Source organism: Xanthocytophaga agilis (genome assembly GCF_030068605.1).
Lineage (GTDB): Bacteria > Bacteroidota > Bacteroidia > Cytophagales > 172606-1 > Xanthocytophaga > Xanthocytophaga agilis.
Window position 1 is genome coordinate 115,343 of sequence record NZ_JASJOU010000018.1, and the last position, 95,893, is coordinate 211,235.

Consider the following 95,893-nt stretch of genomic DNA (forward strand, 5'->3'; position numbering starts at 1 on the left):
GTAAGTTCACAGTTGGCAACTCTGTCCAGGTTCTGCATTTTAATAAATAACGTACGTGCTTCCTGAATATAAGCCAGTGACTTAGGATAGTTAGCCAGTGAGTTCTGAACCAGGGATACACCTTCCAGCGCAGAGGCCATTTCACTGGTATCTTTCTCTTGCTGATAATATTGATAGGCGCGAATATAGGCTTGTAACGATTGAGTAAACTTACCTCCATCATTTAACAAATTTGCTTCCAGCACCTCCAGATCACCTAGTATTTTTGTCGATTTAGCCCTACTAGCAACCTTCTTAGCTATAGAGAGTACCGAATAAGCAGAATCTTGTTTTCCCATCAGATTGTAAGTATAGATGAGTTGTATCCAGGTTCTGAGTTGTATGGCAGAGCCCGTTGGTGCTATCTGAGCGGCTTTGTGGAAATAATGGAGACTGCTATCAATCAGTGACTGAGCAGAATAGGCAGAAGCCATAAAATACGTAAACTCAGCCGTAGCTGAATCTATTTTTGTCTTTTGGGAAAGAGAAATACCAGCCTGAGCATATCGAATCACCTCTGAAAACTTACCACTACGCCCCAGTTTACTAATTTCGTTTCGTAAATAGTTTATTTTATCAGGTGTATTCTTATAGGGTGTCAGATCTGGTTGTTGTCCCATGGCAACCTGTATAATCAGTAACTGACTAATACATAAAAAAATGAAAGTTACTGTAGTATAGGATTTAAAAAATAATTTCAAAGAGTTCCACATGTATGGATGCATAAAGAGGAGTAATAGTGTAACTGGTTATATAGAGTATTAGTAAGTATAGGATACTTAAAAGTAATCAAAAGTCTTTTTTTCTGTGAAAAAAATAGGAGTAACTAGTAGCCTTCTCACAGAAAAAGTCTTTTTATGGATATATATTTGAATGATTAAGAAATGCAGGAAATCAAATCCGAAATACACCTGACTATAATTACAGCAAAATGACTCAAACCAGCCGTTTGAATATCTTTCTTGACAGTCTTACCGATCAAGACTTTGAGACCATTAAACACCTGTATGATACAATCAAATATAGTAGAACTAACGCTCTGTTTTCCTATTCAGAAGATCCGGGAGTAAGGGAGATTATGGAAAGGAATTCTGGAAACATGTTATTTATAACCTCAGAAGGAGAAAGGAAGCAATGTGTGGAAACACTTGACAACTTATTTGGAGGAGAACAAAAAAGTGTGGAAGAACGCTATAAATCTGAAAATAACTCTGATGATTGATACGTTTTTGACATTTGTACAGAATAAAGTCGAAAACATATTTATTGTTTACTCAAACCCAGTAGACTTTTTTCGGAAGAAATACAACGTATACCCAAAATCCTGCTCTGCAAATAGCTCAAACCCGGATTTCTTATACCAGGGTATGTTCTTTAGCATGCTTGTTTCCAGATATACAGAGCGACGATCAGCATGTGCCTTACGCGTAATTTCCTCGAGAAGTTTTCTTCCAATGCCTTCATTTTGGCTTTGTGGATTCACACCAATATACCACAGATGATAAAAAGGTTCGGTAGGATGTAGTGCTTTGATCCTGGCCTCACGATCCAGTATATAGTTAATCTTTCCGAAACCCGTACAAGTAAAGACAAGCTTTAAATCCCAAAACAGAGAACGCAAGGTAGTTCGTTTTTGGTCTGGAAAAACAACCAGAGCACAAGCTTGTCTGTCATCTGACAAATAAACTTCACCAAATGCACTACAAACATCAAAGGAATATTCCATCAGTCGTTTGATCCGATATTCGCGCCGCCCTTGTTGGATTATTGAATTAACACTTTGATTGTTTTCAAAAGCAGCAGTGAGTATATCTGCTATACGTTTTTTATCCTCCAAAGTTGCTTTGATCATTCTTTACGAAATAGAAAAGTTTGTGCAAGATAGTAGGATTTTACAAGCAATTAGAGATAGATTAGTGTCTGACGGCAATACTATAGTTATAAAATCACAGGCTCCAGCCTAGAAATAGACAGGAGCCTGCAAATGTAGATAGTACAAGTAAGAATCTTATTTCAATGTCAAAACAGACTTTTGATATCTGGTAGTTCGGGCATCTTTGATAACGCCTTTCCAGTTCATACCATAGGCAAAATCATAGGTATGGCCTTCGGAATCTGTATAACATTTCATATCACGGGGCACATCCTCAGCCTGAGCCTCTACTGTCTGCATATCAGCTGGCATTTGTAATGGCAACAATGCAGATGGTTCACTGTTACCTGTAATTAAATCCAGCAAAGCCTGATCCTGCACGCCAAAATGTACGAGTATTGCATTTGACTGCTTTTCAAATTCACTCATCACCGCCGGATTAGATATATTCATGGCAACAATAACTGGCTTGCCTTTCATTTTTGTATACGTATCTGTCACCATTGCCAAATCAGTCTTGTTGATGGTTTGGGTGCTTTTGCCATTATATGAACGATTGGTAAACTTTTCAAGTGGATCACCACCTGCAATACTTGGATTTCGTGAGCTTTGTGCCGTATAGTCTCCATATTGTAAACTGATAGGCACATATCCGGTTTCACCTGCTTTCGCAGCCTCACTGTTATACCCTAATCCGGAATTAGGACTTGCAATAAACACCAACGCTACATCCGCTTCGTCGGGATTGTCAGTGACTTTAAAATACTTGCGTACAATATCCAGGTTTACCGGATAGTCAAGCTTTTCCGGATAGGGCATACCCAGGAAATTACGCCCAGCTGGAGTAAAACGTTTAGGGATATAAACTGTTTTATTTTTGGCAATGGGCAATGCCTGCGCTTTATTTTTTAGCATTACTACTGACTGCAATTGAGCTTGAAAGCCTGCTTTCATAAAATCAGGCTTACCCACTGTCTGTTTGGAAACCTCAGGGTCCAGATACGGATTTTCGAACAAACCCACCCGAAAGATATTGCGTAGCAACCGAACAGCAGATTGTTCAAACCGCTTCCGCATAAAAGCTTCTCCGTGTTCTTTAACACCCATTTGATAAGCTTCCAGCACGGGTGCTACTTCATTATTTCCACCATACTGATCCACTCCAGCCATCAGCGCCTTGTAGTGACGTTGACCTATAGACAGTTTCTCCGCACCCCAGGATTTACCCGTAAGAAATATATCCACAGCTGTTTCATCTGCTGTAACCAGCCAATCCGTACATACAACCCCATCATACTTGTATTTTCCCCGCAGCAGATCACCAATAATGTATTTGTTATAGCTGTTGCCTACATTTTCGTTATAAGTCTTATCCTGGTTATACGAGATAGTATAGTACGGCATTACAGCTGAAGCCATACCTGTTTTGCCTTGTAATTTAAAGGCTCCTTCTGTAAAGGGTAGAAAGTGTGTCTGAAAGTTATTACCTGGGTAGACTGCATATTTCCCAAACCCGTAATGTGCATCACGTCCACCTTCTCCGCTACCCCCCCCCGGCCAGTGTTTTACCATAGCATTGACACTCGTATATCCCCATCCATCTTTAATCTCATTGGTTCCTGTAGAGGTTTGGAAACCATCAATGTATGCTCGTCCAATATCGGTAGAAAGCAAAGGATCTTCACCAAACGTACCACTTACCCGATTCCAGCGAGGGTCTGTTGCCAGGTCTACCTGAGGTGAAAGAGCTGTAGCAATACCCAGTGCCCGATATTCCATTGCAGCAATTTGTCCAAAATTACGAACCAGTTCCGGATTAAATGTGGCTGCCAGCCCCAGCGAACCTGGCCACATCGAAATAGCACCACCCGCTCCTGCATTGAATTCGGCATCTGCCCGTGTACCATGACGTGGATCAGAACTGGTATTTATCGGAATGCCCACACCATTTTTCTCAACCAGCGCCTGGGCTTTGTTATTCCAGCGAGCTGCTATTTCCGGACTTTGAACGGAGGTAATGAGTACATGTCGCAGGTTATCTTTGGTCAGAAACTCAATCTGCTGATCAGAAAGATCGTATGGTTTTGCTCCACTTTCTGCAAAAGCCTTTCCATTGTACTTCCCAGCAAATGGTCCTCCTGGGGCAGTGGGAATAGCCTGATGGCGACTGTATAACATTAAACCTGCTATCTGCTCTACTGTCAGTCGTCCAGCCAGATCTTTCGCACGTTCGTCAGTAGGAAGCCGCCAGTCTTCATATTTATCCAATTTACCATTCTTATTTAGGTCTTTGAAAGCCTGGCCATTTACTGTCAGCACTTTCACACCGGAAACAAGTGAATAGCCTAAAGTTGGACCTTTTTTATTAGCAATGATTCGTATGCTGTCATCCAGCGCTTTCTCAGTCCATTGCTTTTCAGACTCTTTTCCTGTAAATGCCCAGATGGTCAGAGGTACTGCAACAAGGATCGGTAATTTTAAATATAGGTGTTTCATAACAGGTAGTGATAAGGTAGGATTTACATTGCGTTTGATAGACGCAATGTAAATCCTTTTCTTTGAATAGTAAAAAATAGTATCAGTTTTTTACAAGTATTAACTGACTTATTTACCAGACATACCTCCTATATGGAAAGAAAGTCATATTCTATGAACGACTCACTACTCTCTACAAAATGACAAAGCTACTGTCTATCCTATCTTGACAAGAATAGTCAACCAGTTTATATCAACGGACGAAGAGCTACCTATATAGATGTAAATTTTACTGAAGAAGGTAATACTTATCTATTTTAAAAGACAGGCAAGTTGGAAAACATTCGTTCTGTTACCTTTATTGTTAGTGGAGCTACTGCCTTAGCCAGTGAACTAGCCATTAACGCGTTACGCTCTTATTGAGAAGTGAAGCTGATTGGATAACAAACTGATGGCAAACAGTGAGTTTTCTGTCCATTGGGTTCAGAATAAGCAAATCGTGGTATCAAAAAAGATGCTTATACTACCAGATTTAAGTAAACATCATACTTGAAATTGTAAGAAGAGGTTATCATTTACTATTCTGGTAACCTCTTATTGTTATTTGTACTATAAGCTATTATTCCACCTTCAAACTTTTCACCGGATCGGCATGGGCGGCTTTGTTTGTTTGAAGGATGATCAACAAAACTGTAAGTAGGGTTAATATTACTACAACACCCATAAAAGGAAGAGCTGTCAGAGTTATTTTATACGCATAGTTACTCAGCCAGTTATTCATAATCACCCAAGCAACCGGACATGCAATAATCCAGGAGATTATCAGTACACCCAGAAAATCTTTGATGAAAAGCATTATGATGCTACTTGTTGAAGCACCCAGTACCTTACGTATCCCTATTTCTTTTGTTCTCTTTTGTATACTTAAAGAAACAATGCCAATCACTCCCAGAAAAACAATAACTAATGATAATGCCACAGAGGCATAAGATGCCTTTTGCAATTGTATTTCTGTTTTATAGACCCTTTTTAATGTATCATCCATAAAACGATATTCAAAGGAACTTCCATGTAATAGTATAGCCCATTTCTTTTCAATAGCACTGATAGCAGAAATGGTATTACCCGGTTTTAGTTTGAACGACAAATAGCGGTATGTATTGGCTACTTTTACATGGCTGAATACCATAGGCGGTATCTTATGCTGCATGGAGTTAAAGTGGTAATCATCGGTAACACCTGTTATAGTACAAATTGGAACAAAGCCCGAAAACTTAACCTGCTGACCAATGGCATCACGAGCATTGGCCCATCCCATTGCTTTTGCTGCAGCCTCATTTATAACGACTTTAGTAAAATCGGTGGCTGTTGCTGCTGTTAAAAAAGAACCTGCTTTTACGGGTATACCATAGGTAGTTAAAAAATACTCATCTGTATTCATGAACTGTGCAGCAATGGCATGTGTGGAATCTTGCTCAGCTCGGTAAATTAATCCTTGCCCGCCATTCATCCCATCAGGAATTTCGTAAGATAATGTTACATTGACTACTTCAGGCATCGCCGCAAACTCATTGCGAACAGTTTCCATTTTTTGTACACCCAGTGGAGACCAATCTCTGGGAACCTGTGAGGAAACAATATAATCCTTTGTATAGCCTAGACTCTGACCAAAAAAATAGGATATCTGCTCAGTAACTATGAAGGCCGCAATCATTACAATTCCGGCCAGACAAAACTGAAAACCTGCCAGCACTTTACGTAAACCGATATTCTCCTTAACTGTCTGGAATTTCCCTTTTATTGAATCGGATATTTTAAGGGCTGAGAGTCTCAGAGCAGGGTAGAAACCAGCAGCCACTCCAACCAATAAAATAAGAAGAGTAGGGAAAGCGATGAAAAACAGGGGAAACGAAGTAAGTCCGGGAATTGGTTTTCCAATCAGATTCCCAAATACCGGCTGTGCTAATGGATACAAAAGCAGAGCAAACACAGTAGCTACAGAAACAAGAATGACAGACTCCGCAAGAAATTGAATAATAATCTGGTTCTGCAAACCGCCTAATACTTTCCGAATCCCGATCTCTTTGATTCTTGTGGAAGAACTACTGATAGAGATATTGATAAAGTTCACAATAGCCATGAGCAAAATAAACATTCCCACGGAAGATAATGCATATAACATTCGATTTACCAGACTATTATCTTTTGTCAGGTAATACTCAGTCAGAGCAATAGGCTTTACAGTTAGGATTTCCTTAATCTCATCAGGTGCATTCTGGGCTATAAGCCTTTTCAGAGGTAACTCTAAATCTTTTGCTGTAACTCCATCTTTTAACTCAATGTATGAAGGAAATGAAGAAATAGTCCAGTCTTCTCTATCTGCACGGGGGAAAAACGAAGAGCTACTGGCAGGAATAAAAAGTTGATGATGGTTATCGTTATTTAAATCTGTAATGGAATTTTCAGGAATATCGTCGAGTACTCCGGTAATCCGAAAGTCATGATTTGTATTTGAAAAGTTTTGAATCTGAATCGTTTCTCCTACTACATTAGTCCGGCCAAAATATTTGAAGGCAATCTCTTTCTTTACGACCACAGAAAACGGTTCCTTCAGAGCTGTAGTTGCATCCCCATGTAACAATTTAAATCCATACATGGCAAGTAAAGTACTGTCTCCGATGTCCATGGATTCACGAAAGTGTTTGTCTCCTTTGGAAACGATCGAAGTGATGTAATCTCCCCGAAAGTAGTTGGCCACCAGCGTAGGGTATTCTTCTTTCAACCGCTTCGCAAGTGGTCCCAGTGTAGTAAGCGGGATTCCCATATTAGGGTCTCTCCATTCACTGGTAAGAAAATATTGGTTCTTAGCCTGCCGTAACTGCCTGTTTACCTGCAGTTCACCCAGAATATAGATGCCTATTAACAGAGAAAATAGTATACAAGTACAGATACTGATGATATTGAGCAAGGCAAAGAAAGGGCGTTTAAGAATATTGCGCCAACCAACAATAAAGTAATTCTTGATCATAAGGCTGTAAGGTTAATAAGTTCAAAATCCATATTTTATTGCAATACCATACTTCTAGAAGAAAGTTGATTATTTATTTATCAGAGTAAACAATCTACTTTTCTTATTGTAAGCTGACTTGTTATTTGATGGCAATACTTTTCAATAAACTCCTAAGCATTTGTAGATTAGATCAATATACATTAAAATCCAATGTAGTAGTAAAACGACAATTATATCTACAAACTGTGTAACACTATTTATTTATGGACTACCCTTACGCTGAAGCCGACCTTTTACAAGGGTGTACTGATACTTGTCATGAAGAAAGCTTACTAGTTCTGCTGTATAGTCTTTCACTTCAGGACTAGAATACAATACACCTTTATGATGAAACAGAAAAGATAAATTCAGATAGTTAGCAAAGGAATAACAATCCAACCCAATAGCAACACGAAGTTGGTCAACATTTCGTTTGCGAAAAGCTGGTATAACATACAGAACGCTATCCTGATAATGTACCATATGATCATACAAGTTATTTGCCTTTTCTGACATAGCACGAGTTGCTTCCTCACTACCACAACAAGCACAAATACTATTATCTAACCATTCCATTAAATCCATAAACTTCCCTTTCCACACTTCTACAGAATCTGTAAATGATCGGGATTTCAAAAGTGCGCGCCTCTCGATCTCCCAGCGATACGGATGTTTTTCAACCAAGCTATCCAGATTAAAAACTCCTAGTTGTGCAGAGGCCATTAGTGGAAAAAGCAGAAAGAACCAATATACCAGTTTCATGAAAGCATATTTATAACTACTGCCCTAAGGTAATCTGTATATCATACCTTCTGGAATTCTTAACTATTTTTAACACCTTTCCTTATAGTCAGATAAAGATAGCACTGTCACCTTAATCTCTTACATAAATAGTCTGCTACAACATACCCAGAATTAGGTAAATTTGCTCCCGTAACTACCACAGTCCAGAAAAATATGTTATCTGTTAAAGAAGAGGAAAATTTATATCGTTTGGTATACTCTGGCCAACCGGAAACGGTAGCACTTGGCCTGGAATTAGCTCAGTCACTTCAGTTCAGTCTGGAAACGTTCATCTCTCCTATTCATCACTTGGATCAATGGTTACAAGAGCATGCAAAGGACTATAAAACACCAACAGAGATTCTGGCAGAAAAGATAGCTAGGGTGTTATCAATGCAAGGGTTGACTCTGACCTACAAAAAGCCCGTATTCCTACCTGAGTCCATTGGCATTTTGAAGAATCTTAGGCGTTTGGAAGCTTCTATAGTGGAACTTACCTCTTTACCAGAATCAATGGGTCGATTGACAGGGTTAATCTGGTTAGTACTAACAAACAATCGTCTAACGTTGTTACCAGAATGGATTGGACAGTTAGAGCAACTAGAGGAATTATCTTTATCAAGTAATCAACTTACCTCTCTCCCTGAATCCATAGGTAAACTTACAAAACTGAAAAGACTAACAGTTATTGACAATGAGCTGACTTCTCTTCCTGAAACGATAGATCAGTTGAAGCAGTTGGAATCGTTTCAGGCACGTTCCAATAAGCTTATCTATCTCCCTGAATCAATGGGTAAATTAACAAATCTAAAAAAGTTGGATTTATCAGATAACCTAATCTATGAATTACCAAAATCGGTAAGTGGACTTAGCAACCTGAAGGAATTACGTTTGCAGAAAAATCAGCTTACATCTTTGCCTGAATCCATTGGCAGTCTCACAAACCTGGAGAAATTAGATGTAAGTACCAATCCTCTCAAATCACTACCAGAATCTATCAGTGAATTACAAAATCTTCAAAGCCTAAATGTGTCTGGTACTCTCCTACCCCATCAACTGAAAAAGCAACTTTTTCGGTGGCTGCCTAACTGTTCTGGATTATCTGTCTAGACCTTCATGTTATACACTTTTGCAAACTACCGAAAGGGTTTTTCCAGGTATAATCATACATTTTCTCTGATTCCATGTATCTTGCTCTTAAAATTTACTTTCTATGAATAAACCAGCCGCCGCATCCTATCGGCAACCCATGACAGAGGAAGAAATTCAGCTACTACACCAGATGGCATATATTGCTCCTGCAAAGATTCTGTTACTGGCAGGTTTTTATGGTTTTTTCCTCTGGCTATCCTTTCATGTACATTTTACTGCATTATTGTTGCTGGTTGGGCTGATACTGTTTAGTCTTGCCTATATAGTATATACACAGTTTTTTCCAAACAACTTGCTGAGGCAGGATATCAAAAATGGGCAAAAGATAGTCGTACAAGGTCAGGTTGAAGAGAAAAGTGAAGCTGGTCAAAACGATTCCTATACATTAACCATTCTCAACCATGCATTCACAGTTTCTGAAGAAGATTGGCAATCATTTAGGAAAGGTCAGATGGTAGAAATCCATTTTGCTCCCTTAAGTAAGCACTTGTTTGAGGTCAATCCCATTAACTAATTCATAAATCAACAAGTATCATGCAACCCTTGCAAACTGGTAAGTGCCATGGTAAAAGCTGATCATAAGGATGTTATACGATGACTCCAGGCTCCCATTTATCTTTTTTACAAACAACACATGTAGAATCTTTTACAGCCTGTGTATTTCCACAATTGGAACACACATGCATTTCTTCTGACTTTTGTTGCTGATTTCTAAATCCCTTGTCCCATACAGGTATAAGTGACAAACCCGGACGGGGATTTTGTGATTCAATAATAGTAAAGCTGCCATTGGCTTCCATATACATACGTTCTATCATTCCCAGATGTAATATACCTTTTTGACGGATTGCAGCAGTGAGTCGCTCTTTGGAAAGCCCTACCTGATGCATGTCGTGGAGTTGAAACACTCCATCAGCAACCAGGGTATTGTATTTCCCATTAACCAGATTGGCAACCTTTTGATTGGAAAAAGCCCACAGGGAAAGCAGGCGCTGAATGCCTACAATCACAATCGCAATAATAATAGCCGGAAGTAAGCCTCTCGTGGGACTCATCATCGGAATTCCTATGGCAGCAGCCAGTGATACTATAGAGGCCTGCTTGATACGATTCTGACTACCCGTTTGTGATTTTCCAGATAGTCGCAAGGTAATGATGAGAAGAATAAATAAAAATAAAAAGCGAATAACCAATTCCAGTAAAAAACTAACGGGTGCATCTGACCCAAATAGAATTCTGGTAATATCATTGAATTTAATGTCTTCTGCTTTCATATTATGGCTGGAATAAATCATTCTATATCACTACTATATATATATAAAATAATGTATAAAATAATGCCTGACATGAGTACAAACGAGTTAGATTCCATATGTGGTAAATACTTGTTTTGCAAAATGAGTATTTACCACAGAAATATATCGTTAACCAAACAAGCAGGCGTCAAACAATAAATCCAATCCGAATATCACTTAAAATCAATGCGTTTCGCTTCGTAAGTAAAACGCACCTATCTGAATTTCAGCATTATTTTTGTATATTAGAAATCTGCAAAATCAGATTATATATAAGTATACAGAAGCTGGGCGGCCGTGATACAAATTAAAAAATAGATGGATGTAAGGCAATTACTCCCACTTACTGGAATGTGTAGCAATGAGTACAACTCCTCTATCACGTTCATCGTAAGCCCGTTATCAGTATAAACTCATTACCTATGGAAGGTTATATGCAGTCTGAAGAAAAGGCCGCAAAGCCAGCGTCTTTAGAGGAAGCCACACAGCTTATTGCACATTTACAAAGAAAGCAGCATGAATTACAAAGTCAAATTGAGCAACATCAATTCGGGTTGGCAAATGTAGCAGCTATGGTTGAATACGAAAATACAAATATCGGAAGTGAAGTAGATAAAAGCGGACAGAATAGGCCATTCGGTCTGGAGTTTTTTCAATCCATCATAGATAGTTCACTGGATGTCATTCAGGTATTGGAAGCTGTAAGAGATCTCGAAGGTAAAATTGTGGACTTCCGATGGATATTAAATAATAACAAAGCGAAAGCCCAGAATGGTGAAGTAATAGGAAAAAGCCTGCTTACACAAAATCCTGGCGTTGTAACTACGGGAATCTTTGATAAAATGGTGCAGGTAATGGAAACTGGTCAACCCTATGAACAGGAAATATACTATCCCTATGAGCAGTTTAATAGTTGGTTCTATCAGGCACTTGTTCGACAAGGTGATGGTATATTGATGACTACACGGGATATTACTGTGCAGAAAAAGGCGGAACAGGAAATGCTACAGTTAAAAGATACCCTCGCTCAAAAAGCCACTGACAAATATCTTTCACTCTTCAATTCCATTGATGAAGGGTTTTGCATCATTGAGGTGCTGTTTGACACAAACCAAGTTCCGTTTGACTGGAGGTTTCTTGAGGTTAACCCAGCCTTCGAAAAAAATAATGGTCTACACAATGCTGCTGGTAAAACAATTCTGGAATTAACACCAGACATTGAACAAAAATGGTTTCATATTTATGGACGCGTTGCTCAGACAGGTGAACCTTTGCGCTTTGAGGAAAGTTCTGTTGCACTTGGCCGCTGGTTTAACCTCTATGCATTTCGAGTTGGAGATCCACAAGAAAATCATGTTGCTGTTATTTTCACCGATATCACCAGTCAGAAAAAAGCCGAGGGTGCCTTGCGAAAAAGTGAAGAGCAATTTCGCCTGTTTGTAACTGCCAGTTCAGATATAGTTTACAAAATAAGTGCAGACTGGAAACAAATGCATTTTCTAACTGGTAAAAATACTCTCTCTAATACAGATGTCGCTACTACTAACTGGATAGAGACGTATATTCATCCTGATGATCAACCTTACATACAGACAGTTATTACGCAGGCTATTGATACTAAAAGCATGTTTGAACTGGAACACAGAGTAATTCTGGCTAATGGCAAAGTAGGCTGGACTTTCTCCAGAGCCATTCCTATGCTGGATGAAGAAGGTAAGATAAGTGAGTGGCTAGGAACTACCAGTGATATCACCATTCGCAAGCAGGCTGAAGAACAACTAAAACACTTTACTAGTCAACTGGAACAGGAGGTAGAGAAACGTACGAAAGAACTAAGAGAAAGTAAAAATCTGTTGCAATCCGTATTTGATACCAATCTGATGGGAATGTCCTTAATGAATGCAATACGCAATGAAAATGGAGCAATCGAAGACTTTCAGATTATGCTGGTCAATCAAAAAACCATGAATGAAACGGGGAGAACTGATTTAGTCGGTAGTCGATTTACCGAACAATATCCCGGTATAAAACAGATAGGTCTCTTCGATCTGATGCTTCGGGTAATGGAAACCGGATATGCAGAAAGGATGGAATATTATTATCCATACGAAGGCTTTAACAAATGGTATTCCTGCCAGTTTGTAAAGCTGGATGATGGACTCGTTGCTACGAATTTGGATATTACCAGTCGTAAACTAGCAGAACTAGAGAAGGTTAAACAATATCAGATTTTACATCAGGCCGAAGAGGTAGCTCGTATGGGTAGCTGGGAATATGATGCTGCCAATGAAAAGCTTATCTGGTCAGAGGGTATGTATCGTTTGTTTGGGTTACCCGTTGGTAGTGCGGTATGCCCCGAAACCTATATGAACTTTGTCTGGGAAGAAGATCGTTTCGTAGCTGAAAGGCTCATTCATAATCTGCGTCGTCAACCAAAGTCGCTGGAAGAGACATTGCGGATTGTGGTTAACAACAAACCTATTACGTTAAAAATTAAAGCAGTCTTACTTCAAAATACAGACGAACAGCCTATAAAGATGTTGGGAGTAGATATAGACATCAGTGAATTAAAACAGTTGGAAGACGAAAACATCAAAATACGAATAGAACAACAGAACCAACTTCTTTTAGCCATTCTAGAGGCCCAGGAAGAAGAACGCAGACGCATCTCAGAATCTATTCACAATGGAGTAGGCCAGATTCTATATGCCACCAAGCTCAATCTGAACCAACTTGAACTATATCTCCAATCTGAGGATAAACCGATGATTCAAAAGTCCCTTCAAGCTACAGAATCCATGCTTGCCGATGCTATCGCAGAAACCCGCAGAGCTTCTCATGAACTAGTTCCTATTCTACTCAAAGAATTTGGATTGGAAAAGGCCATTGGAGACTTTTGCAGACGTTTTTCGAAGAGTGGTATAAAACTGTCCTGTCATTCATTACCCGAAAGATTACCTACTCATCTGGAAACAGCTATTTATCGCATTTCTCAAGAGTTAGTCAACAATATTGTGAAACATTCCGGTGCAACCCGTGCCCGTATAGAAATTACCCGTGATGACAAGTATATCTATGTGGAAGGACAGGACAATGGTACAGGCATGACAATGAGCTTGTCTGGCAAAGGGATTGGACTAAAAACCATTCAGGATAGAGTACAACTGCTGGAAGGTAAACTGGAAATAGAATCTACTCCCGAAAAAGGCACATTGATTACCATTATCTTACCACTGCGCAAAATAGTATAAGTAAGTAGAACTTCCATCTATTTACTTGAATAATTGTAAAGTAATGATGGGGACTATCAGGCACTATTAAAAAACAAAAAAGCCTCTATAATGAGGCTTGGGGTTAAAAAGAATCTTTGGCGGTTTATCTCAGGCTAATTTGACATTAACCGCATTCAGACCTTTTTTACCTTGTTTTACCTCAAAGGTAACTTTGTCATTTTCTTTGATTTGATCAATCAAACCAGTGACATGAACAAACACTTCTTCACCAGATGTGTTAGACTTAATGAAACCGAATCCTTTGGCTTCGTTAAAAAATTTTACTGTACCAGATTGCATGAAATTAAATATTTTAGGAGCAGTCTAAAGATAAGTTTATTCTACATCTGTCAAAAATTTTATTTCATAAATTTTATTTTAGATCATAAAATCCTGCAAATTGCAGTTACAAGACTTGTTCTATCATCTCATAAGAGTATGAGATATTTTTTTCATTTTTTTATATACATATAGTATAAGAAAGAACATTCTTTCTTCGCCACCAACGCTGGAAATTATTTTTATGTCGTCTGAAAATCCTTTTTTTATTCTGATAGCAGAAGATGATCCTGATGATCAGGATATTTTGCAGATACTGTTAGACACTCACTTTCCTCAATGGCATTATCACATTGTCAACAATGGGCAGCTTTTGATTGACTATCTCACAAACAAAACTCCACGGCAATTTCCTGTCTCTCTGGTATTGATTGATATAAACATGCCTGTCAAAGATGGAATAGAAACACTAAAGTCACTCCGTACTATGCTGGAGTACAAGTATCTGCCAGTTGTAGCATTTTCTACCTCAGGTAATAAATGGATGGAAGATATCTTTATGAAGGCCGGAGGAAATGCTTATTTACAGAAACCGGATAAAATGGAACAAATGGTGTATATATTAAGCCAATTGCCTGAACTAATCCAAAAAACAGGTAACAAATAATTCTCAGCTTTTCCAAAAACCACGATAGCTATCTATGGCGTCAGTCTGACTTGTGCATTCGGCTAACCAGGATGATTTGTTTTCTTTATGTGTCAAACTCGACTTGCATTTTTCTCGTCAAACCAGAAAATGTGGATTTAGATTCTCCAATACTCATAACCTCTATCTATACACACAGGCGATAAAATATCAGCTATAAGCTGAGTTCTGCTCTTTTGTGAAAATTCAGGATACTATATCTGTTAGCATTTTTTTAACGATAAAATAATAGTTACATAAAATTAAGATAACATTCCTATATTTGCGACACTGCTTCAAAATGCTATTTACGTGAAGATTGCCTGAGTCGAATGAACTATAAGATACTCCTTATTGATCCAGAATCATCTGTAACCGAGTTTTTTCGCTCTATACTTCCTACACATCTGTATACTATCAAAAGTGTGAGCAATCAATCAGCATTGGAAAAAAAAATCCAAAAATGGCAACCCGATCTGATTATACTAGGAGATGCGTCTGATACCTCATTTGAACTGTTAACCAGCATAAGTACAAATCCAACAACATCTTCTATTTTTCTTGTCATGCTTGTTGAACAAGCATGTAAAGAAAAAGAAGCGGATGCATTTGATAAAGGAGCTGATGCTTTCTGGATAAAGCCTTTGCCTAAGCAAGCAACCCTGAAACGAACTGAAGCTCTACTCAAGCGAAAGACCCGGTTGACTTCGCTGGAAGAACTACAAATTGGGGAAATACTTATTAGTAAGGATGCCTTTACTGTAAAAAAATCCACTCAGATTATAGACTTAACCCAAATGGAGGTCTCTATTTTGTGGTTTTTGGCAACTCATCCTAATCAGGTATTCTCCCGCCAGGAAATTGCCACATATCTGTCAAGTGATAAAACTACTACTGACAACAGAAGTATTGATGTACACATTCTGTCTCTACGACAAAAAATAGGAGCTGAGTATATTGTTACCAGACGAAAACGCGGGTATCTGTTTAAACTCTAAGCTTAGCTTAGCTTTCACACTAAGTAACACAGATTAACTCTTATAAAAAGAGCATTCGTCCGAACCTTTTTGAGTTATAGCCTATGTCTCTACCAGTAGAGAAATTATGGCTTTCCTTAAAATCTATTAAATCGTCAAAGCATGTGCTTGTTATACATACTTTATTTAGGAATAAATAAAACAAGCTTACTTTTTTCAAAACAAAAGTAAGCTTGTTTTATCAAATCACAAAAACAGTAGGACTCGATTCAAGTAGAAACTTTTCTCCTTACGTTGGGTAATCCTGTAACGGTATTATTCTAACGATAGCAGGTATTCTATTTCTTCTGAGTGCCTTTGTTCACTAAAGATCAAAGAATAATATATACTTTAACTACCTCATAGACCAGTAACAAAGGAATACTTCACAGTATTTATTTTTTAATAGTGTTCATAATCAGCATCCGAAACCTCTCCCTGCATTTCCAGAGTCACTCCATTTGATTTAGGCTTAACTGTCTGTCTTTTCTTCATTCCCCAGACAGAACTGGTATTTCTATAACTATTCTGAGCTGAGTAAGAAGAAGTATTTGCTTTTTGCCGGGATTGTGAACCAGTGTTACGATCCAGAATATGTTCAATACGGAAAAAAGCAACTATATCCCGAAGCTGATCCGCCTGTGCAAATAACTCTTCGGCGCTGGAAGCTATTTCTTCTGCATTGGCCGCATTCGACTGGATGATCTGACTTAACTGCTGAATAGCTGTGTTGACCTGCTCTGCACCTGCGTTTTGTTCTAAGCTGGAGGCCGAAATTTCCTGCACCAGACGTGATGTTTTCTGAATGTCAGGAACGATCCGTTCAAGAACCCTGCCCGACTGATCTGCAATCTCTACACTTGACTTTGATAATACATCAATCTCAGTGGCTGCCAGCTGACTGCGTTCGGCCAGCTTGCGTACTTCTGCTGCCACAACAGCAAACCCTTTTCCATATTCCCCTGCCCGCGCTGCTTCTACAGCAGCATTAAGTGCAAGCAGATTCGTTTGACGGGCAATTTCGCCGATGATGGAGATCTTATCTGCAATCTGCTTCATTGACTGCACCGTCTGATTGACAGTTTGACTCCCATCACGTATATCTTCAGAGGCTTTGAGAGCTATTTTTTCAGTCTGCTGAGCATTATCGGTATTTTGTTGTATGTTGGCAGCCATCTGTTCCATAGATGAGGATACTTCCTCCGAAGCAGCAGCCTGCTCGGAAGCCCCTTCAGACATTTGTTGTGACGAGGCACTCATTTGCTGACTAGCCGCAGCAATATTGTCAGCCGCAGTAGTAACTGATGAGATGACTTCTTTCAATTTGGTAATCATTGATTTTAGATAGTTTAATAATTCACCTACCTCATCCTGACTTGTATTGTCAATAGTGATGGTCAGATCTCCATTGGCAACCGCACTGATTGCCGCTCTTGCCTGAGTCAGCGACTTGGAAATAGAGGTAATAATCCAGTAGGAAACGATAGCCGCAATGAGTACACTAATGACAAGCATAATGATCATATTGTTTTTTCCTGAATCATACAATACATCCGTATCTGCTGCTATTTTAGCCAGTTCCTTCTGGTTTTTCTTTACCAGCTTATAGCCCAGATCTCTGACAGCCAGAAACTGTTCATCAGAAACAGTATTTATCAATTTATAGGCTTCTGCATTGCTTGAGTCAGTATTGATTGTAATGCCCAGATAGAGTACCTGATTCATTGTTTTTATATAGGCTTCTTTTTTTGCAATTAATTCTTCTATTATCTCTTGCCCTTCCTCATCAGCCAGCCCTTTAATCTCTTCCAGACGAGAATCCATCTCCTTTTTACGGCTATCCACCTCTTCCATTAACTGTTTGCCTCTTTCCTGGGTAATAGATAAACAGGCTTCCTTTTCCCGTTTACTGATAAACTGAAGGTCTTCCGTTACCTGACTGGCTAGCAGCATCCGTTTAGCATTGACTTCAACAATCGAATTAAGCTGGTTATTTAACGTATTGGAACTATTATTTCCAATGTAAAAGATAACACCTGAAAGGGCTACAAGCAGGCTGAAGGCAATAATGAGCCTTGCCCGGATAGTAAGTTTTGAAAGCTGCATTTTCTATCTGATTTATGTAGTGTTTGAAAATTCTATACTACTAGACTAATTCTATATTGAAATACATTCACTGAGTTAGGTTAACCTATAGATTTGATGCCAATTGGTTCTAATCTAAATGGGGATAAATGAGTTAGTATAAAGTAAATTAAGCTTACCGGGATAGACTCAATCTACTTGGCCGGATTGGGAAACAGCTGTTAGTTCTTCGGCTGAAAAGACCTGATCCATATCCAGCAACATCACAAAGTGCTCTTCTGTCTTGACCAAACCCAGCAGAAATTCAGATCTATATTTAGATCCCAGGCTGGGTGGAGTCTTAATCTGTTCATTCGTGATTTGAAGTACTTCCTGTACACTGTCTACCAAAGCTCCCAAAACGATGGACTGGTTATCAATAGTTACCTGCAGCACTACAATACAGGTATTCACAGTGAAATCAGTGGGGGTCAAACCAAAACGGATGCGTGTGTCAATTACAGGTAAGACTGACCCACGAAGATTGATTATGCCAGAAATATAATTGGGGGTATGAGGAACTCTTGTAATATAGGGTACTTCAAGGATCTCGAGTACTTTCGCCACATTGACAGCAAAAGTTTCCTCTTCAAGACGAAAGGATAAGTAAGAAAGAGGAACACTGGCAGTTTCTACGCTCATAATTCGGTTGATTTATAATTAGTTGATGAATTCACACACAGATTTGGTTGTAAAAGGGAGCTTTGCTGTCAACGAAGAATACTTAAGTGAATGCTTATCTGCGCCTGGCATAAGTGCCTATTTTCTATTCAAAGATAGGCTGAGAATAAATCTCTGTAAATAAGTAGAAAAGACCCTTTTTAGTTGATTACTTCAAGGGGCATGGTAAGTAGTAAGTTTAGGGAAGGTGGACTAGTGATTTATAACTAGTAGGTCAAACTAAAGGATTTATCTGTCTGATTTAGAACGAGAAACCTTAAGTAGTGGGATGAAAACAATCCACGAAAATGCTATGCACAAGAGTAAATCCTACTTCCAAAACAGATTTTCAATCCAACAGATTAAGTTCAGATGCTTTTCTGATAAGTTCTGCTACGTTTTGGGCTGCTAGCTTTCTAAGCAGGTTAGCCCGATGATTAGAGATGGTATACTCGCTGACCACCAGTCGGTCTGCAATCAGTTTGGTGCTAAGTCCCAGTGCCAATAGTTGTAATACTTCCTTTTCGCGTGGAGTTAAACGGATCTCTACACGCTGATGCAGCGAACGAATGGCTTTGAAAGCTGTATTATAGACAGATTCGCTAAAGTACTCCTTTCCCTTAGCTATTTGGTGGATGGCAGTGACAAGTTCTTCCCCCACAGTGGATTTGGGAAGAAAGCCAAGTACACCCTGTTGCATAGCTTCTATAATATATTCTTCCTTATCCTGCATGCTTAGAAAAAGCACTTTTGTCTGAATGGATAACTGGTTGATTTGCTGAACGAGTTCAATCCCATTCAGATTTGGCATGGCAATATCACTAACCAGAACCTGTGGCGCAAATTCTTTGATAAGGGCAAGAGCCTGAACACCATCAGAAGCCTCTCCTAGTATCTGGATAGTAGGATCTTTTTCCAAAATTAACCGGATTCCCTGGCGAACGATGCTATGATCCTCGGCAAGTACTACTGTTATTGGTTTATCCATCTGAATCAGCTTATATATTCAAAAACCAGATAAATCAGGTAAGAACCTGATTCGTTACAGTGATATACAGGATATTGAAAAAAATCAGGCCATCTCCTATATACGCTTCCTTGTCCTTAGATATAGCAGTTGATTGGCTGTATCAGATGAAGTGTGTGGATAAAGGTACTTCAATGTTAATTAAGCAGCCTCTGCCGGTTTGGCTTTCAATAAAGATTCTTCCTTTTAATGTTTCTACCCGAAACCGCATGTTGAGAAGGCCAAATCCTTTTCGATCTGACAAAAGGGTTTTCTGGGGATCAAAACCAATGCCATCATCTTCTACCATTAGCAGCAGATTGGTGTTTGTATGTGTTATCTGCACTGATATATGACTCGCCTTAGCATATTTTGCAGCATTGCTTAATGCCTCCTGTATCATCCGGTAAACACTTACCTCCAAATTTGAACCGAAACGTGTTCCTTCCAGATCAGAAAAATAGTATATTTCAATACCTGTCACCTTCTGATACTGTTCGATTAGTTGTCTGATGCCTGCATGCAAACCAAAATCCTGCAAGACCAATGGCATCAGGTTATTGTTCATCGCCGATAACTCACTCAGGATCTGATCTAACATCAGACGTGAATCCAGAGGCACCATCTGTTGTACCAGTTGCATTTTCAACACATTCAGCATCTGGCCCAGTCCATCATGAAGCTCGCGTGCAAGCCGTTTTCGTTCCAGTTCCTGTCCTTCTATAAGTGCATTAGCCTGTACCCACTGTTCTTTGAGTTTATTGGAGAGAAGCTCTGTCTGCATTTGCTCAATTTGTTTGCGTACCCGTATTTTTTCGGTAATGTCACGATATAAGTAGGATATTCCTATTACTTCCTGTTCCATGCCATAAATCGGATGTACGGAGACTTCAAAATACAACGTTCTATTCTTATCCTCCTCCGTTTCACTAGTTGGATAAGTATATTGGTATTCATAGCTAAATTTTTCACCCTGCTGAACCCGTGCCCAGTTTTCGATCAGCACTTTTCGTCCCTGCTCACTTATCATAAGGGATATGTCATCTCCTAGGTGAACGTCCCATCCCCAATTTTGTCGCCAGCTTTCTATGTAGGCAGTGTTATAAAAAAGCAACTCAAAACGGGCATTTAAGCCAAAAATAGAATCAGCCGAGTTTTCAATTGCTGAGAGTATATACGATTGATGCTCTTTTAATTGGTGTTGGATAGTGGCTATTTCCTCTATGTCTTTGCAGACCAGCATATATCCTTCATCCTCATCCAGATCCGTAAAACGTGAAAAGGTTAGAAAAATAGAATGCGTCTGCTCATCGGGAGTAAAGATAAGCACTTCACCTTTCCAGGTTTGTCGCTGATTCAGATTCTCATACAGCGTATTAATACTGGAGTTATCTTTGGGCTTAATGGTCAATACCTCAGAGAGTTGTTTACCTACTGTCTGCTCACTGGTTAATCCAAAAATAGCCTGGGCACCGTTGGACCAGCTACGGATCTGAAGTGATTGGGTAAGAGAGATAATTCCAATATCAATCAGTTCAAGCAGATGAGCCTGAAAACGTGTTTTATTTTCTGCTTCTTTCTGATCGGTAATGTCTAGATGAGTACCAACAATACGGGCAGGTCTTTTATTTTCGTTCCAGGCAAGTACCTTACCGCTGCTAATCACCCATATCCACTGTTGGTCTTTTCGTTGTAACCGATGTTCTACCTGAAATAAGGGAATGCTTCCTTTCAGATGCAATTCAAGCTGATCCAATACCCAAGGAGCGTCAGAAGGATGTATCCAGGTAATCCAGTCGTTATTCTCTTTCCTGCTATCCAGTTTATGGCTTGGACTAGATTGAATTTCAGCCAGAGAGAAACCCAGCATATCTGCTTCTCGCTGGTTATAAATCACCTGGCCAGACACAAGGTTCCAGTCCCACATCCCCAAATTGCCTCCTAATAAAGCCAGTTCAAATCGCTGTTTTTTAATTTCCACCTGTTCAATACGTTGGCGTATTTCTTCTTCGCTAGACTTGATTTGCTGATTGGCTTTCTGGAGTTGCTCATTGAGATACTGGAGTTCTAAGGTACGTTCCTCAACCTTTTTTTCCAGTATATGATTGAAGGTATCTTGTAGTCTAAGCTTTACCTGAAGTAATTTCCATAAAAGCAATAAAAGCAGGAATACAACACACCCAATGATTAGAGTAAGAATAGAATGGCGCTCACGTGCAGTATCCAGTGCAGCCTCACGAGAGATGAGTAGTTGCTGCTCCTGTTTTTGTAGCGCATTCAGCTCACGACCAATCAATTCCACCATAATCCTATCTTTTTCCTGTTGATCTCTCCCCCTTTTACCTACACCAATAACGGATTTCATCACTTGCCTGTCAGCGAGTTCCCTGTTTTTAGTCCATTGATTCAGACTTATCTGAATGTGGTTTCTGATTACAGCAAGCTGCTTTTGCATCAAAGGCTGATCTGCTGTCAACGTAGAAAGGGTTTGCAGACTTTTAATCATCTGAGGTTGAACCTGTAGATAAAAGGTCAGAAAAGATGTATCCTGCGTTAACAGATAGGTATGATGGCTCCGGTGTGCATCCTTTAAATACGAATACAGTCGTTCTCCTTCAGTAAGTATCTGATAGGAACGTATAACCCGGTTTTCTGTTTTGTTATGCTGCTTAGTAAGGTCATAACTGAGAAAGACAAGCAGCGCTACCAATAACAAAGATACCCCAAAAGCTATGTAAAGTACTATTTTACTATTTTTAATCACAAAGTTCATCTACTAAATCAATTGTGTAGAATATACAGGTGATAAATTCTTGTACCAGAAGATTAAATCATATCAAAAAGAGCATTATTACAATTTATTACTCCCGATAAAATAAATGACGAAGTTACTATTAGCTTAAATTCAGAAAAGTAATCACTTGTAAACTAGTGATAATTCATTAGTATCACCTCCCCCGAAGTAATCAGCGTAAAAGGGTTCTTTTCCCTTATTTACAAATAGATTCAACCGTTGTAGCTTTGATATAAATTTCGGCCGTTTTTTTAAACATTTCTTTAGCCATGTTGTTTTCCCTTTCTGAAAAGCTTGAAGAGTGCAGTTCTGATCAGACTTATTGCTGAACAAAACTGCACCCATTTTAACACTCTTACTAACTCTATACCACTATGATAAAAGTGTTGATGGTAGAAGATGAAATATTAAATGCTTTCGTCCTTTCTGTTCAGTTAAAACAGTTGGGTTATCAGGTTGTGGATACAGTAACCGAAGGAGAAATGGCTATAGAGATACTAAAAAATGACACACCTGACTTGATTCTGATGGATGTTCAATTGAGAGGTAAACTGAATGGCATTGAAACAATGGAGATCATTCGTACCTTTTCAGATTTACCTGTTATTTATATTACCTCTTACACAGATGCACTTATGATGGAGCGTATGAGCGCAACACGCCGGTCAAATATATTGCAAAAACCATATCGAGAGGAACAGCTTGCAGCTATGCTTGTGTTAGCGCTGGAATCAGATAGTCCGGAAGACAATGTTATCTCAGCAAGCTAATCTAAATTATCTCACATAAGGGGTCTATGCATAAAAGGCGATCAAAATGAGGGTAATTATTGATTCTGCATTTTACTTCAACGCAGAAATTCTCCTTTTATAAAAAAGTTAATGATTTTTTCATGATTAGCACCAAGAACAGTATACCCTAGATCAGCATAATACCCCCTTGATGGCCAATAACCTGGTCAAAGGTAATAGAGTGTCAGTGTAATGGACGTTTGCTGAGTAGGTTACCTGTTTCGTGCTATCTTAAATTATTTAATTTAACTACTACTTTTTAACTACCGCACTCTGTTCGCATTTATGCAGTAAAAGCCGGGTACTAACCCTGATGCTGAAAGCTATGATAAACGGGCAATCTGCTATGTATAACTGTTTTTTACATTCTTTTTTCTGTCTATTTTTGGCTGACTGGTTATACCCTTGACCTTCTACAAGTCTTCATTTGATACTCATTGCCACTTGTGCCAATCTTTATGCTAAAACACATTCTTTCTCTTTCGGTGATGCTGGCTGCCAGCCTTCTTTTCGTTACTCAAGGCGCTAAGGCCCAGCTAGCTTCATCTTCCATTCAAAGGCCCCAGTTGCCAACCCGTTGGACCAAAGTTGCCCTGAAGTCCGCCTTACCACTGGGTGAATACCCGCGCCCGCAATTGCAGCGTAGCGAGTGGCTTTGTTTAAACGGAATGTGGAATTACCGGGGCGGCCAATCGGTCGCTTCGGCTAATAATCCCACTCATACAGTAGAGTTTTCGGCAACGAGTGAAAAAATACGGGTGCCCTATTGTCCCGAATCAGTGCTTTCGGGCGTTCATCGTAAGCAGGAGATCAATATGTGGTACCAGCGTACGTTTACCTTACCCGCTTCCTGGAATGGCAAGCAGGTCCTTCTGCACTTTGGTGCTGTCGATCACAAGGCTACCGTTTTTGTCAACGGCCAGAAAGCGGGCAGTCATGCCGGTGGGTATGACGCGTTTTGCTTTGATATCACTGCCCTTTTGACAAAAGGAGAAAACAGTCTGGTAGTGGCCGCCTATGATGCCAACGATGGACGAACGCCTTCAGGAAAAAACGGCCCCCGAGGCGATTACACCTTTACATCCGGCATCTGGCAAACAGTATGGCTCGAGCCGGTTAATGCCCAGTACATCCAGACATTAAGGCTGCTGCCTGACCTTGCTGGAAATCGCCTCAGAGTAGAAGTTAAGGCCGGCGGGACTTCCATTGCTGGTGAGGCCGCATCCGTTACAGCTGTTGTGCTGGATGGAAAAAAGGAAGTAGCCCGCGCCGAAGCCAAGGCAGGGACAGCGTTCTATGTTCCGATTGCCAACCCCAAACGCTGGTCTCCGGATTCACCTTTTCTGTATGATGTAAAACTCATCCTCAAAACGGCAAACGGACAAGTCTCCGATCAGGTGACAAGCTATATGGGCATGCGCGATGTTAAGCTGGGTAAAGTCAATGGCGTAGTCCGGCCCTTATTGAACGGGCAGTTTCTCATGCAGCTTGGTCTTTTGGACCAGGGCTACTGGCCAGACGGGATCTTGACCGCGCCAACGGAAGAGGCCCTCAAATTTGACATTGAGTATACCAAAAAAGCGGGCTATAACCTGATCCGCAAACACATGAAAACAGAGCCTGACCGGTTTTATTATTGGGCCGACAAGCTGGGTCTTTTGGTCTGGCAAGACATGCCAGCCATCTGGTATCCCGATGAAGATACATTAACCACCCGGGCCACGTTTCGAAACGAACTCAAAGCGATCATCGATCAGCATTACAACTCCCCGTCAGTCATTGCCTGGGTGCCCTTCAATGAAAACTGGGGCGCTTTTGATGTGATCAGTATAACTGACTGGGTTAAGCAGTATGATCCATCCCGACTGGTCAACGGCAACTCGGGTTTCAATAACAATCCATCCTATCAAAAAGCCTATGGCGATCCCAGAAACGGTGATTTTGTCGATACCCACATTTACATCGGTCCCGATGGTGCATCGGAACCTGATGAAAAACGGGCCGCCTCGCTGGGTGAATTCGGGGGAGTAGGTTTGTTTGTACGGGGCCACATGTGGCCGGTGGAAAACAATGCCTACGCCTATGAGCCCACCAAAGCAGCCCTGACTGACCGCTACGTTTTACTGCTTGACCAGGTTGAGCAACTGATGCGCTACAGGGGCCTGAGCGTTGCGATCTACACCCAGACAACCGATGTCGAGCATGAGGTGAACGGTGTGCTGACCTATGACAGACAGGTGGAAAAAATGAATACTGACCAAGTCCGGGCCGTCAATCAGGCCGTCATTCAAGCCGGTTCAACGCTGAATGGCCAAAAAGAATAATCGGCAAATATCTGCCAGTAAAAGACGATAAGAAATGTATCAGCCTACCCATGTTACTGAAGGAAAAGACCTTGTTTTGAACCAGATTATGAGAGGCTACTGTCAAGTAGTTACGTAACATAGGGATTGATTTGAATCCGGTTGCATTTTGACTATAGGGTATTGGCTTTTGAGATGCACCAATTCAATACCAGACATGCAAAATGCGATTTATAGCCTTTAACAAGCTCTTTTTGTAAACCTTCCGGTTGTTTTGTTTCCATAATCGAACAGCAAGGGTCCACCTATGAACCCTTGCTGTTCGATTCATTCATTTCGCTTGAAGTGACCGAGTCCTGGCAGACCAGGGACAGTGGCGATGCTACTTGCCCGAAGAGGTTGGCTTTACTCCGGAAGGAAGCTTTTGTGGGATGGTAGTCGGACCGTAAACCTCTATGTTTCCGTTTTTCACCTGCATACGATCTATAAATACAACTCGTTCGTCTCCTGTTTTGGCTGTTCTTCCATGATACACACAGAACATTTCTTTCCCATCCGGCGAGTAGGCAATGCTGTTGTGGCCTGTACCCGTTACTAATCCGCCTTCTCCTGTGTTTTTCTGTAATACAGGATTGTTATCGGCTTTTTTATATGGACCCAGTGGGGAGTGGGAGGTTGCATATCCGATTGCATAATGTGCTCCACCGAAATGATTGGCCGAATACATTATGTAATACAGATTGTCTTTTTTAAAGGTAACCGATCCTTCTGTCCAGCGACGGTTTACTTCACGCTCAGTAACCGAGCGGCTTTCCCATTCTGCCTGTGTATCGCTCATTTGAGTCGGTGGCCTCAACACTAAGACAGGTTCTCCGATCACGCCTGAAAAGTCAGGTTTGAGTTCAACGCCATACACCCAGCTTTCTTCAATCTGATTAAACCATCCCTTTTCTTTCGCCAATGCTGCCACTTCGCTTTTCACCGGATGTTTGTAGCAGCAACGGGAATAATATAAATAGATTTTGCCATTGGTATCAAAAAAGACATTGGCATCGATGACTGGATACCCAGGGTCAAAAACAGGTTTGCTGGAAAGGTCAATAAAAGGTCCCGTAGGCTTGTCGGCTACGGCTACGCCAATCCGGAAATTTTCCACCTCCTTGGTAGGATTGACGTTCCACTGCGCACTGTAAAATAGGTAAAATTTCCCTTTCACCTCATACACTTCCGGAGCCCAGTAAGCCCCTCCCCAGCTGGCATTCGGGTCACTCCAGCCGTTTTTATTGTTGTGAAAATACACCTGGCCTTCAAATTTCCAGTTCACCAGGTCTTTGGAGGAATAAGCCGCAAATCCCTTATCCGCTCCGCCGGTTCCGTACAGGTAATAGGTTCCTTTTGTGTACAATATGTATGGATCACCCAGTTGTACTGGCAGTGGATTGGTAAACGTAGCTTTATCCGTAGTCATACTTTGGGTAGGCTGGGCTAGTCCAGCATGTAAAACAAGTACGGTAAAGACACAAAAGAGGAGCAATACTTTTTTCATAGCAAACTTCAAATTTCATTTAATTTTCAACAAATTGACATCAGTAAAGCAGGTCTACGGGTATAAAGCAATCCTTAAATGCAGCTTGACACGTTTACCATGCTATAACAGATGAGCGAAGAGCACACTCTTTTCCCTGTTTCGCATGTACTACTTCAGCGAACATCTGGGATAAATCAGGCTTTTATTCGGCTTTTACTATAGTTTATCCGGCCTCAAGCCAGTTTCTTTTCATTCCTAAGAGCAAGGTACTATATTTAGGCTAGCCAGCCAAACAACCGGAATCTGCTGATACAACAGAATTACGTATGCTTGGTGAAAGAACCAACAGGCAGATAGTGGGTCAGCGTCAGATTGTGTATAATGGAGTAGATGGGTAAATAGCCTGTCTGTTAGTGGCCCAATCTGATTTTACTCATCCAGCCAAAGTTTAACAGACAGGCTACGACACTTCCAGGGTTAAAAGCAGGCAGGAATCCCTACATGCCTTTGGAAGTGGTAAGTCACTTAAAAACCAAAAACCTATCCGGAATAAATCTCAACCGGTCAATCCAGTTCCAGCTTTCCAAAAAAGTTATTTAATTCAGTTGCATATACCTGGGGTACTTCCAGTGCGGCAAAATGTCCTCCTTTTTCCGGTTTGGTAAAGCTTACCAGATTGACCTTTCTTTCGGCCCATTCCTGTGGAAACTGAGCTTCTCCCGGAAACAGGGATACGGCTGTGGGTACACTGACTTTCTGAGAGGATTTCAGTCCGCCGGTGTAAGCGGCTCTTGCATTCTCGGCATATGTCCGGATGGAACTGTTGATCGACTGGCTTACCCAGTAAATCATGATGTTGGTGATCAGCTCATCTTTCGTAAAACTATTTTCGATATGGCCCTGGTTATCGCTCCATGCATTGAATTTTTCCAGTAACCATCCCGCCAGGCCTACCGGAGAGTCGTTCAGCCCGTAACCGAGTGTCTGGGGCTTGGTAGACTGAATCATATTGAAAGCCCCTTCGCTGAAAAACCAGCCCTGAATTATCTGCCCAAACGCCTGTTCGGCCGGCGACATCGTGCTCCAGTCTTCCTGGCCGTCGGGATAGCCCACATCGGTAAGGTGTAAGGCTTTTACCTGTTCAGGAAACTGCACCGCCATGGATTTCCCGATAAGCGTACCCATATCCCCACCAGCCACAAAGTATTGCGTATACGACAGTACTTCTGTCATCAGCCGGTGAAACAGGATAGCAGACACATCGCCATTCACAGCCTGAGGACTTGAAAACCCAAACCCCGGTATGGAAGGAATGATCAGGTCATAGGAAGGATCGGAAGCGGCAAGCAAGGGAATGATCTTATGAAAACGATAGAATGAATCCGGCCAGCCGTGAATCAGCAATAACGGCTTTTTCGCAGAACCCTTGCCTTTGATATGAATAAAATGGATGGAAATGCCATCGATAACGGTGGTGTACTGCGGCAATTGGTTCAGGGCTTCTTCGTGTGTACGCCAGTTGTAGGTGTTTGCCCAGTAATTGGCCAGTTCTTTGAGATACTCCGAATCTGTACCATACCCCCAGCCTGACCCCTCCGGCTGGGCTGTCCAGCGGGTGTTTTTCAGTCTGGACAAAAGGTCGTCCAGTTCAGTTTGTGGAACAGAAATGCGGAAGTCAGAGATACGCAGGTCGTTGTTGGTAGCCATGGTTACTGTTTTTTTAGGATGGTAAATCTTTTCAGGATTATACACCAAAGGTACAAACCCTAAGAAACAGGGTATTGTAAAAAATTTACCTCCCGAATCTGCGTCTGACTAGTTCTCTAAAAAAGCTGGATATCGGTCAACAGTTTGTTGTGTTCCGATGCAACACTACGATTGAGGTATTCCAGCGGACTGAGCCCGGTAAAGTGAATAAATTCTTTAATGAAATGAGACTGATCAAAATACGCATGCTCGTAGGCGACCGATGCCCAGTTTACCTGCCCATTAGCTTGCCGCAAAGAGCCCAACACATTTTGGAACCGTTGCAGGCGCTGTAGATATTTTGGGGAAAACCCTGTTTCTTTTTTTACCATATGGATCAGGTGTTTTTGCGAATACCCTGACCTGCTGACCAGCCAGTCGATAGGTTGATGGATATTTGTATGAATAAATTTAACAACCGATGATTCAAAGCTATTGTTCTGAATATAGTTTTGAAAATAGGATTCTATATGTTGGAAATTCTGGTTGATATCGGTTTCATTCACCAACCGCTGATAGAGCCTGCTAAAGGAGCTACCGAGCAAGAGTTCGATTTCCAGACCAGGATGAATAATCTCAGACATGGGAATCTTTGTAAGAGCATAAAATCCTCCGACGGCAAATCGGATACTTAGAATAGCGGAATCCGTGTTGTTTTTATAGACAATGGCTTTGGCATTGGCTCCTGAAATCCAACCATGCTTCATGGTATGTTCACCAGTAAAACTGGGTTCTACAGTATTGGCTTTTGTAAAACTGGTTGCTGTAAACAGGGTATTGGTGGTATGAACCCGGAGTTCAATGACTAGGTTTATTCTGCCATCAGGCAATTCCATCAGATACGGAAAGTGTTGTGGGCCATTGGCATAAATAATGTGCTCTATGTATTGCGATAACGGATAGGTCGGTATGTGCTTTCTGAAAATCAATAGATTGCGCTTTAGTGGTTGGCAGATCAATGGTACTGAATCTACAAATTTATTCTACCCCATAAAATCCCAATGACATTTTTTAGCATTTGCAATACGTTTATTCCTCTATGATGCGAATCTGAATCTAGTTTCCGTCAGGCAGCAGGAAGTTTTTTAAAACCTGGTGTGAGGAAGATAACTCAGAAGGCAACTTTGCATTGTTTAAGTTGGAATGCAAACATTGGTACTATAAGGTACATGCAAAAGCAAAATTGGTAAAGAATCGTAAACAGACTTAGAAGAAAAAATGCTGAGAATCAGAAAATGGACTTAATCGATGACAATTTCAGTCTACTCGAAAAATTTATTCCGAAAATTACTGATATCTGTGTGATTGGCCACGACTTAGCTGGAATTCCTCCTTTTATGGAAGCCTTAAATCATTATTTACATGACACTAACAAGTATGTTTGAATCAAGCATAAAAAATGCTCATCCCTATTGACATAGGGTTGTCACTAGTACAGTTGAAATTTGTAGCATAAAAATGTTACCACTTGCGAAAAACGTTACTACCAAATCCTTTATATAGATATGTTATTCGCATTGGAAACTCAATCACCAATATCAACCAAAATCTAAAATAATGCACAATCAAATTATTCAAAAATTTTATGTAATTGGTATCTCTATCCGAACAACAAATGAAAACGGACAATCAGCCAAAGACATTGAGACAGTGTGGGGCAAATTTTGGGGCGAACAAATTCAAAATCAAATTCCCAACAAAGTAAATGATGATATTTACGCCGTTTATACCGATTATGAAACCGACTTCACCGGTCCCTACAGTGCTATTATTGGATTGCCCGTAAGTTCATTAGAAACCATACCTGAAGGTTTTACAGGAATCACAATCGAAAAAGCAGCCTACCAAAAATTCGTTTCAAGAGGTAAAATGCCTGAAGCAATTTTTAATACCTGGGTAGAGATATGGCAAAATACAAATCTGAACCGGGCTTATAAGACTGATTTTACAGTCCACGGGAAAAAATATAACAATGGCGACCAGTCTGAGGTAGAAACTTTTATCTCAGTAAAAGAATAAAAATAGTAAACTCCTACTCAACTACATTGAATATTAGCTATACAAAACGTAGACCAAAAAACGCAAGCATTCAGTGAAATATCCAGTGTATTTCATGGGATACTTGCGTTATAAAATTCAACTTTTAGATAACCCATTTACTTATATACATAAGGGTATGTAGCTTTTTCTGTCAATCTAATACTTTATTAGATCCCTTCATAATGGCATAATGGGTAACACTAGATTTTGCCCGTTCAGGCAAGCCAGCTTATAATGACTAAGAATTAGAGATAATCAGCAAACTTGCTACTCTGAGGAACTGATCCGGGAAACATTCCTCGTGCCTTTGCACCTTTCAATCACAGTATTTTCGGATCAGTTCTGTTTTTTCTTTTACTGAGCTGGTTCAGAAACCACTTTGTCAGTAAGTGGCTTTGTCACTGCTTTTTGTGTGGTCTTAGCAGAAATCTTTGTTGAAGGAGTCTTTGTCGTTTCTTTTACAGTCGGAACAGCTGTATCTGCTCCTTGTTTTATTTTTGCTGCATTTGTTTTTCCCAAGACCTTTTTCTGGGATTCTTGTGCTTTTCTTAACTGCTTGATCGCTTTCTTACTTGCCTTTCTGGTTAGCTTCTTAAGTTTTTCTGGTTTTACTATGCCTTTCTTTTTATCGGCGGCTTTGTTTAGTGAGTTTTCCAGAAACTCAAAAATGGTTACAGCCAATTGAGTTGTTAACTGTTTTTTTAATGAAGGTTCTTTAGATGGTTTGATAAGTTGTTTTTTGGATTTACTCATAAGAAATATGTTTTAAGATGTAGCCTTTTTGTTGAATTCAAAATTAGGACATCTTTTTCATTAAGCAATATTTAATTAATATTATTTTAACAATTCCTTAACATTGGAAATAAAATCTATTGGATAACTGCAGGTTAGAAGGATACAGCCAAAATAAAAAAGACTATAACTTGTGTGGAATAGGCGCTGGCGGACTATCCGGATCATTCTTTACATAACCAGATAAAGCAAATTTCCTACCATCAAGCAATAACAATCCGGCCAGGTGTGGAGCTGCTGAAGAAGTACCACTCATAGTGGCATACTGCTGGTTTCGGTAAGTAGACAGAATACCAACTCCCGGAGCTACTACATCGATAAAATCACTCCCATAATTGGAAAAGCCTGCCCAGGTATCGGTATCGTCCATGGCTGCGACAGTGAATACATTGGGATGATTAATGTGAGATGGAGAAATCAACGCAACAGATTGGCTGGTGTTGCCGGCAGCAACTGCAAATAGTATACCTTTATTAGCAATGGCTATTACTTGTTTATCAATACTGGGTGAGATAGTATCTACTACCAGACTCATATTCACAACATCTCCTCGTGAAGCATGTTGATTAATATATTCCAGTGCAGCTACTACTGAAGAACCTCTGCCTTCTCCCAACTGGTTTAGTACTTTTAAAGAAACCAAATTTGCACCAGCTGCGACTCCAACTACTCCAATGCCATTGTTTTTAGCTCCAACAATACCAGCCACATGGGTACCATGTCCATGTTCGTCCTCAACTGAGCTTTGGCCTTCAATAAAACAACGACTGCGAATGATATCAATATTTAGGTCAGGGTGTTGAGTATCAATGCCACTATCAATTATCCAGACGGTCCGTCCAGTGCTGGCACCATCTCCATAGCCTACTCGTTTTACTCCCCATGCTATCGTATTACTATCTACCACAGCAAGACAGGCAGAAGCGATGGTCACCACTCGATCTGGTTCGATAAATTCAATAGCCGGATCATTTTGCAAACGTGTTGCCTGTTCAGTTGTCAGTCTGCAGATAAAGCTATGCTTGAAGACTGACCGCAGTGTCTGATCCGGAATAGCATTTCTGCCAAGAATGGTTTTCGCAAACACAGAAAGCTTTTCGGGTGTTCGAAGGGTTGGATTTACAATCTCTGAACGATAGTTAATGATATATATGCCTTCAATCACTCTTCCATTATTAGGCGATTGATCAGAAAAACAGGAAACAGGAATAATACCCGGATCAATATTCAGTTCTTCCTTTTTCTTACAACTCACTAAATACCATACAAAACAAAGGATACCGACAAAAAGAAAGTTACGCTGAATGAAAAAAGAAACAGGTTTCATAGAATGATAAAAGTAACTATACACAATACCTTAATTCGGGCAGATTTGTTGCATATAGGCAGCTTCCGAACGATAACCCAATTTATAAGCTTGTCTCATATCCCCACACACAGTCTCTGTCAAACCAAGACTTTGATTGAGATATGCCCGGTTATAGTAAGCCTCTGCCAATAGCGGATCTGCCTCAATAGCCAGGCTAAAGGTACTAAGAGCTTTTTGAAATTGCTCTATCTTCACCTCTAGTAATCCTCTTAAATTGTATGCCTTTGCAAAGGCAGCATCAATCTTGATGGCTTGGTTACAATCTCGAAGGGCCAAATGCACTTTTTCTTGAAGATAATATACTTCAGCTCTATGATAATAGGCATCTTTTGCATGTGGATCTTGGTCAATAGCCTGGTTCAGATCAGTAAGAGCTTCTGCATACTTTCCGGCTTCCAGAAAAAGGATGCCCCGATTCAGGAAAAAGTCCGAATCAACAACAGGAAAATGCTCTGCTCTTGTAAAGTCAGCGAATGCCGCAGGAAAATTTTTCAGTTGAGCATAGACAGATCCTCTGTTGATATACAGAGAGGACGCATATACTTTTGTTGAGTCGGCAAACAAAATGGCTTGAGAATAATCTTTCAACGCGCCAATATAATCCTTTACACTTGCTTTGATTCCTGCTCGGCTACCATAATAGCCGGCTTTGTTAGCGCTATCGAGAACTATACATTTTTCAAAGTCTGCATAGGCTCCTACTGTATCATTATGTTTGATGCGTGCATGTGCCCGCAGGTTATATGCTTCTGCAAAAGCAGGATATTGTTGAACAGCATTATTCCACAAAGACAAATCCTCCTTCCATAAGGTAGATTGGCGATAGGTACCTACTGCCAGCAAAGCCAGATACACAAAACCCACACCTACGATAAGGGTCCGATAAGATGAAAATCCTGTGACTATTTTCTGGAAGCTGACTGCAACAATCCAGAACACACCCAGAGAAGGAATATACGCATAGCGGTCTGCCATTATAAAGCGTCCCACAGGTAAAAGCTGCAATACCATGCAAATAGAGGCTGTAAAAAACAGAAGACCAAACAGATATGCCCTGCTAAATCGTATAGAATACAATACCAGTCCTACCAATAACAGGGTAGCTAGTACATATGTCACATAGATAAGAGGTATCCACTGCCCTGACTTTTCGGGATAAGGGTAGATAGCAGACAATTCAAGTGGGCATAGTAGTTTCATCAGGTATTGCACAAAGGCATAACTAGCCAAAACAATACGTTCCGCAAAATTCCAGGGATCATTTTCAACAATTGACTGAGAAGCTTTTTGTGCCCAGATCGCAACTATACCAAAACACAGCGCCATGAGAAAAAACGGAATTTTCTCCATCAGAACTGTACGACTAAACATCTTTCGCTTCAGCAGGTAATCAATGGCTAGCAAAATCAGAGGCAATGAAACTGCCATCGCCTTAGATAGGATAGAGAACAGAAATAAAAGCAGAGTGTATATATACAGGGAAGTTTTTTGTTCTCTGGTATACTGAGCATAACAGAGTAATGCCCAGAAATAGAAAAATGTATACAGAACATCTTTGCGTTCAGCAATCCAGGTAACGGATTCGACATGAATGGGATGTAAGCCAAAAAGTATGGCACAGATAAGAGCAATCAGAGAAGAGGGATTTAGTTTACGAACCAGAAAGAAGACCAAAGCTGTATTACCCAAATGAAGCAGAATATTAGAACAATGATACACCTGCGGGTTAAGCTTACCCAATGCATAGTCTACAGAAAGTGAGAGAATAGTAAGCGGATGATAATTACCAAATGTATATTCTGTAAAAATTCGTTTTATATTAAAAAAAGACCATTGTCGTATGACAGGATTATCAACTACATAGGGAACGTCATCCCAGTTAAGAAAAGAGGCACTTAAGGCTGGAGAGTAGGCAAAAAAAGTAAATACCAGCACATATCCCAGATGAATCCATGTAACCAGATCTGGAGTATGGGCATAAGCTATTTCGGGTTGGACAACCTGTGTTTTCATAAAAGTAATAATGCGGGAATAACAAAAAGGTATCCTGTATACCCATTAGCTGAAATGATCAAGCAGTAAAAGCTGATCAGCACATTGTTATGTGCGGATCAGACAATAGTTTATGATTACAATAGGCATTATTGCTTTACAACAGAGAATGTTTGTGTCTTAGCCCCCACACTCACTTGCATCAGATAGATTGCGCTGGGTAGAGCTTTATCTAATTGTATAGGTTGGGTTAGGGAATGGGCTGAAGATTCATATACCAGTCGGCCTTGCACATCGGTTATCGTAATACGGGCTTTCTGTTCTGAGGTATTATTACCAAATACATAAAGCGCATCTACAAAAGGATTAGGTCCTATAGTCAGACTGCGTTCTTCCGGCTGACTTTCCGGTGAACTTACCCGTGCGGAGCTTGACGCAGACCCGCCATATACATACACATAGATAGGTCTGCGGTTTAATATCAGGCCTGGCACAACAGTATTACTTACCTGACAGGTATAGGTTCCTGCATCATCACTACTAATAGGATTAAGTGCCAGATAAGGTGTGGTCAGTGTATCAATAGCTACACTGTCTTTAAACCATATGTACTGATTATTTGCACTATTGCCAGCATAATTGGCAGAAAGCTGAATAGAACATCCGGCAGTGGTAACCACGATACCTTCGTTGCCAATATCAGCCTGCGGAGCATAGAAGCCAGATCCAAAGAAGCGATTTACAATCGGCTCCAGATCTTCAAATGTCAGACGATTATCATTTACAATACTAAAACTCAATCCGGAAGGTAAAGCTGGTAGAGCCGAAAGACGATTTCCATTAACAGCCAGATAAGCAAGGCTGGCAGGCAAGGTAGGTAATGTACTCATGCGGTTATTATTAGCAATCACAGCACTTAAGCTGGCTGGCAAAGTCGGCAAAGCACTAATGCGGTTAGAACTGATATTCAGACTGGTTAACGCCGCAGGAAGAGTAGACAAAGAACTGATTCGGTTATTAGCAACTGCTAAATTAGTCAATCCGGCTGGTAATGAAGGCAGTGAAGACAATCGGTTTGAACTTGCATCTACTACTTTCAAAGCTGCTGGAAGTGCAGGAAAGCTTTGAATCTGATTGGAACCCACGCGTAGCACTTCTAATCTGGCTGGCAAGGCAGGTAAAGCCGTGATTACATTGCTTTCGGCATTTAGTGAAACCAATGTAGCAGGTAAGGAAGCAATGCCAGAGATTTGGTTCCCAATTACCTGTACATCTAGCAGTGGCAGATTTTTCAGCGAAGCAGGTAGCTTTCCAGTCAGGTTATTGTATGACAGATTCAAGGCAACCACATTACCTGAACTGTCTACGGTAACACCATACCAGGTACTGACAGGCTGAGAACTCAACCAATTGTCTTTTGAGAACCAGTTAGTGCCATTTGTAGCATTATAAAATGATACCAACGCTTGATACTGACTGGCAGATACGCCTCCCTGAGCCTGGACACTCCAAACGGATAGCAAACAAAGTACTAAGGCAAACCAACATGCAGGTTTATGCAGCAGGCAGGAAAAGTAAGAGTACAACATAGTAAGTGTGATTGAAGTGATTAATTAATAAGTAGTAAAACCAGACATATGTCTGTTGATGAAATGTTTCCTTGTTAAAAATTATATTTTGCATGGTATCTCAAAAGCTCTATTTTATCAGAATAAACTTTAATAATGCTTAGCGCCATTAGTTAGGATAAAGCATTGGCAGGCCTTTGATATATCATTATTTTTCCTGTCAATGCCCAACCTCTGAAATACTATAACATCAGCCTAAAAAATCACATTCGAACACGTAACACCAGCCTAGGTATCCTCATCTCATTCAACTATGAAGAAATTTACATAGCTAGTCAAGATTATAGATTTTGTGATAATACCACCGCCATCCAGATTACTTTCCATTAGGCTATAACCAGAATTGTCTGCCCATTGTACTTTTTGTTTTACGGGATCGAGTGTAAGGAATTGCGTACTCGAAATTCCACCAGTACCTGGCGCCAAAGTGTTTAATGAACCCAGTGAAACAGATGTTCCGTTGACATTACCCCAGAGAATACGATCCGGTTCACCCCAGTTTATATTGGAAACCTGATCCACTATATAGATACGTATTGTACCATTAACAGCTATAGCATCTATATCCAAAGGAAAAAGAGGGGCTGCTCCTGAAACAGTCATAAAAGAAGGCGTGCCCGATCCATCGATGCTTCCTTTACCAATCTTTTGACTGTTCTGATCAGTCCAGTAAATGTCAGATCCTACTACCGCGATGCCAAAAACTCCCATTATCTGATCAGAAGGTGAATCTCCATATAAGATTTGTATGGTTCCACTACCATCTGCATTAGCAGACTTAATCTGATTATTGTTGGAGTCAGTCCAGTAAAGCTTGCCATTTACGGCTTCCAAATCCGTAACAATGCCAGCTCCTGTAGGATCTGTCTGAAATAGTACTTTAAAGTCTGTCCCATCCAGATTAGTTAATGCCATAGTATTAAAACCACCATAATAAATTTTGCCTCCTGAACGGTCTACCGTCATACATCGATTGGACGTACTGATTGGTAACAAAGCATTGTATTCATTACCACTACCATCAATGCTTCTGCGATACGTTGAATTTCCGTCTGTATAGTAAATGGTTGATATAATATTGGTCAAAGGTTTAAGTGTGATTTTCATCTCACTTGTTATGGGCATATCCCCAAAAATCATAACAATCGGAAAGTCTCCTGTACCCAAACCAGCAGGTAAGGTTAGCTGCGCTTCTGTATTACTTAAAACTGAATAGTTGTTGATAGCCTGGCCGTTGATGCTGAAGCCGTTGATAGAAAACAATGCATCACCCTGTAAAGCGATTGTCATACCTTCGGTTGCTTCTGCAGGAGAAATAGAGGCAAGCGAAGGTTCTTTTACAGTAAAGACGGGCCCTGTAAAAGTAAGGCCTTCCTGAACTAATGATACTGGTCCGGTCCGGGCTGCCTGAGGTACACCAATCATTAACAAAGTATCTGTCGCATAGAAAACAGTATTTCTCTCACTATTGGTAAAATTCACATACGCTTTTCCTTCTAAAAAGTCATTTGTTCTGAAGTTTTTCCCCTTGATTTCTACTACTCCACTTCCAAGAGGTGCTTCTTCTGAACTAGTCGGAGAAATAGAAGTAATGACAGTGCCACGGCTTCTGATTTTGAATGGAAATTCGGCACTGATTCTGTGATTGGCATCAATCACAACAGGACCCGATTCAGCACCATAGGGAACTATGATCCGCATTTGGCTTTCATTTCCATCTATTAACCTGGCAGCCTTTCCATTAAAAAGTGCAAAGTTATCTTCTGCATAGGACTCAAAGAACTTTCCGGAGACTATAACAGTATCTCCAATATAGGCACTGTCCGGACTAATAGCCGTAATGACAGGCAATGTGACTTCTTGCTCTTTTTTGCAGGAAGTCGAAAAAAGAGTCACACTTACTAAAAAGAGTAAAACCAAATAGTATAATTGCAAAAAGAGCGGGTATGATTTTTTCATACTTAGTTGGCAAGTGATAAGAAAATAAATAACTTCGCTTTTTAAGATCAGATCTATGATATAGATGGTCTTTTAAAATGGAGCATAGCTGCGAACTATGCCCCATACTGAAAGTCCCTTCCATCTATGTTGTTTTATAAAACAGAGGAGTGAATGTTATTCTGGCATACCTCCTCTGTTTTGATTTTTAGTTTCCTACAGTAGGGAATCTTAACCAGGTTCCAGCCAAATTCCAGCCAGCATTGTCAGTTGTAGTAGCACTGAAAGCACCACGATAGGGAGCTGAAACGAAGAAACCACTTGGAAGAGCTGTCGTAGTAGTAAGGTTAGTTGCATCTACAGCAAATGTTGGAGGTACTAAGCTGTTAACAGTAAAGCTTGTTGTACCCGTTGCAGGCTCAGAAGCAACTACAGCAGATGCATAACTGCTTATCAGACCAGCCCATCCTGTTGGGATAGTAGTTGCGCCTGGAGTATAATTCTGTAAAGTGGAAGAAATTACTTGTGCAGAAGCATTGGCACCTGTTGCATTTACAGCTGCAGTACCTGTTTTTCCGTATCCGAAGATGACAGAGTTATAGATTCTCTGAGCAGTATTGCGACGTAACAAAGCACCTGAACCAAAATACACTCCATCAGCGGCGGTAGGGCCTACTACTGTTACGTTAGCAAAAATAGCAGAAGTCAATGGAGTTACCGCATCGCTCTCAGGATCGTTATCTGATTCAAAACCATTTGAGTTGTTAGAAGCAGAAACCACGTCAAACTGAGAAGGCACACGCACAGCAGCAGCAAACTGAACACGACCAGAATAACCATAGTCCGTATCAAAATCATCATCCACAGTACCGTAAGAATACAGATAAGAAGCATTTACTGTACCACCAAACCACTCAAATGAGTCATCATTACCATACAGAACCTGGATGTGATCAAGTGTAGTACCACTACCTACAGAACCCAATGTCAAAGCGTTGATTTCATTGTTTGCAGAAAGAGCCTGTCCAGCATACTCAATACGAACATAGCTAAGGCGTCCTGAATTGTCAGCATTGTTTAATGCCCCCCCTGGACCATAATAACCTGGTGCATTATTCCCTGCTGTTCCTAATGTGATACCTTCTATACCAAAGTTAGCAGCTTGATTATTCTGAGCTCGGCCTAAGATGATAATTCCACCCCAGTCACCAGGGGCTTTAGCAGTAGCTTTGTTAGAAGTAAATACAATTGGGTTAGAAGCAGTACCTACAGCAATGATATCTGCATCACGCTCTACAATCAATGTACCATCACACTCACCCTGAATACGAGTACCAGCCTGAATAGTCAAAGTAGCTCCTGGCTGTACACGTACTTTACCACGCAATACGTAGGTATTCGCTGAAGTCCATGTAGTATTTGTTGAAATCAGTGTATTGGCACTACAAGTACCAACTGTTACAACAGCTGCAGCACGGATAGAACTATCCTGAGCAATTTCTTCCTTTTTACAGGAAGAGAAAGTAGCTGCCAGTATTACACTGGTTACAGCTGAAAACGCGAGCAATTGAAGTCTGTTTTTCATAAATGTTGTAATCGGTTGAGGTTTAAATAGTACTGTACATTATGAATAGATTGGAAGGGCGATTTGAAAAGCACTTTAGAAAGCAAACATGAGTCCCAGTGAGAAATAACTTCCTGGTCGGTATTGTTCTTCCAGATAATCCCGAACATATATCTGTTCCTTTGAATTAGATAAAGAGAAATGAGTTGGATTATAAGTTCGAGAACGATCCCTGTCACGATAAATGCGGAAAGCCTGGTTTAAAATATCCTGTACACCTGCACGTATTCTCAGATACCGATTTATCCGTTGAGTTACTGTAAGATCTACTAAATGACGTGGCAATTCATACAATTCGGCAGTAAATGAATTTCCAACTGTAGTTAATCGCTGACCGATCACATTATATAAAGCCGATATTTGCGTTCCTGATTGGGTATTATCATAATACAGGTTTACATTGATTGCATAAGGAGAAGAACCTTGTAAAGGTCTTACAGGACGACGTAATTCATCATAATTTCCATCTTGTCTAATCTGCTCTGAAATATCAATTTCTGTTTTCAAAAGCGTCACATTAGCATTAATGGCCATATACTCAAACAACGGCAGAGGAATAAACGATAAGCGTTTGCGTACTTCCAACTCAAGTCCATAACCTGTAGCTTTAGGCGTATTGATATAATAGAAAAGATCTCTTTGAAAGCCACTATTTCCAATAGAATATATCTCAATAGGATTTTTGAAAGTCTTATAGTAGGCACCAATGGAAATGAGTTCATCTGCCCCCGGATAAAATTCCCAGCGAAGATCATAATTATCTATTTCAGCATTAGTGAGTGTATAGTTCCCAATAAAATCCATATTACGATCCAGATCACGTGCCTGAATAGGTACCACCTCTCTGAATTCAGGACGATTGAGCGTCATCCCATAAGCAGCCCGTACCTGCATCTTAGGAGTAAAGGCATAAGAGACATTCAGGCTAGGTAGCCAGTAAAGCTTTTTCTGATCAACCCCTACCTGTATGATTGAATTACCATCTACGACACTGAAAGTCCCTGGAAAGCTAAAATGATTCCATTCAGCCCGTACACCGCCATATAGTGTCAAATGTTTAGTGAACAAGGGTAAATTAAAAGCCAGATAGACAGCCCGTTGATTATTATTGGCTTCGTATCCATCATTTCCGCCAATGCCTTCAGCCAACGTAAAACCTGTATTATCATGAATCTGCAATCCTGTACCCTCGTTTCTGAAAAAACGACGATCAAAAAATTGATTTGCCATGAAAGGCAGATCTTTGATGGTAGCTATTAGCAATGTATCTACACCTGTATTGCCATTATAAGAGAAACGACGAGTGGAGTAGGTGCGGGTACGATGGTCAATGAAGAATCCTGCTTTAATGAAAGCATCCGACAAAAACTTTTTTTCCAGATCAATTGCTCCCGTGTAGGTATCTTCTGCCAGATCATCATACTGATGTGTATTTAAATCAGTGACCTTAATAGTGGCACTTGGTATGTTAAATTGATAAGCACCTATCGGATCGCTTTCTCCCTCATAACCAGGTAATACGTCTCTTCTGCGGAAAGAGATAGAACGCAAGTCAGGTTGCTTATCGCTGGTATGCCCATATCCGAATCGCCAGTTAACGGACGTAAGCCATGGTTTACTGAGCGTATTCTCGCCGGAAAGAGTGCCTGTATAAAGACTCCGGCTACGGAAATTATAGTATAGCGTTTTATCCAGATAGTTTACATAATTATCTACTGTATTGGTTGATGTTCTGTAATCCTGTACAATGACCCGATCTCTACTCAACTGATTGAAAAAGTTCTTAAACTCAATAGAATGTCTATCGTTAAATACCCATTTGAAATTCTGCATAGCAGTAAGACGTACACTCTGAATATGACTTTGTTCAGTTGTTTGAGAATTATACAATTCAATCGGTTTCTCTTGATAGGATAGTAGAGATATGCCTTCAGAATTGTACTGTGGATATCCAAAAAACCGTTTTATTTCATTCAAGTTAGTCGTAGATGTATAGGTGATCGAACTTAGACTGTTTACATATCCCATTCTTGGCATTTTCCAGGATGTATAGTAGTTGATAACAGCTCTTTTATCCAGATTACTATGAGCATTCTTCAGGTTCCAGTTGTTGGAAAAGGATCGTGCGAAACGGGCATTTTCTGCATTGCTCTGATCAGAAATTCCTACGACAGGAAAATCTTTAATAGACGGTACATGATTGGGCATATTGCGGGTGCCATCATCAAAGCCTAACCAGTCTGTTTTACCTCCTTTATACGTATAATAGTCTGTAAAGCTTGAGCCCTGACGATACTGAGTAGAAAGCTGAATCTGAAGTTGACGGGCATTGGCAGAATTTTTAGTGTATACTTTTACAACACCTCCGGCAAAGTCAGACGGATACTCCGGTGAAGCTGTCTTATACACCATTACCCGATCCAGGATAGAACTATTGAGCATATCAAACGAAAAGGCACGACGATCACTTTCTGCACTGGGTGTAGGGATGTCGTTGAGCATAGTCAGTGTATAACGAGGGTCCAGGCCACGTAATACAACAAAACGGTCTTGTACCAGCGTAACCCCTGTGGCACGACGTACCACTTCTGCGCCATCCCGATCCAGGTTACGGGCAATCTGTTCATTGGATATACCTGTTACTATATTGTTAGCCCCTTTTATCTCATTGATAACTGAAATCTCGGTGGAATTTTCCAGTTGTACGGTTGCTTTTACTACTACTTCACCTAATACATTATCTGCAACCAGATTCTGATTGACACGTGTTACAGCATTGGCTTTTACCTGTATCTGCTCTGCTATTACCTGCTTATATCCAACATATGAGAAAATCAAAGAATAGACCCCTTCTGCCACTCCGTCCAACCGAAACCTACCCTCGACATCTGTAGAAGCTCCTTTGGTTGAGTTCTGTATCATAACCGAACAACCTGGCAAACTTTCTTTCGTCTGATAATCCTGTACTACTCCTTCGATACTTCCATAGGAGATCTTAACAGGGACAGGTTTGGATACAATGACAATGTTAGTTCTAACTTGCTTAAAGGTTAGATCTGTTCCGGAGAGAAGAGTATTCAGTACCTGTTGTAGGGATTGATTACTAACCTGAATACTCACTTTTCGTTTACTATCCAGCTGTTGTACATTATAGGTGATATCTATGCCGCTGACTCGCTGGACCTGATCAAGTGCATCAGCTAGTGAAACAGCCGACAGACGAATGGATATTTTGCTGGATAAAAGAGTTGAGTCTGTTTGAGCGTATACCCAGAGAGTGGTGAAAAAGTAACTGGTCAGAAAAAGAAAGAAGCTAAGTGTACTAAAGTAAATAGATCTCATAAAGTATAGGTAGATTGTAAAGGTATTTAACCTGTAAATGAGCCTCTGACAGATTAAACAGGTCTGGCCTGAGGGCTTCTGATTTTTAATTGCGCTTTACTTTTTCTATTTTCAGTCGCTTTTGGAAAGCAAAAAGCTCCCCTGAAGCACCTGTTGTATGTGCTTTTTATCCATTTCAGTAATGTTGCCAAACAATAAGGGAAGGATAGTAGTCACATTTCAGCTTCTACCAGGAATGCGTCAACATTCCTGGTATTTCTGAGCATGACCACTTTGGAATGCCCGCTAGGGTTTTGTATTTGTTCTGTTGCACTCTAGCATAGGTGATTGGTTTTTAGTTGATGATCAGCTCTTCAGCACCCTTTGCCTGATAGGATTACTTTTTTATTTTGCCTATTATGTTCATAGTGAAAAGGTTTTGTCTGCTGCAGCACCTGTAAAATCTGCTCCAGGTGCATAGGCTTGAAGGTTGCCTTGAACACACACTGAGCCAGTTCGGGAGTTGCAAATACAATCTTCACATCATAATACCGCTCTAGTTCAGCGGCGATCTCTGCAAAGGTCAACTTATCAAAGACCAGCCGACCTTCTTTCCATCTGTTCTCAGCTACATTTAGCTCTGAGGTGATACTAGACTGCTGTGTATTTTTATGAAATATCAGTGACTGACTGGCTGTTAAAGTTGCCATTTTGTGAGAGGCACCTGCCAGACTCACCGCCACCTTTCCGGTAGCGACCGTAACAGTAGCTTTGGGATGATTCAGATAAGAACGCACAACAAAAGAAGTTCCCAGAACCTGTACCTGAAGTGTATCTGTATGAATGATAAAAGGTTTTTTCTTGTTATGGCTTACTTTAAAGAAGACTTCTCCTTCCATAAATACTTCCCGCTTGTTTTCCTGAAAAGATCGGGGAAAGCGTATTTTGCTTGCTGCACTAAGCCATAGTTGTGATCCATCTGGAAGGGTAACCTGTTTGCGTTCGCCACGCATGGTTTTAATTTCCATCATAGCCACAGAAGGTTTATGGGAAGCAGAGGCCCAGTACCAGACAAGCCCCAGCCAGCCTGCTCCCAGCACAATCAGCATAGAAGCTGCCAGCCGGAAAATTTGCTTGTAAGTAGGTCTGTAGTAGATAGGTATACTATCCGATTCAGCAAATTTTTCCTGTTGTAGCCTGCTTCTCAGTTTTTCCAGTCCGGTTGCAGTATCGTATTTTTGGGCAGAAGCTTGTTGCAGACTAATGCTAAGCTGATCAAATATAGCCTGATAAGCCGCATCAGTCGCCAGCCATTCTGCCAGTTGCCGGGCCTCCTCTTCTGAAGCCTTTCCCAATAAAACCCTGATCATTGATTCTTCCTGCATAAAACTGTCTTTGATAAAACCTGGTGCTGTTTGGTATGATCAGAGACACGATTTACAGAAGAAAAGACTATTCTGACAGATTAAGTAATTGTTAACAATTCCTATAAAAACCTTTCATACAGATAACTTAGCTGACCCAAATATCCCAATCCCAGTGTGCTTAGGCCAAACAAATAGGGAAGTTGTGCTTTCACAAAACGATAAGCAGTTTGTAACTGATTTTTTACAGTACTTTCTGATAAATTTAATTCTATTGCAATCTGAGATATACGTAAACCTTCTTTCCAGTTCAGTAGAAAGATGCGTCGGCGTTGCTTGGGTAGTCGTTCAATAATCTGGTGCAGACCTTCTGCAAGTTCCTGTTCTTTGATTTGTTCATAGGGTGTAACCTGGGTGGAATGGCTTGCCTGTAGGCTTTTACTTAAAACAGTAAATTTGATCTTCTTCTTTCGAATAGCATTTAAGGCTGCATTTCGGGCAGAAGCGTACAGATAAGCTTTCAGATTGATTGAAATAAGGAGCTCTTCACGTTTGTGCCACAGATTCACAAATACGTCTGAAACAATCTCCTCTGCTATGCTATCGTTTCTGACTATATAGGCAGTATAATCGCACAATGTTGCATAATATTTGATGAATATCAGTTCCAGTGCCTTTTCATTTCCCTCCTTAAACATATCCACTAATAGCTGGTCAGTATCTACAGGTGTCATAGGGTTTGAAATACAGATAGAAAAAAGTTTTGGTATGGTTAACTGAATGTTGCCACTGAAATTGGCGTTTCCGAAAAGTTGTCTTGTGACAGAAGAGTATATAAACTGTAGTTGGAATCTTGAGTTAAAATCAATTGTACAAAGTATCATTTATACAATTGATTGTTTCAGTATCCCTAAAAATGGCAGAATAATAAGGCGTTCTGCAGGATTGTTTTTAAATCATTTCATTTGTTATACTTTCTATTTTATACGGAACTGATCTCAAAGATAGAGCAATGATATTTTTGAAGGTAATTTTGTCTGTTACCAAAAAATTAAATTTATCTGTCTGATATTATTAAAAGAGGACAAAACCCAAGTGGTATGTAAATGTATTTTTTGTATTTTCTTTTATCCTCCCAAACTTTTGAGAAAAAAGATGAATACAGCGAAAAAAATAAAGGAAGATTACTTCAATTGTGGAAGGGCATAATTGTGTTCAGGATTCATACCATTAATTATAATCCCGATGTAGTTGAGAAAGGATGGCTGGAAAAATGTTCAGCAAGCAAAGTGATCATGTTTCGAATTACTCTGGAAGTTACCAGAACTCTATTTACTTTACTTGCCTGTTTATATATGAGATTCAGGAAGACATAGGTTGCAAGTGGTAGTTATAGGCAAAGTTATTCTTGGAAGTATGAGGTCGTCTCTCCCTGAATCTCATTTTGATCTTTTATCTGATCTCCGGTTTTGTTCTCTAGTGTGCGCTGAAGTTCTATGCGCACTTCGTTTTGTTCCTTATTGAGTTTATGAATGCTGGCAGACTTTGCAGCAATCAATGTCTTTAAATGAACAATCTTATTTTGTATGTATACACTTTTTTTGTTCATAGTATGAATGACTACATTTCAAAGATGGCAATTAGAATGTATTTCTGAAAGAGCGTAAATACGCAATTTGAAAAATAAGTATTTATACATTAACGACCTGATTATCAATCAAAATTACGCAATTGCTTGTACTATACCTGTCACAATAAACGTCTGAGAGGTAGTATACCTTATTTTAAAGGAACTCAACAAGCAGATTTTGTAGCAAGCTGCGTTAATGCCTATAGATCAGTCGCAACGTGGTAAAGACTATGGCCGAAAAATTGGCAATGGCGTAATACAGGCTTTTTTAGTTCTTCAAGAACTTTAATAGTATCTGAACCCTCTAAAAATAATTGTAAACAACCTCTAAAAGATGACCGGAGTGCAGGACACTGAGTAAAAATGACCGGAACCCCAGTCACTCAGAAGAGATATCCGAAGTATGGTCACTTTTCTAATTAAAGACAAAGTGATCGGGCAACTATTTAGCAAGGCAAGTGACCATACTTCGGATCATTTTGCAAAATGACCGGAACTCTGTTCACTTTTTATTTTGACCGAAGTTCCAGTCATTTTTTGTTTTAACCGGAATACCAGTCGCTTTTCAGAAATATTCGATCTCTGTTCACTTTTGCCTTTGACCGGAAGTATGGTCACTTTAGAGAATGACTGAAACTCTGTTCAAACACGACAACTATTCGAATACCAGTCAAATTATCGGCTGACCATAGTTCCGGTCACCAACCTGTATGACCATACTTCTGGTCAGCAGACATACAAAACACTAAAGAAAACTCAGCTATACTATAGATCGTCAGGAGAAGATAATATGAAAGACAATATCTATAAAAGAAAAAAAGAAGCAGCCAAAGGCTTACTTCTTTTCAATCATAATCTATAGACAATAAGCAAGATGGTTACAAGGAGTTTACTATAACTATAAGGCACTATTTATATACAAGTCACACACAAAGTACACTATTGCTCTTTTGAATCACTAGTTTGTTTGTTCCGGTTTCATGACAGGTGCTTCCAAAGAAGACATCCAGTCAATGGATTCTCCCTGCATTTGCAATCTCTCAAGTTCAAGCAACCGCTGTAATTCTATACGGTTCTTATTTTGTGACACAACCATCGTCCGAATTTGCTCTTCCTGCCAGGATAGGACACATTGTAACTGATAAATCTTTTCACGAATAATATGAGAGTATCTATCCATAGCTTTAAAGTTTAGTAGTGGTTAACAAATAAAATACTTTTCCACCCAAGCTCCAGTAAACAGGAGCTGATTGACAGGGAACTACAAATATTGATAAGCTTTGCAGAGAATAAAAGGTATTAAATACGCATTTTGTAAAATAAGTATTTAACGCAAGTCTTATGCAATAAATAGTAGACGGTATACCTTTTAGGATTAGTCAGAACTGACCTCTCACACATAGGTTGGTCGGGTAGTAATTGGCTGAAATGACTCAATGATTCGCTCCAGCGCTAAACATTCCCCTTTTGAGTGAGGTTTTACTACATACGCTTTCACTCCCATTCTATAACAGCGTAGTATCCATTCTTCATTGCAATAATCTGCCAGACCTACAATGGGTACATATTTACACACAGAATTATTTCGAATGGCTACAATTTGTTGAAAGTTGTCTCTCAGCATCATATCCACACTCCACAAAATCAGATCAGGCTGTATAGGTGCATAGCTAAGCCAGGCTAATGCCTGTTCATTTTCAGAAAGGGTAACAATCTGGCAATTGCTCAGAGATGTCTCCAGACAACAAGCCAGCTCCCAGCGGTAGTCAGCATTGTCTTCTATTAGTAGAATCTGCTGTGTTGGAATAGATATCATAAGCGTTAAAGAGGATAAATCTACATTGACGAAAACAAATTTGTACAATATCTATTGATATAGAAAGAGGGTAAATACCTATTTTGCAAAACATGTATTTCACGCAGGGCTATGTAATTTCCCCATAAGGTCATCTACAGAAGGTATTGATAACTAATCCTTTAACAATTGCTAGATTTATTTTTTATCTAGTGTAGATACAGTACAAAAAGGCAGGAATTAAAAAAAGAGCCAGCAATCTGCCAGCTCCTTTTTACACTATACGTAAACTTATTTTTGTGGGTAGATCCGAACAAAAAATGGACCTGGTTGTTTAAAATACTTTTTATTCCTTACTACAAGCTATTGTAAATAGAAGAGACGAAAGAAGTTAATCTCCTAAAGAATAAAAAGCAGGCAGGTCACTCCTATTGCTGTTATCTGGCACCTTTGTTAAGGAAGTTTTCGTTCATTGGTACAACAAAATCACTTTCTGTAGAGTCTGTTTTTAGTGTTGTGATTTCGCTAATATACTCACCATGTCCACCGTGGATTATTGCCAGTTGTGAGTTGGGAATTAATCGATGCATTTCAGCAGCGTGTTCAGGAGTAATTATATCTTTTTCTCCAGCTATAATTAGCGTTGGGGTTTTAATGGATTGGATTTGCTTATCAGGAATATCTTTAAAACCAACCATTCTTTTGGCATCTTTGTCGTGCATTATCTGTAAGCCCCCAGGGTCTGCTGCTACCTCTTTGTAGGCATCCTGCAGTAGTTGTGGCATATTTTCAAGCTGTGCTTGTTCCATAAAATTCCAAAATGCTGAAGGTACCCCATCACGCTTAGATAATGCTGAAACTGCAATCAGTGCGTTGACCCGTTCAGGATAACGAATGGCTATTTGTAATGCTGTGGTTCCACCATTGCTAAACCCAAAGATATTCTGCTTTTTCAATGTTTAGAATGGTTAAAAGTGTGGCTACATCGTCAGCCTCCTGTTCAAATGAAAGTTCGTTTTCTCTGTCGTTTGTTCGTCAATGAGCCTGTAGTTCTACCGCAATAAGCTTCCTGTATTGTGCAAGCAGAGGTATGATTCTTCCAAATGTTGTCTGAATAGTAGAGCCACCTCCATGAATTAATACAAGAGGTTTGCCTTCTCCATTTATTTCGTAATACATTTTTAGTCCGTTCACATAAGAATAATCACTTTTAAAAGTCAAATGGTCAGTTTTGGTAGTTGTTATAAGATCAGGTGTTGCTACTAAAAAGGGTATAAAGGATGAATATCTGTAAGTTTGAATTCAAAGGGTTATTCATACTAAAGAAATTATTCAAGACAGAAAAGAAAAAAGTCATCAGTTATAGAATAGTTAATAAGCAGAGTGAGGGATTTTATAGTCATACCGAAAAAGTTAGTGTAGAGATATGTAAACTTCGGGAAGTCTTCTTACGCATTGGAAACGCCTTATTACCAATGTATTATGGACTTTTCCTGTATATAACTAGATTAGATCGTGTTTCACCGTATAGTTGGTGAAATTATCCGGATAATGGCATTATTTTTTTCCTTTCAAGATGCACTAGGGTTAGAGTTGAGAATGAAAAAGCCAGACGACAGACAATGTGTCCGGCTTTTTCTTATCTGATTATGTATATATGTGTAAATAGTGAAATGTGAAAATGTATGAATACATCCCATACTCCTCTTTCTACTACAGACAGCCAAAAGGCACTGGTAGCCATATTGGAAGAAATTGAGAAGCTGACTCCTTGTCTGGCAGATGCGCACGCTCCAATAGCATTGCGGTCTCTTATCTGGGTGGCTTGTGAGACAATTAGTGGATTTGCTTTGGCTCCGGATCAATCACTCACTTGTTTGGTGCGCAAACGATTGTGTACTGCTTTGGAAAATGCACAGGCGTTGATGGGAGAGCATGATGTCTGTCAGGAGAGATCTGTAGATGATCTGAGCCGGATCAGTGCAGAAGTGTATTTGTCTATTGACATGTATCGCCGGACAATTTAATCTTATTGCTTGTTTTAATTCAGGTGCGGTACAGGCATCAGTATATCCTGTTAAGTCAGATGGTTATGTTTGTCATGTATCATTCCTGAGTCAATGGCAGAATAATAGAAAAGGTTGTTTCTATGCCAGGTTCTGATTTAACACTGATGCTACCTTGATGACTACGTACAATTCTGCGACAATCGGAAAGTGTTATATCGCGATTTTCCAGAACCTGATCATAGGATAACGGATTCAGGATATCGAAAATCTTTTCCTGTTGTAATTGAGGAATACCAACACCTTTATCATTAACACAAATCTCAACAAATTTTGAGTCATTACCCATCATTTCGTAGATCCCCAGCTCACTTTCAAAGGTCTGGACTACACTAATATGAATCTGGGCGGCTTGCTCTGGTTTGGCAAAGCGAATAGCATTACGGATCAGATGAGTAAAGAGCTGAGATAGTTGAGGACGAACTGCTTCAATGACTGGCAGGTTTTCCAGGGTTATGAGGGTAGATTTTTGTTTTAGTTCTGTTTGAAGCTGACCCAGTATTTCCTGGATTAACTGGTTTAAGTCAACTTTCTCAAAGTTATTTTGTGTATTGGCAAAACTTGAATAACGAGATAAGTCACTGACCATTTTAGTAAATCGCTGTGCTTTTGTATGTATTTTCAAAGCCAGTAACTTTGCCTTCTCATTTTCATTCTGTTCTGTTGCTTCTATAAGCATTGTTGTAAACATACGAAGGTGTCGTAAGGGCTCCTGCAGATTATGATTGGAAATAAACTGATATCGTCGGTTTTCTTCCTGTGCATCTTTCAACTGTCTATGCAGGTTGTTTATCTGATTGTTGTCTTTATCAAATAAGCCCATATTCTGCAAATGCAAAGATATCAGATTGGCAAACAAGCTGAACATACCGATAGTGCCGGGATTATTCAACAACGCAGGTTTAGGGTCAATGGCAAACAGGGTACCAAAAAATTCTCCATTTTTAAGCAGAATAGGCACCGAAATATAACTTTCAAATCCATATAACTTGGGGGTGGGGTGATTACAGAAGTAATCATGCTGAGACACATGGTCTATTGCAATGGCTTGATTGTCATGACGAACCTCTTGACAGATAGTAGTTTGAATAGGTAGTTCTTCACCCGATTTAAGTCCGAAAGCAATTTCATCATGTACACAGCACGCCATCCAACGTTCTGCTGTCACTCTGGCAACCGCTGCGAATCCCATACCAGTTGTTTTACAAACAACTTCCAGCAGGTTCTGTATAATGGGAATTTGCTTTACTTTTTCAACATCTGTTCTTAAACTACGAAGTTCACTATCCATTTTTATCCACAGACTAATAGTTTTATAGTTCCAGCGATAGTTTTACTACACACTAAAACTATATCCATATCTGGATCAGAGGATATAAAGGTATGAAAATTATCCTCAAAAAGATTACTGTTACATATGGGTTTACTATATCTATCTAATCACAAAAAAACTTCTCATTTATAGCAGATAGAGTGAAAGGTTGTAAGTCGTATCCTGATAGTATCAGGATTCATCCCTTAGTACAGGTACAGCCAATTGAAATTGTTTTTATCTTCTATCTCTCGTCTGAACGTAATTTTATACAGGCATCAATCACTGTATACACCTGATTACTATTATCGTACAGGTCATAGAGTGTATGGAATGTGTTATTCTCATAGCTTATAAAAGCTTTTTGGGCTTGCTGTAGACCAATAAGTAGTCTATCGAAACAAAAGGGGTTACTTTTATTACTAGCAGCTTGCCCTTTGTTGACAATTGCAGGTAAAGCTTTATGTCTGCTTTTACAGGTAGATTGCATTCTACAATTTGAGTATCTGAAACATACTTATGCTCATAAAATGATTTTGAATGTAAAAAGATCATGGAGTGGCGAAAGTACTGGCTACAGCAGATGCAGGAAGAAAAATGGGCATTGCTGATGTATCATGATAGGCAGGAATTAATAAGAAGTTTTTCTGAAGTACTGGAAATCTTATAATGTTGGTTGCCGAAAATAACATTTTTATAGTCAGTATCTCCTCTCTTCATCCAGAGAGGTATGTAGACCTTATCTTGGAGAACTACTGTTCGTATAACGAGTCAATTCAGAGAATGAACAAAAAAATCAATAGCTTTACTGAATCACAGTTTATCTGAATTCTTCAGCGGATAGAAATCGATAAATTATGCTGGGCTTTTTCCAATACTGCATGTATACAATCAGATAGAAAGGAGATAGTGATGGTTTTTACTATATACAACTACGTTTCTGACAAGAAAGCGCAGAGAAATAAAATATTTCTTGAACAAAACCTTATTACGTTAGTAGAACAGGGAGAAAAAGTGGTGCACTATGCGAATAATGCGACAATAATCACTGATACTCAGTTTGCATTACTTTCTTCGGGGAATTGTTTGATGACAGAAAAATTGCCTGTGAACAATATGTATTGCAGCACTATGTTTTTCTTTGATAACTCAGCACTAACAAAATTCTTTATAAAATATGCTTCTCTCATTGATAAGATTTCATCAAAGGTTGGTAAAGCAAAAGAGCCATTTGTTGTTTTTCAGAAAGATGATTTTGTCAGAAGCTACATAACTTCTCTTAAGCTCATCCATTCACAGACATCCGCTTTTTCAGAAATGAAGCTAGAACTGAAATTTGAAGAGTTAATGCTGCATCTTTTGGAGAAATACCCGGAATCCATTCTGTCTTTTCAGCTTAGCAACCAAAACGAGTATTCAGACTTAGAACTACGAAAAGCCGTTGAGCAAAATATAACTAACAATTTAACTTTAGAGGAATTAGCTTTTTTGTGTCACACCAGTGTTTCTACTTTCAAACGGAGATTTCTCAAGCTATACAATCTTACTCCACGTCAGTACTTTTTACAACGAAAAATGGAAATAGCCTCTTCCCTGTTGTTACAAAATGAAAATCCAGGTGAAGTGTTTTACAAAGTAGGTTTCGAAAACCACTCTAGCTTTTCGCAGTCATTCAAACAAATGTATGGTGTCAGTCCTAAGCAGTTCCAGCAACAAAAATTGACCTTTTCCCAACAATCTTTGATTGATTAGCTATAATGCAACTGTATGCTCGCATCTAACTTTGCGTAACATTTAAAACGTAAAGAGAAATGAAGACCAAAGCATCAGCAATTATTGAACAGGCCAATACAGGCATTAGTGCTACACAGACATTTACACTGAAAAGTCATGAGGTAGGAGGACAATTCACCAACAGGCATTTTGGTAATCGCCCGGCTTGTCCGGGTGAAAACATTTCACCTGAGCTGCACTGGGAGAATGCACCTGAAGAAACAAAAGCATTCGCAGTAACAATGTATGATATAGACGCACCAACAGGGAGCGGACTCTGGCATTGGGTAGTATATAATATGCCTTCTACTGTGACATCACTCGCCAGTGATGCAGGAAGCCTATCTACAAACAATTTACCTGAGGGTGCTATTGGCGGATTGAATGATGTTGGTGTAAAGGGTTATTTTGGTCCTTGTCCACCTGCAGGCGAATTGCATCGCTATATCATTACCGTCTATGCATTGAAAGAACCTATCCAGATAAATGAAAAGGCAAGTGCTGCACTCACCAGTTTTATGTTGAATATGAACACACTTGCAAAGGCTTCACTATAGTATATGCACAGCAGTAAAAATTAGTAAACTCCATTCTGTTCTCTTTCTGCCAACAGAAACTGCTGGTCCAGTTTCATAACAACATCTTCTCCTGGATCTATAGGTTGTTGCTGCAGAAAAATATTTTTTTCTATTCACAACTCGTGTCTTTTATAAAACCATTATATCTCCCTGATAAAAAATGAACAAGAAATATTTTCTGGAATTAGCTGATTATACTATTTGGGCAAATGGTATAATTATCAAATGGCTGAATCAAATCAATGATGAACAGTGGGAACAGGTTATATGTAGCAGTTTTAGCAGTATTAAACAAACTACTCTTCATATTGTTAGTGCTCAAAAAATATGGATTGATTACTGGAAAAATATTCCTGAACCCGCTTTTCTATCTGTCGAATTCAAGGGTACAAAGACTGATCTGATAGAGATTTGGGATAAGTTATCTAATGATTTGAAAAATTTCATTGAAATATACCCTGAAGACAAATATCTGCAACCCGTCACTTTCAGATGGCCGAGAGGAGGAGAAGGGAAAATGGAGTTTTGGCAATCATTTACTCACATGCTTAACCATACCACCTACCATCGTGGGCAACTAGTCACTTTGTTGCGTCAGGCTAACTTCACAGCACTCACTTCAACAGATTTAGCTACTTACTATCATATAGTAAAGCACTAACTCTGATACAAGTAACTTTCTTTTGTTTTTCCGAAAGATTCTTCTGATAAATAAATCAATCTTAATTTGGACATATAGTTATGTATCATGTAGGGTCCCTTTGTCACAGAATTCTTTTAGGGAGTATCAAAATAGTGGTAATAGTGGTAGACTGAAATACTTCTGACCAATAGTACTCAGATAGTGGGAACAAGCAATATTCCTTTTTTAAGTTTATATAAAGATAACGCGAAAAAGAGTCAGTAAGAGTATTGAGAATGCAATCAAAAAAGTTACATCTATATATTAGATCATACTTTACCCAGGTATGTAGGATAGATTAGTCACCAGTCTGATTGCATTCACATTCCTTACAGGCTTCCAATGTTTCAAAGGGAACCACTCCCCCACATCCTCCGTAGATAAACTCTTTACATTTTTTTTCCTCTTTGTCATAGTAATACCTAGGCATATAAGCATAACAAAGTCCTGGATCAGGTTCAAGCTGGCATCGTTCTGATGTTACACAGTCTTTTTTGCACATGGACAAACTAACGACAAGAAGAAGTAAACCAATGGATCTCATAGATGTTAAGGTTTAAGTTCATATTCCATGACCCTATAAAATCTTAAAAGGTTGCATTTAGTTTAATTTTAGTCTACTAACTGGGTACAAAATGTAAGCAGCTTGTGCAAATCGTGAGGGTCTTTGAAGTTAATAGGATTATCAATCAGGTATTGGTCAATCTCCTTTCGGTGTCGGGAAAATATCTTTCGTACAGCATAGGATCTGGCTTTATGAACACGGTTATTGTGATCAACAAAATAATAATATATTTTTTTACGAAAGGTTAATGTATATTTGGTTTCTTGCCTGAATAACTTATTTGATTCGATAGTTCCGTCCTCTGAAGTTTCAAGGCTATGTCCACGATTGCCATAAATTGTGGGACCAAAATATCCGGAAAATCTCCCATTCTTACCTTTTGATCCTTCTAGTGTAAATAGTTGTTTTTCGGCTAGTTTGACAGATGAATACATTGTAGCGACATTTACATATCCATTCTCTGAATCATAATAAAATAGTTTATCATCTATCTTAACCTGTTGTATAAGCTTTTCCTGAGCAAAAGACAATGTATCGCCCTTTGAATTGATAAATTGGATTTCTCCAAATAATCGGTTGTAATTCAGTAAAGCTCCCACCACCTGTCCGTTGTGAAAGCTGATAGTACCTTGTCTAAAATTGCTAAATGTATATTGATCGTTAAACGGAATTATTCTGATAGGTATCTGGCCTGGCTCTACCACAAATTTCTGATCAGCCTGAGCAGATAGATCTGTCACAAAACCGAGTAAGGCTGTAAATACTATGACTAAGAGCAAAATGTAATCTTTCTTTTTCATACAAATAATAGATTGAGAAAGCAGTTACAAGTGAAATAGAAAGGGCTCCCTTAAAAAATACTATCTCTCAGGAAGATTGTGTATCTTCCTGTTAGCAGTTTTAGCAGAAAATGTATGGTTTGGCTTGTTAGTATTTGTGCACAAAGTTTGTGCCGGACTTTGGTCGGTATAAGTATATTTGTTGTGTAGAGGAAAATGAATTTTACGCTATTATTACCCTTTCCGATAAATGACATTGGAAAGTAACAGATTGAAAAAGAAGCCAAAACCAATTATTTTTTTCTTTTGCTTCTTAGAGAGAATTTCACAAATTTATGAAAGTGACAGGCATAATTTTTTATATATTAGCCTGTGCTATCAACTCCTTTATAGAAAGGTTAAAAATGAGTAAAAAAGCTCAAAATTATCTCTGATTGGCAACAGGATTGTAGCCTTATTTGCCACACTTACTCAATCAAAAGAAATTATGATTAACCTATTATTAGCCGACGACCATAAAATCATCCGTGATGGCTTAAAAGCGGTGCTTACATTCTCAGATGCTTCAATTCAAGTGGTGGCGGAAGCTTCTAATGGAAAAGAAGTTCTGGAACAACTGGAGAAAGAAAAAATAGATGTAGTGTTGTTGGATATGAATATGCCAGAAATGGATGGTTTAGAGACAACTACCTATATAGCCAGAAACCACCCGGAAACCAAAGTGCTTATTCTTTCTATGGTAGAAAACGAGCATTTGATTGCGAAAGTTTTTCAGGCTGGTGCACAAGGTTATCTTCTTAAGTCAGCAGGACGCGAAGAATTGATACATGCTATTGAAATTGTTCATAAAGGAAGTCGTTATGTAACAGCACAGATTACATTGTCATTATTGGGCAAACTGTCTCACAGCGAATTACCAATTACCTACACAGATTCAGTATCTTCTCCTGTTACTTCGATGGAAAATGTTACTAAATCTGAAAAGTTAGGTCCCAGAACAGAAGTGGGACATACTGGACAGCCCGAAGGAATAGGATTATCCAAGCGGGAAATGGAGATACTTCAATTGGTAGCCAAAGGTTATACAAATGCTAAAATCGCAGATTTACTCTTCACAAGCAAAAGAACCATAGAGAATCATCGCCAAAGTCTGCTTGCTAAAACCGGTTGCAACAATACCGCTATGCTGATTCACTTTGCCTCCTCACATCATTTGCTGGACTGATCACTTACTATATAAAAGGCTATAGGCTACAAAAAACTCTCTGACACAGAGAGAATTTTGTAGCCTATGAATAAGATAACGAGGATAAGTAAACGAGATCTTATATATAACTAACGTAAAATGGTGTCTTAAAATAAACCTTAGGGATAAACCAGGGTAAGTGGTTTATATATATTAGTTTTTATCTTACAAAAAATCACTGTTCACCCCTAAGATTTACCTTCTAATATCCGGTATGTGCGCTTATAGCAATAAGCTTCTATTTCCTCCTGGATTGTACTTACTATTACCTGTAATACTAAGTACAATATATTTCTATCCTTTCTTCTATTGTTGCTTATATTAAATTGCCAAACGAAGTTCGCAGAAAAGTTTCAGGGATAAAAGAGGGTAAATACGCATTTGTCAAAACAAGTATTTACCACAATCCCTTTGCTTCTAGCCTATTAACGTGTATAGGAAGAAATATTCTTCTGACCGTCTTTTGTCAGTTCCGGATCTATTGGGCCTGAATGAGGATTTTTATTCTGAATAGTTGTGTCTTTGATAAAAGCTTCTGTCCAGGCAATTGACTGACAATTAGGACACAATGCCTTGACACTGTGTACGGCTGATGTTACCACATAACCACAACTAGAGCAAGCCAGATGTGAATGTGTCTTTGCCTGTCGGTTCACCAAAATCCGATCGTTGGAAGACAAAACGGATAACCCTGGTTTAGGAGATGCACTTTTATAGATACTTAAAGTCCCACATGCTTCCAGATATACCCGTGCTATTTGTCCCAGATGTACAATATTTTCTGAACGGAGATGAGCAAAGATCTGCTCTCGTTCAAAGCCTTCCTGACGAATCTGGTCAAGTTGCAAAACACCATCTTTTACCAACAAGCGTACATCTCCCTGTACGAGTAACTCTATCTTTCGGTATTTATATGAAAGCAGGTTGAGACCCCTTAATACAACAAGCACACAAAGGAGAATCACTACACCTGGTAAAAGACCTCGTATCGGATCTTGCATTGGAGCGGAAACAATAGCACCAAGTGTAATCATTACAGACATTTCTGTGAGACTCAACTGTGCATTCATTCTTTTTCCAAGAAGACGGGTTATTACCAGCAAAAACAAAAAAATAAAGGTTGTTCGCAGAAATACCTCTAATAGAAAAATAGAAGGAGCATCCCCTAACAAAATTCGTTGCCAATCTCCTAAATGAATGTCTTCTTTTTTCATGGTGCCTTACTATATAGCTGTTATTTCATACCAACAGGTCAATGTCTCATGCTGCCAATCAGAGATACTTTCTTTCAGTATTCTTTTATTTTTGTCTTCTATCTATTTTCATGTTTTCCTGAAAGGGTCTTTTCACAAGTTTGTCAATCGTTGATTGTAAAGCTATTTTACTAACAAACCAAACATCTTGTTATTTGTGACAAAATCCTTTCAGGAAAACAGCAGGAAAAGTAAGATTAGGGTTACCTGCTTAACCGAACATCCGCTCCTGATTAGAAACTGATTACCTAAAAAAACTATTCCTCTCTACTGTTTACTCCACTATCGAGGTCCAGGCTATGAAGTGAGGACCTGACAAAACAATACTATCCGTCTCTGTATGTTCTGATATAGGAGTACTGGCAGAGTCAATCAAACGTTTCCATTTTTTATCTTCCGGCAATTGGAACTGAGCTTCTCCCTCTTCAAAAATAACAGCGCATAATAGTGCATTATCTTTGGGATTTTCTGCCTGCTGCAACCACATCAGCACTTTATCTCCTTCAATCCAGGATTGTACACCTGTTCGTATGACATTTTGAAAGGCAGGATGCGTTTTCCTAATCCGTATCAGCTGTTTGTAAAAATCCAATATCTCAGCCCTTCCATCCCCCTGAAAGTCCCAGGACAAACGTGATCTGGCAAACGTCTGAACATCCTGTGGATCTTCGTATTCCAGTTCGTCCTTCTGAAATCCTTCAAACTCCTCTTTTCGTCCTTTACGAACAGCTTCTACCAATTCATCATCTGAGTAATCGATAAAGTAAAAGAAAGGATTTGTCTCACCGTATTCTTCACCCATAAACAACATAGGCACATAAGGAGATAACAAATATGTACCTGCAATTGCTTTTAGCATGGGCTTGCTCACCAGACTTGCCATCCGGTCGTTACCAAGGCGATTTCCAATCTGGTCGTGATTTTGGATATAAACTACAAACTGATCGTAATAAGTATGTTGAGCAGAATTACCAAAGGTCTTTTCCCGAAAAGGAGAATAGGTACCATTGTATACATAACTATGCTCAAATGCCTTCTGTAAATGATTCAGTGTACCAAAATCCGCGTAATAGTGATCTTTCTCACCTGTAGCCAGTGTATGCAGCGAATGATGAAAATCATCCAGCCATTGCGCATCCAGACCAAAGCCTCTATCTGCATAGGGTAAAAGCAGTTTTGAATCGTTCAGATCTGACTCAGCGATGAGGATATACTCACGTCCTGTCTGCATGCTGAGTGTTCTTACAGCTTGTGTAAGTTCAGCCAGAAAATGTGTAGCACCAAAATCCCAGATACTATGAACCGCATCCAGACGCAGCCCGTCGATATGATATTCATTCAGCCACATCAGAGCATTGCCAATAAAGTAACTGCGTACATGATCAGCTTGTTTGTTGTCAAAGTTAATGGCATCTCCCCACCCTTGCTGATAGCGTTTATGCAAGTAAGGTCCAAAGCAAGGCAAGCAGTTGCCTTCGGGGCCCAGGTGATTATAAACTACATCCAGAATCACTGCTATGCCTTTGCTGTGGCAAGCGTCTACCAGTCTTTTTAAAGCCTGTGGCCCACCATACGAATGCTGAACAGCATACGGAAATACACCATCATATCCCCATCCTCTGGTACCGGAAAACTGTGATAGTGGCAAAAGCTCAATGGCATTAATACCCACATCAAGCAAATAGTCCAGCTTGTCAATAATAGCCTCTAGTGTGCTCTGGGTAGTAAATGTTCCTACATGCAGTTCATAAATAATCATTTCTTTCAACGAAGGAGCTTTCCAGTTTTGATCTGTCCATGTGTAATCTGCCGGCACAACAGCTGACAAATGAGCGGTGCCTTCAGGCTGAAAACGAGAGGCAGGATCAGGAACAGGACCTTTATCATCAAGGCAATATCCATACCGATAATCTGTATCCGTTTTTTCAACTTCTGCCGACCAGTATCCCCACTCATTTCGTTGCATTGCAATACGTTCTTCTTTATCTGGCTGACGCAAATGAAGCTCTACTTTTTCTGCATTAGGAGCCCATACTACAAATCGTGTGTGTGAATCCACTATAAATGCACCTACTGGCTGGGTTACTCTGGCTGTTGGTACTGATCCCTGTCCTAGGCCATGAAAGTCCATCAAATCAGGAATAGCTATCAGACCAGCTACATTTTCCGAAGCGTTTTTCATAAAAATTAACCGAGAATAAAATTGATTTATCTACATAAAGAATAAAGGCGTTTTACAACAGCGGATGCCAGGTCAGAGCAGTTACTCAACGAATGACATAGTCAGGCCAGACAACTGCAGAATACAAAAGACGCCTTCCGGGTAAAAAAATTGTATAAAATAATGCCTTTAAAAAATAAACACCCAATATCGTACGTATTACAGAAGTGACTAATACTTATTTTTAAAAATGAGTATTTATCGCAAAAAAATCAACGTTATAACCTGAAAATGATATAAAAAATAGCAGGCTAACGCTTTCTAAGTTAACAACCGCCTGAACATCAATTCGTTAAAACATAAAATAGATTAATACTTATTGCATTTTTAGAGAACGGCAAATACCTATCTGACTATAAATCAATTAATTCCCTCTTCTCTCTGTCCCTAATTATACTACTAACAGGCATACTTTTTAACTCAAATCATCGCTCCACAAATTGTATTTTCCCGGTATAAATTCTCTACATACGACTATATTCTATTGGTTCTAAACTTCCAGCCTTTGAAATAATACCCTAACACTGTTTTTTTAATTTAATAGGATATATAAAGTCCCATAACCTTCCTTTTTGCTGTAGTTACTCTAATAAAAAGATAAAATCAGTATACTGCCGAAGCACTTATGTTCTCCCAAAACCTAAAGACGGTTAGGGTGAAGCAAGTGTACTAATACTGTTACTCAGACAGGAATACTATTTTAATCTACTCATACGGTCCTTCTCAGATAATCTGCTCAAAATACTAACAGAATTGTCGGAAAGGTCTGATCTGCAATGGGACTTACCCTGAAGAAGGACAAGCGCTGGAGTTTATACAAGGGGGCAGAAAAAGATTTACGCATCCGGATCTTGATGAAGAGACTCAGCTTAATTCACCTGGCTCAGAAGAAATTGCTCCTCAGATGGTTGCAGATATTGCTAAAAAAATGGGAATAAAGATTTGAAAATACGTACGTACACAGATAATCTATGAAGTATTTCTTTTCAAAGCTCTGCCTCTTACAGGGGCTTTGACTGTTAACCGAAGCTTGGTAATTGACTATTGATTTACCAGACAGAAACATGTAAACTTTTTTGAAGACTATGGATTTAAAGAGTAAAATTGATCAGATTAAAAATAAGCTAAAAACAGAGGCTAATATACTTAGTGGACAAGAAAGCAAAAGCAAAGTATTCGAAAGTATCCGACAGCTGACTGATCAGGAAAATCTGGAACAAGAGTGGAGTAAAGCACAGGAGAGACTTTTTGATGTCGACAGATGGAGTGATGTAGGGGGCATTTCTACTGCCTCATTTTTACTGCATGATTCAATGGGCAACCGTGTAATCAGAAAAAGACCACAGGTAGGTGACAAAATCAGTATTGATCTTCCAGGCCCACTCCCTTTGAACTGGGTAGAAGTAGTTCAGATAACAGAAGAGCCGGAAAAAGCAGAATTCATTGTTTGTCCTACTTCAGATCCAACTAAAACAGTAGATTCGGACCAAGACTTCTCGGGAGAAGATTTAGTAGGGGAAGATAAAGTCACTGATCATTTTTTTACATCAGACGCACTAAGCATTTTTCGGGTTGAAAGAAAGGATAAACAGCTTACTGCTACTCAGATAGGCTTACATGAAAAGATAAACAACTCTACAGAAGAAGCAGGCAATAAGGCTATGCTCAACACACTAGTAGCAGAGAGTGGGTGGTTGCTCTTTCAGCCACACCAGTGGCAAACCTTAACAGACTATGTAGCGGGTATTTCTGAGAAGTGATACCTAAGCTTCCTTGCCATTTACTGGAATAGGTGCTTTGCCATCAGGGCAGGGAAGCTTTGTCACAGCTTTTTGTATTCGTTCTTCCTGTAATAATTCTTCCAGCTCAGCCCGGTTTTGATTCTGAAGCGTTATCAACTGGCAGATAAGTTGTGTCTGAGAGGCTATTTGTTTACGCTTTTCTTCTATTCTGACTCTGATAGATTTATTGACTGATTTGTACATAAGCAATTAATTAATTCGGTATACGATGTATTCCGTATGTACTACAATTGATTCTGTATGATTCTGAGGACAGAGCAGAAAAAACCTTTCTGAATCAGGAAGGCTTTTCTCAACTTCGGCTGCATAATCAGTAATTACGTGTATTATATACCGATATTTACTATTTAAAGATACTCCTGGTAGATAGCCAAGGTGTTTCAGGGATAAACAGGTTATAAGTGGTAGTTACAGCTAAGTCATCCTTAGGGTACGAAGCGTTTACCCCTGAAATTTTTTCCATTTACCACAATCTATTTAAACTAACCAGTTGATGTCATTTCAACTGTTGATTGGAGTAAACTATTCTATATATACAAAGCATTCTGTGTTCAATGTCGCATTGTACTTTTATCTGGTTTCTGATAAAGTAAATAGAGTTCTATCCTGAGAATCAATGTACTGCAAAGTTGAAGATTAGTATAAATCTATAAAAGAGGATAAATACGCATTTATCAAAACAGGTATTTATCACATATGCAAATAATAGCGATATAAGTTTTCTGTTTTTGGCACAATTTTGTGAAAATATATGCTTACATTGTGTATAACCAATAGCTATATTCTATAAAGAGTAGTATACTACCTATATATTCTATACAATCCTGCGTATCTCAATTTACATTTCATAGTGCTGAAGTTTTCAATAGTGTTGAAATTTGTGTAGAACCTCCTTCCCTTCTCTTGTCTATGCGAGCAGACGCGATTTCTTCTGATAACGACTCAGACTTACCCCGTTTAAAACAAGCGGAACAGATACTTAATAAAATTCCCGTTGCCTGTTATGAGCTTGACCATAACAGCTGTTTTGCTTATATAAATCGCCACGCAGAGGTCCTCTTTGCCCGTTCAAAGGATACACTGATAGGTAAAAGTATATGGAAGGAGTTTCCTGAAACTAGGCAAGCTCAGTGTTATACTGCTATCACTAGAGCTATTCAGCAGCAGGAACCCTCTACCTTTGAATATGTTTCATCTATTACCAATAGCTGGATACGTTTGTCTGCCATACCCAATCAATCGGGAGTAATTGTTCTTGCCACAGAAATTGAAGAAACCAAACTCATACAATTACAACTCAAAGAAGAACAACGCCGCCTTAAGTCTGCTCAGCAAATCGGACAGATGGGGTATTTTGAGCGATATCTGGTTAGGGAAGAATTATATTGGAGTGATGAACTTTATCGCATTCATGGTCTGGAGCCACAGAGCGAAATCATTACACTGGATAGAGTAATTGCTTTTATACATCCTGATGATCAGGAGATGTTTTATGAAACAGTAAAAGACGCTCTACTTCATAAGAATCCCTTCGAAATCACAAATCGTATTATTCGGGCAGATGGACAGATACGGATTGTAAGCCGACGAATGGAGTTTCTGATAGATTCACAGGGATCGGTTAATCGTATGTATGGCATAGTACAGGATATTACAGAACAACAAAAACTAAAAGAGAGACAGAAAGCTAGTGATGCTCTCATGAAACAAGCCGAGCAGGCTGCAGGATTGGGAAGTTACGAAGGAGAGCTGACCACAATGACTTTTCACTTTTCAGATGGGATGTTCCGGTTGCTTGGCTATGAGCCATATGCGTTTGTTCCTACATTAGACTTTATTGACTCTCTCTCTGATCCGGAAGATGCGATTGAAGTCCGACAAATTATTGACAAGGCTGTAGAAACCAAACAACCTTATCAGTATCTGCGGCGGGTATACTGGCCTAACGGAGAGATGCATTATATTTTCAGTCGGGGTAAGGTGATTTGTGATGACAAGGGCAACCCTATAAAGATTCTGGGAATGGCCCAGGATGTGACTGAACAAAAGAAAGCCCAGGCTGAGATTGATGAACAGGCTAACTTTATCCGGCAGATAACAGAAGCCATACCGGGTACGATTAGTATTTATGATCTGGAACAAGAACAAATTGTATACATAAACCGGAAACAATATACTCGTTTTGGCTATTCCGATCAGGAATTGAATGAAATGACCAACTGGCGCTGGATTGCTAAGATTGTTTATCCGGAAGATCGGCGTTTGCTCTGGCAATTGCTTGAGGAGATGCCGGCCACACTTACAGATGTGGTCCGGAGGGTAGATTACAGGGTCCAGCACAAAGATGGAACTATTGAGTGGCGCAGAATCCGGGCTAAGGTATTCAAACGAAGTGAATCGGGTGCTCCCTTGCAATATATTAACTTGATACAGAACATCACTGAAGAGAAGCAATCCGAAAGCCAGATTACAGAAAGCCAGGAATTACTAGAGTCTATATTTGATGTTTCCTTATCAGGTATTTCTGTTTTTAAAACAATACGAAATGAATTGGGAGAGATTATTGACTTTGAATGGAGTTATGCGAATAAAAAAGCGAAAGAATACGCAGGACACAGAGAACTAACAGGTAAACGGTATGTAGAGGAATATCCTGGGATTAAAGAAGCGGGTATCTTTGATAGATATATCAAGGTTATAGAACAAGATATCTCCGATGATTTTGAAGTATATTATACTTATCAGGGTTACGAGTGTTGGTTCAGGTTGGTAGCTGTAAAACTGGGTGATGGACTTGTAACTAGTTCGGAAAACATTACAGAACGCAAAAAAGCGGAGCTGGAGCTAATCCAAGTCCGCGAGGCCCAGACTCAACAGATACAGGATAAATACTATTCCCTTTTTAACTCCATTAGTGATGGTTTCTGTATCATTGAAATGATCTGGAACGAGGCCGACGAGCCTGTCGACTATCGTTTTCTGGAAGTGAATCCAGCCTTCGAGAATCATACGGGAATCAAAGATCCGATAGGCAAAACCATGAAAGAACTTGTGCCAGATCACGAGCACTATTGGTTTCAAATTTATGGAGAAGTTGCCAGAACCCGAAAGCCTGTCCAGTTTGAACAGCAGGCTCAGGCACTTATTGGTGGTTGGTATGAAGTAAATGCCTTTGCTATAGATGGAAGTGATAAAGTAGCTGTGCTGTTTCGGAATATCACTCCACGCAAACAAACAGAACAGTTATTGCACAAGAGCCAAGAGAAACAATCCTTCTTACTCCGGCTCACGGACCTGTTACGTACGCTACATGATCCAAAGGAAATATCCTATCAGGCAGCTCGTCTGGTAGGAGAATATCTGGGAGCCAATCGGGTAGGCTATGCTGAGGACCGTGGTGATAATGCTACGTCTGCTATTACATGTAATTACATCCGGGGTGTATCAAGCATTGAGGGGGTCTACCAATACAATGATTACGGAACAGAGTTACTAAAAGCTTTTCACGAAGGTCGTATTGTAGTGCGAAATGATATAGCCAATGACCCATATCTGACAGAATCTGAAAAAAGGGCCTACCAGATGGCACAAGTGGGCGCAACTATGGGTATCCCTCTGTTAAAAGAACAACGTTTTACTGCTGTATTCTTTGTTCATTATCAACAGGCACATTCCTTCTCTCCGGAAGAAGTCTCTCTGTTAGAGGAAGCAGCAAATCGTATATGGGCTGCTATAGAAATGGCCAAGGCAGAAGAAGCAATTCATAGAAAGTAGATAGAAGGTTTCATACCTTGAATAGTTATCTCAAAGGTAAATAAGAATTGGTATTTGTTCTTATGTTGTAACTATCACCGAACAAAGAGAAGCTGGCACAAGCCTGTAAGTAGATGAAAAGCAGGTATCATTTTTTATAACTATAGGTTATCCATTTACAAATAATTTTTCGGATAATTTAAAACACCTTTAGTTATGACTAAGTTAAAAAGTTTAGAAGACCTGTTTGAACATGAAGTAAAAGACCTGTACAGTGCTGAAAAACAACTTCTGGAAGCACTTCCTAAAATGGCAGAAACAGCCTCTGATTCACGTTTGAAAAAGGTATTCGAAAATCACCTGAAAGAAACACAGATACAAAAAGAGCGACTGGAAAAAGTATTCGAAATCTGTGGTCTGTCTGCCGGACGTAAAAAATGTGAAGCCATGGAAGGACTGATCGAAGAAGGTCAGAGCATGATTGACGAAAAAGCAACTGCTGAAGTAAAAGATGCAGGTTTGATTGCTTCTGCTCAGCGCATCGAACACTACGAAATTTCAGGCTATGGTACAGCCCGCCACTTTGCTGAAAGATTAGGAAAAACTGAAGCCGTTAAACTGCTGGAAGAAACCTTGAAAGAAGAACAGAAAGCAGATACTCTACTCAATGATCTGGCGAAAAGCTATATCAATGAGAAAGCAATGAGTCAATAAGTAATGGCTAATGCTACAAATCTTATCCTAATAAGGTGAGGTGGCTTCGCTGCAAGAAAGAAAGTCTATTTATGATCGACTTTCTTTCTTGCAGCGATTATTTTTCACCAATCTTAAACTAAAATGCTATAGTTTTTCGTATCCTGCTCAATGACTGAGGAGTTATGTTAAGATAGGAGGCAATGTACTGCTGTGGAACGTATAGAGCCAGATCAGGGTATCTTCTTATAAATTCTCTATATTTGTCAGTAGCAGTCCCAAAGTTTAGGAAATCAGTGTCTTTTAACTTAGTAAGTAACAGCGCCTCAGATAGGACTTTAGTAAGTATAAATAGCTGCGGAATGGTTTCTGTTAACTTTTCCCAGTCCTTGTGGCGTATACAATTTATCCGGCTTTTGACTACTGCCTGTAACGGATAGGTGCTTGGCTTACGGCTATAGTAGCTTTCCAGGTCAACGATAAATTGATTTTCTCTGAAAAAATACCTTGTCACTTCTTCACCACCCTCGCTGAGTAAATAAGTCCTTACAACTCCACTGCAGATAAAACCTATTTCATTGCATACATTTCCAATAGTTAGAAAATACTCACCAGATTCTAACTCCCTTTCTTCAAAATAAGAAAGTATAGTCGCGATATCACTATTCGTAAGAATACCTCCAAAGCTAAGTACAGCTTTTAATTTTTCCATCTGCCTACTTAACAAGACCTAGTTGAAAAACACTTTCAGCACAAGATAGGACAGATTCTTCAGGTTTGACAGGCTTCCATCCTAAATCTTTGATAGCCTTTGAATTATCCATTTTCCGTTCAGTATCCAGATCAAGCATAACTGGTTTTATAGTGGCATCAAAAAGTGAAAGCATACGCACCAAAAAATTGGGTAGTTTTCGGGAAGGCAATTTCTTTGCCGGATAAGCCTTTTGCAACACTTTATTTATTTCGCTGTAGGTAAGATAACCGGCAGAACCAATATAACGCTGATTAGCAGCTTGTGGTTTTTCCATAGCCAGAATTAATAGAGCAGCAATGGATCGTACATCTACTACCTCCCAACCAATTTGAGGTATGGCAGGCAAGCTACCATCCAATGCCTTAACAACTACATTAATGGAGGCACTAAAATCTTCTGCAAGCAATGGGCCAAGAATAAGGCCCGGACATACCACTGTCAACTCCAAACCTGATTTTTCATGTTGCATAAAGTCCCAGGCTGCTTTTTCAGCTATAGTCTTACTTTTAAAATACGGTGTCAGATCATCTTTCCGGTTCAAATCAGTCCAGTTAGTCTCATCAAATCTTCCTTTCCGTCGTTCTATAGGCTGACCGTATGTAATAGCAGCAGATGAGCTTGTTATCACTACCCTCTTCACATTGTTGCTAACAGCAGCTGATAATATGTGTATGTTTCCCAGCTTTGCGGGTACAATTAATTCGTTTTCATCTTTGGGCATTACTTTCGGAAAGGGAGAAGCGATATGTTGCACATAATCAACATCTGCCATTATCTGTCTCCATATATTTGGATCTTGGATATCCGCTTCTACAAAACGCAGATTGTCGGTTCTGGTATGTTTTGAAATGGCCCGCTTGATAGCCTCTGCCTTTTTCATATCTCTCAATGTACCAAGTACCTGATATCCTTTTTCAAGGAGTTGAATAGCGGTATGTGACCCCACAAAACCTGTGATTCCTGTCAGTAAAACTTTGCTGTTAGTTGTCATGCTATAGAGTATTTGTTTCAAGAGCAAATATGTCAATAGCAATCCAAGCATGAATTAACAAATGGTAAGAAATACAACCATTTGCAATTTAGATTACCTGAGACTTTTAAGGCATTCCATATCGTATTGGTTTTAGAAATGCTAAGCGAAACGGATTTAACAAATCTGTTTCAAACATGACTATCGAAGACTGAGCAATTGGGCAACTATTCAGCAAGGCAAGCGAACAGAAACCGAATCACTTTACAAAATGACTGGAAGTATGTTTACTTTTGAGAGTGATCGGTACTCCGGTCAAATAATCCTATGTCTAGGAATAGACGAGGTTTTCAGAATACGTTGCTGTAATTTTACAGCTTTGAGTGTAAGTATAGGCTTATACCAATGGCTGTCTATTTTGTAGTCCGTTCTTCTACAATTCCACAAAAATTTCCTCACTCTACACAATTTCATATATTCTACTCCTATCAGTATAAATACCTGTTTTTAAAATTGAGTATTTAACGTAATCGAAAACTAATGGACAGAAAGAATATGCTTTGAGAATTAGTTTTTATCTGTTTGTGATATTTCAACTTGCCCGAGTTTTTTTTGGAAACAGGTCCATTGAAAGACTTAACCTGCCTATAACATATATAGCTGATTATTATTTCCATCTTGCCCAGATACTGTATCATTTTTTACTATTTCTGCTATGCATGTATACGATTTTATCACCGATGAATTTCATTATCAACTCAAACAAAAAGCCCGAAAAGGAAATGATCGGTTTGAGCATGTTATAAAAGAATACAAGACACAATTTTTTCAACATTTGCGACAATGTAAACCTGACTCTCCTACTCGTTATCTGCCCAGCTCTCTGCGGAAAAACAAATCTGTGAATGAGTGGCTTACACTGGTGTGTGAAACTATTCAGAAAGAAGAATCAGTGGCAAAACAGATTTTTGAGGAAGTAATTGACGGTTATTTTCTATTTCTACGCGGAAAACATTTTCTATCGACTCTCAAATATCAGGACCTTTTGGAACGATACAATTTGTTGTTTGAAGAAGATATACTGAATCTAAGTCTGTTTTTCCGAGGTACTGACCTAAAAGGTCCAGGTAACAAAAAATTTTATCATATACCCTACAACACACGGCATAAAGTAAAGAACCAGCGTTTTAGCTTTTCCGGAATTCCTTTCTTGTATCTGGGAGCCAGTATTGCCGACATCTATTTTGAGTTTAATCAGGCAGATCTACACACACATGAACCCTATGTAGCAGCCTTTGCTTTCCATCCTATGGATTTGAATCAAATCCATTCCAGACAACCCAAGCTATTTAACATTACTAACTTACTTTTTAACGGAGTCAATGAGCAGATTGCCTTTCTTACAGATTCAAACCCCAAACCACCTATGAAACAAAAAAAGACGTTGATTACAGATCTGACAGGTTGCTTTCGCAAATTAATCTTATCTCATGTATGTACCTTTCCCAGAAGGGAGAATGGTAGTGCCTTCTGTGAAGAATATGTCATTCCCCAGTTATTTACAGAAGCGTTGCGTATGCACCAATACGATGGAATTATATTCTCGTCTACCAGCTTTTCCGAACAAAAGATAACGTATTCTATGCCTTTTCCCAACTTACGTTTTAAGGACAATCTGGTATGGTTTACTACCTACAAGGAAGATTCCCTTTATGATGAAAACCTTCTTGATATGTTTGAGATCACCGTAAAAGATATGAAAGGTTTTGGTCTGTCCGATAAGGCGGTTTTGGAGGAAAAAATATGCCATCAGATCCAGGATATTGAACAACAACTATCGGATAGACCCGACACTATCAGATGTTCGTATCTGAGAAGATCCCTTGCCGACATATCTCAACGCTTGGGACTCTATAAAGATATGAAAATTAATGGTCAGCTTTATTTGAATACCTATGCTGGCAAGCTCGAACTCATTTACACACAAAATTATCTGGCATTTTTGGAAAATCAACTCTTATAAAACAACAATTCTATCTATATGAATTGCCGCTCTTTCGCTACATTCTCTTCTTTTATACCAAATTTTATACACCACAACCTTCTTCTGTAGATAAACCTCCCATCTGTTCCCCATCTTTATACATCCCAGGTCTGGAATTAATACGTAACTTACTGATAGAAATACGTGTTTTTAAAATTGAGTATTTAGCACATATCATCCCTACATAGAAAACTTGGGAGTATAGACTCCCTTTCGTCTATAACGAGAGCCCATATGACCTAGCTCATCCTATACAGGCTTTATCTACCTGTAGAAGTAATTATTTAACCTAACTAAAATAGAATACAAGCTATTTTCCGATTTGTTAAAGCCTTTCTAATTGAGGCAAAAGAGAATTTCTCAAAAAATAATCTAAGAAAGGTACATTTTTTATCGCCTTTATGCGACAGTTAAAGCAGCCTAAAAGCTTATAACCAATTCGTTTACAGGCTGTGATACTATAGTTTACTCAATTATACACCTCAACTAGTCACTTCCTATGATTGCTATGAATTTTCGGGGCCCTTTTCGGGTCCGTGCTGACCGCAACAAACCTGATCCCGTCATTGAGCATCCTGAAGATGCAATCGTTCGGGTTACCCGGTCGTGTATATGCGGTTCTGATCTGCATTTATACCATGGTCTTGTGCCGGATACCCGCGTAGGGACAACCTTTGGCCATGAATTTACAGGAGAAGTCGTCGAAGTCGGTTCCTCCGTCAAAAACCTGAAGGTCGGAGATCATGTACTGGTACCCTTTAATATTGCCTGTGGCGTATGTCCATTCTGTAAACAGGAATTATATGGGAACTGCCATGAGTCCAATCCGGAAGCTACTGCAGTAGGTGGTATTTTTGGGTATTCGCATACAGCTGGTGGCTTTGATGGCGGGCAGGCAGAATATGTACGTGTTCCATTTGCAGATGTAGGTCCAATGGTAATTCCTCCGGATCTGGACCTGGATGATGCCGTCCTGCTCACAGATGTAGTTCCAACTGGTTATCAGGCCGCAGAAATGGGAGGCATTAAGGAGGGAGATACAGTGGTAGTCTTTGGAGCCGGACCTGTCGGTATTATGGCAGCAAAATGTGCCTGGCTTTTTGGAGCAGGTCGGGTGATTATCATTGACCAGCTGGATTATCGGTTGGAATTTGCCCAAAGATTTGCTCAATGCGAAGCCTATAACTTCCGTTCATTATCTGACCCAGTACTGTTTTTGAAAAAGACAACGGATTATTTTGGTGCAGATGTATGTATTGATGCCGTAGGTTGTGAAGCAGCAGGTAGTACACTCCAAACCATCACAGGTAGAAAAACATTGCTCCAGGCAGGTTCTGCTACAGCTCTGCACTGGGCCATTAATTCTGTCAAAAAAGGTGGTATTGTGTCCATTGTGGGTGTATATGGTCCTACAGGTAATCTGATTCCGATTGGCAATGTGGTTAACAAAGGTATTACCATCCGGGCCAATCAGGCCTCTGTGAAACGGCTGTTACCAAAACTGATCGAACACATACGTGCCGGACGACTCAATCCCAAAGAAATCATCACCCATCGTGTACCGTTGGAAGAAGTATCAGATGCGTATCATATTTTTTCCCGAAAGCTTGATAACTGTATCAAGACAATACTTATACCTCCTTCTGCAAGAGCCTAACACTAACCATAAATCTGAGCTATCATGAAAAAAAAGCCTGAAGATTATTCCCATATCAAGGGATGGGGAATAGATGCTGATCCGGAAAATGAACCAACCTATCCAATTAAGAAGTATACCGGTGATGACCACAAACGTCTTTCGTATGCCAAACCGCCACAGCAGCCAAGCAAAGTGGAGATACTACATTCTAATGAACGTCCTGGTCTGACTTCTGTTTTTGGTACATCGTCTCCTCCATCAGGTTTGAGTGGCCTTATTCGCCGGCATGCCTTTACATATAGTGAAGGTAACTGGGGTCACTGGCTATCACTGATACTGGCAGATCGTATCAATGTGTGGGAAGGTATTGCCTCGGATCTGATGCATGGTTATATTCCAAATATATTTGCAGAACGTGGATGGAATGCTGAACTCAAATACAATCGAAAGGGTGCTATTCAAAAGGTTGTTACAGGAGTATTGGTTGCAACGGTTGCAGCCGGCTTACTATATAGGCTAACAAGAAAGAAGAAAAAGACTCACTGGCTGTAACTTGGTCCAAATATATACTTTCTCCCAGAGAAAGGACGTTACCTACTTTTGCTAGTCTGGGTACTCAGATATATCCAGGCCAGCAAAAAAAGAATCTCTATTGTACCATCCAACATGTAAATATTGGAGATTACATCTGAGAGAGAATAATAAAAATCCACAGAGATAAATGCCAGGGCTGTTAATGCCCCAAGCAGAAACGCAGGCCTGGCATCTGTGTGAACAAACAAAAAGCTTCCCAGAGTTAACGAAACTGGTATAAGCAGAGCACCTACTGTTTTTACAAGCCAGATATCTTTTTTATATCCAGTTATCATCATAAAACTTTCTATATCTATCAATGGCCAAAGGGCTGTTACTAAAATATAAACACTCTGGATTTTTATCAACCATCTGAATAATTTCATTTCCTATTATATGTAAGTGCTTTTAGATTTATAAAGCAGGACATTGTATAACCTGTTTATCTGTTCATTAGAAATAGATAAAAAAGCCTCTCTGAATCAGAGAGGCTTTTTCGTAAACCCATTTATGCTGATATATACATAAACCTTATGTCCTTCATGAAATATTTGTATATCTGGCCATTTATCTCTCCATCTGCTCATTTTACAGTTCTGTATAGCAGATTAGAAGCCAGTGCTATTTCCTTATCTGTTCTTAGTAAGGGCTCTACAAAGTTCACCATTGGGATTTATGTATAAAAGAGGATAAATACGCAATTACCAAAACAGGTATTTAACGCAAAAACGAAATAAATATCATCTACTGTCTTCCTCAAAGGTGTTTCCCACTCCTGATGTAAAGTCTTTCGGATCTCAGCTCGAACAGTTCTTCTCTATTGAGCCAAGGTCTTTTCCTGAAAAGAAAAAGGATGGGGCACACTAAAAAACAACTATTCTTCTGTTTGTTTCCGCAATACTTCATGTGTACTTATATCCTGCATTATTACCCGTTTGATACGACTTACATACTCATCTACTTCCTCAATCTTTTCTTCGTATACAGCTTGTACAGCGGTACTTATCTCCATCTGATTGACCATGGAAATAAGCATATTTTTCCGTTCCTCCAGAATTCGCATCGCCATCCATAAAGTTTCTTCCAGTTGTCTGTCTTTGTCTTCCAGAAGGGTTTGAGCAGTGTAGGCATGACCTGCATGGCAACGATAGCGAACCACATTGCCATGTTTCATCTGCCACAAGGGTCCTCCACAATCCGGGCAGATAAACACAGAACGTTCGCCAAGTTCTTCTACATTTTCAGAAGAAGTTGTTATCCGTTCTGCAATAGCAGCCTCAACCTTGATATCATCCGGAATCGGATGTTTTTCTACCTGCCGATACACAAGTTCATTGATTAGAATGCCGATCTCAGCTGCAGGAACATTATAGTTTACATCCATATGTAATAAGACATTTCCAGGCATATCCCGATAAGGAGCTTCAGAAGGGTCCTGAACAATTGTGATTCCTTTGCTACGTCTTATAGCATCCATTCCCACAATCCCATCATACAACATTCCGGTTAGAATGACTCCTATCGCTCTGGAACCATGATAGGCAGCTGCAGAACGAAACAGTGTATCAATGGATGGCCGAAATCCGTTTTCACGTGGTCCTTTGGTCAGACGAATGTGAATGTCCGTTAATAACAGATGGCAATCTGCTGGTGCAAGGTAGATAGTACCATATGTTATAGATTCATTTGCTTCAGCAACCTTGCATGGGAGTACGGTATGCTTTTGAAGTGTAGCAACAATACTTTCTGCAGAAGAAGCGGCAGATAAATGCAGCACAATAAAGACTGCTGCAGGTAGGTCTTTTTCTAATGGTGTAATTAGGGTAATGAGGGTTTCCAGACCTCCTGCTGATGTACCAATAACAACAATATCATGTCTGTTCATAATGTAGTACTAATCAGTAGTGAAAAAAAATAGTGAAAAAACGAAGTGTCTGTTATTTCATAAATGTATACTTTACATAAGAAGTACAACCGGCTCTAATAGTAGGATTTTTTGCTACAATTGTTTCTGTTTCTAGGCAATATTTGTTAACTCTGCACGAATTTACTGTCGTTTTTTCATAAAATACCTGTTATAGTCAAAGTAAGGCTCTGAAAAACAGTATAATTTCTAAAAATGAAATACTGTCTGAATACATCACTTCTATTCATAGGAATCGCTATGTGGTATACTTTGTATTTTTACCTTATCAGGATAGTATCTCTTTCAAAGTAATTAACATATAGCTAAAAAATAATGCCTTGTTGTCAGTTTAATCTGTCAGATAACTTCCCTATTATATACACAACAGTTTTTTATATTGATGAAAGAGAATGTTAAGACGCAAACCCAGAAAGAAAATACTGATACAACAGGTTCCGACACTAAAGAACTACCAGAGGATACATCTCTAACTTCATTAACTAAAAACAGGCGGTTTACTATTGTAGGTATGGGTGGTTCGGCAGGCTCGCTAGAAGCTATCGAAGAGTTTCTTCAAAGTGTTCCTTCTGACAGTGGGATTGCCTTTGTGCTTGTCAAACATCTTGACCCTACTCACGAAAGTGTGTTGCCAGATCTGCTTCAACGTTGTACCCTAATGCCTGTAAGCACTATTGAAGATGGCATGGAAGTACACCCCAACCATGTATATGTAATCCCTGAGAACAAAGATCTGGCGATAATGAATGGTCAGTTAGTGCTTCTTGAACCTTCCAAACCACGGGGTTTCCGCATGCCTATCGACAACTTTTTACAAAGTCTGGCCGAGGACTGGGGCGAAAAAGCTGCCTGTATCATTTTTTCAGGGATGGGTTCAGATGGCGAACTGGGAGCTCGTTTTATTAAAGAAAGCGTAGGACTCGTCATCGTGCAGGATCCGGCCACTGCCACTTATGATAGTATGCCCCGAAGTGCTATTCAAACAGGAACACCTGACTATATAGTTTCACCTGCAGAAATGGCAGGCAAACTCATCGATTATGTTAAATATCCTTCGAAAAAGCTAGAGAAAAAACACCAGAGTACAGATAAAAAAATGGCTGTTGCCCTGCAGAAGGTCTTTATATTGTTGCGTTCTCAGACTGGCCATGATTTTTCTTTGTACAAACGCAACACCATTATGCGCCGAATGGAACGTCGTATGCAAACCAATCAAATCTTTGATTTGGAAGAATACGTCCGTTTTTTACAGGAACACTCTACTGAAACCGAAAATCTTTTTAAAGAATTGCTCATCGGGGTAACAAAATTCTTTCGTGATGCACCTGGCTTTCTGGCACTGGAAGAACGCATTTTACCAGAGTTGCTTAAAAAGAAAGGGAAAAATGATACATTTCGGGTATGGATTGTAGGCTGCTCCACCGGGGAAGAGGCTTATTCCATAGCAATTCTAATACGTGAATGTATCAACAAACTCAAAATCAGGCCTAACTTTAAAGTACAGATCTATGCCACAGACCTGGATGCAGATGCCATTAAAAAAGCTCGAAGCGGATTGTATATGGCTAACATCAGCAATGACATGTCTGCCGACAGGCTCGACAGATGGTTTATAAAAAAAGATGATCAATACCAGATTGTTCAGGAAATTCGGGAAATGGTCATCTTTGCTGAACATAATCTCCTCAAGGATGCATCCTTTACAAAGCTTGATCTACTTTGCTGTCGCAATGTGCTAATCTATTTTACACAGGAATTGCAGAAAAAGTTATTGCCAATGTTTCATTATACGCTCAATCCGGGAGGCGTTTTATTTCTGGGCCCTTCGGAAACAATCAGTGGACATGAAGACCTGTTTGTCTCTGTTGACGTAAAATGGAAGCTATACAGACGACGGGATAATACTTCCTCTATCAATAAAATAGCAGAGTTCCCCAATACTACTATCCTACCCAAACTACCTATTACATTGCCTGCACAGAAGAAACAGCCTAGTCGGCAACCTAGCTTTCTGACTGATCTGACCCGTAAACTGCTGCTTGAAAAACATACGCCTCCGGCTGTATTGATTGATGAAAATGGCACTATCCTGTATGTCAATGGACGCACTGGCAAATACCTTGAATTATATCCGGGACAGATGGCTATGAATGTGTTTGACATGGCACGGGAAGGACTTGGTTTTGAATTACGTAATGCAGTGCTTCGTGCTTACACCCAGCAAGAACCTGTAGTTATCAATGAAGTGCGTGTAAAAACCAACGGCAGCTTTAGTTTGATTCGTTTAAAGGTAGATCCTATTGAACAACCTCTGGAAATGAAGGGACTGCTACTGGTTGTTTTTGAAGATCTGCCTCAGGTAAAAAGGACCCGGATAGTAAACAGAAATGGTTCTACTGATACAGAGAAAGACCGTCTTATAGCCGAACTGGAAAAAGAGCTCCGTTTTACCAAAGAACATTTGCAGCATACCATTGAAGAAATGGAAACTTCCGTAGAAGAGCTTAAGTCTACCAACGAAGAACTGCAATCTACTAATGAAGAACTACAGTCTACCAACGAAGAAGCCAATACAGCGAAAGAAGAAACACAGGCGTTGAACGAAGAGCTGCTTACTGTCAATATGGAATTTAGAGCCAAGACAGACGAGTTAACTGAGATAAACAACGACATGGCCAATCTGCTTAACAGCTCTGACATTGCTACTATCTTTCTCAACCAAAAGCTGGAAATCAAGCGGTTCACAAACCGAGCAACCAAAATAGTCAATCTGATACAATCAGACATTGGCCGTCCGGTAGCTCACATTAGTACTAACCTTAATTACAACCATATTACCCGTGATGCCAAAGAGGTGCTGGATCTATTGCAACCCAAGGAATTACAGGTTGAGGCAAAAAACGGACAGTGGTATGCTATGCGTATCAATCCATACCGCACGCTGGATAATTTCATCGGTGGCGTAGTTATTTCTTTTATTGATATTACGACACTAAAACAACTGGAAAGGGCAGCAATACGCCTGACTGAAAATATTGTACAAACTATTCGACACCCGATGGTAGTACTGAATAGCAGCTTCCGGATTGTCTCAGTGAATTATAGTTTTCTGCAGTTATTTTCCCTTTCCGAACCACAAGTTTCCGGAGAGGTGATATTTACTATAGGTGGTGGGTTCCTACGTATTCCTGCATTACGGGAATTGCTGGAAGAATTGCCCCGTCACGAAACGCAGTTTAACAATCAGGTGTTGAATCACACTTTCGATGGAGTAGGTACTAAAAATATTGTAATTAACAGTCATCGGATTGTACAACAGGAAACATCTGCGGAATTAATTGTAATTTCTATTGAAGAAGCGGTTTAATACTAAAGTAATCACAATAAACATTTTATCTTTAAGTTCTATACAAAATACTTTTGGCTCGCTTAAGCCATAATTATATGTGAGGAGATCCTGTATGAGAGAGTTAGATGAAGAGTCAAAATTTGCACAATTGCGTATGCTGGCAGAAAAAATGCTGCATGAACAAGACAACTCCATAACGAAACAACCTGACAATGATCATATCAAACAGTTGATACATGAATTGCATGTGCATCAGATAGAACTGGAAATTCAAAATGAAGAGTTAATGCGTTCACGAATGGAAGCTGAACAATCCCGAAATGAATATGCATTACTTTATGAATCGGCACCGATCGGATACTTTACATTGGATCAGTATGGCATCATTTTGAAAGCAAACCATATGGGGTCTCTCCTAAGTGGGCGTCGACTATCGTCTCTTATAAGAAAGCCCTTTCGGAGTCTGCTTACTTTTGATTCAGGTAAGACCTTTTATACTTTCATCCAACAGGTATTTGAAAACACAGAGAAACAATTCTGTGAAGTAGATTTGATACATAAAACAGGAAAAGTTTCAGAAGTACGGTTGGAGGGATGGCAGATCAAAGACACAAACGATTCAATACAATGCTTGTTGGGGGTGATAGATCTTACAGAACGAAAAAGCATGGAGCGAGAAACCATGCAGTTAAAACTCACCCAACAACAGGAAATCATGAATGCTATTCTCAATGCACAGGAGCAGGAAAGAATCCGTATTGGTGAATCCTTACATAACGGACTGGCTCAGGTGTTGTATGCTGCCAAACTGAATCTGCAGGTATTACATTCGTTGCTGGAAGAGTCACAACAAAAGGAAGTAGCCAAAGCCTTGCATACTGTTGACAACTTTCTGGTAGAAGGCATAGAACTTACCCGAAGTATCTCTCATGATCTGGTGCCTACTGTGATCAAAGACTTTGGTCTGGAGTATGCTCTGAATGCAGTATGTAGCAAAGTATCCTCCTCCGATCTGACTGTTACGCTTGATTACAGAGGTTTCAACCAACGACTGGAACAAAACCTGGAAATAGCTATCTTTCGAATTGTTCAGGAACTGATTAATAATATTCTCAAACATTCCAGAGCCCGTATGGCTCTGGTGAAAATCACCCGAAACGGGACTGATATCTTTATTCAGGTGAAAGACAATGGAATTGGGTTTGAAGTGGAGAGAGAAATGGCAATGGGAAAGGGTATCGGCTTATCCAGCATCCAAAATAGAGTTGCGTTACTGAATGGCACAATGAATGTGTATTCGCAGCCCAACCAAGGTGTCCAAATCACTATCCTTTTACCTGAAAAATCAGTTAAAAAAGTAACAACACCCTAAACTCCATTTTTAAGATTTTAATAACTATTATTTTTTATTTCCTGGTTCGATGCCATACATGTTTTCACATAAATGTGTTTATTTCAGGTTTTACTACATCTTTCATATTTTCCTATATTCTCTTTGCCCTTTCCGCTACTTTATTGTTCAGAATGTATTATGTAAAGCATTCTACCAGATAAATAGTGCACTCATTTAAAACTCCAACTCTCCCCTTCTTTTTGAAATTAGCCATAAAAGGGCCAAAAAACTTCATCTTTTAACAGAAATATTCAGGTTTTGTGAATACAGGCATAAAAGTATATTCATTTCAAATGTTTGTATAATACCATCTTCCCTCAATAAAGCCTTCTAAAGAAAAATAAAATTTATACTATTTTTAGCTGTTGAATTGACGCGTATTTCCTCAACCCTTCAAATCTTACAGAGACCTGTATCGAACCACTTACCCCAACCTTATAATCTGCAATATTATCATTATCTTGTAACTACAAACAAACCTTCTGAATAATTCTTCCCAAAAAATGGCTTTTATTCTTTCAAAAATATGTTTATCAGTTCTGACCCAGAAAGTGTTGAGGGCAATCTGGGGGCCAATGTATTTTATGAGCTTCTAACTCAGCACTGGCAGCCTGCATTCAGTCAGAAAAGCAACAAAATAAAACTGACCATCGAGTTATCGCTGGAAATAGATGCAATTATCCGTTTGCATATTTTCTCTTATGATATAGTTGTAAAAGAGTGGCAAAACAACAGCTCTATTGAATACCAGATTAAACTAGCAATTGGTAATTTATTATTTGATGCAGGGGCTATTCATCACCTGCCTTTTGATTATGAGAAAATGGATGAGCTTATTGATGCCTGTGTAGCCGCTGCAAAAATCTACTATCCCACCCAACCCGTAGAGAGTGAATAGTTACTCTCTAATAGTCTCAAACTGTATCATTAGTTACAGACCAATCCTCAGGCACGGGATTTTTGTCTTTGTTAGATAAAGACTTAACAATTTGTTAACATTATCTGATATAAGACAATGGCAAAGAAAAAAAAGAAGAAGAATAAAAATTCTTTATGGAAAAGTATCAAGCCCTTCGCAAAAAACAACAAAGCGCTTCTATCCATTTTGGGTGCTGTAGGTGTAGGAGCGGCTTTGGCTTCAGTAATTGGTACAGAGAAAGTAAATCAATGGATTGAGCAGGCCTCAGATGCGTTGAACAGACAAAATACACCATTAAGTAATGGTCATGTCTCCAAAGTAAAGCCTTCTATGGGATAAATACATCTGAATTTGCATTATACAGCTATTCTATTACTATCAAGTTCCTGGCTATTGTTATCAGGAACTTGATAGTAATAGTTATTATTGTCGTTCCAGATTGGGTAATCGGACCCGAAAACAGCTTCCCTGGTTTTCCGTTGATTCCAGCCCAATGGTTCCCTTTAGTTTATCTACTGCCTGAGCAGCCAGATACAATCCGAGACCAGCACCTTCAGATCGTTCAGAAGCCCGAAAAAACATATCAAAGACACGTGTTTGATATTGTGTGGCAATGCCTATACCATTATCACGTACTTCAATCAACGTTTCGAATGAGCTACTGGTAACTTTGATATCCACAATGGATAGTTCCCGGCTATAATCACGGTAACGGATTGCATTATCTATCAGATGTGACAAAATCAACTCTACCCGATCCGGGTCTGTAACAAAGTGGCCTGATATCTGAAAGTCAGTCCGTATAATGACCGTTTCATTAATAAGATGTGTTTTTTTAAAACCGGAAACAACATCTGTGATTTGTTGTTCCCAGTCAATTGTCTGTGTTTGTAGTTGCAAACGCCGGTTCAATGAATATTTCAGAATTTCAGCAATGACTTTATCCTGCTTTTTCAGCACTTTTTGTCCCAACTCCATATAAAGTTGAAGCTGGTCAGTATTCAATTGATTCTCTTCAGATTCCTGTCGAATTAACTCCAGCAAGCTCATTAATGAAGCAATAGGTGCCCGAAGATCATGGGAAGTCTGATACACAAACCGATCCAACTCGTGATTGAGATGTTTGAGCTGATGGTTTTGTTCATAACGTAGCTGACTGATCATTTTGAGTCGGTGCAGTGTACGAACAGTACCACGTGATAAGGCAAAAGCCATGAGTGCCACAAAAATAAAAAGCCCTAGTGGCAAAAAAGGCCCTGTGTGTAGAAGACCTAATTCTCTTGCCCAGTCATTCACAAAAGCAAGCAGAACTGCACTAAAGCCTAGCAGGTACTCCCGACTATCTGTTACCTTTTGTCTCCATGCTCCTACTAGTAATACCCAACTGTATAAGGTAACAACTAATGTAAATAAACTAAAGCCCTGAAAAATCCCATATAGTAATTCCAGTGGGCTAACTAATGCTAACACAGCTACAGGTGAACACACCAGACCAATAGTCAGGTAAAACCATCGGGGAAGTAAACGAGAAAAAGCTGAACGAATGTGTGATGCAAAAGCAAAAACAATTAGTGCAAAAAATAAATAATTGAGACGTACTACATTTTGTAGACTTATAGGAACAAATAAAAGAATAAATTCTTCGTTGTTAGTTATAATTTCTCCCACAGAAAGCAAACAAACAAAAGCAAAGTACAATGGCGGCTTATAATCCCTTCTGTACCAGAACAAACCCAAAAAGGCTGCCAACAACATACATGAAATTAAGCCAAATGTGACTGCAATGGTCTGAAAATATTGCTGATGTGTAGGAATTTCATAGGCACTGACATATCTGGAAACAATAGGGCTTTGATTCTGCACTTTCACAACAGGAATATGAGCTTGTATTGCCAAAGAATCTGTATACACAATAGAAACCTGTGCATACCCAGGCAAAAAACAAATCCACAATCCCAATAAAGCCACAAACAGTTTCCGGTTTGACCGGCCAGGAAGAAACATCATACTCTACTACTCTTTTGTGTATATTCATCTACGAGCAAATTGGTAAGCCTAACTGATGAGTTATTCTTTTAGTTTCTAAAAATAGCAGACCAATTCCTTCCCTGATCCGACGAGTACAATTGGAAAAATACCATAACATCTTTCCAAATAGCAGGAAAGACAGTTTTACTATTTAAAATCTTGATTATCCAACTCCCTAGTTGTCAAAGCCTGAGGTAGTATGTATTTTTATAAAAGAATAGAACATATGGATGGACTTTCATTGCTACATATTAACTTAAAGTATATTTTTAAAGATCGATAAAATTAGAAAGAGACAAAAAATAGTTTCACACATTGTAGAAATAAACTTAGGGATGTCTCACAGATTTTCATACTAGATTAGTAAGGTATGATTTTCTCAATGTATGCTTTCTACCCTTTCCCTGTATGTTATATACTCACATCAATCCCTCAGGTCCTATTCTTATCATTGAAGATGATGAAGATGATCAGCTTATTTTAAACAGAATTCTTAAAGAATTGAATCTTATAGATAAGGTCATCTATTTTTCCACCCCGATAGAGGCATTGGATTATCTGCAACAGGCAACTGTCCACCCTTTTATACTTATCTGTGACATTAATATGCCTATGATAAATGGTATTGAATTCAAGAAACAGATTGATCAGGATCCAGTGCTCAAAGCCAAGTGTACGCCTTTTATTTTCTGGTCCACCTCCATTAATGATACACTGGTACATCAGGCTTATACAGAAACAACTATTCAGGGATTTTTTCAGAAAAGCTGCACTTATAATGAACTTAAACAGCAACTTTACTATATCCTGGGATACTGGTACTATTGCCAGCATCCGGTTTTTGAGTAAAATCAGCGGATAACATAGTATTATTTGTCCATATTCTTTCCCAACTTTTCCCTTTCCTCTATACCCGTATAGTATTATGGAACTGGCCCTGATAATAAGTGTGGCCTGTCTTCCTGCTTTTTAGTAGAAGATCTATTCTTTATTTTTCAATTGCCTATTCTTACTAGAGAACTCACAATCAATCATATACTATCGTATTGAAAGGCATTATCTTTTATACTTAACTACTAAAGGCACTAAGCAATAACTTTATACAGGCTGAATTCAGCTGTATAACCTGGATATTATATTTTTATTCGATGAATGCATACCAGTTTTCTGAAGACAACCCTGCAGAACATAAACGACTACAATTCTCTTTACAAGCAGCAGGAATAGGCACTTGGGATATAGATTTGGTACAGAAACAAATCTTTCTGGATGACCAATGCAAAGAACTGTATGGATTCTCTCAGGAAGACAACATAGACTATGAAGGATTATGGCAACATATACATCCTCAGGATCAGTCACAGGTACGAGAGGCTTTTACCAAAGCAATGAACCCAGCTACAGGCGGGAAATACAGCATTGAATTTCGTATCACTGATTCTTCCAATAATCAATCACACTGGTTGCATTGTCAGGGACAAGCGTATTTTGCTAAGTCAAGAACAGAAGGGCAAATGATGGCTTATAGAGTTTCCGGAATAGCACAGGATATTACAGAACAGGTAACCACCCGGCAGATCCGGTGGGATAGTGAACAGTATTTTCGGAGTCTGGTACAGGATACACCTGTCGCAACCATGATATTTCGTGGAAGGTCGCTGGTTATTGAAACAATTAATAATCCGATGCTTCAGATTATCAGTAAGGATGTTTCAATTATAGGTAAACCCTTTCGAGAGGCTATGCCCGAACTGGAAGGCCAGGAATTCTTCGATCTGCTAGAGAAAGTATATCTTACCGGGAAGCCGGTATTCCGACATGAAACCCCTGCTATACTCCTCACAGAAGGAATTCCTACAACCAGATACTTTGATTTTATCTATAAACCTCTCTACGATCCTACAGGTGAGATCTATGGTATTATTAATGTGAGTGTAGAAGTAACCGATCAGATGCTTATCCGCCAGCAGATTGAAGAAAAAAAACAACTGGTTGAGCAAAGTGAAATCCTGTTCAGAAGCTTGGTCGAAAACACACCAGATGTAATTACACGTTGGGATCAGCAACGAAGGTTAATCTTCGCCAATAAAGCCTTTGAAACCAAAACAGGCGTTCCCAATAGTACATTATTAGGTAAAACCAACCTGGAAATGGGCCAGCCTACCAACATTGCAGAGCCCTATATGGAAAGCCTGCAGCGAGTGCTGGATAGTGGACAACCGACAGACCATTACAATCATTTTCCGTCAGTGAAAGGCAACATGCATTACTATTCACGTCTAGTCCCAGAGTTTGGACCTGATGGTTCGGTACAGGGAGTACTGGCAATTGCCAGAGATATTACCGATCTCAAAAAGATGGAGGCGATACTGGAAGAGCGAGTACAACAACGTACTCAGGAATTATTGATGGCCAATCAGGATCTCCAGCGTTCCAATGATAGCTTGCAACAATTTGCCTATGTTGCGTCACATGATTTACAGGAGCCTCTTCGTAAAATTCAGACATTCAGCTCTCTATTGCAACAGCAATATGCAGATCTATTGGAAGAAAGTGGTCTGGATCTGCTAGAACGTATGTCATCAGCAGGAGAGCGTATGTCTAAGTTGGTCAGTGATCTCTTAGCCTATTCTCAAGTGTCTACCCGTCAGCCTTCATTTGGGGTAGTCTCACTCCAGTCTGTTATGGACAATGTGTTAACCACACTGGAACAAAAAATTTCGGAAACAAAGGCGCAGATTGAGTTAGAAGAACTGCCAAAGCTGAAAGGAGACGAACTGCAGTTAACTCAGTTGTTTCAGAATCTATTGTCTAATGCGATAAAATATACTATTTCAAACCAGACTCCAGTAATCAGAGTTACCTCTCAACGTATTGAACGATCACAGCTAGACCCTCAGGTAAAGCCAACAGGTAATGCGCTGCACTTTTATCAGATATGTGTACATGACCAGGGTATCGGATTTGACAATCAATACAAGGATCTGATATTTCAGGTATTTCAACGACTACATGGAAAACAGGAGTTTGTAGGTACAGGCGTAGGATTGTCCATTTGCAAGCGTGTTGTTGAAAACCACGGAGGTACTATTACAGCCGACGGAATGCCGGGGCAAGGAGCTATCTTCTGTGTATATCTGCCAGCGTAAAGAATTCGAGTTGTATTTATAGCATATTTAAATCAGTATTTTGATTTACCAGTCTATCCCAAAAGTAGAAAGCACTCCAACTCTCTTTCCAGAGGGGAGTGCTTTCTGAGATATTCCAATTTTACCGATTAATTCACTTTCACTACCCGAATGGTTTGACGGATTGTTTCTCCCTGTATCTGTAGCGTATACATACCATTCGCCAGATCACCAAGATTCAATTTCCATTCGCTGGCAATGCCTCCGCTTTGTGCAGATCCATTGGTTGATTCCAGTTCAAGCTGACGTACAAGACTTCCGCTGGCAGTAAATATACGTACTTGCAATTTCTCATTGCTGAACTGTTCTACATGCAATGTCAAATCACCTCTAGTCGGATTCGGATATGCTGTCAGTTGTGTAGATGCAATGTCGCGTTCGATTCTTACCACCTTGCTGTAAGCATAGATTCCATCCTGATCCACCTGACGTAATCTATAATAAGATACTCCTGCCAGCGGATGCACATCTTCAAAGAAGTAGTTGCTAACAGATGAAGTTGTGCCTGTAGCCTGAACTCGTCCGATAGACAAGAAGTCTTTTCCATTACTGCTGCGTTCAATTTCAAAATATGCACTGTTCTTTTCAGAAGCTGTTGCCCAGATTACATCTACTACCTCGCCATTTTCACGTGCCTCAAATCGTAACCAGGTTACAGGTAGAGGTATGATATCAGTAGCATCACGCTGATCAGGTATACCATTGCTATTGAAGTCAGGGAAGCTCAACACTGCAGCGTATCCTTTACCTCCATTCGACGGATCCAGTAAATCTACCAGGCCATCTCCATCTGTATCATGATAGAACGAAGAGTTAATATCCAGGAAGTTTGCAATACCATCACCATCTGAATCATCCAGCCAATCAGGGAAGGTGTTTCCGTTGGCATCTGTAGAAGGATAGAATGCTGCGTTACCTCCTGCTGCCACAAATGCTGCTACCCTTGCTTTGAAATCATCTGCCGACTCTTTGTTACGATTATCATTGAAAGCTTCTATCCAGTCAGCATACGTATCGTTATCAGAGTTAGAGTCCACATAATCTGGTCTTCCATCCGAATCGGAATCCGGATTGGTAATCAAACCTGAAGCAGAAGCAGGAATGCCATCACTGTTTACGGCTCCGGTAAAGCGGCCCGTTGCAGGAGCATACACCGAAGTGAAGGACGATGACATAAGAGCTCCGTTTGCTTCAATGGCATCTGTGATTCCATCTGCATCTGAGTCAACATCTGCATAATCTCTGGTGCCATCAACATCTGTATCAGTTACCAGTGCCGGATTCAGTTTGGTTACAGCTACCAGTCCACTGGTATTTACGGCACTTCCGATACGAGCCGAACCTGCATTGTATCCGGCAGGAGCTACACCTGCGTTGGCTTCGATTGCATCTGAGATTCCATCATTATCTGAATCCAGATCCAGGAAGTTACGTACACCATCTCCATCTGTATCAGGCATAGCTAAACGTGCTCCTGTATTGGCCCCTCCTACTGATGCCCCATTCACTGGATCAACCAGATTGTAAAGACCATCACCATCTGTATCTGCCAGGCCAACATCTATGCGACCATCATTGTTGGCATCTGAAGTAGCAAGTCCACCAGCTTCCATAAAGTCGCCTATTCCATCGTTGTCCGAATCCAGATCCTGATAGTTTGACACACCATCTCCATCTGTGTCAGCAGGGAAGGCAGCGTTCAAAGATCCATCATTGATGCCATCAGTATTTGCATCGGTAATGGTTGCACCTGCCACATTTCCAACTACACCATCTCCATCTGTATCATTACTTAACACAGCTTCAGATGCGTCAGTCAGTCCGTCATTATCCGAATCACGATCCACATAATTGAACTTACCATCTCCATCCAGATCTGTTGTCAATATCATAGCATAGGTGATAGGTGTATCATTCCAGCCATCCCCATTGGCATCTACGATAGCGGTACTACCCGCAGTGTTACCGATTACACCATTTCCGTCTGTATCTGCCCCACCTGCTTCCCTTGTATCTGTAATGCCGTCATTATCTGAGTCCCGGTCAATATAGTTAGGCAATATGGCACCTGCTGGTTCTGACGCGCTGTCTGTATTGATCAGCACTGTTGCTGTTCCACCCGTTGACGGATCGGCAACAGTGATCAGTCCATCTCCATCTGTATCATTGGAGGCAAATGTGCCAGTAAAATCTACTCGTCCGTCATTATTGGCATCTGCATAACCTACTTCCACAACGTCAGCGATACCATCATTATCAGAATCCAGATCTATATAGTTAGGTACTGAGTCTCCATCACTATTCAGTGGCAGCGTTGCTGTTACCGAACCATCATTCAAGCCGTCTCCATTGGCATCTGTAATCGTTACGGCTACAATTCCATCACCATCTGCGTCAAGACTTCCAGTTGCATTAAATTCGCGAGCATCGGTAATTCCATCATTATCTGAGTCTCGATCACGATAGTTGCGTAATCCATCACCATCTGTATCCAATAGCGATGCATAAGAAGGACGTGTGTTAGCCCATCCGTTTGTATTGCCTGAGCCAAAGCTGTCAATAATACCATCACCGTTTGCGTCTGAGGAAGCAGTCCCTGCCGCTTCGCGGGCATCTGTGATACCGTCGTTATCTGAATCGCGATCCAGATAATCTGGTAGTATTGCACCAACTGGTTCTGAGCCTGCGTCGGAATTGATCAGGTTTACAACGATGCCTGTGCTGGTAGTTCCATTGAATGGATCCACAACATTTGCCAATCCATCATTATCTGCATCTGCAAATCCGTCAATTCGTCCATTGTTATCTGTATCCGGCTGGCCGTTTTCTACTATATCCGCAATGCCGTCATTGTCCGAGTCCAGATCCAGGTAGTTTCTGAAACCATCCCCATCTGTATCAGGCAATGTTAATGGTGAAGCAACAGTAGCATCGTTAAATCCATCACCGTTGGCATCTGCAAATCCATCGATTACTCCGTCACCATTGGCATCTGTTCCAGCCACCTCACGTGTATCTGTGATACCATCGTTATCAGAATCGCGATCCAGGAAGTTACGCAATCCGTCACCATCTGAATCCAGATTCGCCAGTGCAGTTCCACCATTGTCAGTATCGACGATATTAGACAAACCATCTCCATCTGTATCGGTAATCGTAGCTCCGTTTCCGATGAGTCCGTTACCATCCGGGTCTGTTCCACCGGCTTCAATCACATCTGCGATGCCATCGTTATCAGAATCCAGATCCCAGTGATTGGGAATACCATCCAGGTCTTTGTCCAGATTGTCATTCACACCATCTGTGTTGCTATCGACAAAGGCAATTCCACCAAAGTCGCTGTCACGGTAGTTCGGAACACCATCTCCATCTGCGTCTGCACTTGGGTCAAAACCACCCGGAGTGCCATCTTCATCTGTATCGAGGATACCATCATTGTCATCATCTACGTCAACCAGGTCTGAGATGCCATCCCCATCATGATCTGCTTTGAACAGATAGTTTGGTTTACCTGCAGGACCTTGTCCCTGTGTTTTATCATCTGCCCAGTTACCATTGTTATTCGAATCTTCTACAGCTGTCAGGAAGCCATCATTATCATCATCTGTATCGCGATAATCTGGCTGGTCTGTACCATCAGTGTTTTGTAATGGAGTGTTAGTTCCGTTTACGTTACCAAGGGTCCCTTTACCATTCACTGTATCAAACACATCCTGTAATCCATCACTATCGGCATCAGCCAGAGCAAATGTTACATCTGCTATACCATCCTGATTGGCATCGTTTCCTTCAATACGGTCTATTACTCCATCATTGTCTGAATCTGTATCACGATAGTCAGCAAGATCTGCCCCGTCTGTATTGACAGGGACTACCGGTGTACCCCCATTGTCTGCATCGTATGCGTTACTGATACCATCATTATCTGTATCAGTAACTACAGGAGCAATGTAGGCAGCAACACTCATAGCTTCACGGTTATCTACAATACCATCATTATCTGAGTCGATGTCCAGGAAGTCTCTAAGCGTATCACCATCAGAATTGGTAAGAGCCAGGGCTGTACCCCCATTGTTCGGATCCACTGCGTTTACCAGACCATCACCATTGGTATCATTCGCATTCGAATAAGCCACCGGATACTGACCGTTGTTGTTCATATTAGTTGGTAATACACCATTATTCGCTTCCATTGCATCCACTATACCGTCTCCATCCGAATCCAGATCCAGGAAGTTTGGTAAAGCATCGTAGTCATTATTACCATTGACAAGAGACGTTCCACCATTATTGATGTCCAGCACATTCACCAAGCCATCTCTATCTGTATCGTTAGCGGTTGCATATGCTATCGGGTAACGTCCGTTGGCTGTCATATTTGCAGGAAGCGCTCCATTATTCGCCTCCACTGCATCTGGAATACCGTCGTTGTCTGAATCCAGATCCAGAAAGTTTGATAAGCCTGCATTATCCTTGTTACCATTTACCAGAGGCGTACCGCCGTTGGTTACATCCAGTGCATTTACCAGACCATCTTTATCTGTATCATTAGCAATTACATACACTGCAGGATACTGGCCATCTGTAGTCATGTTTACAGGAAGTACTCCATTGTTAGCTTCAACTGCATCCGGAATACCATCACTATCAGAGTCTACATCCAGTGCATTAGGCAATCCGTCTACATCCTGATCTCCGTTTGCCAGAGCTGTTCCACCTGTACTGGCATCTACTGCATTGGCAAATCCATCCCCATCTGTATCATTGGCATTTACATATGCTACCGGATACTTACCATCTGTATTCATATTGGCAGGAAGCACTCCATTATTTGCTTCGACTGCATCCGGAATACCATCATTGTCTGAATCCAGATCATAACTATTGATAATGCCGTCTCCGTCTTTGTCAAAGTTATCATTGATTCCGTCTGCATTTGTATCTGCCCATACGATGCCACCCCCTGGAGAGGAATCTCTGTAGTTAAGGACTCCATCCGCATCTGCATCACCCAGCGGATCAACTCCACCAGATTCAACCAGATCAGATATACCATCATTGTCATCATCATTATCTGTAGCATCTACAATACCGTCTCCATCTCTGTCTGCACGTTGCAGGTAATCCGGACGAGGACCACCTTGTGTGAAATCATCAGCCAAGGTAGCATTTCCGTTATAGTTCTCATTTTTGGTTAAGAGACCATCATTATCATCATCTGTATCACGATAATCAGGCAGATCTGCACCATCTGTATTTTGAGGTGCTGTCGTAATACCTCCGTTATCCGGATCATACCCGTTCGCCAAGCCATCGTTATCCGTATCTGTCAAAGTAGAACCTACTACATCTGAGACACCATCAAAGTTGGCATCATGTCCCTCAATGGCATCCAATACGCCATCGTTATCAGAATCTGTATCCAGGTAATCTGGTGCTGCATCTGCATCTGAGTTAGTTAGAGGCAAAGCTGTTGTCGCATTGGCATCGTTCCATCCATCTCGGTTCGTATCCGCCAAGGCATCAATAATACCATCCCCATTTACGTCTGTCCCACCCGCTTCACGTGTATCCGTGATACCATCACCGTCAGAATCGCGATCCAGATAGTCTCTTTTACCATCTGAGTCGGTATCTGGATTGGCAAATAGGCTCACACCACTTTCAACTGCCGTTTCTGAAGCATTCGGCATACCATTGGCTCCTACTGCGCCTGTAATTCTACCTGTAGTAGCACTATAAGAAGCTGGAGTTGCTCCACCGTTAGCCTCGATTGCATCAGCAATTCCATCATTATCTGAATCCAGATCAAACTGATTGATAATGCCATCATTATCCATATCCAGACTAGCACATACACCTGCAGCATTCAGCGTACAATAATCCGCATCCATAAAGTTAATTACTCCATCATTGTCAGCATCAGTTGTTGCTGTAGCAACACCACCTGATTCAACCAGATCTGTAATCCCGTCGTTGTCATCATCGATATCTATATTATCCGCAACCCCATCCTGGTCATTGTCATAGAAGAAGTTAATATCACATACTTCCTGGCGGTTTGTGTAGGCACCTGTAGAGGCTGTATATCCCCAATATACTACAGGATTGTTGCTGAATACTGTGCTAACAAAATCTTCCGAATAAGTCGCGCGCAGCACTCCATTGAAATAAACCTGTAATGTCTTAGTGTTCTTATTCCATAAAATGCGAACCGGATAATACACTCCATCTTCAATATTCTGACCCGCTCCTTTGGCCGCAACCGCAGCAAACACTGGTGAAGCAAGAGTACCATTCTTTGAGATAGCAATGTGATCATCTGTAATATCTCCAGATCCGGCTCCATTGTCATAGGTATCAAATTCGACAATCACAGAAGGTGTCACCCCTTGCATACCTATTCCAGTACCTGATGCCCCTATCGCATTGATTCCAGCCGTCTGCAAAGCAAATGTAATCCCATCAGCACCTAAAGCGTCGGTTGTGCCAAAGTAGGCATTGAATTGTACTTCAAATGAATAATTCAGGTTCAAAGGTACTCTGCGCCATACTGAACCTATCTGGCTTGCAACATCTGGAGTCAAACGAAAACTATTTCCTGTACTGGCACAAGCTGAACTTCCGGTAGCATTGCCATTTGGCTGGAACAACAGGTTATAGTAGTACAGATAATTCGGTCGTCCTGCTCCTCCCTGTCCCTGAGTTTTATCATCTGCCCAGTTCCCATTGCTGTTGGCATCTTCACCCAATGCTCCTGTAGTAGCAGTCAATACCCCATCATTGTCATCATCGGTATCTCTGTAGTCAGGCGTTCCATCTGAGTCAGTATCCTGTGGCAGCGCCGTGTTGGCACTACCATTGGCAGTACCTGTGCTATTATTGTATGGGTCGAAATTATTATCCAAACCATCCTTATCGCTATCTGTCCCTGACAGAGCAGTATCTGCAGCCCCATCAAAGTTGGCATCGTGCCCTTCAATACGATCAAGCACCCCATCATTATCAGAATCTGTATCTAAGAAATCTTTCTTACCATCCGAATCTGTATCTGGATTAGCCAGAGGTGTTGTCTGTGAACTGGCTGGACGACCATTGGCATTGATTGTGCCTCCGATTCGACCAGAGTTTATACCTGTCGTATTGTAATTTGCAGGTGCGGTTCCTCCATTCGCTTCAATGGCATCTGTGATACCATCATTGTCTGAGTCCAGATCGAAGATATTGATGATACCATCTTTGTCTTCGTCAAAATTGTCGTTGATACCATCGCTATTTGCATCCACAAATCCAGCAAAGGTAGGATCCATGTAATTAGCGATACCGTTAGCATTAGCATCAGCTAGTGGATCAACTCCACCACTTTCATCTGTATCCAGTAACCCATCATTGTCATCATCCAAATCTGTCAGATCAACCACTCCGTCATTATCTCTATCTGTAGAACACCATGTGATCTGTCCGATCCCTAAACCTTGATCTCCTTGAGCCGGATCATTATTGCGATATAAGATTATAATTCGGTCAACAGTGGATGGAAATGAAATGGTTACATTGCCATTAGTACTATTAGAAGCGACATTAGCAGTTCCTACAATGGTATTGCTACCTATGTACGTATTACCAGAACCTGTTGCCACGTTTGTACTTGAAAGCGTTATAAGATTAGCTCCTAAATAGCCATTAACAGTAATCCGATCTATAAATTGTCCTGGAGAAGCATCTATATCCAGTAAACGAATAGTAGCATTCTGCACAGCCTGACCAAAGTTGATTGTGGCTGTAGCTAATGATGGGGAACCACCTGTGATGGTAAGTTCAGCAGAACGCTGGTTTCCATAATTGGTATTGTAACCGGCACCACCACTTGGATAGCTGGTTCCTACATAGGTTGTACCATTGGACAATACAACATTTGCATTCGTACTGCTTACGGTTATCCCATTTGATGTTACAGGGAATGTAACCCCTCCTGTACCAAAATTGGCAATACTAGGAGTTGGGTTATAACAAGATGCTACAGTAGACAATGCTTTTAGGTAATCAGGGCGAGGTCCACCTTGGGATAGATCATCTGTCCAGATAGCATTATTATTATAGTTCTCCGTTCTGGTCAGGAATCCGTCATTATCGTCATCGCTATCTTTAAAGTCAACTACTCCATCAGCATCCGCATCTTTAGGTGTGACATAGGTATAGCCATTGTCTGTATCAAAGTTGTTGTCCAACCCATCATTGTCTGTATCTGTTCCGGAAAGAACACGATCTGCCACCCCATTGAAATCAGCATCATGGCCTTCTATCAGATCACTTACTCCATCACTATCACTATCTGTATCACGATAGTCGGCCAGGTTATCGCTATCTGTATCCAACATATACAAAGTAGCTGTTGTTGCATCATTCCAACCATCCTTGTCAGTATCAGCAAATGCATCTACAACACCATCTCCATTAGCATCTGTGTAACCTGCCTCCAGAGCATCTGTCAATCCATCATTATCTGAATCTTTGTCTAAGAAATCTTTCTTACCATCCGAATCTGTATCCGGATTAGCCAGAGGTGTTGTCTGTGAACTGGCTGGACGACCATTGGCATTGATTGTACCTCCAATACGGCCTGTACCTGTTCCGGAAATTATATAGTTTGTAGGTGCGTTACCACTGTTGGCCTCAATGGCATCTGGAATACCATCATTATCGGAATCGATATCAAACTGATTGATGATACCATCTTTATCAAAATCAAAATTATCATTAATGCCATCACTATTTGAGTCTACAAAGCCGGCGAATGATGGATCTATATAATTAGGAATGCCATTGCTGTTAACATCGGCGAAAGGATCTACACCACCATTTTCATCTGTATCCAGGATGCCATCGTTGTCATCATCTAAATCAGTCAGGTCAGCTACTCCATCATTATCTCTGTCTGCAGGACACCATGTGATCTGACCAATACCCAATCCTTGGTTTCCCTGTGCTGGATCATTGTTGCGATATACAATCACAATCCGATCAATGGTGGATGGGAATGAAATGGTTACATTGCCATTAGTACTATTTGTATTAACATTTGAATTGCCTACAATAGTATTGCTACCAATATAAGTATTTGCAGAACCTGTTGCCACATTTGTACTCGAAAGCGTTACCAGGTTAGATCCTAAATAGCCATTGATAGTAACTCTATCTATAAACTGTCCGGGCGAAGCATCTATATCCCATAATTGAATGGTAGCATTCTGTACAGCCTGACTAAAGCTGATTGTAGCAGTAGCTAATGTTGGTAACCCATTCTGGATTAACAGTTGGGCGGTACGAGTATTATTCACCGTTGTACCATATCCGGCAGCACCACTTGGGTAGCTGGTTCCTCCTCCATATACTGTTCCGTTTGAAAGTACAACATTTGCATTCGTACTACTTACGGTTACGCCTCCTGCTGTAGCTGGGAATGTCACTCCTGCATTGGTAAAGTTAACTGTGCTTAGTGTTGGATTGAAACAGGAAGGTACTGCTACACTTGTTTTCAGATAATCTGGTCTAGGACCACCCTGCCGCAGATCATCTGCCCAATTGGTGTTTGCATTGTAATCTTCAGCTTTGGTCAACAAGCCATCGTTATCATCGTCACTATCCTTAAAGTCAACTACTCCATCAGCGTCCGCATCTTTAGGTGTGACATAGGTATAGCCATTGTCTGTGTCAAAGTTGTTGTCCAACCCATCATTGTCTGTATCTGTTCCGGAAAGAACACGATCTGCCATCCCATTGAAATCAGCATCATGGCCTTCTATCAGATCGCTTACTCCATCACTATCACTATCTGTGTCACGGTAATCTGTCACGCCATCATTGTCTGTATCGAATAAATAATACCCAGCTGTGGTTGTATCATTCCAACCATCCTTGTCAGTATCAGCAAATGCATCTACAACACCATCTCCATTAGCATCTGTGTAACCTGCCTCCAGAGCATCTGTCAATCCATCATTATCTGAATCTTTGTCTAAGAAATCT

The 95,893-nt window shown here is 40.0% G+C and carries 67 protein-coding genes (1 of these 67 only partly in view); 27 read left to right on the top strand and 40 right to left on the bottom strand.

What is annotated here, in order from left to right:
• Positions 1–740, bottom strand: partial view of a tetratricopeptide repeat-containing sensor histidine kinase gene (locus tag QNI22_RS34375; protein ID WP_314518295.1) — the 5' end (the start) only. It extends 1,279 nt beyond the left edge of the window; only the first 740 of its 2,019 coding nucleotides appear in the window; the start codon lies at positions 738–740; its stop codon lies beyond the left edge, outside the window.
• Between the two features lie 230 nt (positions 741–970).
• Between QNI22_RS34375 and QNI22_RS34380 the strand changes: the two genes are divergently transcribed.
• Positions 971–1,261: a hypothetical protein gene (locus QNI22_RS34380; protein ID WP_314518298.1), complete on the top strand. Its 291-nt coding sequence runs from the start codon at positions 971–973 to the stop codon at positions 1,259–1,261.
• A 48-nt stretch (positions 1,262–1,309) separates the two neighbouring features.
• Here the strand turns inward: QNI22_RS34380 and QNI22_RS34385 are convergent, their stop codons facing one another.
• The 4 genes from QNI22_RS34385 to QNI22_RS34400 form a co-directional block, all read right to left on the bottom strand.
• A complete protein-coding gene (locus QNI22_RS34385) occupies positions 1,310–1,891 on the bottom strand; it encodes a GNAT family N-acetyltransferase (RefSeq protein ID WP_314518301.1) in 582 nt (193 codons plus the stop codon).
• Between the two features lie 156 nt (positions 1,892–2,047).
• A complete protein-coding gene (locus tag QNI22_RS34390) occupies positions 2,048–4,408 on the bottom strand; it encodes a glycoside hydrolase family 3 protein (RefSeq protein ID WP_314518304.1) in 2,361 nt (786 codons plus the stop codon).
• A 598-nt stretch (positions 4,409–5,006) separates the two neighbouring features.
• A complete protein-coding gene (locus QNI22_RS34395; protein ID WP_314518307.1) occupies positions 5,007–7,415 on the bottom strand; it encodes an ABC transporter permease in 2,409 nt (802 codons plus the stop codon).
• Positions 7,416–7,658: 243 nt separating this feature from the next.
• Positions 7,659–8,198: a hypothetical protein gene (locus QNI22_RS34400; RefSeq protein ID WP_314518309.1), complete on the bottom strand. Its 540-nt coding sequence runs from the start codon at positions 8,196–8,198 to the stop codon at positions 7,659–7,661.
• Positions 8,199–8,393: 195 nt separating this feature from the next.
• Between QNI22_RS34400 and QNI22_RS34405 the strand changes: the two genes are divergently transcribed.
• Both QNI22_RS34405 and QNI22_RS34410 read left to right on the top strand, forming a co-directional pair.
• Complete coding sequence (locus QNI22_RS34405; RefSeq protein ID WP_314518311.1) at positions 8,394–9,329, top strand: leucine-rich repeat domain-containing protein; 936 nt, start codon at positions 8,394–8,396, stop codon at positions 9,327–9,329.
• Between the two features lie 103 nt (positions 9,330–9,432).
• Positions 9,433–9,885 (top strand): hypothetical protein, encoded by a 453-nt coding sequence (locus QNI22_RS34410; RefSeq protein WP_314518314.1) that lies wholly within the window; start codon positions 9,433–9,435, stop codon positions 9,883–9,885.
• 73 nt (positions 9,886–9,958) lie between these two features.
• On the opposite strand, the gene QNI22_RS34415 is transcribed toward QNI22_RS34410, so the two are convergent.
• Positions 9,959–10,645 (bottom strand): YetF domain-containing protein, encoded by a 687-nt coding sequence (locus tag QNI22_RS34415; protein ID WP_314518318.1) that lies wholly within the window; start codon positions 10,643–10,645, stop codon positions 9,959–9,961.
• Between the two features lie 443 nt (positions 10,646–11,088).
• On the opposite strand from QNI22_RS34415, the gene QNI22_RS34420 reads away from it, so the two are divergent.
• Positions 11,089–13,917, top strand: a complete 2,829-nt coding sequence (locus tag QNI22_RS34420) for a PAS domain-containing protein (RefSeq protein ID WP_314518320.1) — start codon at positions 11,089–11,091, stop codon at positions 13,915–13,917.
• A gap of 129 nt (positions 13,918–14,046) precedes the next feature.
• On the opposite strand, the gene QNI22_RS34425 is transcribed toward QNI22_RS34420, so the two are convergent.
• Positions 14,047–14,238, bottom strand: coding sequence for a cold-shock protein (locus QNI22_RS34425; RefSeq protein WP_314518323.1), 192 nt, complete (start codon positions 14,236–14,238; stop codon positions 14,047–14,049).
• Between the two features lie 223 nt (positions 14,239–14,461).
• On the opposite strand from QNI22_RS34425, the gene QNI22_RS34430 reads away from it, so the two are divergent.
• Both QNI22_RS34430 and QNI22_RS34435 read left to right on the top strand, forming a co-directional pair.
• Positions 14,462–14,884, top strand: coding sequence for a response regulator (locus QNI22_RS34430; RefSeq protein ID WP_314518324.1), 423 nt, complete (start codon positions 14,462–14,464; stop codon positions 14,882–14,884).
• Positions 14,885–15,234: 350 nt separating this feature from the next.
• Positions 15,235–15,900, top strand: coding sequence for a response regulator transcription factor (locus QNI22_RS34435; protein WP_314518326.1), 666 nt, complete (start codon positions 15,235–15,237; stop codon positions 15,898–15,900).
• 420 nt (positions 15,901–16,320) lie between these two features.
• On the opposite strand, the gene QNI22_RS34440 is transcribed toward QNI22_RS34435, so the two are convergent.
• The 4 genes from QNI22_RS34440 to QNI22_RS34455 form a co-directional block, all read right to left on the bottom strand.
• Entirely contained in the window at positions 16,321–18,024 is a 1,704-nt protein-coding gene (locus tag QNI22_RS34440) for a methyl-accepting chemotaxis protein (RefSeq protein WP_314518327.1), read from the bottom strand.
• 168 nt (positions 18,025–18,192) lie between these two features.
• Positions 18,193–18,684, bottom strand: a complete 492-nt coding sequence (locus QNI22_RS34445; RefSeq protein WP_314518330.1) for a chemotaxis protein CheW — start codon at positions 18,682–18,684, stop codon at positions 18,193–18,195.
• A 367-nt stretch (positions 18,685–19,051) separates the two neighbouring features.
• Complete coding sequence (locus QNI22_RS34450; protein WP_314518333.1) at positions 19,052–19,690, bottom strand: response regulator; 639 nt, start codon at positions 19,688–19,690, stop codon at positions 19,052–19,054.
• 142 nt (positions 19,691–19,832) lie between these two features.
• Positions 19,833–22,481 carry a PAS domain-containing protein gene (locus QNI22_RS34455; protein ID WP_314518336.1) on the bottom strand — a complete coding sequence of 883 codons (2,649 nt, stop codon included), beginning with the start codon at positions 22,479–22,481 and terminating at the stop codon, positions 19,833–19,835.
• Between the two features lie 395 nt (positions 22,482–22,876).
• On the opposite strand from QNI22_RS34455, the gene QNI22_RS34460 reads away from it, so the two are divergent.
• A complete protein-coding gene (locus QNI22_RS34460; protein WP_314518338.1) occupies positions 22,877–23,272 on the top strand; it encodes a response regulator in 396 nt (131 codons plus the stop codon).
• Positions 23,273–23,751: 479 nt separating this feature from the next.
• A complete protein-coding gene (locus QNI22_RS34465) occupies positions 23,752–25,617 on the top strand; it encodes a glycoside hydrolase family 2 protein (protein ID WP_314518340.1) in 1,866 nt (621 codons plus the stop codon).
• 361 nt (positions 25,618–25,978) lie between these two features.
• Here the strand turns inward: QNI22_RS34465 and QNI22_RS34470 are convergent, their stop codons facing one another.
• From QNI22_RS34470 to QNI22_RS34480, 3 genes are all read right to left on the bottom strand, one after another.
• Positions 25,979–27,142: a glycoside hydrolase family 43 protein gene (locus tag QNI22_RS34470; RefSeq protein ID WP_314518343.1), complete on the bottom strand. Its 1,164-nt coding sequence runs from the start codon at positions 27,140–27,142 to the stop codon at positions 25,979–25,981.
• A 546-nt stretch (positions 27,143–27,688) separates the two neighbouring features.
• A complete protein-coding gene (locus QNI22_RS34475) occupies positions 27,689–28,831 on the bottom strand; it encodes an epoxide hydrolase family protein (RefSeq protein WP_314518345.1) in 1,143 nt (380 codons plus the stop codon).
• Between the two features lie 116 nt (positions 28,832–28,947).
• A complete protein-coding gene (locus QNI22_RS34480; RefSeq protein ID WP_314518347.1) occupies positions 28,948–29,799 on the bottom strand; it encodes an AraC family transcriptional regulator in 852 nt (283 codons plus the stop codon).
• Positions 29,800–30,427: 628 nt separating this feature from the next.
• Between QNI22_RS34480 and QNI22_RS34485 the strand changes: the two genes are divergently transcribed.
• Positions 30,428–30,889: a GyrI-like domain-containing protein gene (locus tag QNI22_RS34485; protein WP_314518351.1), complete on the top strand. Its 462-nt coding sequence runs from the start codon at positions 30,428–30,430 to the stop codon at positions 30,887–30,889.
• Positions 30,890–31,264: 375 nt separating this feature from the next.
• Here QNI22_RS34485 and QNI22_RS34490 read toward each other — a convergent pair whose 3' ends face one another.
• The 14 genes from QNI22_RS34490 to QNI22_RS34555 form a co-directional block, all read right to left on the bottom strand.
• Positions 31,265–31,663, bottom strand: coding sequence for a hypothetical protein (locus tag QNI22_RS34490; protein WP_314518354.1), 399 nt, complete (start codon positions 31,661–31,663; stop codon positions 31,265–31,267).
• Positions 31,664–31,826: 163 nt separating this feature from the next.
• Positions 31,827–33,029: a S8 family peptidase gene (locus QNI22_RS34495; protein ID WP_314518355.1), complete on the bottom strand. Its 1,203-nt coding sequence runs from the start codon at positions 33,027–33,029 to the stop codon at positions 31,827–31,829.
• A 30-nt stretch (positions 33,030–33,059) separates the two neighbouring features.
• Positions 33,060–35,084, bottom strand: coding sequence for a tetratricopeptide repeat protein (locus QNI22_RS34500; RefSeq protein ID WP_314518357.1), 2,025 nt, complete (start codon positions 35,082–35,084; stop codon positions 33,060–33,062).
• 128 nt (positions 35,085–35,212) lie between these two features.
• Entirely contained in the window at positions 35,213–36,652 is a 1,440-nt protein-coding gene (locus QNI22_RS34505) for a T9SS type A sorting domain-containing protein (protein WP_314518360.1), read from the bottom strand.
• A gap of 282 nt (positions 36,653–36,934) precedes the next feature.
• Positions 36,935–38,650 carry an IPT/TIG domain-containing protein gene (locus QNI22_RS34510; RefSeq protein ID WP_314518362.1) on the bottom strand — a complete coding sequence of 572 codons (1,716 nt, stop codon included), beginning with the start codon at positions 38,648–38,650 and terminating at the stop codon, positions 36,935–36,937.
• A gap of 187 nt (positions 38,651–38,837) precedes the next feature.
• Positions 38,838–40,214 carry a cell shape-determining protein MreB gene (locus tag QNI22_RS34515; protein ID WP_314518364.1) on the bottom strand — a complete coding sequence of 459 codons (1,377 nt, stop codon included), beginning with the start codon at positions 40,212–40,214 and terminating at the stop codon, positions 38,838–38,840.
• Between the two features lie 75 nt (positions 40,215–40,289).
• On the bottom strand, positions 40,290–43,595 hold the full coding sequence (locus QNI22_RS34520; RefSeq protein WP_314518366.1) for a TonB-dependent receptor: 3,306 nt from the start codon (positions 43,593–43,595) through the stop codon (positions 40,290–40,292).
• A 353-nt stretch (positions 43,596–43,948) separates the two neighbouring features.
• Positions 43,949–44,959 (bottom strand): FecR family protein, encoded by a 1,011-nt coding sequence (locus tag QNI22_RS34525; protein WP_314518369.1) that lies wholly within the window; start codon positions 44,957–44,959, stop codon positions 43,949–43,951.
• A gap of 101 nt (positions 44,960–45,060) precedes the next feature.
• Positions 45,061–45,672, bottom strand: a complete 612-nt coding sequence (locus tag QNI22_RS34530; protein WP_314518372.1) for an RNA polymerase sigma-70 factor — start codon at positions 45,670–45,672, stop codon at positions 45,061–45,063.
• A 668-nt stretch (positions 45,673–46,340) separates the two neighbouring features.
• Entirely contained in the window at positions 46,341–46,547 is a 207-nt protein-coding gene (locus QNI22_RS34535; protein WP_314518375.1) for a hypothetical protein, read from the bottom strand.
• A gap of 979 nt (positions 46,548–47,526) precedes the next feature.
• A complete protein-coding gene (locus QNI22_RS34540; RefSeq protein ID WP_314518377.1) occupies positions 47,527–47,748 on the bottom strand; it encodes a hypothetical protein in 222 nt (73 codons plus the stop codon).
• A 213-nt stretch (positions 47,749–47,961) separates the two neighbouring features.
• The gene (locus QNI22_RS34545) at positions 47,962–48,384 is read right to left on the bottom strand and encodes a response regulator (RefSeq protein WP_314518380.1); all 423 of its coding nucleotides are present in this window, start codon (positions 48,382–48,384) and stop codon (positions 47,962–47,964) included.
• Positions 48,385–48,800: 416 nt separating this feature from the next.
• Entirely contained in the window at positions 48,801–49,319 is a 519-nt protein-coding gene (locus QNI22_RS34550; RefSeq protein ID WP_314518383.1) for an alpha/beta fold hydrolase, read from the bottom strand.
• A gap of 79 nt (positions 49,320–49,398) precedes the next feature.
• Entirely contained in the window at positions 49,399–49,584 is a 186-nt protein-coding gene (locus QNI22_RS34555; RefSeq protein ID WP_314518385.1) for an alpha/beta fold hydrolase, read from the bottom strand.
• A gap of 464 nt (positions 49,585–50,048) precedes the next feature.
• Here QNI22_RS34555 and QNI22_RS34560 point away from each other — a divergent pair, with 464 nt between their 5' ends.
• Positions 50,049–50,390, top strand: coding sequence for a hypothetical protein (locus QNI22_RS34560; protein WP_314518387.1), 342 nt, complete (start codon positions 50,049–50,051; stop codon positions 50,388–50,390).
• Between the two features lie 79 nt (positions 50,391–50,469).
• Here QNI22_RS34560 and QNI22_RS34565 read toward each other — a convergent pair whose 3' ends face one another.
• Positions 50,470–51,720 carry a GAF domain-containing sensor histidine kinase gene (locus QNI22_RS34565; RefSeq protein ID WP_314518388.1) on the bottom strand — a complete coding sequence of 417 codons (1,251 nt, stop codon included), beginning with the start codon at positions 51,718–51,720 and terminating at the stop codon, positions 50,470–50,472.
• Positions 51,721–52,653: 933 nt separating this feature from the next.
• Between QNI22_RS34565 and QNI22_RS34570 the strand changes: the two genes are divergently transcribed.
• The 3 genes from QNI22_RS34570 to QNI22_RS34580 all read left to right on the top strand — a co-directional run bounded on the left by QNI22_RS34570 (position 52,654) and on the right by QNI22_RS34580 (position 54,753).
• Complete coding sequence (locus QNI22_RS34570; RefSeq protein WP_314518390.1) at positions 52,654–53,493, top strand: helix-turn-helix domain-containing protein; 840 nt, start codon at positions 52,654–52,656, stop codon at positions 53,491–53,493.
• Between the two features lie 59 nt (positions 53,494–53,552).
• On the top strand, positions 53,553–54,071 hold the full coding sequence (locus QNI22_RS34575) for a YbhB/YbcL family Raf kinase inhibitor-like protein (protein ID WP_314518392.1): 519 nt from the start codon (positions 53,553–53,555) through the stop codon (positions 54,069–54,071).
• Positions 54,072–54,252: 181 nt separating this feature from the next.
• The gene (locus QNI22_RS34580; RefSeq protein ID WP_314518393.1) at positions 54,253–54,753 is read left to right on the top strand and encodes a DinB family protein; all 501 of its coding nucleotides are present in this window, start codon (positions 54,253–54,255) and stop codon (positions 54,751–54,753) included.
• 319 nt (positions 54,754–55,072) lie between these two features.
• Here QNI22_RS34580 and QNI22_RS34585 read toward each other — a convergent pair whose 3' ends face one another.
• Together QNI22_RS34585 and QNI22_RS34590 are read right to left on the bottom strand one after the other, a co-directional pair.
• Entirely contained in the window at positions 55,073–55,318 is a 246-nt protein-coding gene (locus QNI22_RS34585) for a BPTI/Kunitz domain-containing protein (RefSeq protein ID WP_314518398.1), read from the bottom strand.
• Positions 55,319–55,386: 68 nt separating this feature from the next.
• Entirely contained in the window at positions 55,387–56,139 is a 753-nt protein-coding gene (locus tag QNI22_RS34590) for a hypothetical protein (protein WP_314518403.1), read from the bottom strand.
• A gap of 466 nt (positions 56,140–56,605) precedes the next feature.
• Between QNI22_RS34590 and QNI22_RS34595 the strand changes: the two genes are divergently transcribed.
• Positions 56,606–57,343 (top strand): response regulator, encoded by a 738-nt coding sequence (locus QNI22_RS34595; protein WP_314518408.1) that lies wholly within the window; start codon positions 56,606–56,608, stop codon positions 57,341–57,343.
• A gap of 446 nt (positions 57,344–57,789) precedes the next feature.
• Here QNI22_RS34595 and QNI22_RS34600 read toward each other — a convergent pair whose 3' ends face one another.
• Together QNI22_RS34600 and treZ are read right to left on the bottom strand one after the other, a co-directional pair.
• Positions 57,790–58,578, bottom strand: coding sequence for a YetF domain-containing protein (locus QNI22_RS34600; RefSeq protein ID WP_314518410.1), 789 nt, complete (start codon positions 58,576–58,578; stop codon positions 57,790–57,792).
• A 313-nt stretch (positions 58,579–58,891) separates the two neighbouring features.
• Entirely contained in the window at positions 58,892–60,799 is a 1,908-nt protein-coding gene (treZ, locus tag QNI22_RS34605; protein ID WP_314518411.1) for a malto-oligosyltrehalose trehalohydrolase, read from the bottom strand.
• A gap of 1,124 nt (positions 60,800–61,923) precedes the next feature.
• Here treZ and QNI22_RS34610 point away from each other — a divergent pair.
• Positions 61,924–62,598 (top strand): hypothetical protein, encoded by a 675-nt coding sequence (locus tag QNI22_RS34610; RefSeq protein ID WP_314518412.1) that lies wholly within the window; start codon positions 61,924–61,926, stop codon positions 62,596–62,598.
• Between the two features lie 3 nt (positions 62,599–62,601).
• On the opposite strand, the gene QNI22_RS34615 is transcribed toward QNI22_RS34610, so the two are convergent.
• Positions 62,602–62,823 (bottom strand): hypothetical protein, encoded by a 222-nt coding sequence (locus QNI22_RS34615; RefSeq protein WP_314518413.1) that lies wholly within the window; start codon positions 62,821–62,823, stop codon positions 62,602–62,604.
• A 726-nt stretch (positions 62,824–63,549) separates the two neighbouring features.
• On the opposite strand from QNI22_RS34615, the gene QNI22_RS34620 reads away from it, so the two are divergent.
• Positions 63,550–66,414, top strand: coding sequence for a PAS domain-containing protein (locus QNI22_RS34620; protein ID WP_314518414.1), 2,865 nt, complete (start codon positions 63,550–63,552; stop codon positions 66,412–66,414).
• 195 nt (positions 66,415–66,609) lie between these two features.
• Positions 66,610–67,107, top strand: coding sequence for a YciE/YciF ferroxidase family protein (locus tag QNI22_RS34625; RefSeq protein ID WP_314518416.1), 498 nt, complete (start codon positions 66,610–66,612; stop codon positions 67,105–67,107).
• 118 nt (positions 67,108–67,225) lie between these two features.
• On the opposite strand, the gene QNI22_RS34630 is transcribed toward QNI22_RS34625, so the two are convergent.
• Complete coding sequence (locus QNI22_RS34630; protein ID WP_314518418.1) at positions 67,226–67,798, bottom strand: Crp/Fnr family transcriptional regulator; 573 nt, start codon at positions 67,796–67,798, stop codon at positions 67,226–67,228.
• A gap of 4 nt (positions 67,799–67,802) precedes the next feature.
• On the bottom strand, positions 67,803–68,831 hold the full coding sequence (locus tag QNI22_RS34635) for an SDR family oxidoreductase (protein ID WP_314518420.1): 1,029 nt from the start codon (positions 68,829–68,831) through the stop codon (positions 67,803–67,805).
• A 694-nt stretch (positions 68,832–69,525) separates the two neighbouring features.
• Here QNI22_RS34635 and QNI22_RS34640 point away from each other — a divergent pair.
• The 3 genes from QNI22_RS34640 to QNI22_RS34650 all read left to right on the top strand — a co-directional run bounded on the left by QNI22_RS34640 (position 69,526) and on the right by QNI22_RS34650 (position 73,045).
• A complete protein-coding gene (locus tag QNI22_RS34640) occupies positions 69,526–70,833 on the top strand; it encodes a hypothetical protein (RefSeq protein WP_314518422.1) in 1,308 nt (435 codons plus the stop codon).
• A gap of 520 nt (positions 70,834–71,353) precedes the next feature.
• Complete coding sequence (locus tag QNI22_RS34645) at positions 71,354–72,511, top strand: zinc-dependent alcohol dehydrogenase (RefSeq protein ID WP_314518424.1); 1,158 nt, start codon at positions 71,354–71,356, stop codon at positions 72,509–72,511.
• 24 nt (positions 72,512–72,535) lie between these two features.
• Positions 72,536–73,045 (top strand): hypothetical protein, encoded by a 510-nt coding sequence (locus QNI22_RS34650; protein ID WP_314518426.1) that lies wholly within the window; start codon positions 72,536–72,538, stop codon positions 73,043–73,045.
• A gap of 38 nt (positions 73,046–73,083) precedes the next feature.
• On the opposite strand, the gene QNI22_RS34655 is transcribed toward QNI22_RS34650, so the two are convergent.
• Entirely contained in the window at positions 73,084–73,452 is a 369-nt protein-coding gene (locus tag QNI22_RS34655; protein WP_314518427.1) for a hypothetical protein, read from the bottom strand.
• A gap of 156 nt (positions 73,453–73,608) precedes the next feature.
• Here QNI22_RS34655 and QNI22_RS34660 point away from each other — a divergent pair, with 156 nt between their 5' ends.
• Positions 73,609–73,749: a hypothetical protein gene (locus QNI22_RS34660; protein ID WP_314518428.1), complete on the top strand. Its 141-nt coding sequence runs from the start codon at positions 73,609–73,611 to the stop codon at positions 73,747–73,749.
• A gap of 191 nt (positions 73,750–73,940) precedes the next feature.
• On the opposite strand, the gene QNI22_RS34665 is transcribed toward QNI22_RS34660, so the two are convergent.
• On the bottom strand, positions 73,941–74,951 hold the full coding sequence (locus QNI22_RS34665) for a chemotaxis protein CheB (RefSeq protein ID WP_314518430.1): 1,011 nt from the start codon (positions 74,949–74,951) through the stop codon (positions 73,941–73,943).
• 421 nt (positions 74,952–75,372) lie between these two features.
• Between QNI22_RS34665 and QNI22_RS34670 the strand changes: the two genes are divergently transcribed.
• The 4 genes from QNI22_RS34670 to QNI22_RS34685 all read left to right on the top strand — a co-directional run bounded on the left by QNI22_RS34670 (position 75,373) and on the right by QNI22_RS34685 (position 80,990).
• A complete protein-coding gene (locus QNI22_RS34670; protein WP_314518431.1) occupies positions 75,373–78,357 on the top strand; it encodes a CheR family methyltransferase in 2,985 nt (994 codons plus the stop codon).
• A gap of 94 nt (positions 78,358–78,451) precedes the next feature.
• Positions 78,452–79,711 (top strand): PAS domain-containing sensor histidine kinase, encoded by a 1,260-nt coding sequence (locus QNI22_RS34675; RefSeq protein ID WP_314518432.1) that lies wholly within the window; start codon positions 78,452–78,454, stop codon positions 79,709–79,711.
• A gap of 547 nt (positions 79,712–80,258) precedes the next feature.
• Positions 80,259–80,630, top strand: a complete 372-nt coding sequence (locus QNI22_RS34680) for a hypothetical protein (RefSeq protein ID WP_314518433.1) — start codon at positions 80,259–80,261, stop codon at positions 80,628–80,630.
• A gap of 117 nt (positions 80,631–80,747) precedes the next feature.
• The gene (locus tag QNI22_RS34685) at positions 80,748–80,990 is read left to right on the top strand and encodes a hypothetical protein (RefSeq protein WP_314518434.1); all 243 of its coding nucleotides are present in this window, start codon (positions 80,748–80,750) and stop codon (positions 80,988–80,990) included.
• A gap of 84 nt (positions 80,991–81,074) precedes the next feature.
• On the opposite strand, the gene QNI22_RS34690 is transcribed toward QNI22_RS34685, so the two are convergent.
• The gene (locus QNI22_RS34690) at positions 81,075–82,658 is read right to left on the bottom strand and encodes a sensor histidine kinase (RefSeq protein ID WP_314518437.1); all 1,584 of its coding nucleotides are present in this window, start codon (positions 82,656–82,658) and stop codon (positions 81,075–81,077) included.
• A 429-nt stretch (positions 82,659–83,087) separates the two neighbouring features.
• On the opposite strand from QNI22_RS34690, the gene QNI22_RS34695 reads away from it, so the two are divergent.
• Together QNI22_RS34695 and QNI22_RS34700 are read left to right on the top strand one after the other, a co-directional pair.
• Positions 83,088–83,528, top strand: a complete 441-nt coding sequence (locus tag QNI22_RS34695) for a response regulator (protein ID WP_314518439.1) — start codon at positions 83,088–83,090, stop codon at positions 83,526–83,528.
• Between the two features lie 299 nt (positions 83,529–83,827).
• Positions 83,828–85,828 (top strand): PAS domain-containing sensor histidine kinase, encoded by a 2,001-nt coding sequence (locus QNI22_RS34700; RefSeq protein WP_314518441.1) that lies wholly within the window; start codon positions 83,828–83,830, stop codon positions 85,826–85,828.
• A 128-nt stretch (positions 85,829–85,956) separates the two neighbouring features.
• On the opposite strand, the gene QNI22_RS34705 is transcribed toward QNI22_RS34700, so the two are convergent.
• Positions 85,957–95,859, bottom strand: a complete 9,903-nt coding sequence (locus tag QNI22_RS34705) for a lectin-like domain-containing protein (RefSeq protein ID WP_314518443.1) — start codon at positions 95,857–95,859, stop codon at positions 85,957–85,959.
• Between the last annotated feature and the right edge of the window lie 34 nt (positions 95,860–95,893).

What these genes read in the sequence shown, in the direction of transcription:
- QNI22_RS34380 (WP_314518298.1), top strand. Translation starts at nt 971, where the DNA reads ATGACTCAAACCAGCCGTTTGAATATCTTTCTTGACAGTCTTACCGAT.
- QNI22_RS34385 (WP_314518301.1), bottom strand. Translation starts at nt 1,891, where the DNA reads ATGATCAAAGCAACTTTGGAGGATAAAAAACGTATAGCAGATATACTC.
- QNI22_RS34390 (WP_314518304.1), bottom strand. Translation starts at nt 4,408, where the DNA reads ATGAAACACCTATATTTAAAATTACCGATCCTTGTTGCAGTACCTCTG.
- QNI22_RS34395 (WP_314518307.1), bottom strand. Translation starts at nt 7,415, where the DNA reads ATGATCAAGAATTACTTTATTGTTGGTTGGCGCAATATTCTTAAACGC.
- QNI22_RS34400 (WP_314518309.1), bottom strand. Translation starts at nt 8,198, where the DNA reads ATGAAACTGGTATATTGGTTCTTTCTGCTTTTTCCACTAATGGCCTCT.
- QNI22_RS34405 (WP_314518311.1), top strand. Translation starts at nt 8,394, where the DNA reads ATGTTATCTGTTAAAGAAGAGGAAAATTTATATCGTTTGGTATACTCT.
- QNI22_RS34410 (WP_314518314.1), top strand. Translation starts at nt 9,433, where the DNA reads ATGAATAAACCAGCCGCCGCATCCTATCGGCAACCCATGACAGAGGAA.
- QNI22_RS34415 (WP_314518318.1), bottom strand. Translation starts at nt 10,645, where the DNA reads ATGAAAGCAGAAGACATTAAATTCAATGATATTACCAGAATTCTATTT.
- QNI22_RS34420 (WP_314518320.1), top strand. Translation starts at nt 11,089, where the DNA reads ATGGAAGGTTATATGCAGTCTGAAGAAAAGGCCGCAAAGCCAGCGTCT.
- QNI22_RS34425 (WP_314518323.1), bottom strand. Translation starts at nt 14,238, where the DNA reads ATGCAATCTGGTACAGTAAAATTTTTTAACGAAGCCAAAGGATTCGGT.
- QNI22_RS34430 (WP_314518324.1), top strand. Translation starts at nt 14,462, where the DNA reads ATGTCGTCTGAAAATCCTTTTTTTATTCTGATAGCAGAAGATGATCCT.
- QNI22_RS34435 (WP_314518326.1), top strand. Translation starts at nt 15,235, where the DNA reads ATGAACTATAAGATACTCCTTATTGATCCAGAATCATCTGTAACCGAG.
- QNI22_RS34440 (WP_314518327.1), bottom strand. Translation starts at nt 18,024, where the DNA reads ATGCAGCTTTCAAAACTTACTATCCGGGCAAGGCTCATTATTGCCTTC.
- QNI22_RS34445 (WP_314518330.1), bottom strand. Translation starts at nt 18,684, where the DNA reads ATGAGCGTAGAAACTGCCAGTGTTCCTCTTTCTTACTTATCCTTTCGT.
- QNI22_RS34450 (WP_314518333.1), bottom strand. Translation starts at nt 19,690, where the DNA reads ATGGATAAACCAATAACAGTAGTACTTGCCGAGGATCATAGCATCGTT.
- QNI22_RS34455 (WP_314518336.1), bottom strand. Translation starts at nt 22,481, where the DNA reads ATGAACTTTGTGATTAAAAATAGTAAAATAGTACTTTACATAGCTTTT.
- QNI22_RS34460 (WP_314518338.1), top strand. Translation starts at nt 22,877, where the DNA reads ATGATAAAAGTGTTGATGGTAGAAGATGAAATATTAAATGCTTTCGTC.
- QNI22_RS34465 (WP_314518340.1), top strand. Translation starts at nt 23,752, where the DNA reads ATGCTAAAACACATTCTTTCTCTTTCGGTGATGCTGGCTGCCAGCCTT.
- QNI22_RS34470 (WP_314518343.1), bottom strand. Translation starts at nt 27,142, where the DNA reads ATGAAAAAAGTATTGCTCCTCTTTTGTGTCTTTACCGTACTTGTTTTA.
- QNI22_RS34475 (WP_314518345.1), bottom strand. Translation starts at nt 28,831, where the DNA reads ATGGCTACCAACAACGACCTGCGTATCTCTGACTTCCGCATTTCTGTT.
- QNI22_RS34485 (WP_314518351.1), top strand. Translation starts at nt 30,428, where the DNA reads ATGCACAATCAAATTATTCAAAAATTTTATGTAATTGGTATCTCTATC.
- QNI22_RS34490 (WP_314518354.1), bottom strand. Translation starts at nt 31,663, where the DNA reads ATGAGTAAATCCAAAAAACAACTTATCAAACCATCTAAAGAACCTTCA.
- QNI22_RS34495 (WP_314518355.1), bottom strand. Translation starts at nt 33,029, where the DNA reads ATGAAACCTGTTTCTTTTTTCATTCAGCGTAACTTTCTTTTTGTCGGT.
- QNI22_RS34500 (WP_314518357.1), bottom strand. Translation starts at nt 35,084, where the DNA reads ATGAAAACACAGGTTGTCCAACCCGAAATAGCTTATGCCCATACTCCA.
- QNI22_RS34505 (WP_314518360.1), bottom strand. Translation starts at nt 36,652, where the DNA reads ATGTTGTACTCTTACTTTTCCTGCCTGCTGCATAAACCTGCATGTTGG.
- QNI22_RS34510 (WP_314518362.1), bottom strand. Translation starts at nt 38,650, where the DNA reads ATGAAAAAATCATACCCGCTCTTTTTGCAATTATACTATTTGGTTTTA.
- QNI22_RS34515 (WP_314518364.1), bottom strand. Translation starts at nt 40,214, where the DNA reads ATGAAAAACAGACTTCAATTGCTCGCGTTTTCAGCTGTAACCAGTGTA.
- QNI22_RS34520 (WP_314518366.1), bottom strand. Translation starts at nt 43,595, where the DNA reads ATGAGATCTATTTACTTTAGTACACTTAGCTTCTTTCTTTTTCTGACC.
- QNI22_RS34525 (WP_314518369.1), bottom strand. Translation starts at nt 44,959, where the DNA reads ATGCAGGAAGAATCAATGATCAGGGTTTTATTGGGAAAGGCTTCAGAA.
- QNI22_RS34530 (WP_314518372.1), bottom strand. Translation starts at nt 45,672, where the DNA reads ATGACACCTGTAGATACTGACCAGCTATTAGTGGATATGTTTAAGGAG.
- QNI22_RS34535 (WP_314518375.1), bottom strand. Translation starts at nt 46,547, where the DNA reads ATGAACAAAAAAAGTGTATACATACAAAATAAGATTGTTCATTTAAAG.
- QNI22_RS34540 (WP_314518377.1), bottom strand. Translation starts at nt 47,748, where the DNA reads ATGGATAGATACTCTCATATTATTCGTGAAAAGATTTATCAGTTACAA.
- QNI22_RS34545 (WP_314518380.1), bottom strand. Translation starts at nt 48,384, where the DNA reads ATGATATCTATTCCAACACAGCAGATTCTACTAATAGAAGACAATGCT.
- QNI22_RS34560 (WP_314518387.1), top strand. Translation starts at nt 50,049, where the DNA reads ATGAATACATCCCATACTCCTCTTTCTACTACAGACAGCCAAAAGGCA.
- QNI22_RS34565 (WP_314518388.1), bottom strand. Translation starts at nt 51,720, where the DNA reads ATGGATAGTGAACTTCGTAGTTTAAGAACAGATGTTGAAAAAGTAAAG.
- QNI22_RS34570 (WP_314518390.1), top strand. Translation starts at nt 52,654, where the DNA reads ATGGTTTTTACTATATACAACTACGTTTCTGACAAGAAAGCGCAGAGA.
- QNI22_RS34575 (WP_314518392.1), top strand. Translation starts at nt 53,553, where the DNA reads ATGAAGACCAAAGCATCAGCAATTATTGAACAGGCCAATACAGGCATT.
- QNI22_RS34580 (WP_314518393.1), top strand. Translation starts at nt 54,253, where the DNA reads ATGAACAAGAAATATTTTCTGGAATTAGCTGATTATACTATTTGGGCA.
- QNI22_RS34585 (WP_314518398.1), bottom strand. Translation starts at nt 55,318, where the DNA reads ATGAGATCCATTGGTTTACTTCTTCTTGTCGTTAGTTTGTCCATGTGC.
- QNI22_RS34590 (WP_314518403.1), bottom strand. Translation starts at nt 56,139, where the DNA reads ATGAAAAAGAAAGATTACATTTTGCTCTTAGTCATAGTATTTACAGCC.
- QNI22_RS34595 (WP_314518408.1), top strand. Translation starts at nt 56,606, where the DNA reads ATGATTAACCTATTATTAGCCGACGACCATAAAATCATCCGTGATGGC.
- QNI22_RS34600 (WP_314518410.1), bottom strand. Translation starts at nt 58,578, where the DNA reads ATGAAAAAAGAAGACATTCATTTAGGAGATTGGCAACGAATTTTGTTA.
- treZ (WP_314518411.1), bottom strand. Translation starts at nt 60,799, where the DNA reads ATGAAAAACGCTTCGGAAAATGTAGCTGGTCTGATAGCTATTCCTGAT.
- QNI22_RS34610 (WP_314518412.1), top strand. Translation starts at nt 61,924, where the DNA reads ATGGATTTAAAGAGTAAAATTGATCAGATTAAAAATAAGCTAAAAACA.
- QNI22_RS34615 (WP_314518413.1), bottom strand. Translation starts at nt 62,823, where the DNA reads ATGTACAAATCAGTCAATAAATCTATCAGAGTCAGAATAGAAGAAAAG.
- QNI22_RS34620 (WP_314518414.1), top strand. Translation starts at nt 63,550, where the DNA reads ATGCGAGCAGACGCGATTTCTTCTGATAACGACTCAGACTTACCCCGT.
- QNI22_RS34625 (WP_314518416.1), top strand. Translation starts at nt 66,610, where the DNA reads ATGACTAAGTTAAAAAGTTTAGAAGACCTGTTTGAACATGAAGTAAAA.
- QNI22_RS34630 (WP_314518418.1), bottom strand. Translation starts at nt 67,798, where the DNA reads ATGGAAAAATTAAAAGCTGTACTTAGCTTTGGAGGTATTCTTACGAAT.
- QNI22_RS34635 (WP_314518420.1), bottom strand. Translation starts at nt 68,831, where the DNA reads ATGACAACTAACAGCAAAGTTTTACTGACAGGAATCACAGGTTTTGTG.
- QNI22_RS34640 (WP_314518422.1), top strand. Translation starts at nt 69,526, where the DNA reads ATGCATGTATACGATTTTATCACCGATGAATTTCATTATCAACTCAAA.
- QNI22_RS34645 (WP_314518424.1), top strand. Translation starts at nt 71,354, where the DNA reads ATGATTGCTATGAATTTTCGGGGCCCTTTTCGGGTCCGTGCTGACCGC.
- QNI22_RS34650 (WP_314518426.1), top strand. Translation starts at nt 72,536, where the DNA reads ATGAAAAAAAAGCCTGAAGATTATTCCCATATCAAGGGATGGGGAATA.
- QNI22_RS34655 (WP_314518427.1), bottom strand. Translation starts at nt 73,452, where the DNA reads ATGAAATTATTCAGATGGTTGATAAAAATCCAGAGTGTTTATATTTTA.
- QNI22_RS34660 (WP_314518428.1), top strand. Translation starts at nt 73,609, where the DNA reads ATGAAATATTTGTATATCTGGCCATTTATCTCTCCATCTGCTCATTTT.
- QNI22_RS34665 (WP_314518430.1), bottom strand. Translation starts at nt 74,951, where the DNA reads ATGAACAGACATGATATTGTTGTTATTGGTACATCAGCAGGAGGTCTG.
- QNI22_RS34670 (WP_314518431.1), top strand. Translation starts at nt 75,373, where the DNA reads ATGAAAGAGAATGTTAAGACGCAAACCCAGAAAGAAAATACTGATACA.
- QNI22_RS34675 (WP_314518432.1), top strand. Translation starts at nt 78,452, where the DNA reads ATGAGAGAGTTAGATGAAGAGTCAAAATTTGCACAATTGCGTATGCTG.
- QNI22_RS34680 (WP_314518433.1), top strand. Translation starts at nt 80,259, where the DNA reads ATGTTTATCAGTTCTGACCCAGAAAGTGTTGAGGGCAATCTGGGGGCC.
- QNI22_RS34685 (WP_314518434.1), top strand. Translation starts at nt 80,748, where the DNA reads ATGGCAAAGAAAAAAAAGAAGAAGAATAAAAATTCTTTATGGAAAAGT.
- QNI22_RS34690 (WP_314518437.1), bottom strand. Translation starts at nt 82,658, where the DNA reads ATGATGTTTCTTCCTGGCCGGTCAAACCGGAAACTGTTTGTGGCTTTA.
- QNI22_RS34695 (WP_314518439.1), top strand. Translation starts at nt 83,088, where the DNA reads ATGTTATATACTCACATCAATCCCTCAGGTCCTATTCTTATCATTGAA.
- QNI22_RS34700 (WP_314518441.1), top strand. Translation starts at nt 83,828, where the DNA reads ATGAATGCATACCAGTTTTCTGAAGACAACCCTGCAGAACATAAACGA.